Here is a 97,444-nt window from a genome sequence, read left to right on the forward strand (position 1 = left end):
GCCTCGGCGTCACCGCCGACGAGGTCGGCGACCTCGGGCCGCTGCTGATGAGCCCGATGGCCCGGGGTGCGGAGGTGTCGGTGCAGTGAGGATCCTCGACGCCAAGACGCTCTCGGCCACGGTCAAGCTCGCCATCTTCATGCTCGTCACGATCATGGCGACCGGCCTGCTGGTCATCGTCATCGGCAACATCAGCTTCCAGGGCTCGCGCGACTACAAGGCGGTCTTCGAGGACGTCACCGGGGTGGTCGAGGGCGACGACGTCCGGATCGCCGGGGTGAGGGTCGGCACCGTCAAGGACATCCAGGTCGTCGACGGCACCAAGGGCGGCCCCGACAAGATGGCCGAGGTCAGCTTCACCGTCGAGAAGGGCACCGAGCTGACCGAGTCGACGTTCGCCGCGATCCGGTTCCGCAACCTCGTCGGGCAGCGCTACCTCTCGCTGAGCCAGGGGATCGGCGAGGACGGCGTCCTCGACGCGGGCGCCACCATCCCCGCCTCGCGCACCGACGAGGCCCTCGACCTCACCCAGCTCTTCAACGGCTTCAAGCCGCTGTTTCAGGCCCTCTCGCCCGACGACGTCAACAAGCTGTCGTTCGAGGTCATCCAGGTCTTCCAGGGCGAGGGCGGGACGCTCGAGGGACTGCTCCAGAGCACCGCCTCGGTCACCTCGACGCTCGCCGACCGGGACGCCGTCATCGGTCAGCTGCTCGAGAACCTCGACTACGTCCTGGACCACATCGCCGACCGGGACACCCAGCTCTCGGCGTTGATCGAGAACTTCCGGACCCTCGTCGCCGGCCTCAAGAGCGACCGCCGGGCGATCCTGGACTCCTTCGAGGGCATCACGCAGCTCACCACCGCCACCGCCGACCTCGTCCAGGGGGTGCGCCCGCCGTTCGTCGAGGACATCAAGGAGCTGCGCCGGCTCACGAAGAACATCGACGACAACAAGGCCGAGCTCGACCGGGCGCTCCAGGTGCTGCCGATCAAGCTCGAGAAGATCGGCCGGACCGCCATCTACGGCTCGTGGTTCAACTTCTACCTCTGCGACTTCAAGGGCCGCGTCCGGCTGCCCGGCCTCGACCTGCCGCCGGTCAACGTCCAGCTCGGCGCCGAGAGGTGTGACCTGGGATGAACCACCCCACCCGCCCCGCCCCGCTGCTCCCGCGACCCATCGATCGGGGACCCCGGTGAAGCCCTTCCGTGACCGCAACCCCGTCGTCGTCGGCGCCGCCGGCATCATGGTGATCGTGCTGCTGCTCCTGGCGGCGTTCCGTGCGCAGGACCTCCCGCTCATCGGCGGCGGCGACACCTACCACGCCCTGTTCGAGGACGCCGGCGGGCTCAAGGCCAACGACGAGGTCCGCCTGGCCGGCGTCCGGGTCGGCAAGGTCGAGGAGATCGGGCTCGACGGCGGCAAGGTCAAGGTGACCTTCCGCGTCGACACCGACGCCCAGTTCGGCGCCGAGACCGGCGCCTCGATCCAGGTGAAGACCCTGCTGGGCTCGATGTACCTCTCGCTCGAGCCCGCCGGCGACGACCAGCTGGAGGCCGACTCGGTGATCCCCGCCGAGCGCACCAGCGAGCCGTTCTCGGTCACCGAGGCCTTCGAGGGGCTGGCCGACACCATCGGGGACGGCGAGACCGACCCGGGCATCGACACCGACCAGCTGGCCGAGTCCCTCTCGGTGCTCGCCGACCTGACCCGCAACACCCCGGAGGAGTTCCGCGGGGCCCTCGACGGGCTGTCCCGGCTGTCCTCCAACCTCGCCGACCGCGACGACGAGCTGAACTCGCTGCTGCAGAACCTGAAGCGGGTCTCGACCGTGCTCGACGACCGCGACGAGGACATCGTCTCGCTCATGGAGGACGCCGACACCTTGTTCGAGGCGCTCCTGCAGCGCCGCCAGCAGCTGCACGACCTGCTCGTCGGCACCCGGACCCTCTCGACCGAGCTGACCCGGCTGGTGCGGCAGAGCCGGTCCGACCTCGCGCCGGCGCTCCAGCAGCTCGACAGCGTCGTCGACGTCATCACCAAGAACGAGGACAACCTCGACAACAGCCTGCGGCTGATGGCGCCCTTCTACCGCGTCTTCGCCAACACCCTGGGCACCGGCCCGTGGTTCGACACCTACATCCAGAACCTGCCCCCGATCCCCAACATCCCGAACGGAGGGCTGGGCGGATGAGTGACGGAGCCCTGAGCCTGCGACGCGCCGTCGTCCCGCTCGTCCTGCTGATGCTCGTGGCCGCGGCCGGCCTGACGCTGTTCCAGGACGGTGAGCAGGACAAGACGGTGACCGCCTGGTTCCCGCGCACCGTCTCGCTCTACGAGGGCAGCGACGTCCGGGTCCTGGGTGTGCCGGTCGGGGAGGTCGAGTCGATCACCCCGGAGGGCACCCGGGTGAAGGTCGTGATGACCTACGACCCCGAGGTGCGGCTACCGCGGGACGCGAAGGCCGTCATCGTCTCCCCGGCGATCGTCGGCGACCGCTACGTCCAGCTCACGCCGGCCTACACCGAGGGCGCCGAGATGGCCGACGGCGCCGAGCTGGAGACGCTCAGCCAGGTGCCGCTGGAGCTCGACGAGATCTACTCCAGCCTCGACCGGCTCACCGTCGCCCTCGGGCCGAACGGCGCGAACGCCGACGGCGCGCTCACCGACCTGCTCCAGGTCACCGCCGACAACTTCGGCGGCCAGGGCGAGCAGTTCAACCAGACCATCGAGGACGTCGGCCGGCTCAGCGAGACGCTCGACGACAACAAGGAGGAGCTCTTCGGCGCCGCCGCCGAGCTGCAGAAGTTCATTACCACCCTGGCCGACAACGACCAGACGGTGCGCGACTTCAACGACTCCCTCGGCCGGGTGTCCACGCTGCTCGCCGGGGAGCGCAAGGAGCTCGCCGGCTCCCTCGAGAACCTCGGGATTGCCCTCGACCAGGTCTCCGGCTTCGTCCGGGAGAACCGGGAGATCCTCAGCGAGAACATCACCGGCCTCAACCGCGTCGCCAAGGTCCTGGTCAAGCAGCGCAAGGCCCTCGACGAGACCCTGCGGGTCGCCCCGCTGGCCCTCAACAACCTGCAGCTGACCTACAACCCCGACACCGGCACCCTCGACACGAACGCCAACATCTCCAACCTCGTCAACGAGATCACCTCCGACCCGGCCGCCGTGCTGTGCGCGCTGGTGAGCGCCAACGACGAGAACGGCGACGTGTGCGACCTCATCCAGACGCTCCCGCTCCCGCGGGCCGCGACCTTCGGGCCCGGCACCGGATCGCTGTACGAGAACCCGTCGGACCCGACGCTCGGCGGCTTCGTGCCGACCGGCGCGACCGCCGGAGCCACCACCACCACGACCACGACCTCGGGAGGCGAGAGGTGAACCGCCTCGTGCGCACCCTGGTCGCGCTGGTCCTGGGCAGCGTCGTGCTGTCCGGCTGCGACTTCGACGTCTACGAGCTGCCGCTCCCGGGCGGCACCGACGTGGGCGAGGACCCCCTCACGGTCACCGTCGAGTTCGAGGACGTGCTCGACCTCGTGCCGCAGTCGAACGTGCGGGTCAACGACGTCGCCGTCGGGCGGGTGACGTCGGTGGAGCTGGAGGGCTACCACGCCGAGGTGACCCTGCTGCTCCGCAACGACACCGAGCTGCCCGCGGACGCCGTCGCCTCGATCCGTCAGACCAGCCTGCTCGGCGAGAAGTTCGTGTCGCTGGCCGCCCCCGCCGGTGGTGGCCGGGGCCGGCTCGCCGACGGCGCGGTCATCCCGCTCGAGCGCAGCGGCCGCAACCCCGAGGTGGAGGAGGTGCTCGGGGCACTCAGCCTGGTCCTCAACGGCGGCGGCATCGACAAGCTGCGCACGATCTCCACCGAGGTCAACGACGCCCTCGAGGGCCGGGAGGGCTCCTTCCGCTCGGTCCTCACGCAGGTGGCCGACCTGATGGCCCAGCTGGACGAGAACAAGACCGACATCGTCGATGCGATCAGGTCGCTCAACGAGCTCTCCATCGAGGTGCGCCGGCAGCAGCCGAGCATCGACAACGCCCTCGACGAGCTGCCGAGCGCGCTGCTCTCGATCGACCGGCAGCGGGGCGACCTGGTGCGGATGCTCACCTCGCTCGAGCGGCTCGGCGACGTCGGCGTGCGTGTCATCAACCGGTCCAAGGACGACACCGTCACCGCGCTGCGGCTGCTCGACCCCGTGCTCGAGCAGCTCGCGAACTCCGGCGACGACCTCGTCAACTCGTTCAACGCGATCCTCACCTACCCCTTCGTCGACGAGGTCGTCGGCCGTGACCCGCAGGTCGCCCGCAACCTGCACATGGGCGACTACGTGAACCTGTCGGTCCAGCTCGACCTCGACCTCACCGACCTGCCCGACGTCCCGGGCATCCCCTGCGACCCGCTGAGCTCGGTCCCCGACGACCTGCCCCTGGTGCAGATCGACCTCGACGGGCTGTGCCAGGCCGCCCAGGACGCGATCGCGGAGTGCCTCAACGCCCCGTCGCTGCGCGAGTGCCGCGACCTGCCCGCCGGCGTCATCCAGGCGGTGTGCGCCAACGTGCAGCTCCCCGTCCTGTGCGGGGTCCTCGGCGGCGTCACCGGCGGCGGCGGCACCCCGGGTGTGCCCGGCGTTCCCGGGCTGCCGCCGCTGCCGGAGGTGCCCGACCTCGGCGACATCCTCGACGGGCTGCTCGACCCCCGCCCGGCGCCCGGCGGCTCCGACACCACCCGCCGGACCACGCTCGGCGAGCTGGCGGAGTACTACGACCCGGCCCTCGTGACCCTGCTGACCCCTGGGATGGTGACGCGATGATCACCCGTCGCACCAAGGCCCAGCTGGTGGTCTTCGTGATCATCACGCTGGTCGGCGTCACCTACGTCGGCGCGCGCTACGCCCGTCTCGACAAGGTGGTGCGTGACGACGCCTACGCCGTGACCGCCCACTTCTCCGAGGCCGGCGGCATCTTCGCCGGCGCCGAGGTCACCTACCGCGGCGTGGGCGTCGGCACCGTCGACCGGCTCGAGCTGACCGAGGAGGGGGTCGACGTCGTCCTCGAGATCGACGACGAGCACGACGACATCCCCGCCGACGCCATCGCCCTGGTCGGCAACCGGTCCGCGGTCGGGGAGCAGTACGTCGAGCTCCAGCCCAAGGTGGACCCGGCTGACGGCGTCGCCGTCCTCGAGGAGGGCGCCGAGATCGCCAACGCCGACACCCGGACGCCGATCGCCACCGAGACCCTGCTGGCCGACCTCGCGACCACGGTCGGCTCCGTCGACCGCGACGCGCTCCGCACCACCGTGACCGAGCTCGGCGACGCCTTCGAGGACTCCGGGCCCGACCTGCAGAAGATCATCGACACCGGCACGTCGTTCATCGACGCCGCCAACGAGAACTTCGACATCACCACCCGGCTGATCGAGGACAGCAACACCGTGCTGTCGACCCAGGTGTTCTCGGAGAGCTCGCTGCGCACCTTCGCCAAGCAGCTGGCCCTCTTCAGCGGCACCCTGGCCGACGCCGATCCCGACCTGCGCCGGGTCATCGACGAGGGGTCGTTCGCGGCCAACCAGCTGCGCGGGCTGATCGAGGACAACCGCGTCGAGCTCGGCGACCTCCTCAACAACCTGGTCACGACCGGCAACGTCGTGGTGCAGCACCTCGACGGCATCGAGCAGGTGCTGGTGCTCTACCCCTACATCGTCGAGGGCGGCGTCACCGTCGCCTCGAAGGACCCGGTCACCGGGCTGTACGACGCACACTTCGGCCTGGTCATCACCGACGCGGTGCCCTGCACGGCCGGCTACGAGGGTACCGACAAGCGCAGCCCGCAGGACCGCTTCGAGGACCCGCCGATGAACGAGGACGCCCGCTGCACCGAGCCGGCGTCGGTCACCAACGCGCGCGGTGCCCAGAACCTGCCACCGCGTGCGGCGACCGGGTACGACGCCCCCACCGTGGCCTCCTACGACCCGGAGACCGGCGCGGTCACCTGGACCGGCGACGGTGCCGGCCCGCTCCCGACCACCGGTAGCGTGGCTCCGCCGTCCCTCGGAAGGGAGTCGTGGAAGTGGTTGTACCTCGAGCCCATGACCGGGCCGTGACGGCGCGGCGACTGACGGTCCTGGCGGTCGTGCTCGCGGTGGTCGCCGCCGCCGGCATCGGCGTCCTGGCCTTCCGCTTCTCCGCCGACACCGAGGGCGACCTCGGCGACCGGGTCCGGCAGCTCTTCGCCGGCCAGGAGCCGGCGGCCGAGCAGGCCGCCGCCACCGACGACGCCAGGACGCGAGAGCTGGTGATGAGCCGGGCCAACCAGTTCGTGCTCCGCACCAACACCTACGGCCCCTCCGACCTCGACGAGCAGAACGCCCTGCCCGGCTACGCCGACGGCGTCCGCGAGCTGGTGACGGCCAAGCTGGAGGTCAGCTTCGAGGAGAACCTGACCCTGGCCGAGCAGTCGGTCGCGGAGGCCGGGTACGCCCGCACGGTGCAGCTCTACGCGACCGGCCTGGAGTCGCTCGAGGGCGACCGAGCCTCGGTGCTGGTGACGGGGGCGGTGTCCGGTTCCTACCCCGACCCGGAGCAGGACGGTCGGATCGAGGACGAGCCGCTCCAGTTCCGCTACCAGGTGACCCTCATCGAGACCGAGGGGGAGTGGCTGGTCGACAGCTTCACGCCGGTCGTGGGCCTCGAGGACGAGGCGCAGCCGACGACGCCGTCGTCGCCCGCCGAGGAGACCGAGCCGCCCGACGGGTCGACCGGCAAGAACCCGACCGGTGGCAAGGGAGGGCGAGGATGACCCCGAGCTGGTACGACGTCCTCGGCATCGAGCCGGACGCCACCGACGAGCAGGTCCGGGCGGCGTGGAAGGCCTCGATCGCCGACCTCGACCCCTCCGACCGACGCTTCCGCCAGCGCAACCGGGCGGCCGAGGTGCTCCTCGACCCGGTCCGCCGCGCCGCGCACGACGCCGACCTCGCCGACGACGAGGACGAGGACGAGGACGAGGCCGGGGACGAGGTCACGGTCGTCGTCGTGGACGACGTCCCGGTCGCGGGCCCCGCCACCGACGTCCCGGCCCCCGACCCGACTGCCGACCCGACCGACGACCAGACCGACGCCCCGACCGACGCCCCGACCGACGACCCGACCGACGACCCGACCGACGACCCGACCGACGACCCGACCGACGACCCGACCGGGTCCGGTGACGGGGCCCGGGACGGCGGGCCGGCGCTGCTGGTGGTGGCCGCCCTCGGCGTCCTCGCGCTGCTCGTCGTGGTGGCGACCGTGTGGTCCTTCGTCGGGGGAGCGGGGGAGCCGGCCCGTGCCGACTCCTCGAGCTCGGCCGACGGCGACCTGCCCGACGCCCGCGAGGTCGCGGCCGCCCGCGCCGCCGCCGAGACCGCGATCGTGCCGATGCTCTCCTACGACTACCGGTCGATCGAGGCGACCCAGCAGGCGGCGCTGCCCTACCTGACCCCCGCCTACGCCGAGGAGTACACGAAGCTCTTCGAGGGTGTCATCGAGCCGAACGCGACCTCCACCCGGACGATCGTCACCACCCAGGTGCTGTCGTCGGGCATCGTGCGCACCGGCGTCGACCGGGTCGACGTGCTGCTCTTCATCGACCGGCCCACGCGCAACGCCACGCGCGACGACGTGTCGCGCGACCAGGTCACCATGCAGATGGTCGACGTCGGCGGCGACTGGCTCGTCGACTGCCTGATCACCGCGCCGGGTGGCACCTGCGAGACCGACGACGCGCCCTGACCGGGTCCCCTCCCGCGACCCGCCCGAGCGGCGCAGTTCGGCGCAGGTGCTTGACCCGGCGCCGTCCGCGGGTCATAGTCGGTGCACGCTCGTCGACACGGCGCATGCCGGCATTGTGGCGCGCCCTCCGATCGTGTATCGTGGCGCTTTGCGCCTGCCCTCAAATACGCATCTGCCTGCCCGGTGGCGATGTTGTGGTGGTCCGGCGCTCTCCACCGCGTCTGACGTCGAAGGATCTCTCTTGGCCGCGCGCAGCACCTCTGCCACCCGCTCCACCAGCACCGCCCACCCGAACACCGGCAATCCTCGCCGCATCTCGTTCGCGAAGATCGATGAGCCGCTCGAGGTTCCGAAGCTTCTCTCCCTGCAGACCGACGCCTTCGACTGGCTCGTCGGCAACGCGAACTGGGACGCCGTCGTCGAGCGTCGTCTCGCCGCCGGCGAGGACACCTCGCGCAAGTCCGGCCTGACCGAGATCTTCGAGGAGATCTCCCCGATCGAGGACTTCTCCGAGACGATGTCGCTCTCGTTCGAGAACCCCGTCTTCTACGACCCCAAGTACTCCGTCGACGAGTGCAAGGAGAAGGACTTCACCTACTCCGCCCCGCTCTACGTCTCCGCCGAGTTCACCAACAACGACACCGGCGAGATCAAGGGCCAGACGGTCTTCATGGGCGACTTCCCCCTGATGACCCCCAAGGGCACCTTCGTCATCAACGGCACCGAGCGCGTCGTCGTCTCGCAGCTCGTCCGCAGCCCGGGCGTCTACTTCGAGCGCACCGCCGACAAGACGTCCGACAAGGACATCTACACCGCGCGCCTGATCCCCTCGCGCGGCGCCTGGCTCGAGTTCGAGATCGACAAGCGCGACCTGGTCGGCGTCCGCCTCGACCGCAAGCGCAAGCAGAACATCACCGTGCTGCTCAAGGCCCTCCAGGCCGTCGCCGAGGACACCGGCGAGGAGTACGACTACGAGGCCGTGATGGCCGACCTGCGCCAGTACGAGTCGATCCAGCTCACCGAGGAGAAGGACCATACCCAGGGTCCCGACGACGCGCTGCTCGACATCTACCGCAAGCTGCGCCCGGGCGAGCCGCCCACGCGTGAGGCCGCGCTGACGCTGTTGAAGAACTACTACTTCAACCCCAAGCGCTACGACCTCGCGAAGGTCGGCCGCTACAAGATCAACAAGAAGCTCGGCCTGGTCGAGGCCTTCGACAAGCAGACGCTGACGATCTCCGACGTCGTCAACGCCATCAAGTACATCGTGCTGCTGCACGACGGTGCGGACCAGACCGAGGCGCCGGGCGGCACCATCGAGGTCGGTCCCGACGACATCGACCACTTCGGCAACCGCCGCATGCGCACGGTGGGCGAGCTGATCCAGAATCAGCTCCGCACCGGCCTGGCCCGCATGGAGCGCGTGGTCCGCGAGCGGATGACGACCCAGGACGTCGAAGCGATCACGCCGCAGTCGCTGATCAACATCCGCCCGGTCGTGGCGGCGCTGAAGGAGTTCTTCGGCACCTCGCAGCTCTCGCAGTTCATGGACCAGACCAACCCGATCGCCGGGCTGACGCACAAGCGTCGCCTCTCGGCGCTGGGTCCCGGCGGTCTGTCCCGTGACCGCGCCGGCATGGAGGTCCGCGACGTCCACCCGTCGCACTACGGCCGCATGTGCCCGATCGAGACCCCGGAGGGCCCCAACATCGGCCTGATCGGGTCGCTGGCCTCCTACGGCCGGATCAACCCGTTCGGCTTCGTCGAGACGCCCTACCGCAAGGTCACCGACGGTCAGGTCACCGACCAGATCGACTACCTGACCGCCGACGACGAGGATCGCCAGATCATCGCCCAGGCCAACCAGATCCTCGACTCCGACGGCCGGTTCGTCGAGGAGCGGGTGCTGGTCCGCCAGCGCGACGGCGAGGTCTCCGAGATCCTGGCCGCCGAGGTCGACTACATGGACGTCTCGCCGCGCCAGATGGTGTCGGTCGCGACCGCCCTGATCCCGTTCCTCGAGCACGACGACGCCAACCGCGCGCTCATGGGTGCCAACATGCAGCGCCAGGCCGTGCCGCTCATCACGAGCGACTCGCCCCTGGTCGGCACCGGCATCGAGTACCGCGCCGCCGTCGACGCCGGGGACGTGGTCGTCGCCGACCACGCCGGTGTGGTCAAGGAGGTCTCCGCCGACCTCGTCGAGACGATGAACGACGACGGCACCTACACCACCTACAAGCTGGCGAAGTTCCGTCGCTCCAACCAGGGCACCTGCATCAACCAGCGCCCGCTGGTCGCCGAGGGCGACCGGGTCGAGGTCGGCTCGCCGATCGCCGACGGTCCGTGCACCGACAACGCCGAGATGGCGCTGGGCACGAACCTCCTGGTCGCGTTCATGCCGTGGCAGGGCCACAACTACGAGGACGCGATCATCCTGTCCCAGCGCCTGGTGCAGGAGGACGTCCTCACCTCGATCCACATCGAGGAGCACGAGGTCGACGCCCGCGACACCAAGCTGGGCCCGGAGGAGATCACCCGCGACATCCCCAACGTCTCCGAGGAGATGCTGGCCGACCTCGACGAGCGCGGCATCATCCGCATCGGCGCCGAGGTCACCACGGGCGACATCCTGGTCGGCAAGGTCACGCCCAAGGGCGAGACCGAGCTCACCCCCGAGGAGCGGCTGCTCCGCGCGATCTTCGGTGAGAAGGCGCGCGAGGTGCGCGACACCTCGATGAAGGTCCCGCACGGCGAGTCCGGCACCGTCATCGGCGTCCGGGTCTTCGACCGCGAGGACGGCGACGAGCTGCCGCCCGGCGTCAACCAGCTGGTCCGCGTCTACGTCGCCCAGAAGCGCAAGATCTCGGTGGGCGACAAGCTCGCCGGTCGCCACGGCAACAAGGGCGTCATCGCGAAGATCCTGCCGATCGAGGACATGCCGTTCATGGAGGACGGCACCCCGGTCGACGTCGTGCTCAACCCGCTGGGTGTCCCGCGCCGGATGAACATCGGCCAGATCCTCGAGCTCCACCTCGGCTGGCTCGCCAAGCAGGGCTGGGACCTCGACCTGAGCGACCAGACCGGCGACGCCGACTGGAAGCAGCGGCTGATCTCGATCCACGCCGACAAGGCCGCCGCCGGCACCAAGGTCGCGACCCCGGTCTTCGACGGCGCCCGCGAGGACGAGATCATCGGCCTGCTCGGCTCGACGATCCCCAACCGCGACGGCGTCCGGATGATCGACGGCACCGGCAAGGCCGACCTGTTCGACGGCCGCTCCGGTGAGCCGTTCGCGGACCCGGTCTCGGTGGGCTACATGTACATCCTGAAGCTCCACCACCTCGTCGACGACAAGATCCACGCGCGCTCGACCGGCCCCTACTCGATGATCACGCAGCAGCCCCTGGGCGGCAAGGCCCAGTTCGGCGGCCAGCGGTTCGGCGAGATGGAGGTCTGGGCGATGGAGGCCTACGGCGCCGCCTACGCCCTGCAGGAGCTGCTCACGATCAAGTCCGACGACGTGCCCGGTCGCGTCAAGGTCTACGAGGCGATCGTCAAGGGCGAGAACATCCCCGACTCGGGCATCCCGGAGTCGTTCAAGGTGCTCGTCAAGGAGATGCAGTCGCTGTGCCTGAACGTCGAGGTGCTCAGCCAGGACGGTTCGCAGATCGAGCTCCGTGACGCGGAGGAGGACGTCTTCCGCGCCGCCGAGGAGCTCGGCATCGACCTGTCGCGCCGCGAGCCCAGCTCGGTCGAAGAGGTGTGAGCCGCCGGCGCCCCCGCCTCGGGGGCGCCGGCCTCCGCCCCCTGTACCACTATTCGTTTTAAATCCTACGAAGGGTTGCAGCCATCGTGCTCGACGTGAACTTCTTCGACCAGCTCAAGATCGGCCTGGCCACCGCGGACGACATCCGTACGTGGAGCCACGGCGAGGTCAAGAAGCCGGAGACGATCAACTACCGCACGCTCAAGCCGGAGCGTGACGGTCTTTTCTGCGAGAAGATCTTCGGTCCCACCCGGGACTGGGAGTGCTACTGCGGCAAGTACAAGCGCGTGCGCTTCAAGGGCATCATCTGCGAGCGCTGCGGCGTCGAGGTGACCCGTTCCAAGGTCCGGCGCGAGCGGATGGGCCACATCGAGCTCGCCGCTCCCGTGACCCACATCTGGTACTTCAAGGGCGTGCCGTCGCGGCTGGGCTACCTGCTCGACCTCGCCCCGAAGGACCTCGAGAAGGTCATCTACTTCGCGGCCTACATGATCACCTCGGTCGACGCCGACGCGCGTCACCGTGACCTCACCTCCCTCGAGGGCAAGGTCCAGCAGCAGCGCGAGATGCTCGAGAAGCGTCGCGACGGCTCGCTCGAGGACCGCACCAAGAAGCTCGAGGAGGACCTCGCCGCCCTCGAGGCCGAGGGTGCCAAGGCCGACCAGCGCCGCAAGGTGCGCGACGGCGCCGAGCGCGAGATGAAGCAGCTGCGCGACCGCGCGCAGCGCGAGCTCGACCGCCTCGACGAGGTCTGGAACACCTTCAAGTCGCTCAAGGTCCAGGACCTCATGGGTGACGAGCTGCTCTACCGCGAGATGAAGAACTGGTTCGGCAAGTACTTCGAGGGTCACATGGGCGCGATGGCGATCCAGCGTCGCCTCCAGGACTTCGACATCGAGGCCGAGGTCGAGTCGCTGCGCGAGACCATCGCGACCGGCAAGGGCCAGAAGAAGGTCCGCGCCCTCAAGCGCCTCAAGGTCGTCGACGCGTTCCGCAAGACCGGCAACGAGCCGCGCGGCATGGTCCTGGACGCCGTCCCGGTCATCCCGCCGGACCTGCGCCCGATGGTGCAGCTCGACGGTGGCCGGTTCGCGACGTCCGACCTGAACGACCTGTACCGGCGCGTCATCAACCGCAACAACCGCCTCAAGCGGCTGCTCGACCTCGGCGCGCCCGAGATCATCGTCAACAACGAGAAGCGGATGCTCCAGGAGGCCGTCGACTCGCTGTTCGACAACGGTCGCCGCGGTCGTCCGGTCACCGGACCGGGCAACCGGCCGCTCAAGTCGCTGTCCGACATGCTCAAGGGCAAGCAGGGTCGGTTCCGTCAGAACCTGCTCGGCAAGCGCGTCGACTACTCGGGTCGTTCGGTCATCGTCTCCGGCCCGCAGCTCAAGCTGCACCAGTGCGGCCTGCCGAAGAACATGGCGATCGAGCTGTTCAAGCCGTTCGTGATGAAGCGGCTCGTCGACCTCTCCCACGCGCAGAACATCAAGTCCGCCAAGCGGATGGTCGAGCGCGCCGTGCGTCCCGAGGTCTGGGACGTGCTCGAGGAGGTCATCACCGAGCACCCGGTGCTGCTGAACCGTGCGCCCACGCTGCACCGTCTCGGCATCCAGGCCTTCGAGCCCCAGCTGATCGAGGGCAAGGCCATCCAGATCCACCCGCTCGTCTGCACGGCGTTCAACGCCGACTTCGACGGCGACCAGATGGCGGTGCACCTGCCGCTGTCGGCCGAGGCCCAGGCCGAGGCCCGGATCCTGATGCTCTCGACCAACAACATCCTGAAGCCGTCCGACGGCCGGCCGGTCACCATGCCGACCCAGGACATGATCATCGGGCTGTTCTTCATGACCTCCGACCGCCCCGGCGGCGGCGGCGAGGGACGTGCGTTCTCCTCGGTCGCCGAGGCGATCATGGCCTACGACAAGCACGAGATCGCGCTGCAGAGCGTCGTCAAGATCCGTCTCGACGACGTCGTCCCGCCGATGGAGCACCCCGCCTTCACCGGCGAGGTCGCCACGGTCACCCTCGAGACCACGCTGGGCCGGGCGCTCTTCAACGAGACCCTGCCGGCCGACTACCCCTTCGTGAACTACGAGGTGGGCAAGAAGGCCCTCGGCGCGATCGTCAACGACCTCGCCGAGCGCTACACCAAGGTCGAGGTCGCCGCCTCGCTCGACGCCCTCAAGGAGTCCGGCTTCTACTGGGCCACCCACTCCGGCGTCACCGTCTCGATCGACGACGTGGTCACCCCCGACAACAAGATCGAGATCCTGTCGGAGTTCGAGGTCAAGGCCGCGAAGATCCAGAAGCAGTTCGAGCGCGGTCTGGTCACCGACGAGGAGCGCCGCCAGGAGCTCATCGAGATCTGGACCGAGGCCTCCAACATGGTCGGCAAGGCCATGGAGGTGAACTTCGAGGAGAACAACCGGACCAACCCGATCTTCGTGATGGTCAACTCCGGCGCCTCCGGCAACATGAACCAGATCCGCCAGGTCGCGGCCATGCGTGGTCTGGTGGCCAACCCGAAGGGCGAGATCATCCCGCGCCCGATCAAGTCGAACTTCCGCGAGGGCCTGACCGTCCTCGAGTACTTCATCGCCACGCACGGTGCCCGCAAGGGTCTCGCCGACACGGCGCTGCGGACGGCCGACTCGGGTTACCTCACGCGTCGTCTGGTCGACGTGTCGCAGGACGTCATCATTCGTGAGGACGACTGCGGCACCGAGCGCGGTCTGCCCAAGGTGATCGGCGTCCTCGGCGAGGACGGCGTGGTCCGCAAGGACGACAACGCCGAGACCGCGGCGTACGCCCGGTCCGCGGCCACCGAGGTCACCCACCCCAAGACCGGCGACGTGCTGGTCGAGGCGGGCGGCGACCTGGGCGACGTGAAGATCGGCGAGCTGATCGCGGCCGGGATCCCGACCGTCAAGGTCCGCTCGGTCCTCACCTGCGACGCCAAGACCGGCACCTGCGCGAAGTGCTACGGCCGCTCGCTGGCCACCGGCAAGCTCGTCGACATCGGCGAGGCGGTCGGCATCATCGCCGCCCAGTCGATCGGTGAGCCCGGCACGCAGCTGACCATGCGTACCTTCCACACCGGTGGTTCGGCCTCGGCCGACGACATCACGCAGGGCCTGCCCCGCGTCGTCGAGCTGTTCGAGGCCCGCGTCCCGAAGGGCCTCTCGCCCATCTCGGAGGCGGCCGGCCGTGTGGAGATCGACGAGACCGACAAGGCTCGCAAGATCCTGGTCACCCCGGACGACGGCTCCGAGGTCCAGGAGTACCCGGTCTCGAAGCGGTCGCGCCTGCTGGTCGCCGACGGCGAGCACATCGAGGTCGGCCAGAAGCTGATCGTCGGCACCGAGTCGCCCCAGGACGTCCTCCGGATCCTCGGTGTCCGCAAGGCGCAGGAGCACCTGGTCGACGAGGTGCAGCGCGTGTACCGCTCGCAGGGTGTGTCGATCCACGACAAGCACATCGAGATCATCGTCCGGCAGATGCTGCGCCGGGTGACGGTCATCGAGTCGGGCGAGACGAACCTGCTCCCCTCCGACCTGGTCGACCGGGCCCGGTTCGAGGAGGAGAACCGTCGGGTCGTCTCCGAGGGCGGCAAGCCGGCCTCGGGTCGTCCGGTGCTCATGGGCATCACCAAGGCCTCCCTGGCGACCGAGTCGTGGCTCTCGGCGGCCTCCTTCCAGGAGACCACCCGGGTGCTCACCGACGCGGCGATCCACGGTCGCTCCGACAGCCTGCGCGGCCTGAAGGAGAACGTGATCATCGGCAAGCTGATCCCGGCCGGCACCGGCCTGGAGCGGTACCGCAACATCCGGGTCGAGCCGACCGAGGAGGCCCGCGCCGCGGCGTACTCCGTGACCGGCTACGACAGCTACGACTACGAGTTCGGTGGCACCGGCTCGGGTCAGGCCGTCGCCCTGGACGACTTCGACTTCGGGTCGTACCAGAACTGACGCACGCAGGGCCCGCCCCGTCCCGAGACCATGTCTCGGTGGCGGGGCGGGCCCTGCTGCGTCCGGTCGGCGCAGCCGGGTCGGACGATGTTCAGCCACTTCTCAGGGGCCGTCGGCAACTCGGGTCGCGGCCGACCCGTCCCACTCCTGACGGCCCCGCACGGGGCCGACGGAGGAGAAGGACCATGAAGAAGCTCAGCCTCACCCTGGTGGCCGCAGTGCTGGCCGCGGGAGCGACGTTGTCGGCCGTCCCGGCCGGGGCCGCGCAGGCGACGTCACCGCACGCGGCGCGGGCCGCCCAGTGCACCGACGCCGACCTGAGCGCGACGTACCACGGACGCGGCGCCGGCGCGGGTCACCGCTACGGCGTCATCCGGCTCACCAACACCTCGGACGACGCCTGCCGCACGGGCGGCTACGGCGGCCTGTCCTACGTCGGGGGAGGTGACGGCACCCAGGTGGGGGCCGCCGCCGACCGCGACCCCGGACGGACCCGCTCCTTCGTCCTGGAGCCGGGCCGGAGCGCGGTCAGCCGCGTGGACGCCGTCGTCGCGGAGAACTACCCGCGGCGCGAGTGCCGGCCGACGGCGGTGGACGGCTTCCGCGTCTACGTGCCGAACGCGACCAGGTCGCAGTTCGTCGCGCACCGCACCACCGGCTGCGCCAGCGGCACCGTCCACCTGCTCGGACACCGGCCGTACCGCCGTGCCTGAGTGCGTCGGGCGTGCCGGGGCGTGCCGGGCGCGGCTCAGCGCAGTGCGGCGAGGACCAGGCGCGGCGTCGGGCGCGGGTGCGCGACGCCGGCGATGACGGCGACCGGCACGAGCTCGTGACCCCCGGGGTTGGTGGTGCGCACGAACGCCGCCGCCTCGGGGTCCTCGCGGATGTTCACCCAGGTGATCCGGTCGTTGTGCTGGCGCAGGGCGCTCCGCAGCCTGGCGCAGAGCGGGCAGCCGGGACGCCAGTAGATCGTCACCCCGCCGTCGAGCGTGGCCCGCGCGTGCGTGGTGGACGACGTACGACGCAGGACCGGCATGCGCCCAGCCTAGGCCGGTGACCGGCCCGACGGGTGCCGAGTCGGCGTGGGCGCTCAGTGCTCACGCCCACTCGGCCCGTCTCGACTTCACCCCCACGCCGACTCGGCGATCCGTGGGGGTGCCTGAGAGAATCGGGGGGTGAGCGCGCACCCCACCGAGACCGACGTCCTCGTGGTCGGCGCGGGGCCTGCCGGGTCCGCCGCCGCGGCCTGGGCCGGCCGGTCCGGCCTCGACGTGGTGCTGGCCGACGCGGCGGTGTTCCCCCGCGACAAGACCTGCGGCGACGGGCTGACCCCGCGCGCCGTCCACGAGCTCGCCCGCCTCGGGCTCGAGGACTGGCTGCGGGCCCACGCGGTGAACCAGGGGCTGCGCGCGCACGGGTTCGGCCAGACGCTGCACCTGCCGTGGCCCGGCGGGACGCTGCCGGCCTGGGGGAGCGCGGTGGCGCGCACCGAGCTCGACGACCACCTCCGCACGACGGCGCTCAAGAGCGGCGCGACCGGCCTCGACGGCGCCCGTGCCGTCGACGTACGACGTGAGGGCGACCGGGTCGCGGCCGTGGTCTTCAAGCAGGGCGACGACACCTTCGAGATCGCCTGTCGCCGCCTGGTGGTGGCCGACGGCGTCCGCTCGCCGCTGGGCAAGGTGCTCGGGCGGGCCTGGCACCGCGAGACCGTGTACGGCGTCGCCGGCCGGTCCTACGTCGCCTCCGACCGGGCCGACGACCCGTGGATCAGCAGCCACCTCGAGCTGCGCGGCCAGGACGGCAAGATCCTGTCGGGCTACGGCTGGATCTTCCCGCTCGGCAACGGCGAGGTGAACCTCGGCGTCGGCACCCTCGCGACCGCCAAGCGACCCACCGACATCGCGGTCAAGCCGCTCATGGACTTCTACGCCTCCGAGCGCCGCGAGGAGTTCGCGCTCACCGGCGACCTGCGGGCCAAGACCTCGGCGCTGCTGCCGATGGGAGGTGCGGTCAGCAACGTCGCGGGCCGCAACTGGGCCCTGGTCGGCGACGCCGCCGGGTGCGTGAACCCGCTCAACGGCGAGGGCATCGACTACGGCCTCGAGACCGGGCGCGTGCTCGTCGACGTGATGAACGACGGCGGCCCGGACGCCGACCTCTCCGCGACCTGGCCCGCCCTGCTCACCGAGCACTACGGCGAGGCGTTCTCGATCGCCCGCCGCCTCGCCGGGCTGGTCACCGTGCCGCGCCTGCTGCCGGCCCTCGGCCCGGTGGGCATGCGCTCCGACTGGATGATGACGCTCGCGCTGCGGTGGATGGGCAACCTGGTCACCGACGAGGACCGCGACCGCGCGGCGCGCGTGTGGCGCTGGGCCGGACGGCGTTCGCTCGCCGCCGACCACCGCCCGCCGTTCTCGTAGGCCGCTCCGAACCACCGGCGTGCCCGAACCCGTCTACCGCGCGGCGATCGTCGCCGGCAAGCTCGTCTTCGCCGCGCTCGGGCTGCGGGTCCGCGTCGAGGGGGCCGAGCGGCTGCCGGCGTCCGGCCCCGTCGTCCTGGCCAGCAACCACGTGTCGTTCCCCGACTTCCTGTTCGTCGGGGACGCCCTGCTCGGCACCCGGCGCCGGATCCGGTTCCTGTGTCGTGCCGACATCTGGGACTCGCCGGTCGGGCGGGCGATGGACGCGATGCGGCACGTCCCGGTCGATCGCGCGGCGCCGGCGGCGGCCTACCTGCAGGCCCGCCGGCTGCTGCGCGAGGGCGAGGTCGTGTGCGCGTTCCCCGAGGCCGGCATCTCGGCGGCCTACGTCGTGCGGGCGCTGATGCCCGGCGCCGTCGCCCTGGCCCGCGAGACGGGGGCACCGCTGCTGCCGGTCACCGTGTGGGGCGGGCAGCGGCTGTGGCCGCAGCGCCGGACCGCGGACGGGCCGTTCCCGAGGCCGACCCCGAGCCGCGGCCGGGTCGTCGACGTGCGGGTGCACGCGCCGCTCCACGTGCCGCCGGACGCCGACCTCGTCGAGACCACCCGCCGGCTCGGCCACGTCCTGCAGGGCGGCCTGGAGACGCTCCAGCGGCTGCCCGAGCACCGGCCGCGCGCCGGGGAGCACGCGCCGTGGTACCCGGCGCACCTCGGCGGCCACGCGGTCGAGCGGACGGCGTCCTACGCGCTGGACGCGATGCCGCGCCGGGCGGTGGCACCCACCTGGGGGCCCGGGAGCCTTGTCTAGGGTTGGACCATGGTCAACCAAGTGCAGCGGGTCGCGGCGTACGCCGTGATCGTGCGCGACGGGCAGATCCTGCTCAGCCGGTTGGCTGCCCGGGTCTCGCGCACCGAGCTGTGGACGCTGCCCGGCGGCGGGCTCGACCACGGCGAGGACCCGCGCGACGCGGTCGTCCGCGAGGTGCACGAGGAGACCGGCCTCGACGTGACCATCGGCGACACCTCCCGCACCTACTCGCTCCACCTGCCCGACACCTGGCGGCGCGGCCGCCGCGTCGACGCGCACTCGCTGCGCATCGTCTACGACGGCTGGGTCGCCCCCGACGCGCCGGAGCCGCGCGTGCTGGAGGTCGACGGCTCGACGATCGAGGCGGCGTGGCGCCCGCTCGCCGGCGTCCTCGACGGCACGGTCCCGACCGTCTCGCTGGTCAAGGAGGCGCTGGCCGCCTACCGCCCGCCCCGGGTGCAGCGCGTCGCGGCGTACGCCTGGGTGCGCCGCTCGGTGCCGGACGACGCCGTGCTGCTCACCCGGATCTCGGCCCGGGGCTACCACGTCGGCTCCTGGACGCTGCCGGGCGGCGGGATCGACCACGGCGAGCGTCCGCAGGTCGCGCTGGCCCGCGAGGTCGCCGAGGAGTGCGGCCTCGACTGCACGGTCGGTGACGTGCTGGTCGTCGACGACGTGGCGATCCGCGGCAGCGGTCCGACCGGGCGCGACGAGGACTTCCACGGCGTGCACCTGGTCTTCGCCGCCGAGGTCGCCGACGGTGAGCCACGCGTGGTCGAGGTCGATGGCACGACGGACGCCGCCGCGTGGGTCCCGGTGGCCGACATCGAGACCGGCCGCGTCGACGTCCTCGACGTCGTGCGGGTCGCGCTCGCAGCGGGCTGACCCGGGCCGGGTCAGCGGGTCAGCGGGTCAGCGGGTCAGCGGGTCAGCGGGGCGGGGTCGGGCGGCCGACCAGCGGCTCGACCGACCGGGCGAACGACGTCAGGCGCTCGGCCATCTCCTGCAGCCGGGCCGGCTCCTCCGGGTCGAGTGCGGGGGGCTCGCCGTCCCGTGCCGCCGCCACGATGGCGTGCGCCTCCTGGCGGGCGTGCAGCCGGATGAGGTGGGCGTCGAGCTCGGCCTGCGCGGTGATGACCTCGAGCCGACGGGCCGTCGCCAGCTCGGCAGCCTCGACGTGCTGCTCGTGGGCCGCCTGCAGGGCGCGCATCGCGTCGACGACGGCCGTCGCCACACCCCCGACCGACTCGACGCGATCGGCGGCGGTGGCCTCGGGCACCGACGGTGCGGCGGAGTCGTGCTCGGGGGACGGGCGCTTCACGGGACCGCGCGGACGGCGGGCTCGTCGCACGACCGTACGGCGAGCGTCGCGGTGGTCGACGATCGATCAGCGGTGTGAGCAGGCACGTGGCTTCCCCTGGTTGCGACGGCCTCCAGTAGGCCACAGCGTTAGTGCACAGTTCAACCAAAACGCGGTAACAATCAACCCGGAACGTTCCGACCGGCGCCTGGTACGACGACCGCCCCCGGCCTAGGGTGACGGCGTGACCGAGACCGTGTTCACCTACGCCGCCCCCGCCCTCAAGTTCGGTTCCGGCGCCTCCGCCGAGATCGGCCACGACCTCGGGTCGTACGGCGCCCGCCGAGTCATCCTGGTGACCGACGCGGGTGTCGCCGCGACCGGCCATCCGGCCCGGATCGCCGACCAGGTCCGGGCGACCGGCATCGAGGTGACGATCTTCGACCGGGCGCACGTGGAGCCGACCGACGAGTCGCTGCAGGAGGCGATCGACTTCGCGCGCGACGCCGGCCCCTTCGACGCGGTCGTCGCCGTCGGCGGCGGGTCGAGCATCGACACCGCGAAGGCGGTCAACCTGCTGACGACCAACCCCGGCGAGCTCCTCGACTACATCAACGCCCCGGTCGGCAAGGCCCAGGCCCCGACGCACCGGCTGCTGCCGCTGATCGCGGTGCCGACGACCACGGGCACCGGCAGCGAGAGCACGACGATCTGCGTGCTCGACGTGCTGGCGCTGAAGGTCAAGACCGGCATCAGCCACCCCGCGCTGCGCCCGACCCTGGCCGTCGTCGACCCCGCACTCACCGCGACCCAGCCGACCATGGTGACCGCGGCGGCCGGGATGGACATCCTGTGCCACGCGCTCGAGAGCTACACCGCGCGGTGGTTCGGCGACTTCGACGCCAAGCGTCCCGAGCAGCGGGTGCCCTACTGCGGCGCCAACCCCGTCTCCGACATGTGGTCGGAGCGCTCGATGGGCCTGCTGGCCGGGTCGTTCCGGCGGGCGGTGGCGGGCGGCCCCGGCGACGGTGACGAGCAGCGCCTCGTGCGCGAGGAGATGGCGCTGGCGGCGACGTTCGCGGGCCTCGGGTTCGGCAACGCCGGCGTCCACGTGCCGCACGCGAACGCCTACCCGATCGCGGGCCGGGTGCGCGACTACCGCCCGGCCGGCTACCCCGACGACGAGGCGATCGTGCCCCACGGCATGGCGGTGTCCCTCACCGCGCCGGAGGCGTTCCGGTTCACCTTCGACGCCGCGCCCGAGCGGCACCTGCGCGCGGCCCGGCTGCTCGACCCCGCCGCCGAGGGCTCCGGCCCCGACGTGCTGCCCGACGTGCTGAGCCGGCTGATGCGCGACATCGGGATCCCCAACGGCCTGGCGGAGGTCGGCTACGTCGACGCCGACGTCGACGTCCTCGTCGAGGGCGCCCTCAAGCAGCAGCGACTCCTCGCGACCGCCCCCAAGGAGGTCACGCCCGACGACCTGGCCGGCGTGTTCCGCGGGTCGATGGAGCACTGGTGACCGGCCCGGGCGCCGCCGCCCGGTGACCCGGCCCGCGCCGCACGGACCGGGTGCCGGCGCGATCGGGACCCACGCCGGGGCCCGGTCGCTCCAGGTGCCGGCCGGCCGCCACCGGCCGGGGCCCGACCGATCGCGCCGGACCCGCCGGTCGTCCGTAGGCTGAGGGGATGAACCCGCGCCACCGCCGACTCGTGATCCCGGTGGCGTTGCTGGCCCTGCTCGTGATCGTGGTGGTCGCGGCGGTGCTGAAGTGAGCGCGGACCTCCCCGCCGGCTTCGAGACGGTCCGCGCCGCCCTGCTCGACGACGCCGCGCTGGTCCGGGCCGTGGCCGGTGGACGGCGCCGGGGCACGCAGCCGCGGTGGCGCCGCGTCGAGCTCCGCTACGTCGACCTCAAGGCCGGGCGCCACCTGCAGGTCACGTCCTACGACGCCACGCAGGCCCACACCGCCAACCACGCCGTCGGTCCCGACGGCGCCGCGGCGCTCGACGCGCTGCTGGCCGAGCCCTTCGCCACCTGGCACGTCGACACCGCCGAGCACACCCACCAGCTGCGGGTCACCAAGCGCGGCGAGGCTCTCGTGCACACGACGTCGCGCACCGCGCCGGTCGCCGTGGCCCGCGACCACGACCGGGAGAAGCAGCGCCTGCTGCCGCCCGGCGACCCGATCTTCGCCGCCCTCGGCCTCGCCGGTGGCGACGGCCGGATCAAGCCGAGCCGGATGGCGAAGTACCGCCAGGTCGAGGAGTTCCTGCGGCTGCTCGACGCCACCGTCACCGAGGCGCGCGCGGGCGGGCACCTGCGCCGCCCGACCGCCGAGGACCCGCTGCGCGTGGTCGACCTCGGCTGCGGCAACGCCTACCTCACCTTCGCCGCCCAGCGCTTCCTCGGGGAGGTGCGCGGCCTGCCGGTCGCGGTCACCGGGGTCGACGTCAAGCAGCAGTCGCGCGAGCACAACAGCGCGGTGGCGACCGGGCTCGGCCTCGACGCGACGTTCGTGGTCGGCACGATCGCCGACGCCGTCCTCGAGCAGGAGCCGGAGGTGGTGCTGGCGCTGCACGCCTGCGACACCGCCACCGACGAGGCGCTCGCCCGTGCCGTCGGGTGGCGGGCGTCGGTGGTGCTGGCGGCGCCGTGCTGCCACCACGACATCGCCGCCCAGCTGCGCCGGGCCGACACCCCGGCGCCGTACGGCGAGCTGACCCGGCACGGCATCCTGCGCGAGCGGCTCGCCGACACGCTCACCGACGGGCTGCGCGCCTCGCTGCTGCGCCAGGAGGGCTACCGCGTCGACGTCGTCCAGTTCGTCGAGAGCCAGCACACGCCCCGCAACACCATGCTCCGCGCGGTGCGCACCGGGGCGGTGCCCGACGGGGTCCGCGACGAGTACGACGGGCTGGTCGGCGCCTGGGGCCTCGAGCCGCGCCTGGCCACGCTGCTCGGCCCGTGACGCGGCTCCCGGTGACGCGGCTGCTCGGGATCGCCGTCGCGGTGCCGTTCGTGGTCGCGCTGTCGGCCACGGCCGCGACGCCGAGGCCGACCGTCGAGTTCTCCTTCACCGACCCCCAGATCGTCGAGTCGAGCGGCCTGGTCGCGCGCGACGGGTTGTTCGTGACGGTCAACGACTCCGGTGACACCGGTCAGGTCTTCACCGTCGACCCGGACACCGGCGACACGGTGGGCGTCACCACCTGGTCCGACGACCCGACCGACGTCGAGGCGGTCGCCCCGGCCGGCGACGGCGAGGTGTGGGTCGCCGACATCGGCGACAACCTCGCCGCGCGCGACCGGGTCACGGTCGCGCGGGTGCCGGTCGGGCGCGGCGACCGCGACGTCGACGCGACGTCGTACGAGCTCGACTACCGGGGGCCCGCGCAGGACGCCGAGACGTTGATGGTCGAGCCGGGTTCGGGTCGCCTGGTCGTCGTCACCAAGGGCATCTTCGGGGGCGAGGTCCTCGTGGGCCCCGAGGTGCTCGACCCCGACGGGCCGAACCCGATGCGCCGGGTCGGCGTCGCCCTGGGCATCGCGACCGACGGCTCGTTCTTCCCCGACGGCCGGCACGTCGTCGTGCGCGGCTACGGCTCCGCGGCCGTCTACACCTGGCCCGGCCTCGACGAGGTCGGCCGCTTCGACCTGCCCGCCCAGGAGCAGGGCGAGGGCATCGCCGTCGACGAGGACGGCGCGGTGTTCGTCAGCTCCGAGGGGACGCGCTCGGAGGTGCTGCGGGTCTCGCTCCCGCGCAGCCTCGCCCGCGCGGTGGCGCCGCCCCCGGTCGACCCCGACCCGGACTCGCCCGCGCCGTCGGCCTCCGCGACGCCGGGCGCGGGGCAGCAGCCCGACGCCGGGACCAGTGCCGGTGCCGGTGCCGGGGAGGCCGGGGAGGTCGACGACGCGGGCGCCGACGGGCGGTCCGCCTGGCCCTGGGCGCTCGGCGGGGTCGTCGGCCTCGTGGCTGTCGCCGCGCTGGTCCGGTCGTTGCGACCGCGCCCCGGCCCCCGGGCGTAGCGTGGGCGGATGACGACACGAGCACTGGTCCCGCTGCTGGCGCTGGTCCTGGGCGGAGCCGCCGTCGCCGTCCCCGCGGGCGACGCCGCCGTGACCGGCAGCAGGGCCCCGGCGGCCCGCGAGGTCGCCGTCCTCCAGGACCCGGCGATCACCGAGTCCAGCGGGCTCGTCGCCCGGCGCAACACCTTCGTGACGGTCAACGACTCCGGCGACGGCGGCCGGGTCTTCACCGTCGGCCGCGACGGCGCGACCGTCGGGGTGACGTCGTGGCGACGGCGTCCGGTGGACGTCGAGGCGCTCGCCCCGGCGGGCCGCGGGCGCGTGTGGGTCGGCGACGTCGGTGGCAACGTCGTGGCCCGCTCCGACCTCACGGTCGTGCAGGTGCCCTTCGGCGCGGGCGAACGGCGCGTCCGGCCGCGCCGCTACGTCCTCCGGCTCCCCGACGGGCCGGTCGACGTCGAGACGATGATGGTCGGCCCCCGGACCGGTCGGCTGGTCCTGGTCACCAAGGAGGCCGGCGGTGGCCGGTTCCTGCTGGCGCGGCGCACGCTGCGCAGCGACCGCCCGAACCGGCTGGTCGACGTCGGCGCCGCACCCGCCCTGGCCACCGACGGCGCGTTCTTCCCCAGCGGGAGCCACGTCGTCGTCCGCGGCTACGAGGACGCCGCCGTCTACACCTGGCCCGGACGCCGGCTGCTCGGCCGGTTCGCCCTGCCCGCCCAGCGTCAGGGCGAGGGGATCGCGGTCGGCAGGGACGGCCGGGTCTACCTCAGCAGCGAGGGCCTGCGGGCACCCCTGCTCCGCGTGCGGCTGCCGCGGTGGCTGGTCCGGGCGATGCGTCCCTAGCCCCAGCCCGCTCGGGTGAGGACGGCGCCGCGCCGCCGTACCTAGGGTGGCCGCGTGGTGCGCTTGAGACGGACGTCGCCCGACCAGGTCGGCTGGACACGACGCCGCGCCGGCCAGGGGTTCGTCTACCTCGACCAGCACGGCGAGCGGCTGACGCCCGAGGACGCCCAGCGGGTGCGCGACCTGGTGATCCCGCCCGCCTGGAAGGACGTCTGGGTCACGCCGCACGCCCACGGGCACCTGCAGGCCGTCGGCACCGACGACGCCGGGCGGCGCCAGTACCTCTACCACCCGGAGTGGCGGACCCGGCGCGACGCCGAGAAGTTCGAGCGGATGCTGCTGTTCGGCAAGGGACTGGTCAAGGCGCGCGAGCGGGTGCTCGCCGACCTCGGCCGCGACGGCATGCCGCTCGAGCGGGCGTGCGCGGCGGCCGTGCGGCTGCTCGACCTCGGCTACTTCCGGATCGGCAACGACGTCTACGCCGACACCCACGGCTCCTTCGGGCTGACCACGCTCGAGCGGCGCCACGTCAAGCGGCACCAGGACCGGCTGGTCTTCACCTTCACCGGCAAGTCGGGCGTCGACCACCGCATCGAGATCGACGACGAGACCGTCGTGGAGGCGATCGAGATCATGCGCCGCCGGCGCGCCAAGGACGACCCCGGCCTGATGGCCTACCGGGACGGGCGCTCGTGGCGCTCGATCATCCCCGACCTCGTCAACACCTACGTGCGCGAGACGACCGGTCTCGAGGCGACCGCGAAGGACTTCCGCACCTGGCACGCCACGGTGCTCGCCGCCGCGGCTCTCGCCGAGTCGCCGGAGCCGGGGCAGACCGCGGCCTCGCGCAAGCGGGCGGTGGCCGGTGCGATGCGCGAGGTGTCGGAGTTCCTCGGCAACACCCCGACCCTGGCCCGCTCGTCGTACGTCGACCCGCGGGTGATCGAGGCCTACGGGCGCGGCCTGACGATCGAGCGCACCACGCGGCGTCGCTTCGACACCCCCGACGTCCGGCAGGCGGCGCTGGAGCGGGCCACGCTCAAGCTCATCAAGGAGGTCGCGTCGTGAGCGGCCCGTCGTACGCCCGGGTCACGGTCGTCCGGGGCGACATCACCGCGCAGGACGTCGACGCCGTCGTGAACGCCGCCAACCGGGCGATGCGCGGCGGGGGCGGCGTCGACGGCGCGATCCACCGCGCCGGCGGCCCGGCCGTGCTCGAGGACTGCCGCCGGCGGTTCCCCGACGGCCTCGCCACCGGCGACGCCGGCTGGACGACGGCCGGGGAGATGCCGGCGCGCTGGGTGATCCACGTCGTCGGCCCCAACCACCGGGCCGGCGAGACCGACCGGACCCTGCTCGTCTCCTGCTACGCGCGTGCCCTCGCCGTCGCCGACGAGCTCGGCGCCCGCACCGTCGCCTTCCCGCTCGTCTCCGCCGGCGTCTACGGCTGGCCGAGGGACGACGCCGTCGCGGCCGCGATCGACACCCTCCGCTCGACCCCCACCGCCGTCACCGAGGCCCGCCTGGTCGCCTTCGACGGCGCGACGGCCGACCTGGTCGAGGCGGCGCTGCTGCGGTAGTCCCGGCCGTTCGGGCCCTCGATCGGCGCGTCCTGGGGCCCAAACGGCCGGGACTACCGAGCGGGGGCGGTCAGGACAGGTGCTCCACGACCCAGTCGATGGAGCGGGTGAGGGCCCGGACGTCGGCGGGGTCGACGGCGGGGTACATGGCGATGCGCAGCTGGTTCTGGCCGAGCTTGCGGTAGGGCTCGGTGTCGACGACGCCGTTGGCGCGCAGGACCGCCGCCACGGCGGCGGCGTCCACGGACTCGTCGAAGTTGATGGTGCCGATGACCAGCGAGCGGTGCGCGGGGTCGGCGACGTAGGGGTGGGCGTGCGGCGACGCCTCGGCCCAGCCGTAGAGGGCGTCGGAGGACGCCGTCGTCCGCTCGACCATGCCGGCCAGGCCACCGTGGGCGTGCATCCAGTCGAGCTGCTCGGCCATCAGGAAGAGGGTGGCCACCGACGGCGTGTTGTAGGTCTGGTTCTTCACGGAGTTCTCGATCGCCGTCGGCAGGTCGAAGAACGCCGGCACGTGACGCCCGCTCGTCGCGATCGACGCCGCGCGGTCGAGCGCCGCCGGCGACATCAGGGCCAGCCAGAGGCCGCCGTCGGACGCGAACGACTTCTGCGGGGCGAAGTAGTAGACGTCGCACTCGGCGACGTCGACCGGCAGCCCGCCGGCTCCCGACGTCGCGTCGACCAGCACCAGCGCCCCGTCCGGACCGTCGGCGCTCGTGCCCGCCGGCCGGACCACGGGAGCCATCACGGCGGTGGACGTCTCGTTGTGCGCCCAGGCGTAGACGTCGACGCCGTCCTCGGCGACCGCGACCGGGCGCGAGCCCGGGTCGGCGGCGAGCACCGACGGCTCGTCGAGCCACGGCGCCGCCTGCACCGCGGCGGCGAACTTGGAGGAGAACTCGCCGAAGACCAGGTGCTGGCTGCGCCGCTGCACGAGCCCGTGGGTCGCGACGTCCCAGAACGCCGTCGCGCCGCCGTTGCCGAGGACGACCTCGTAGCCCTCGGGCAGCGAGAACAGCGCCGAGACGCCCTCGCGCACCCGGCCGACCAGGTCGCGCACGGGCGCCTGACGGTGCGAGGTGCCCATCAGCGAGGCGCCGGTGGCGGCGAGGGCGTCGAGGTGCGCGGGCTGGATCTTCGACGGGCCGGCGCCGAACCGGCCGTCGGCGGGCAGCAGGTCGGAGGGGATCCGGAGGGCGTCGGTCACGCTCCCTATCCTGTCAGCGTCCCCCGCCCGAGAGAGAGGTCGGCACGTGGCTGAGACCGCCGCCCTGCGCATCGCCCGCGTCGACTACGGCGACCCCGACGCCGTCCGGCTGGTCGCCGAGGTGCAGCAGGAGTACGTCCGCCGCTACGGCAGCCCCGACGACACCCCGCTCGACCCGCTGATGTTCGTGCCGCCGACCGGGTCGTTCTTCGTCGCCTACGACGACGCCGACGGCGGCCGCCCGGTCGCCACCGGCGCCTGGCGTCGCAGCCAGGTCGTCGTCTTCGACACGGCGCGGACCGCCGAGGTCAAGCGCATGTACGTCGTCGAGGCGGCCCGCGGGCGTGGCCTGGCGCGCCTCGTCCTGGCGCACCTGGAGGCCACCGCGGCCGAGGCCGGGGCCGAGGCGCTGGTGCTGGAGACCGGCATCGCCCAGCCCGAGGCCATCGCCCTGTACGAGTCCTCGGGCTACACCCGGGTGCCCGGGTTCGGTCACTACCGCGACTCGCCGTTGAGCCGCTGCTTCGGCAAGGACCTGCGGTGCTCCTCCCGGTGAAGGTCGCGCACGGCGTCCGCGACGGCTCCGTGTCGCTCGCCTACCGCCGGTGGCGCAGGCAGGACGTCGAGCCCGGCCGGGTCTTCACCACCGTCGCCGGTCTGGTGCGGGTCGAGGACGTCGCCGTCGTCGACCCCGCGGCGATCAGCGACGCCGACGCGGTGGCGGCCGGGTGGCCCGACGCCGACCGGCTCCGCGCCCGGCTGGCCGGCGACGAGTCGCTGCCGACGTACCGGGTGCGACTGGCGTGGGCGGGGGAGGACCCGCGGATCGCGCTGCGCGAGAGTGTCGACCTCACCGACGACGACGTCGCCGAGCTCGACCGGCGGCTCGAGCGGCTCGACCGGGCGGCCGCGCACGGCGCCTGGACGCTCGCCTACCTGCGGATGATCCTCGAGCGTCCGGAGGTCCGGGCGCCCGATCTCGCGGCGTCCGTGGGCCGCGAGACGGCACCGTTCAAGATCGACGTCCGCAAGCTGAAGAACCTCGGCCTGACGATCAGCCACGCGGTCGGCTACTCGATCTCGCCGCGCGGCGAGGCCTACCTGGCCCGCACCCGGCGCTGACCGCTTGGCCGTCCCCGGCCGTCCCCGGCCGACCGGCCGGGCTCAGACGTCGTTACTCGCACGCCAGTCGTCGGCGCGGATCTCGTGGCGCACCTCGCCCTGCTCCCAGCCCGGCAGCGGGTCGTCCCACCGGCGCACCTCGGTGCCCACGTGGGCGAGGCCGAGCTTCTCCAGCACCCGGCGGGAACCGGCGTTGACGGCCATGGTCTCGGCCCACACCGTCGACAGGCCGACGGTGTCGAAGGCGTGCGCGAGCAGGGCCCGCGACCCCTCGGTGGCGTAGCCCTGGTTCCAGGCCTCGCGGCGCAGCCGGTAGCCGAGCTCGGCGGTCGTCGGGTCGTCGTCGATCCCGAGGCACCACCACCCGAGGAAGCGACCTCCGTCGTGGCCGACCCAGTAGCCCAGCCCGCGCGCGTCGGCGTCCGGACGGGTCCGCCTCGCCATCCAGGTGTCGACGACCTCCTCGCGGCTCAGTGCCCGCCCCCAGACGTGACGCAGCACCTCGGGGTCGGAGTCGAGCTCGACCAGCAGGTCGGTGTGCTCGAGCGTCAGCGGCTCGAGCTCGATGCGCGCGGTGCGCAGGCGCGGGCGGGTCAGCCGGCCCACTCGGCGTTCCAGCCGTCGACCTCGTCGGCCTGGCGGGCGGCGGGGCCGGTGTAGACGGCGGAGGGGCGGATCAGGCGGCCCGTGCGCTTCTGCTCGAGGATGTGTGCCGACCAGCCGCCGGTGCGGGCGCAGGTGAACATCGAGGTGAACATGTGCGCCGGGACCTCGGCGAAGTCGAGGACGATCGCGGCCCAGAACTCCACGTTCGTCTCCAGGACGCGGTCGGGACGACGCTCGCGCAGCTCCTTCAGCGCGGCCTGCTCGAGCGCCTCGGCGACGGCGTAGCGCGGGGCGTCGAGCTCCTTCGCCGTCCGACGGAGCACGCGGGCACGCGGGTCCTCGGCGCGGTAGACGCGGTGGCCGAAGCCCATCAGCCGCTCACCGGAGTCGAGCAGGCCCTTGACGTAGGCGGTGGCGTCGCCGGACTTCTCGACCTCCTCGATCATGGTCAGCACCCGGGCCGGGGCGCCGCCGTGCAGCGGGCCGCTCATCGCGCCGATCGCGCCGGAGAAGGCGGCGGCGACGTCGGCGCCGGTGGAGGTGATGACGCGCGCGGTGAAGGTGGAGGCGTTCATGCCGTGCTCGGCCGCCGAGCTCCAGTAGGCGTCGATCGCGTGGGCGTGCTGCGGGTCGGCCTCGCCCTTCCAGCGGATGAGGAACTTCTCCGCGAGCGTGGCGCCCTCGTCGACGACCTTCTGCGGGACGACGGCCTGCGTGAGGCCACGCGCCGACTGGGCGGCGTAGGAGAGGACCATCACGGCGAGCCGGCCGATGTCCTCGCGCGCCTGCTCGTCGCTGATGTCGTAGGTCTGGCCGAAGCCGAACGCCGGGGCGAGCATCGCGACCGCGGCCTGGACGTCGACGCGGACGTCGCCGGTGTGCACCGGGAGGTTGTAGGGCTCCGCCGGAGCGAGGCCGGGGGTGTAGGCGCCGTCGATCAGCAGGCCCCAGACGTTCTCGAACGGGACCCGACCGACGATGTCCTCGATGTCGACGCCGCGGTAGCGCAGCGCCGAGCCCTCCTTGTCGGGCTCCGCGATCTCCGTCTCGAAGGCGACGACACCCTCGAGTCCGTGGTGTACCTCGGTCATGCTCGCTCCTTCGCGACGGGGGACCACGGGTGGGGTGGTCCGCCGACGCATTCTGCCGCACTACCGTCGGAGCATGGCCGACGCCTCCGCAGACGACATCCGCGCCCTCCGCCACGAGTACGCCGCGGGCGGCCTGGTCGAGGCCGACCTCGCGCCCGACCCGGTGACGATGTTCGGACGCTGGTTCGCCGAGGCGCGCGACTCCGGCATCCACGAGCCGAACGCGATGGTGGTGGCCACCGTGGCGCCCTCCGGCCAGCCGTCGTCGCGGTTCGTGCTGCTCAAGGGCTACGACGACGACGGCTTCCGCTTCTTCACCAACACCGCCTCCCGCAAGGGCGAGGACCTCGCGGCCGAGCCGCGCTGCGCGCTGCTCTTCCCCTGGCACCCGCTCGAGCGGCAGGTCCGCGTCGAGGGGGTCGCGACGCCGCTGCCGCCGGCCGACGTGGCGGCGTACTTCGCCGTCCGCCCGCGCGGGTCGCAGCTCGGCGCCTGGGCGTCGCACCAGTCGCGCGTCGTCACCGGGCGGGAGGAGCTGGCGGCGTCCTACGACGAGGTCGAGGCGCGCTTCGCCGACGTCCCGGACGACGCGGTGCCGGTGCCGCAGGAGTGGGGTGGCTACCTGGTGCGCCCCGAGGTCGTCGAGTTCTGGCAGGGCCGTCCGGGCCGGATGCACGACCGCCTCGTCTACCGCCGCTCGTCCGCCCCCGACTCCGGCGCCGGCGTCGGCGCCGACGTGTGGACGACGGAGCGGCTGGCCCCCTGACTGCGGTAGTCCCGGCCGTTTGGGCCCCTGGATCGTAGGGTCCGGGGCCCAAACGACCGGGACTACCGCACGCAGGCGGCCCTCACGCGGCGCGGTAGCGCAGCAGGCGGGCCCGCTGCCGCGGGGTGAGCGCGCGGCGTAGGTCGACGGTGTGGGTGGGTGTCCAACCGGCGGGTGGCTCGACGGTCCACGACCGGTCCGAGCGTGCCCGCCGGGCGGCCCGCCGGTACGCCGTCCGGACCCGCTCGTCGAGCCGCCGGCAGTCGCGCAGGTCGGCGCTGCTCGACGCGACCGCCTCGAGCCCGTGCTCGGCGTACAGACCCCAGCGGTGGAGGTCGTTGCCGTAGGCGGTGCTCTCGCGGTGGGTGGGGCCGTTGTGCTCGAACACGACGCCGGCGACGGGGTCGATGAGGTCGGGAGTGAACAGGTGGCGCTCGGCGAGGTCGAAGACGGGTCGGTTGAAGAGAGGTCGCTCGTGGTGCAGCTCGACGTAGAGGTGGATCCCCAGGTCGAGCTCGCCCGGCGACCAGGCGTTCTCCTCGGCCCACGTCAGGGCCTTGCGGGCCTGGGGGATGCCGGTCCAGCCTCGCTGGCCGGAGAAGAAGGCGCGCACCTCCGCGATCGAGACGAGGTCGTCGTACGCCGCCAGGCTGAGGACCTTGGCCGCCTCGTGCTCGGACCGGGCGTACCGCATCTCGAACGACACCGCCCAGGTCGGCAGCGTGACGGCGACGCCGTCGACGACGTCGTACATCGACGGGCCGACGCTCTCGCCGCAGACCGCGATGCCGTGACGAGGTTGGGCGTCGATGTCCCGGGTGCCGATCAGCACGGTGACCGGCCGCCGCGCACCCGCCGCCGTCACCCCGTCGAACCAGCGCCCGCCACGCCACCGCAGAGCGGCCCATCCCGTGATCGCCACGCCGTTGCGCTGTGCCGTGGACGCGTTCAGGATCCGCTGCTCGGGTCGCGCGTCGTCGACGTCCGACGGCAGGTAGAAGCCACGGCTCGTCCGCCGCCAGGACGGTCCGCGGGCCTCCTTCGGCGTGGGTTGCCCACCGGTCCGGCTCACCCGCGACGGACGCGTCAGCCCACGCCGCGACACGGGGTGGTCGTCGTACTCGGGCACGACCCCAGCGTGCACGACTTCGGCCGGTCCCGAACTCGTCCTCCACAGGGTGCGCCCGGGGGGATAGTCCCGGCTGTTCGGGCCCTCGACGGGCGTGATCTGGGGCCCAAACGGCCGGGACTACCGCAGCCGGGGCCAACACACCAACCCGGTTGATGAGTGAGTGCTCACTCATTTAGGCTGAGGGGGTGAGGGCACGAGCGAGGGCGATGGCGCCGGACGAGAGGCGTGAGGTGCTGGTCGACGTGACGCTGCGGCTGCTGCGCGAGCACGGGCGCGGCGTGACGACGCGCCAGATCGCCGAGGCGGCGGGCGTCGCCGAGGGGACGATCTTCCGGGTCGTCGACTCGAAGGACGAGCTCGTCGACGCCGCGATCGCGCGGGCCTTCGAGCCGGGCGACCTGGTGGCGCGGATCGAGGGGATCGACGCCGAGCTGCCGGTGCGTGACCGGCTGCTCCTCCTGGTCTCGATCTTCCAGCAGCGCTTCCGCGCGACCTTCTCGCTGATGCGCCAGGTCGGCCTGGTCGGCCCGCCGCACCACGACTCCGCCGAGCACGAGGCCTGGCGGGCCCGGCTCGAGGAGCTCATCGTCGGCGTCGTCGGCGACGGCGAGGAGTTCACCGAGCCGGTCGCCCACGTCGCCCACGTCCTGCGGCTGCTCACCTTCGCCGGCAGCCACGAGCTCATCGCCGACGGCCGGCTGCTCACACCCGAGCAGATCGTCGACACCGTCCTCCACGGCCTCAGGAGGTCACCCGCATGCTGATCCGTCTGCTCCGCGACCGCCTCGGCGCCTACCGCAGCTGGGTGGCGGCGGTCGTCGTCCTCCAGCTCCTCAGCGTGCTGGCCATGCTCTACCTGCCGAGCCTCAACGCCCGGATCATCGACGAGGGCATCGCCGTCGGCGACACCGGCACCATCCTGCGCCTCGGCGCCATGATGCTCGCGGTCTCGCTCGTGCAGATCGTCGGCTCGGTCGGCGCCGCCTGGTACGGCGCCCGCACCGCCATGGCGTTCGGCCGCGACCTGCGCGCGGACCTCTTCGCGCGGGTCGGGACCTTCTCGACCCGGGAGCTGCAGCACTTCGGGGCGCCGTCGCTGATCACCCGGGGCACCAACGACGTCACACAGGTGCAGATGCTCGTGCTGATGGCCTGCCTGATCGCGGCGTCCTCACCGATCATGATGGTCGGCGGGGTCGTCATGGCGCTGCGCGAGGACGCCGGCCTCGGCTGGATCCTCGCGGTCGTCGTGCCCGCCCTGTTCGTGGCGGTCGGCTTCGTGATCTCGCGGATGGTGCCGAGCTTCCGGCTGATGCAGGGCCGCATCGACGAGGTCAACCGGGTCCTGCGCGAGCAGATCACCGGCATCCGCGTCGTCCGGGCGTTCGTCCGCGAGCCGTACGAGGCCGAGCGCTTCGGCCGCGCCAACGACGACCTCACCGCGGTCGCGGTCCGCGCCGGCCGCTGGCTGGCCACGATGTTCCCGCTGGTGATGCTGATCGTGAACGTCGCGAGCGTGGCCGTCATCTGGTTCGGCGGGCACCGCGTCGACGACGGCCAGATGGGCGTCGGCGCGCTCACGGCGTTCCTGAGCTACCTGATGCAGATCCTGATGTCGATCATGATGGCGACGTTCATGCTCATGCAGGTCCCGCGCTCGGCGGTCTGCGCCGACCGGATCGTGGAGGTCCTCGACACCGACACCTCCGTCGTGGTGGCCACCGAGCCGGTGGCCCCGGACCCCGCGCGCCGTGGCGAGCTCGAGCTGGACGCCGTCACCTTCGCCTACCCGGGCGCCGACGAGCCGGTGCTCGCGGACGTCTCGCTGAGCGCGCGGCCCGGCCAGACGGTCGCCGTCATCGGCTCCACCGGGGCCGGCAAGACGACGCTGGTCAACCTGGTGCCGCGGCTGTTCGACGCGACGTCCGGGACGGTCCGGGTCGCCGGCGTCGACGTCCGCGACCTCGACCCGGCGCTGCTGTGGGACCAGATCGGCCTGGTGCCGCAGCGCGGCTACCTGTTCTCCGGCACGGTGCGCTCCAACCTCCGTCACGGCAGGGCGGACGCCTCCGACGAGGAGATCTGGGCCGCGCTCGAGGTCGCGCAGGCGCGCGACTTCGTGGCGGCGATGCCCGAGGGGCTCGACTCCCCGGTCGCCCAGGGCGGCACCAACTTCTCCGGCGGCCAGCGGCAGCGCCTGGCCATCGCCCGCGCCGTCGTACGGCGACCGGGCATCTACCTGTTCGACGACTCGTTCTCGGCCCTCGACCTGGCTACCGACGCCCGGCTCCGCGCCGCGCTCGCCCCGGTGACCACCGAGGCGACCGTCGTCGTGGTCGCCCAGCGCGTCTCCACCATCCGCGACGCCGACGAGATCCTCGTGCTCGAGGACGGCCGCGTCGTCGGCCGCGGCACCCACGACGAGCTGCTCGTCGGGTGCGGCACCTACCAGGAGATCGTCGCGTCCCAGCTGTCCGCCGAGGAGGTGGGTGCCCGATGAGCGAGCAGTCCCGGGGCAAGGCCCAGGAGTTCAAGGCCACCGAGCGCATCGAGGCGCCCGCGGGCGGACCCGGCCGCGGCCCGATGGGTGGCGGCATGGTCGGCCAGAAGGCCATGGACTTCGGTCCGTCGGCCAAGCGGATGATGGCCCGCCTGGCCCCCGACCGGTGGCCCACGCTGCTGGTGGCGGTCCTGACGGTCGCCTCCGTCATGCTGATGGCGGTCGGGCCGCGGATCCTCGGCCACGCCACCGACCTCGTCTTCAACGGCTTCATCGGCCGGCAGTACCCCGCTGGCACCCCCGACTCCGAGCTGCCGGACGCCGTCCGCGGCCAGGGCGTGGTGGCCGGCGAGGGGGTCGACTTCGGCGCCGTGGGGCAGGTGCTGCTCTGGGTCCTCGCCCTGTACGTCGTCGCCGCGCTGATCGGCTGGCTCGGTGGCTACGTGCTCAACGGCGTCGTCCAGCGCACCGTGCGCCGGATGCGCCAGGACGTCGAGGAGAAGATCAACCGGCTCCCGCTCGGGTACTTCGACCGGTCCCCCCGGGGCGAGCTGCTGTCCAGGGTGACCAACGACATCGACAACATCTCCACCACCCTGCAGCAGACGATGAGCCAGCTGCTGACCTCGCTGACCACCGTCGTCGCGGTGCTGGCGATGATGCTGTGGATCTCGCCGCTGCTCGCGCTCGTCGCGCTGGTCAGCGTGCCGCTGTCACTGCTGGTGACCCGCGCGATCATGAAGCGCTCGCAGGGCCAGTTCGTCGCCCAGTGGCGCCGGACCGGCACGCTGAACGCCCACATCGAGGAGACCTTCAGCGGTCACTCGCTGGTCAAGGTGTTCGGCCGTCAGCACGAGGTCGAGACCGAGTTCGCCCGCCAGAACGACGAGCTCTACGACGTCAGCTTCCGGGCGCAGTTCGTCAGCGGGCTGATCATGCCGTCGATGATGTTCATCGGGAACCTCAACTACGTCGTGGTCGCCGTCATCGGCGCGCTGCGCGTGGCCAGCGGCTCCCTGACGCTGGGCGAGGTGCAGGCGTTCGTGCAGTACACGCGCCAGTTCACCCAGCCGCTGACGCAGGTGGCCTCGATGGCCAACCTGTTGCAGTCGGGCGTCGCGTCGGCCGAGCGCGTCTTCGAGCTGCTGGACGCCGACGAGGAGGTCCCCGACGCCGACGTCCCGGGCACCGGTGCCGTCACCCGCGGCGAGGTCGCCTTCGAGCACGTCTCGTTCGCCTACGACGCCGACCGTCCGCTCATCACGGACCTGTCGCTGGTCGCGCGTCCCGGCCAGACCGTCGCGATCGTCGGGCCGACCGGGGCCGGCAAGACGACGCTGGTCAACCTCGTCATGCGCTTCTACGAGATCGACGGCGGCCGGATCACCATCGACGGCGTCGACGTGACCGCGCTGCCGCGCGCCGCGCTCCGCGGCCGGATCGGCATGGTGCTCCAGGACACCTGGCTCTTCGAGGGCACGATCCGCGACAACATCGCCTACGGGCGCCCCGGGGCGACCGAGGAGGAGGTGCTCGCGGCCGCGCGGGCGACGTTCGTCGACCGGTTCGTGCACTCGCTGCCCGAGGGCTACGACACGGTGGTCGACGAGGAGGGGTCGAACCTCTCGGCCGGTGAGCGGCAGCTCGTCACGATCGCCCGCGCCTTCCTGACCGACCCCGCGCTGCTCATCCTCGACGAGGCCACGAGCTCGGTCGACACCCGCACCGAGGTGCTCGTGCAGCAGGCGATGGCCGCGCTGCGCAGCGACCGGACGTCGTTCGTCATCGCCCACCGGCTCTCCACGATCCGCGACGCCGACCTCATCCTGGTGATGGAGGACGGCGCCATCGTGGAGCAAGGCACCCACGCCGAGCTCCTCGCCACCGAGGGTGCCTACGCCCGGCTGTACCAGTCGCAGTTCGCGGCCGCCGTCCAGGAGTGAGGGCCGGGGCCGGGCCCGCACCCGGTCGGCAGGCAAAACCTCTTGAGTGCCGTGGCGCGGCGACCTACGCTCGTCGTACACGGAAGGGAGGTGGTCCTACACAATGCATTCTCATAGGACAAGTGAGGTGGCTGCGCACTAGCAGCCCAGCAACGCGTCGGACCAGACAACCCGACGAGGCTGCTGGTCAATCCACCGCAGTCACCCGACCCGCAGGCGAACCCGGACCATGTCCCCGGGGGCGGCCTCCTCACGGAGGCCACGCCTGCGGGTCGTCCGCTTTTCGGGCCGCGGTGCGTGAGACCCGGGTCACGTTGGTTGTCGATGGCAACGATCTAGGAATACAGTTGTCATAGACAACCTTCTAGTCCGTATGGAGTCGACCGACGTGAGCAACACCGAGAGCACGAAGAGCGTGGCACCAGCCGCGGAGCCGGTGCAGATGACGCACCGCGAGATCATGGAGGCGCTGAGCGGGCTGCTGCTCGCGATGTTCGTGGCGATGCTCTCCAGCACCGTCGTGACCAACGCGCTGCCGCGGATCGTGACCGACCTCGACGGGTCGCAGTCCGGCTACACCTGGGTCGTCGTCGCCACGCTGCTGGCGATGACGGCGACCACCCCGATCTGGGGCAAGCTCGCCGACCTGTTCAGCAAGAAGCTGCTGGTCCAGAGCGCGCTGGTCATCTACACCGCCGGGTCCCTCGTGGCGGCGTTCGCGCCGAGCATGGGCGTCCTGATCGGCGGCCGCGTGATCCAGGGCCTCGGGGTCGGCGGCCTCACCGCGCTGGTGCAGGTCGTGATCGCCTCGATGGTCTCCCCGCGCGAGCGCGGCCGGTACTCCGGCTACATCGGCGCCGTCTTCGCCACCGCGACGGTCAGCGGCCCGCTCATCGGCGGCCTGGTCGTCGACAGCCCGCTGGGCTGGCGCGGCTGCTTCTTCGTCGGGCTGCCGTTCGCGGTCGCCGCGTTCTTCGTGCTGCAGCGCCGCCTGCACCTGCCGGTCGTCAAGCGCGACGACGTCCAGATCGACTACCTCGGCGCCACCCTCATCGTCGGCGGCGTGAGCCTGCTGCTCATCTGGGTCTCGCTGGCCGGGTCGTCGTTCGACTGGGTCTCCACCACCAGCGTCCTGCTCGTCGTCGGCGGCCTGCTCGTCATCGGCGCCGCCCTCTACGTCGAGGGCCGGGTCGCCGCCGAGCCGGTCATCCCGCTGCGCCTGTTCCGCGACCGCACCACCGCGCTGGCCACCGCCGCCTCGGTGATGATCGGTGTCGCGATGTTCGGCGCCACCGTCTACCTGAGCCAGTACTTCCAGCTCGCCCGCGGCATGAGCCCGACCGAGGCCGGCCTGATGTCGGTCGCGATGGTCGGCGGCCTGCTGGTCTCGAGCATCATCTCGGGCCGGATCATCAGCAACACCGGCGTCTGGAAGCGCTGGCTGGTCGGCGGTCTCGTGCTCGTCGTCGCCGGCTTCGCCCTGCTCGGGTCGATCGACGCCGACACCGACCTCGTCGTGGTCGGGCTCTACATGGCCCTGGTCGGCGTCGGCCTCGGAGCCACGATGCAGAACCTCGTCCTCGCCGTCCAGAACAACACCAGCCAGGCCGACATGGGGGCGGCCAGCTCGGTCGTCGCGTTCTTCCGCTCGCTCGGCGGCTCGATCGGCGTGTCGGTCCTCGGCGCGGTCCTGTCGCACCAGGTGACCCGGGAGGTCACCGACGGCGCCACCGAGCTCGCCCGCCAGGGCGTCCAGCTGCCCGCGCAGGAGCACCAGACCAGCGCCATCCCCGACCTGGCCACCCTGCCGGCGCCGTTCCGTGACCTGTACGAGCACGCCTTCGGCTCGGCGATCGGCCACATCTTCCTGATCTCGGTGCCGTTCGCGGCCGTGGCCCTGGTCTGTGTCCTGTTCATCAAGGAGGTCCCGCTGCGGACCACCGTCGGTGACGCCGCGAGCAAGGACGTCGCGGGCACCGAGCCCGGCGCGACCGTCCCGGTCCCGGCCGACCAGGTCCGATGACGGCCCGGGAGGACACGTTGCGCGACCTCGAGTCCGAGGTCGGCGTCCTGATCCGGCGCGTCCGCCGGGTGATCGGGGTGCGGGCCCGTGCCGTCCACGACGAGCTCCAGCCGGCGTCGTACCTCATCCTGACGTCGGTGGAGCGCGAGGGCCCGGTCCGGGCCTCGGCGATCTCCGAGCAGTTCGACCTCGACAAGGGCGCCGTCAGCCGGCACGTGAAGCACCTGATCTCGCTCGGCCTGCTCGCCGACGAGAAGGACCCCGCCGACGCCCGGGCGACCCTGCTCACGGTCACCGACGAGGCCCGCACCCGGCTCGCCGACGTCGTCGCCCACCGGCAGAAGGGGCTCAGCGAGCGCCTCGCCGAGTGGAGCGACGAGGAGCTCGCGGCCTTCGTGGGCGAGCTGAGCCGCTACAACACCGCGCTCAACGCGACGATCGACGCCTGACCCACACCGCGGTGTCGGCCGGCAGCACCCCGCCGAAGGGACCGCTGGCCAGCAGGAGGTCGCCGTCCGGCAGCGCGACCGCGTCGGTCCCGCAGTTGAGCGCGATCGTCACGTCGCCGCGCTCGACGAGCAGGACCTCGCCCTCGACCCGGACGTCGACGTCGCGGTCGCCGGGCAGGGTCCGCCGGGCGGCCAGCGCCGCCCGGTAGAGCTCCAGGGTCGAGTCGGGGTCGCCGGCCTGCGCCTCGACGGTCAGGGCCGCCCACGCGGCGGGCTGGGGGATCCACGGCTGGTCGGAGCCGTCGGGGGAGAAGCCGAACGGCGCGGTGTCGCCCGACCACGGCATCGGCACCCGGCAGCCGTCGCGCCCGACCTCGCCGGTCCGGAACCAGGACGGGTCCTGCCGGTCCTGCGGGGCGACGTCCACCTGCTCGAGGCCGAGCTCCTCGCCCTGGTAGAGGTACGACGACCCGGGCAGAGCCAGCATCGTGAGCGTCGCCGCGCGGGCCCGGGCCAGGCCGCGCGCACCCCCGCCGTAGCGGGTGACGTGGCGGACGACGTCGTGGTTGCTCAGCACCCAGGTGGGTGTCGCGCCGACCGGGTCGAGCGCCGCGAAGGTGCCGGTGACGACGTCGGCGAACTGCTGCGCCGACCAGTCGGCGAGCAGCCACAGGAAGTTGAACGACTGGTTCATCTCGTCGGGCCGGACGTACAGCGCGCCGGCCTCGAGGGACTTGGCCCACGCCTCGGCGACGTCCATCCGGTCGCCGTCGTACTCGTCGAGCACCCGGCGCCAGCGCCGGTACACGTCGTGCACCTCGGGCTGGTCCCACATCGGCTCGTCGAAGTCGGTGCGGGCGACCATTGCCTCCTCGCGGACCTGGTTGGGGTCGCGGCCCTCGGTGCCCTCCGGCAGCACCTGGTCGCGCAGGCTCTCCTCCTTGAGCAGGCCGTGCGCGACGTCGACACGGAACCCGTCGGCGCCGCGGTCGAGCCAGAACCGGAGCACCGACTCGAACATGTCGCCGATCTCGGGGTTGCGCCAGTCGAGGTCGGGCTGGCTGGTGTCGAAGAGGTGGAGGTACCACTGGGAGCGGCCGTCGGGACCGTCGGGGACCCGGGTCCAGGCCGGCCCGCCGAAGACGGACTGCCAGTTGTTGGGCGGCTCGCCGCCGTCGAGCCCGCGGCCCTCGCGGAACAGGTAGCGGGCCCGCTCGGGGCTGCCGGGTGCGGCGGCCAGGGCGGCCCGGAACCAGGCGTGCTCGTCGGAGGTGTGGTTCGGCACCAGGTCGACGATGACCCTGATGCCGAGGTCGTGGGCGCGCGCGACCAGGTCGTCGGCGTCCGCGAGGCTGCCGAACAGCGGGTCGACGTCGAGGTAGTCGGCGACGTCGTAGCCGTGGTCGTGCTGCGGTGAGCGGTAGAACGGCGTGATCCAGACGGCGTCCACGCCGAGGTCGCGGAGGTACGGCAGCCGGCTGGTGATGCCGGGCAGGTCGCCGATGCCGGGCCCGCCCGCGCGGGTGCCGGACGAGGCGAAGCTGCGGACGTAGACCTGGTAGATGACGGCGTCGCGCCACCAGGGTGCCCGGGTGTCGGCCGGGGTGTCGGCGGGGGTGCTCACGCGAAGTCCTTCGGGTCGACCGCGAACCAGACGTGCGCCGCGGTCGCGAGCAGGCGACCGTCCCCGGCGTACAGCGAGGAGGCGGTGAACGTCTTGCGCCCGTCGGTGCCGCGCGCCCCGCCCACGACGACGTGCGCCTCGCCGGCACGGGGCAGGTCGAGGACGTCGGCGCTCATCGAGCCGAGCACCATCAGTCGTTCCTCGAGGTCGCCGGCCCAGCCGCCGACGCAGTCGAGCGCGGCCCAGGTGGTGGGCAGGTCGACGTCGGTGCCGGGGGTCCAGGTCGCGGCGACGCGCACCCGGCCCCCGGCGTCCTCGGCGACGCGGCCGGGGAAGATGCGCAGCCCGTCGCCGGGAGCGCGGTCGGTGCCGCAGGAGAAGCAGGACGGGAACGGGTGCGACGTCAGTCCGGAGTAGCGGGTCTCGGCGTCGCGGGCGGTCGCCGCGTCGACCGGCTCGACGGGGCCGGGGGCCTCGGCGGCGGGCGCCGCCCGGCCGACGAGGACGTCCCCCCGGGACGCCGTGACGGCGCCGTCGTCGTCGCGGACGACGTCGAGCGGCACCTCGAGCGGCGGCGGGGTGCGCAGCACGACGTGGGCCGGGCCGGGCGACAGGAACGCGGCCAGCGCGCCCGCCGTCCAGCCGCCGTTGCCGGAGGACGCGGGCCCACGGTGGCGGGTGGCGATGGTCAGGAGAGCGGGCTGGTCGGACACGTCGACCACGCTACTGGCCGCGCGGACGGCTTCCGAGCCGGAGGCGGCCGGCACCGGTGGTGGGTCGCCCGGCGAGCCGGGCGTCCCGAGGACTACTTCTTGATGGCCTGGTAGCGGTCGAGGGCCTCCAGGCGCTCGGCGGCGTGGTCGACCAGCGGCTCCGGGTAGCCGACCCGGCGGCGGTCCTCGGCGCTGGGGTCGTGCGGGTCCTCGACGTCGGCGAGCTCGGGCACCCAGGTGCGCACGTAGGTGGCGTCGGGGTCGAACTTGCGTCCCTGGCTCGTCGGGTTGAAGACCCGGAAGAACGGCGAGGCGTCGGTGCCGCTGCCCGCCGTCCACTGCCAGCCGTGGTTGTTGGAGGCGAGGTCGCCGTCGACGAGCCAGCGCAGGAAGTGCCGTGCGCCGTGCTGCCACTCGACGTGGAGGTCCTTGACCAGGAAGCTGGCGGTGATCATGCGGAGCCGGTTGTGCATCCACCCGGTCGCGCGGAGCTGCCGCATGCCGGCGTCGACGACGGGGAAGCCGGTGCGGCCCTCGCGCCAGGCGTCGAAGTCGGCGCCGGGCTCGTCGTAGGTCATCGCGGCGTACTCCCGGCGGAGGTACTCGCGGGCGCTGTCGGGCCGCTGGAAGAGGACGTCGGCGTAGAACTCGCGCCAGGCGATCTCCTGCCGGTAGGTCGTGGCCCCCTTGCCCTGGCGGCTCGCGAGGTCGGCGAGCAGCGTGCGCGGGTGGATCTCGCCGTACTTGAGGTGGTGGCTCATCCGCGAGGTGCCCTCGACGCCCGGGAGGTCGCGGGCGCCGTCGTAGTCGACGACCTTGTCGAGGAACTCCTCCCACGCCCGGTGGGCGGCCTCCTCGCCGGCCTCCGGCAGGTCGAGGCCGTCGGGGAGCGTCACGTCGGGGAGGTCGACGGTCTCCGCCAGGTGCCGCCAGCGGGCGTCACCGGGCAGCGGGTCGGCCGGGGCGCGCCAGCCGTGCTCGGCCCAGGCCCGTGAGAACGGCGTGAACACCCGGTACGACGTGCCGCTGCCGTTGGTCACGCGGTCCGGCGCGACGGCGTACGGCGAGCCCGTGCGGACCAGCTCGATGCCGGCGTCGCGGAGCGCGCCCTCGACCGCGGCGTCGCGCTGGGCGCCGTACGGGCCGTAGTCGGCGGCGACGTGCACGCGGGTCGCCCCGACCTCCTGCGCGGCCAGCAGCACCTCGCGCACGGGGTCGCCGCGGACCACCGAGACCGGGACGTCGCGCCGCAGCGAGCGCAGGCTGTCGACCAGGTAGGAGCGGCGTGAGAGGCCCGAGGGGTCCCACAGCGCAGGGTCGAGGACGAACAGCGGGAGGGTCGGTCCATCGGCGAGGGCGGCGAGCAGCGCGGGGTTGTCGGCGGTGCGCAGGTCGCGGCGGAACCACATCACGGAGGTCGTCTGGTCGGCCATCGGTCCACCCTGGTCCAGCGCGGTCCGGCACGCCTCGCCCCGATGGGTAAGAATGGTTCTCGTGAGCGACCTCATCGACACCACCGAGATGTATCTCCGGACCATCTACGAGCTGGTCGAGGAGGGCATCGTCCCGCTCCGGGCCCGCATCGCCGAGCGCCTGCACCAGAGCGGGCCGACCGTCTCCCAGACCGTGGCCCGGATGGAGCGCGACGGACTGCTCACCGTCGAGGGCGACCGGCACCTCGAGCTCACCGACGACGGCAACCGCCTCGCCACCCGCGTGATGCGCAAGCACCGGCTCGCCGAGCGGCTCCTCACCGACGTCATCGGCCTCGAGTGGGAGCTCGTGCACGAGGAGGCGTGCCGCTGGGAGCACGTGATCTCCGAGACCGTGGAGCGGCGCCTGATCGAGCTGCTCGACCACCCGACGTCCTCGCCGTACGGCAACCCGATCCCCGGCCTCGCCGAGCTCGGCCAGACCGAGCTCCCCGAGTCATTCATGACCGACGTCGAGCCGCTGTCGCGCGCCGCGAGCGACGTCGAGGGCCGGGTGCTGGTGCGCCGGATCTCGGAGGAGATGCAGAAGGACGAGGCACTGATGAGCGCGATGCGCCGCGTCGGCGCCCTCCCCGACAAGACCATCACCATCGTCGCCACCGCCGACGGCGTCCTGGTGGGCTCCGGCGGCGAGACCGCCGAGATCGTCCCCGAGGCCGCCGAGCACATCTTCGTCAAGCGGCTCTGAGCCGGCCGGCGCCCGGGATTTCCCCGGTCGACCGGGGATCCCTGAACTTGGCGGCCGATATCCCGGCCCCCCAGTTCAGATTTCCCCGGTCGACCGGGGAAACCCCGCCCCGGCCGCCAGCGCCCCGAGGAACTCCGAGCACCCGAGGTCCAGCTTGAGCGTGGCGAGGTCGTCGCCGCGGGTCACGCCGCGGTTGACGATCACGACGGGGGTGCCGGCCTTGGCGGCGTGGCGCACGAAGCGGAACCCGCTCATCACGGTGAGCGAGGACCCGGCGACGAGCAGCGCGCCGCCGGAGGACGCCAGGGCCTCGACGGCGGCGTAGCAGCGCTCGACGCGCGGCTTGGGCACGTTCTCGCCGAAGAACACGACGTCGGGCTTGAGGACGCCGCCGCAGTCGACGCAGCCGGGGACGACGAAGTCGGCGTACAGGAGGGGGTCGTCGAGGTCGACGTCGCCGTCGGGGCGCGTCTCGACCGCGGCGTGCCGCTCGCCCCAGCCGGGGTTCGCGGCCTCGAGCCGTTCGTGCAGCGCGGCGCGCGACGTCGTGGTGCGGCAGCCGAGGCAGACGACGTCGGCGATCCGCCCGTGCAGTGCGACGAGGCGCCGCGAGCCGGCGGCCTCGTGCAGGCCGTCGACGTTCTGGGTGATGAGCAGGGTCGGGTCGAGGGCGGCGAGCGCGCGGTGCCCGGCGTTCGGCTCGGCGCGCTCCATCCTGCTCCAGCCCAGGTGCGAGCGCGCCCAGTAGCGCTGCTGGGCGGCGGGACCCGACACCAGCTCCTGGTAGGTCATCGGCGTCCGGGCCGACGAGCCCGGGCCGCGGTAGTCGGGGATGCCGGAGTCGGTCGACAGCCCGGCCCCGGTGAGGACGACGAGGGGCCGGTCGGCCAGCAGCGCGATGGCCGCGTGGACGAGATCGACGTCCGGGGGCGCCACGGTGTCGGCTCCGGTCATGGCTCCAGCCTACGAACGGCTGCACAACCGGGCGCGCGTCCTGTTGACTGTGCGCCACCGTGACCGCCGTCACAGCACCATCCGCACCGGCTCCCAGGGGGACGCATGGACGACTCCGCGTTGATCACCGTCGGACTGCCGATCGCCCTGGCGATCGTGATGTTCGGGCTGGGGCTCTCGCTGCGCGTCGACGACTTCCGTCGGGTCGCGCGCTCGCCCAGGGCGGTGGTGGTCGCGCTGGTCCTGCAGATCCTGGTGCTGCCGGTCATCGCGTTCGGGCTGGTCACGGCCTTCGACCTCGATCCGCTGCTCGCGGTCGGCGTGATGCTGCTGGCGGCCTCGCCCGGCGGAACGACGGCCAACCTGTTCAGCCACCTGTTCCACGGCGACGTCGCGCTCAACGTCAGCCTGACGGCGATCAACTCGGTGCTGGCGGCGTTCACGATCCCGCTCGTCACCAACTTCGCCATCGGCCACTTCGACGCCGACGGCGACCTCGGGCTGCAGCTCGGCAAGGTGGTCCAGGTGATCGCGATCGTCCTGGTCCCGGTGGGGATCGGGATGGTGGTGCGCAGCCGCGACCCCGGCTTCGCCGACCGTGCCGACAAGCCCGTGCGCATCTTCTCGATCGCCGTGCTCGTCGTCGTCGCGGTCGGTGCGCTGCTCGGTGAGCGCGAGAACCTCGGCGACTACGTGCAGGAGGTCGGAGCCGTCACGGCCCTGTTCTGCCTGGCCAGCCTGACCCTCGGCTACCTCGGGGCCCGGGTCTTCCGGCTGGAGGAGCGCCAGGCGGTGGCGTGCGCGATGGAGATCGGCATCCACAACACCACCGTGGCGCTCACCATCGCGCTCAGCGTGCTCGACAGCACCGAGGTCGCCATCCCGAGCGCGGTCTACAGCGTGGTCATGTACGTGCTCGCGACGGCGTTCGGCTTCCTCATCACCCGCGGGCGCCGGACGGCGGACGTGGCGACCGCCACGTCCTAGGTCGGCTCGAGGGTCAGGCGCCGTAGCGGAGCCGGGCCCGGGCCCGGGCCTTCTCCGCCTCGGCCTCGCGGTTCTTGGGTGGAGCGGTCGTCACCAGGTCGGCCAGCAGGTGCCGCGTGGTGTGGGCGACCTCGTCGACCGCGCGGTCGAACGCGGCCTGGTTGGCCGCCGACGGCTTGGTCGTGCCAGCGACCTTGCGGACGTACTGCAGCGCGGCGGCGTGCACCTCGTCACCGGTGGCCGGCGGCTCGAAGTTGTTCAGCGGGCGGATGTTGCGGCACATGGCTCCAGGCTACGACGACCGGTGGCCCGGCAGGCGGGTGTCGGGAGCGCCGTCGGGCGGGTAACTCACCGTTACGCGTACCTACCCGCCCGAATTCGGGCGGGTAGGTGCGGTGAACGGTGAGTTACCCGCTACCCGGCGCGCTCAGCCTAGGTCGAGGAACGCGACGTCCTCGCCGGTCACGAGGGCGACCCGGCCGCGGGGGAGCGGGACCAGGCGAACCTCGGCGACGTCGTCGCCGAACTCGACGCGGGTGAGCTCCTCGCGCATCCGTCCGCCGCCGAGCTGCAGCTTCGCGACGTAACCGGCGCGGCCCCTCGAGAGGACCGTCAGGGCGATCCGCTGGTCGGGCAGCCAGGTGAACTGGCGCGGGTCGTCGCCGGCGCGGGCATGGGTGCCGCGGCCGAACGACGTGACGTCGAGCCGGACCGGGTCGGTGATGTCGGTGACGTCGAAGAGCCCCGCCTGGGCGCCGGACCCGCCGCGCGGTCCCTGCGGCCCGGCGCCGACCCCGATGAAGCGGCGCGGGCCGAGCGGGTGCAGGTAGGTGGAGAAGCCGGGGATCTTCAGCTCGCCGAGCAGGGTCGGCCTCGTGACGTCGCCGAGGTCGACGGCGTAGAGCGGGTCGACCTGCCGGAACGTCACGAGCAGGGCGAGGTCGTCGAACCAGCGGACCGCCTTGATGTCCTCGTCCACGCCGAGCCGGTCGATCCGTCCGACCTCCACGAGCGCGTCGCCCTCGGCGCGCATCGTGACGATGGAGTTCCAGCGACCGGTCTCCGACGAGGGGCCCACGGCCAGGCGCAGGACGCCGTCGGCCTCGTCCATGGACCACCGGTCGCGGACGGTGCCCTCGACCTCGCCGGCGCCGACGTACGACGCCCCGGTGCCGTCGAGCGCGAAGTCGTAGACGTGCGTGGTGCCGTCGGAGCCGCCGACGCTGTCGACGAGCGGGCAGAGGTCCCAGCAGCCGTCGAGCCCGCTGCCGCTGGAGGCGAGGTAGAGGTGGTCGGTCGACTCGTAGGTCAGCGGGGCGTCGCCGGCCAGCCCGAGCGACTCGACCTCGCCGGGGGCATCGGCGCCGAACCCGACGACGGCCATGGTGGCCAGGCCGAGCTCGGCGCGCGGGACCGCGACCCGGGCGCAGTCGAGCAGGTCGGTGGGCTCGCCGCCGTCGACCGACACGTGCGGGAGCCAGTCGTCGAGCGTGGACTCCTCGACCGCCTGCCTGTTGACCTCCAGGGCGCGGCCGCCGCGCCTGAGGTCGAGGTCGGGCAGGCCCTTCGACAGCACCAGCCGCACGTCGGTGCCGTGCTGGCGGGCCGCGACGAGGGAGGCGTCGTAGTCGACGGTCTGCTCGAGGGCGGGTGCGGCAGGGTCGGTGAGGTCGACCGTCAGCACCCGGGTCTGCGGCGAGGCCGGCTCGACGTAGGAGTAGCGGTACGCGCCGCCGTAGCCGGTCGACCCGCGGGTGCCGTCGTTGCCGATCGCGACCACCCGGTCGCCGGTGAGCAGGATCTCGCCGTCGTGGAAGTCGCCGAGGTCGAGGCTGCCGAGCTCGGCGACCTCGTCGCCGGCGACGTCGTACGTCGTGAGCTCGGAGCCGCGCAACCGCACCAGGACCTCGCCGTCGGTCTTGACGTGGTCGGGCTCGTCGACCCCGGCCTCCTGCACGTTGGTGCCGGTGTCGGTCGCCTCTGCGGCGGAGGTGTAGCTCGCGAGGCTCTTGGAGCTCTGCTCGCTCGCCGGGCTGGGGATCGAGGCCATGTCCCGCGCGCCCCAGTACGGGTAGCCGCCGTCCCAGCCCCACCGGGTGACCCGGTCGAGGCCCTCGTCGACGTAGTGCTCCAGCAGGTCGGCACAGGACGCCGGCTCCTGCAGCTCGCCGTGGAACGCCGCCGGGGTGAGGTCGGGCGCGGCCCCGCTGCCGCCGCCGGGACCGCCGGCACGGGGGACGTCGCCGGGCGGGTCCTGCTGGACCACGAGGGTGCCGGCGACGAAGGCGGCCGCGACGCCACCGATCACGGCGACCCCGGTCAGCGACCTCCTCAGGCGCCGCTCGGGACGACGCCTCGCGTCGGCGGCCGCCTCGCGGCGGGCCTCGCGCAGGATGGCGTCGACGGGGGCCGGGCCGACGGGCAGGTCGTCCCACTGGCGTTCGAGGTCGGTCATGAGGTCGTCTCTTCTGTGAAGTCGGGTCGCAGGTCGGTGAGGTGGTCGTTGGCGGCGAGCTGGGCGAGCGACCGCGAGAGCCGGCTCTTGACGGTGCCGGCCGGGATCGCCAGCGCCTCGGCGGTCTGCTGCTCGGTGAGGCCGGCGAAGTAGCGCAGCACGACGACGTCGCGGTTCGGCTTGCTCAGCCCGGCCAGGGCGCGGTGGACGGCGTCCGCGGTGTCGACGCGGGCCGTCTCGTCGTGGGCGGTGTCGTGACCGGGCCGGTCGGGCAGCCGCTCCGTCGGGCGCTCGCCCCACCAGCGCCGACGCTTGCTGTCGCGCAGGCAGTTGAGCAGCATCCGGTAGACGTAGGCCGCCCGGTTGTCGGCGCCGGAGACGCTCGGCCAGGCCGTGTAGCAGCGCACCAGCGTGGTCTGGGCGAGGTCCTCGGCCTCGTGCGGCGAGCACCCGAGGAAGACCGCCGAGCGGACCAGCGACGCCCAGGCCCCGCGGGCGTAGGCGGCGAAGTCGGCGTCGGCGGTGGCCGTGTCGCGGTCGTGGTCCATGGGCTCCGGCCGTCGTCGGTGGGTGGGGTCGGTGGGTGGGGTCGGTGGGTGGGGTCGGTGGGCGGGGTTCATCCCTACGACGCGGCGTGGTCGCCCCGGGGTTCCACCGGGTGGCCAGAACGTGCACCGGTCCTGCCACGATGGGCGGCATGGCTGACGCGCGCGACCTCGACCTCGTCCTCTTCGGGGCCACCGGCTTCACCGGCGGCCTGACCGCCGAGTATCTCGCCGAGCACGGTCCCACGGGGCTGCGCTGGGCGCTGGCCGGACGCAGCAGGGAGAAGCTCGAGCAGGTCCGCGAGCGGCTGGGCGCCGACCACGGCGAGCTGGAGCTGTTCGTCGTCGACGCGAGCGACCGGGCGGCGCTGGCGGACGTCGTCCGCCGGGCGAAGGTGGCCGTGACGACCGTCGGGCCGTACCAGCAGCTCGGGGGACCGCTCGTCGCGGCGTGCGCCGAGACCGGCACCGACTACGTCGACCTGACCGGCGAGCCCGAGTTCGTCGACCGCACCTACCTCGACCACCACGCCACCGCGGTGCGCACGGGCGCGCGGATCGTGCACGCGTGCGGCTTCGACTCCATCCCGCACGACCTCGGCGCCTACTTCACCGTCCAGCAGCTGCGGCCGACCGGCCCGGTGCGGATGCGCGGCGTCGTCCGGGCCGCGGGCACGTTCTCGGGCGGCACCTTCCACTCCGCCCTCGGCGCGTTCTCGCGGGCCAAGCAGATGGGCGCGACCGCCAAGGAGCGGCGCGCGGCGCAGGACAGGCCCGCCGACGGTCGCTCGTCGCGGCCGGTCGGCGGGAGGCCGCAGCGCGACAGGGTGCTCGGCCGGTGGCTGCTGCCGCTGCCGACGATCGACCCGCAGGTGGTCGCGCGCAGCGGTGCCGCGCTGGCGGTCTACGGCCCGGAGTTCCGCTACGCGCACTTCGCCGGGCTCAAGACCCTGCGCTACACCGCCGGGGCGATGGCCGGGGTCGGTGCCATCGGCGTCGCCGCGCAGGTGCCGCCGGTCCGCAACTTCCTGCTCAAGAAGGTGCCGCAGGGCTCGGGCCCCGACGAGGCGAAGCGTGCCAGGTCCTGGTTCACCGTCGACTTCGTCGCCGAGGCCGACGGACGCACCCTCCACACCCGCGTCTCCGGCGGTGACCCCGGCTACGACGAGACCGCGAAGATGCTCGCCGAGTCGGCGCTGTGCCTGGCCTTCGACGACAACCCGGTCACGGCGGGCAGCGTCACCACCGCCCAGGCGATGGGCGACAACCTGCTCGCCCGACTGCAGGCGCGCGGGATCACCTTCGCCGTCGTCGACTGACCACGGGCCCGCCGCGGCGAGCGGTCAGGCGGCCGCGCGCCGGGCGACGGCGTCGCAGGAGTCGCCGAGCACCAGCCGGGCGAGCAGCCGGCGGACCCGCAGTGCGGTCACCACGGTGCTCTCGACGGTGCTCTCCATGGTGCTCTCCACGGCGGGGACCACGGGGGAGGACGACGACCCGATCTGCTCTGCGGTCACGGTGGGAACCTCTCCTCCGACGGGCGCGGCCCGAGCGGGTCGACGGACCCGGTCACAGGTCCCTCAGCCTGTGTCCGTCCCGGGAGGTGTTCAAACCTCCTGCGGGGGAGGACCCGACCGAGCAGCGGCGAGGGCGGGACGGGCCACCTCGCGCCGGCCGGCCGCACGCCGACCGCACACGGCGCCGACCGCCGCGACGGCGGCCGAGACCACGAACGCCGTCGGCATGCCGCGGTGGTCGGCGATCGCCCCGGCGACGGACGAGCCGACCGCCTGACCGAGGACCAGCGTGACGAACAGGACCGCGGTCGCGGCGGCGGCGCGCTGGGGTGCGACCTGGCCCGCCCAGACGATCAGCGCCGAGGTGGCCGCGACGAAACCCCAGCCGAAGCCGGCGCACGCGACGAGCGCCACGGGCAGGACGCCGGCGCCGAGCCCGAGCGCGACGATCGAGGCCGCGGTGCCGGCCAGGGTGATCAGCCAGGCCCGCTGCGGGCCGGCCGCGCCCAGGGCTCGGGCGGTCAGCACGGTCGCCGTCCCGCCGACACCGAGCGCCATCCACGCCACCGTGGACGCCGTCGCGCCGGCTCCCTCCGCCACGACCTGGGCGCGCCCGTAGGTCCACACCACGGCCGAGGCGGCGCCGAGCAGCGCGGCCGCGACGGCCGGCGTCCGCAGGGCACGCCAGGGCGCGGGTCCGGCCGACGGGGCCGTCGTGCGGACGGCGACGTCCGCCGGGCCCGGCCGGTCGAGGAGCAGGACGGCGATGCCGGCCGCCGCGGTGAACAGCGCCCCGACCGCGAGTCCGACGCGCCACTCGGGCAGCAGCACCAGGGCCAGGGCGCCCGCGGCGACGAGGCCGGGGCCGGTGCCCGAGTTCACCACCGCCTGGGCACGCGCGACGCGGCCGTGCTCGACGGAGCGCTCGACCACCGCCACCAGCCCGGGCGAGGCGAACCCGGCACCGGCCGAGCTCAGGACGGCCGCCGGGACGAAGACCGCGAGGTCCGGCGCCAGCGCCATCCCCAGCGACCCGACCGCGGCGGTGAGGAGCGCGCCGACCACCAGGGCGCGCGGCCGTCGGGCACCGAGCAGGCCGAGGCCGGCCGCGACGCAGTAGGCGATCGAGGAGGCGGACGAGATCCGACCGGCGGCCGCCGCGCCGAGCCCGAGCGAGTCCTGGATGTCAGGGAGGAACAGCCCGTAGGCCAGCCGGACCAGTCCGTAGGTGCCGGCGATCAGGCAGATCGCGGCGAGGACGAGACCGGTCTCGCGACCACCAAACGATAACGTGCGTTTCACTTCGTCACCGTAGACTATCCCGCATGGCCGTCCGTCAGCGCACCGAGACGAAGCTCCTCGACGCCGCCGACGAGCTCCTCTTCACCCACGGCGTCGCGGCGACCCCGGTCGACGCGATCCTGGCGCGCGCGGGCGTGTCACCGGCGACGCTGTACCGCGCCTACGGCAGCAAGGACGGGCTCGTCGCCGCGGCCCTGGACCGGCGGCACCGCGCCTGGCTGGCCGTCTGGGACGACGCCGTGGCGCGCGCCCGCGACGACCGCGGCCGCCTGCTGGCGGTCCTCGACGCCCTCGACGCCTTCCGGGTGCGACCCGACGGCGCCCGCTGGTGCGCCTTCCTCGGTACGGCGGCCGAGTACGCCGACCCGGTCCCGGCGTTGGCCGCGGCGCTCCGGCAGGAGACCGACGCCCTGCGCGACCGGCTCACCGAGCTCGCCGTCCCCGTCGTGGGGGACCGGGCGGCGATGCTCGCCGAGGAGCTGATGCTCGTCGTCACCGGCGAGCTCGGGATGCGGCTGCGCGGGGGCTCGCCCGCCGGCGTGGCCCGGGCGGTGGCGACCGCGCTGGTCGACCGCCCGCCCGGGACGCCCTGAGTCAGCGCAGCGCGGCCGCCTCGCGAGCGAGCGCCTCGATCGCGGCCCAGTCACCGCGGTCGACGAGGGCGGCGGGGGTGAGCCAGGAGCCGCCGACGCAGCCGACGTTCGGCAGCGCGAGGTACGACGGCGCGGTGGCGGCCGTGATGCCGCCGGTCGGGCAGAACCGGGCGGCGGGCACCGGCGAGGCGATCGACGCCAGGTAGGCGGCTCCGCCGGAGGCCTCGGCCGGGAAGAACTTCATCTCGGTGACACCCGTCTCGAGGACCGCGAGCGCCTCGGAGACCGTGCTGGTGCCGGGCAGGAACGGCAGCCCGGTGCCGGCCATCGCGGCGAGCAGCGTCGGCGTCGCTCCGGGGGAGACGAGGAAGCGGGCGCCGGCGTCGGCGGCCTCCTTCGCCTGGCCCGGCGTGACGATGGTGCCGGCGCCGACGAGGATCTCGGGCACCTCGGCGGCGATGGCGGCGATCGCGTCGAGCGCGACCGGCGTCCGCAGGGTCAGCTCGATCGCCGGCAGGCCGCCCGCCACGAGGGCGCGGGCGATCGGGACGGCGTCCTCGACGCGCTGCACGACGACGACCGGCATCACCGGGACGACGTCGAGCACGGAGGTCGGGACGGGCTGCGACTCAGGCGTGCTGGACAACGGGCACCTCGGCGGGGTCGGTGGAGGGGGCGTGGTGGAGGGGGAAGACGCTGGCGCCGGCGTCGGCCGGGCCGACGGTGGCACGGAACGCGGCGAACAGCTCGCGGCCGGTGCCGGACGCGTCGGCGTCCGTCGCCGGGCGGAGCGCCGGCTCGCGGTGCCGCAGGTCGACGCCGACCAGGTCGAGGACGCCGGCCTCCGCGTCGACGGTGATCACGTCGCCGTCGCGGACCCGCGACAGCGGGCCGCCGAGGGCCGCCTCCGGCGTCACGTGGATCGCGGCCGGCACCTTGCCGGACGCCCCCGACATCCGGCCGTCGGTGACGATCGCGACGCGCTGCCCGCGGTCCTGCAGGACGCCGAGCGCGGGCGTGAGCTTGTGCAGCTCGGGCATCCCGTTGGCCGCGGGGCCCTGGTAGCGGATGACGGCGACGAGGTCGCGGCCGTCGAGCCGGCCCTCACCGAAGGCGACGAGGAAGTCGTCCTGGTCGTCGAAGACCAGGGCCGGTGCGGTGACCAGGCGGTGCTCGGGCTTGACGGCCGAGGTCTTGACGACCGCGGTGCCGAGCGGTCCGCGCAGGACCTTGAGACCGCCGTCCGGGCCGAACGGCGCGCTCGCCGGCCGGAGCACGTCGAGGTCGAGGCTCTGCTCGGGCCCCTCGCGCCAGGTCAGGACGTCGCCGTCCAGCACCGGCTCCTGCGTGTAACGGTGCAGGCCGCGGCCCATCACGGTGAGCACGTCGTCGTGCACCAGGCCGGCCTCGAGCAGGGTGCGGACGAGGAAGCCGATGCCACCGGCGGCGTGGAAGTGGTTCACGTCGGCGGAGCCGTTGGGGTAGATCCGGCACAGCGACGGCACGACCGCCGACAGGTCGGAGAGGTCGTCCCAGGTGACCTGGACGCCGGCGGCACGGGCCATGGCGACCAGGTGCATCGTGTGGTTGGTCGAGCCGCCGCTCGCGAGGAGCGCGACGCAGGCGTTGACGACGGCCTTCTCGTCGACGACCTCGCCCACCGGGATCGCCTCGCCGCCGCGCTGGGCCGCACCCTGGTGGGTGATGGCGACGGCCCGCTCGGCGGCCGCGCGGGTCAGCGCCTCGCGCAGCGGGGTGCCGGGGTTCACGAACGACGAGCCGGGCAGGTGCAGGCCCAGCACCTCCATGAGCAGCTGGTTGGAGTTCGCCGTGCCGTAGAACGTGCAGGTGCCCCGGGAGTGGTAGGAGGCCGCCTCGGCCTCGAGCAGCTCCTCGCGGCCGACCTTGCCCTCGGCGTGCAGCTGGCGCACGCGCGCCTTCTCGCCGTTGGGGAGGCCGGAGGCCATCGGCCCGGCCGGCACGAAGACCGTCGGGAGGTGACCGAACGCCAGCGCGCCGATCAGCAGGCCGGGCACGATCTTGTCGCACACGCCGAGCATCAGGGTGCCGTCGAACATGTCGTGCGACAGCGCGATCGCCGCCGACATCGCGATCACGTCGCGGCTGAAGAGGGAGAGCTGCATGCCGGCGCGGCCCTGGGTGATGCCGTCGCACATGGCCGGGACGCCGCCCGCGACCTGCGCGAGGCCGCCGGCCCGGATCGCCGCCCGCTTGAGGACCGGCGGGTAGTCGACGTAGGGCTGGTGCGCGGAGAGCATGTCGTTGTAGCTCGTCACGATCGCCAGGTTGGGCTTGACCCGGCCACGCAGCGCGACCTTCTCCGACGGCTCGGACGCGGCGAAGCCGTGCGCGAGGTTGGCGCAGCCGAGCTGGCCGCGGGCCGGGCCGGTCGAGGCGGCGGCCCGGACCTGCGCGAGGTACGCCGCGCGGGTGCCGGCACTGCGCTCGACGAGGCGCGCGGTGACGTCGGCGACGACGGGGTGCATCTGCTGGGCGGTGTGGCTCATTCCGGAAGCTCCTGCCAGGTCCGGCCGTCCCGCTCGAGGAGCGTGGTGGCGGCGATCGGCCCGCTGGTGCCGGCCGGGTAGCGCTTGGGGCGGTCGGCGGTGACCGCCCAGCGCTGGAGGATCGGCTCGACCCAGGTCCAGGCGGCCTCGACCTCGTCGCGGCGCATGAACAGGGTCGGGTTGCCGCGGACGACGTCCATCAGCAGGCGCTCGTAGGCGTCGGGCATCCGGGCGTCGAAGGCGGTGGCGTAGCTCAGGTCGAGCGACACCGGCCGCAGCCGGATGCCGCCCGGGCCGGGCTCCTTGGCCGTCATGTGCAGCTGCATGCCCTCGTCGGGCTGCACCTGGATGTGCAGCCGGTTGGCGGTCTGCACGCCCTCGTGGTGCGGGAACATCGAGTGCGGCGGCTCCTTGAAGACCACCACGATCTCCGAGAGCTTGCGGTCGAGCCGCTTGCCGGTGCGCAGGTAGAACGGGACGCCGGCCCAGCGCCAGTTCTGCACCTCGGTGCGGATGGCGACGAAGGTCTCCGCCGCGCTGCCCGGGCGGCCGAGGTCCTCGGTGTACGACGGCACCGCGACGCCGTCGACGAGACCCTGCCCGTAGCGGCCGCGCACGGTGTCGCGGTCGACGTCGGCGGGCGTCATCGGCTTGAGCGCTTGGAGCACCTTGAGCTTCTCGTCGCGGACGGTCTCGCGACCGACGTACGTCGGCGGCTCCATCGCGACCAGGCAGAGCAGCTGGAGCAGGTGGTTCTGCACCATGTCGCGCAGGGCGCCGGACGTGTCGTAGTAGTCGCCGCGCTCACCGACGCCGAGCGTCTCGGCGACGGTGATCTGCACGTGGTCGACCCAGTGGGAGTTCCAGAGCGGCTCGAGGAAGGTGTTGGCGAAGCGGGTGACGAGGAGGTTCTGCACGCTCTCCTTGCCGAGGTAGTGGTCGATGCGGAAGATCTGCGCCTCGTCGAAGACCTCGCCGACCGCGTCGTTGATGGCCCGGGCCGAGGCGATGTCGCGGCCGATGGGCTTCTCGAGCACGACGCGGGCGGTCGGGTCGACGACGCCGATCTCGTCGAGGCGGTGGCAGATCGGGCCGAAGAGGGCCGGGGCGACGGCGAGGTAGAACACGCGGACGGCGTCGGGGTCGCCGACCTTGAGGTGGGCGTGGAGCAGGTGCCAGCCCTCGGGGTCGGCGCCGTCGAGGGTCAGGTGGCTGATCCGGTCGAGGAGGCGGGTGGCGACGACGACGTCGAGGTCGGCGCCGATGTGCTCGCGCAGCGCCTGGGCGACCTCGGCGCGGTAGCCGTCGTCGTCGAGCTCGGAGCGGGAGACGCCGATGATCCGGGAGCTGGGCTGCAGCTGGTTCTCGGCCTCGCGGCGGTAGAGGGCGGGCACGAGCTTGCGCAGCGCCAGGTCACCGGTGGCGCCGATGACGGTGAAGTCGCAGGCCGGCATCGCGTCGGGGAGTCCGAAGGCGGGTTGGGTCACTCGTCCACGGTAGGTCCGATGTCTGCACTCCGCAAACGAACTTAGGTTCTCTTAAGACAAAAGTCAGGAAGCGTTGCCTAGGATGAAGGCGTGACTACCGCCGGTGACATGCTCCAGCTGGTCCGCCAGGGGCGGGCGAGCAGCCGCTCCGACCTCGTCCGGCTCACCGGGCTCTCGCGCACGGCCGTGACCGCGCGGCTCGCGGCGCTCGAGGACCTGGGACTGGTCCTGGCCGGGGACGAGCTCGCCTCGACCGGCGGCCGCCCCGCGGGAGGGATCGGTCTCGACGCCCGCGCCGGCGTCGTCCTGGCCGCCGCGATCGGCCGTTCGCGCTCCCAGCTCGCGCTCTTCGACCTCGCCGGCCACGAGCTGCGCTCGTCCTCGGTCGAGCACGAGGTCGGGGCGCCGCCGGACGTCGTCATGCCCGACGTCGCCACCCAGCTGACCGACCTCCTCGCCGACCTCCCGGGCGGGCGTTCCGGGCGGCCGCAGGTGCTCGGCACCGGCATCAGCCTGCCCGGCACCGTCGACCCGGTGCTCGGTGTCAGCATCGACTCGCCGGCGATGACCGGCTGGGACCGCGTCGACCTCGGGGCGTTCCTCGCGGGCGTCGAGCCCGGCCCGACGTTCGTGGCGAACGACGCCGACGTGCTGGCCCGCTCCGAGCGGCTCGGGCACGCCGCGACCTATCGCGACCTCCTCGTCGTCAAGGCCTCGACCGGCCTCGGGCTGGGCATCCTCTCCGAGGGCCGGGTGGTGCCGGGCCACCTCGGCGCCGCCGGCGAGATCGGCCACACGAAGGTGCACGCCGCCGAGGGCCGGCCGTGCCGGTGCGGCGACGTCGGGTGCCTCGAGACGATCGCGGGCGGCTGGGCGCTGGTCGCCGAGCTGCAGGCGCAGGGGCACCGGATCGGGCACGTGCGCGACGTCGTCGCCCGGGCCGTCGGGGGCGACGCCGAGGCCAAGCACCACCTCCGTGAGGCCGGTCGCAGCCTCGGCGAGGTGCTGGCGGTCGCCATCAACCTGCTGAACCCGCACGCCGTGGTCATCGGCGGCGACATGGCCGCCGCCTTCGAGGTGTACGCCGCCGGCGTCCGGGAGAGCGTCTACGCCCGCGCCTCGGCGCTGGCCACCCGCGACCTGCAGTTCCTGTCGTCGACGTTCGGGGACCGGGCCGGGCTCGTCGGCTGCGCGGCCATGGTGCTCGACCAGGTGCTCAGCCCGGCCGCCGTCGACAGCCGGATCCTCGAGCGCGAGGCCACCGCCTCCCGGTGACGGTGCCCCGCGGTGGACGCCGGGCCACGGGCGTGCTCTGCTGGGCCGCGTGACGAGGCGGCTGGAGGTCGACTACCTCGTCGTCGGTGCCGGGGCGACGGGCATGGCGTTCACCGACGCCCTGATCGACCACGCCGACGTCCGGGTCGCGATCCTCGACCGGCGGGCCGGGGTCGGTGGGCACTGGCGGGCGGCGTACCCCTTCGTTCGCCTGCACCAGGCCTCGACGTTCTACGGCGTCGCCTCGACGGTGCTCGGCGGCGCAGTCCAGCAGGAGGGGCCGGAGGCCGGGCTGCACGAGCGCGCCGGCCGCGACGCGATCTGCGCCTACTACGACCGGGTGCTGGCGGAGCGCCTGCTCGCCTCGGGCCGGGTGGAGCTCTTCAGCGGCTGCGAGTACCGCGGTGACCGGACCTTCACCTCGCTCGAGACCGGGGACCGGTTCGAGGTGCCGCCGCGCTGCCGCGTCGTCGACGCGCGCTACCTCGCGCCCGACATCCCCGCCGAGTCGCCGCGCCGGTTCGCCGTGGGCGACGACGTCCGCGTGGTCCCGGTCAACGACCTCGTCCCCGCCTCGGAGGCCGAGCCGCCGAGCCAGTACGTCGTCGTGGGGTCGGGCAAGACGGCCACCGACGCCTGCATCCGGCTCCTGGCCGCCGGGACCGATCCCGACCGGATCTGCTGGGTCCGTCCCCGCGACCCCTGGATGCTCAACCGGGCCGTGGTCCAGCCCGATCCCACCGTCTACCTCGCGATGGTCGCCGACCTCCTGCGGGCGGCGGGGGAGGCGACGTCCCTCCCCGGGCTGTTCCACGCCCTCGAGGACGCCGGCATCATGCTGCGCCTCGACCCGTCGGTCGAGCCGACCATGGCCAAGGCGCCGACCCTCGGCCTCTGGGAGCTGGAGCAGCTCCGGACCGTCGAGCACGTCGTCCGGCTCGGGCACCTCGACGCCGTCGGCCGCGGCCGGCTGGACCTGCGCGGGGGCACGGTCGCGGTCCGCCCGGACGCCCTGGTCGTCGACTGCGCCGCCGACGGCCTCAAGCGGCCGCCGCGGGTGCCCGTCTGGGGTCCCGGGACGATCACGCCGCAACCGGTCCGCGCCGGCTTCCCGTGCTTCGGGGCCGCGCTGGTCGGCTACGTGGAGGCGACCCGTGGCGACGACGGCGAGAAGAACCGGCTGTGCCCGCCGACGTCGTACGGCGACTCGCTCACCGACTGGGCCCAGATGAACGTCCTCGGGATGCGGAGCGCCGCGTCGTTCGGCGCCGAGCCGGACATCCGGACCTGGGCCGACTCGGTCGCGCTCAACCCGGCCCGCGTGCCACCGGAGCTGGCCGGGTCCGCCGAGGTCGCGGCCGTGCAGGAGCGGATCGAGGCCCACGCGCCGCGCGGTCTGGCACGCCTGGCCGCGCTGGCCGGCCTCACTCCCTGAACAGCTCGGCCTCGGCCTCGGCGGAGGAGATCTCGACACGGAGGTTCCACACGATGTCGTGACCGACCCCGAGCCGGGTCAGCGTCACCTGGACCTGCGGCAACAACCAGACCTGCCGGCGCAGCGCCTCGGCCTGCGCCCGGCGCCGCACCCGCAGCCAGATCACCGGAGCGCCCTGCCGGTCGGGCAGCCAGTGCGCCTCCTCCACGCCCCACGGGCCCAGCGACGCGACGATCGGCACCAGCGCGGCGTCGACCGCGCTGCGCCACGCCTCGTCGGCCATGGTCCCGAGGCTAGCGGGGCGGGCGGCACCCCGGCTCGCCCGACGGGCCGTGCCGTGACGGCCCGGTCGCGGGGAGACCCGTCCGGCCGCGGCAAGGACGGTCAAGGACGGGCACGGCGCGTGCCTGGATCTGACGAAGATGACAGCGACGTCAGGCTCGTTTACGGTCGAGCCAGGGCTCGGCGACGCCGATTCTCCCCGTGTCGAGACGACGCCGGGCCCAGGGACTCGCGTTCGGACCTGCCCGTGGGGGGAATGTCCGAGCGTGAGTTCCGCATGCTTCCAGCAGGTCCGGGTACGGCGGTGGTGACAGTGAGTGCCGGCGCCCCCGCGCCTGCGATCCCCCCACGCGGGCGGGGGCGCCGGCGCCGCTGCGGGGAACACGCGAGCAACGCTGCGTGGCCGGGCCCCCAACGGTGCCGGACGCCCCGTTTCGTGTCCGGTGCGGGCCGGCGCGTATCCCGCCGGGCGCGGGCAACTGCAGGCACCGACGTGCCTCGTCGTGACGGATGCGGAGTCCGCGGCCCCGGCGCCCTAGCGTTCTCCCAGGACCCGCGTCGCCGATGCCCCCATGTCGAGGCGACGCTGCGGTCCAGGAGCTCGCGTTCGGCCGTACCCGTGGGGGGAATGGCCGAACGCGAGTTCCGCATGTCCCGCCCCGACCTGGGTACGTCGAGGCCCGTCCCGGCCCGCCCGGAGCGGGACCGCGACCGACGCCCCGCGCTTGGGATCCCCCCACTCGAGCGCGGGGCGCTCGGTGGTCCCGCCCGAGGCCCGGCACGGAGCTCCCGGGTGCTGCCGGCGGCCGGGCGGGCGAACGTCGCGCGCCGACGTCGTGGATCACCCGTCGAGCACGAGCGCCTGCAACGAGCCTGCCTTGAAGCGGCGCACCTCCTGCGGCCAGCCGCATCCCTCGGCCACCCTGCCGGCCCACGTGCGGGCGGACTCGTCGTCGGGCACGTCCACGATGGTCAGCCCGCCGAGCCATTCCTTGGTCTCCGCGAAGGGCCCGTCGGTGACGATCACCTCGCCACTCGTCGCGTCCGCGCTCGCCGCCTCCTCGAGCTCCTCGACCAGTCCGCCGGCGTAGACCAGGACGCCCTGGTCCTGCATGTCCTTGACGACGGCCGTGGACGGTTCGACGCGGCCCTCGAACCACGCCTCGTCGTGGTCGCCGACCCACTGCTGGTTGAAGTAGATGAGGTAGTGAGGCATCGCTGCTCCCTTCGTCGGGCGGACCCGACGTCCGCGACTACCCACGCTACGAACGGCAGGCGGCCGATACGACACCTACGCGCGGGTGAGCTCGGCGTCACCCGCGGCGTGCGCCTCGTCTGCTCATGCTCCCGATCCCCGGGGGAGGAGCAACCGGCGCCCGGGTTGCCGGGGTGGCGGCGGTCGGGGACCGCCGGCCGGGAGGGCCGGGTCGGCCGGCCGGTGGACGGCGAGGACCCAGGTGCGGCAGGCACGGGTGCGGGCCCGCGGCCCTCGAGCGGACGGGGCCCGCGATCGGGCAACCCCCCAGTTAGGCCCGAGCGCGGGCCCATCGTGTCTTCGGAGCAGGTCGCCGTCCGGATTGGTCACGACGCCCGAGGAGCGCGGTCACCCGGACTGGCCACTCAGCTCAGGTCAGCACCCGGTGCTCCTTCAGGACCTCGGTCGCTCGGCCGCTGCGCGGTCCAGGCTCTGCATCCCGGCCGGCGGCGGCCCCCCACGGCCGGGGATCTGGGCGCCGTCGCCGACGTGCACGCTGGCGGTGAAGGCCAGCATCGTCTCCTCGGTCCAGCCCGTGTCGTCGGGGTACTGGAGGCGCACCGCCCCGTGGGGCTCGCCCGCCACCGTCCAGGTGGAGATCGTCGTGTAGCCGGAGTCGCCGGTGATCCAGAACCTCCGCCCGTCCAGGTCGACCGGTCGCCCGCCGGGCGGGCGGGCCTCGAACATGATCACCAGCTTGCCCTCGAAGTCGTCGCGGTGGTCGGAGACCGAGCCGTCCTCGGGCGCGATCGTCACGCCGAAGGCGTTCTGGCCCTGGACCGACCAGCCCTGCGGCGTCAGGTCGAAGGTGTACGGCGTCGCGTCGAACTTCGCGGCGACCAGCTGCACGCCGCCCTGGGCGTCCGGAGCGCCCGGTGCGTCCGATGCCCCCGGTGAGGACGTGTCGCTGCTGTCGGCCGAGGGCCCGGCCGGCGAGTCCTGCCCGGTGACGGCGACGGTCGCCCCGACCCCGACGACGGCCACCACCGCCAGGCTGGAGAGCCCGACGCGGACCCGCTGACGGCTGCGGGCGGTGCGCGCCGTGCGGGCCCGGGCCAGGTCGTCGGCCGGGTCGGGCGCGGATCGTCCGGTCGAGGCCGCGAGGCCCAGGGCTCGCTTCAGGTCGTGCTCGGTCATGGGGTGTCCTCCAGGATCAGGTGGTGTTCGGTGGTGCCGAGGTAGGCCCTGAGATGAGTGAGGGCACGGGCGTTCTGGGACTTCACGGTGCCGGTGCTGCAGTCGAGGATGCGGGCGGTCTCGGCGACGTCGAGGTCGAGCCAGTGCCGCAGCACGACGACCGCGCGCTGCCGCGGGCCGAGCGACGACAGTGCCGCCAGCATCACCTCCCTCAGCTCGAGGTCGGTGCCGGCGGACACCGGATCGCTCGGCAGTGCCTCGGCGGGCTCCGCCATGGTGGACTCGCGTCGTCGGTGTGCTCGCCGCGCCTCGTCGATGAAGACGTGGGTGAGGCTCCTCCGTGCGTAGGCCAGCGGGCTGTCGGCGCGGCGTACCCGTGACCACGCCAGGTAGAGCTTGGTCAGCGTCGTCTGCACCAGGTCCTCGGCGTGGGCCTCCTCGCCGGCACACAGCAGTGCGGCCGTCCGCATCAGGTCCCGCCGATGGGCGTGGGTGAAGTCCACGAACTCGGCCGATCGGTCGTCGTCTCTCACGTTGTCTCCTCTCACCCACCTGACCGGTGCGGGCACCGGTTCGGTTGCACGCCGCCGGCGGACGGCTGTCGCTGTCGAGAGCGGGAGCAGTCGACCGACGACACGATGACGCCGTGTGGAGCGCAACGCGATGAGACGGAGCCGGCCACGTGCGTGCAGGCGACGATCTCACCACCGGCTGCGGCGGTCCGGGCACGACAGGACTCCTGCGTCGCCGTGGACGCCAACCTGGGACCGAGTCTGCAGCGGGGTGGAGCCTGCGACTCGACCAGGCGGCCCCGCATCCGACGGGGGGGAGGTCGGACACGGGGCGCCGGGTCGCGGATCGGGATCCCCCTACGACTGGAAAGACCGTCCGATGTCGTGTTCAGCGACGCCCTGAACGTAGGTGTCCCTCGGTGCTGCAGGACAGGGTCGTTGGTCCCGGGTGCGGTGCGCCGGAGGTCATCTCCTCGCCTCCGCGGCGCGACTCCCCGGGGGACCGACACCACCTTCCTGACGGGCTGCGCGGGGGTGCTGCGACCAGGCGCGCCCGACGGACGCCCCGCCGTGGGACGAGCTCCTTGACGGCGGGACGAACGGACGTCACCCTGACGATCAGGGCCGAGTGGCACCGGCGCTCGGACCCGCCCACTGCGAAGGCTGCATCAACGCATCGCGCCTTCGAGAGGGAGCTCCCCGTGAAATCAGTGCCACCTCCGCCCACGGACGACCCGACGCGCCAGGCCGCCGCAGAGGCCGTAGCCGTGATCCAGGCGGCGGTCGTCGTCGAGACGGCTGTGGCAGCCGCGCAGGTCCTCATCGACGGCACAGCCACCCAGGCGCGTCTCGAGCGGGCGAGGTTCGCTGCTGCCGCCGCTGACCTCGCGGCAGACCAGGCTGCCCAGGATGCGCTGGCGACGCGTTACCGGAGCGAAGCAGCGGCGACGCAGGTACGGCAGGCTGCTGAGCAAGCCGCCGTGGTCGCGAGACAGGGTGAGGCCGACCCGATCTCCTACGGATCGACCATGCGTGCACTGAAGATCGCCCAAGCCGTGCATGCGACAGCGACCGCAGTCGCGGAGGAGGACGCCGCGCTCGCCGCCGTCGTCGCCGGCGCCGTCGTGCACCGAGCCGAGATGCTGGCCGCTCTCGAGCTGTCGACCGATCACGCCCTCGACCTCCAGCGAGCGGCAACGGCCTCGGCCGTTCGGGTCGTCGCCATGGAGGCGGCGGCCGCGCTCGCCGGTCTACGAGCGTCCTGATCCGCCCGACCGTCGCGTGATCGGCGCCCCGACGCTGGAGGCCGCCCGTGTCGCAGCGCAGAGGTCGATCCCGGAGCGCTGGACCCTGCTGAGCGTCGAGGTTGCCGACGGCTCCTGAGTCGGCGCCCGATCACCGCCGACACCGTTTCCAAGATGTGGATCAGCCGTGACCACGACGTTCTGTTCGGTGGCGTCTACTCGACAGGTGACAATTGGGTGGCAGTCTCCTCCGGCCGACGCGGTCGAGTGGATGGACATGGACGTAGCGATGGTCCCGTTCCTTCTCGACATCTCCGGCCCCGTCGGCCCGAGCAACGCCTAGAGGCTCACACCCTGGTCGCCAGGCCCCGCTGGGCCGTCGGCGTCACCAGGATGAGCCTCTCTCGAGCAGCCGGCTCCCCACGGGTCGAGCCGGCAGGCCAGCGCCTCGCGCTCGGGGGTCCCCCGCCTGAGCGCGAGGCGCCTGGTCACCGAGCACCACGGTGAAGGCCTGGGCCGCGGCGTGGCTCGACATCAAGCAGCGCACGCTTTCGCCGCGCGGCTACAACGCCGCCGCCTCGCCGGTGCGGAGTTGGATCATGGCGACCATCGGGCGCCGCCGCAACGTCACCGCCACGCAGCTCAACGAGGCCGGTGTCGAGCCGGTCCTCATCCAGTCGATGCTCGGGCACGCCACCGCGGCGCAGTCGGGGGAGTATCGACGCATCCACCGGGCCCCGAAGCTCGAGGCGGTCGAGAAGGCGACGGCGGTGCTGCCGTTTGACGCCGTAGCATCCCGGCCGGGAACCTCCCGGACATTGACTTCGCCCATGCAGGCCGCGCCTAGCTGGGAGTGGTGCCGGTGCTCGTCGCAGTTGTTGGCCTCGCTCGTGGACCGGGAGCTGCTCGTTCTCGGCGGGTGCCCCGAGACGACGACCAGAAACGCATCTGATCCCCGGATTCCAGCGTCCCGCGTATCGTCCGGCCCGTGGAAAATGACCTGATCCGGCAGACCGCGCATGTCCTGCTCGACATGCTGTCGACGCAGCAGATCGAGGGCGACGCCGTGAAGGAGCGAGCCGCTCGGACCGCGGTGCTCCGTCTCAACGAGATCGGCGCGATCAGCCTGATCGTCGACGACGAGGCTGGAACCCGGGACCTCGACATCTCGGCGCTGCTGTATGGGTCCAGTGCCCTCACGTGGTCGTTGATGAAACTGCTCGAGCAGGACGGCAACTCGATCGACAACCAGATCATCGCCTTGCGCGATCACATGGACCGCAACTACCCATCTGCGCGCTAGGCCAGGGCGTCGACAAGCACCGTCGCCAACTGGTCGTGCAACCGCCCTCGCTCGTGCGGCGCCGGCGTCGGCAGCCGGACGTTCAGAGTGCCCTCGTCGACCCGGAGCTCGTCGGCCGCTGCCGCGTAGTCCGCCCGCGCCAGGCCGGGGCGCGGCCGATGCGCCGCGCAGACGCAGCAGCAGCCAGCCGACCTGGCGGTCGATCAACAGCTCTTCGCGCGCGCGGTGCGCTGACGTAGCCGGGCCGCGCAGGATGTGTCAGGCCCCGTGGGCGATCGTGCACCGCCTCTCGGCCTGGTCCATGCCCTCGGCGAGCAGCACGCTTCTCGGCGTACCGTGACTGACCGAGCGGGCCGGGCGGCAGGTCGCCTGTCCACTCGAACTTCCAGTCGGTGAGCCCGGCGAAGAACCGCCAGGGTGGTGGCCGCGGTCGTCACGGCACGCTCGGCCCCCAGCAGCGCTCGGCGCGGCTCCCCATGTGCATGTCGTGACCGTAAGCGCGGCCACCGACAGGCGAGCTGCTCGCCGGGGGCTAGGGCGTTGTCCGGGTTGGTCAGATCCATGACCTCGCCGCCAAGCGCGTCAGCGACATCGCGGACCTCGTCGAGCGGGCCAACGATCATCCAGAACGGCTGGCCCGCATCGTTCGGGCTGTAGGCGATCGACGACGGCTCACGCCCGTCCTTGAGGTCGAAGAACGCCAGCTCGCGTTGTCCGTCGATGTCATACGCCTGATCAACTGCATCCTCGAAGATCCGCGCCGCTATCAAGTAGTTCGTAAGGCCGCACCACAATTGGTCGGAAGCCCGGCTCGCGTTCGTCGGCTCGGCTGGGTCGGGACACACGGTGAGTCCTGCAGCCTTGGCCGCCTCGAGCAACTCAGCCGCCGACGTGAAGACCGGCGCCTCAGCCGTCGGCTCGTTGTCCGGGTTGTCGTCGACTGTGCGACATCCGGTGAGAACGAGAAGCGCGACCGCGGCCGTCAGTGCGACGTGCTTCATCAGGGCTCCACATCGGTCAGGTCGTCGGGTTCGGACTCAACTGCAGTGTCGGCGATGGCGCGGCGCTTCTGGCCTCGCGACCCGCGGGCGCCGCGCGCTGCCGCGGCCATTCCCTCATAGAGGCGGTCCTACAGGGCGATGCTTGGGTGCTCCTTCGCGACCATCTCGCGGACCTGGTCCTCGTCTAGGCCGTCGTAGCCGTGTGCACCGACAGGGGTCGCTTACCCCGTCCGGCGACTACGTCGGCCCTTCGCGGTCGTAACGGAGCCCGAAGACCACGCCGGCCGCTACGGCGCCCACGAGAATGACGATGCTCGCGAGGCCCGAAGCCACGAGGCCCAACATTCGTGCCCACCCGTCGGCGCCGTCGTCGACGGCCAGCAGAACACTCCCCACGACCGCGACGATCAGACCGATACCGATGATTGCCCAGGGCGACACTGGCGAGCCAGTCGTTCGGATGGGTGCGTTCTGCGAGGCCTCGCGGCGGCCGGCGAGAACGTCGAGCGGATCGCGTTCACCAGACTGCGGTCGTGCGGCGGCGCCAGCTGGCGGAGCATCTCGAACTTCTTCGTCCCAGTTGCGGCCGTTGAAGTACCCGTACTTGCCGCGCTTCGTGGGATGCGGGTACCAGCCAGGGGGGCTCGAGGTGCTCATGGACGGAGCCTAGAAGCGTGCACCCGTTGGTGTGGTGTGAACGCACGAGGTTGGCGCGCACGAGGGTCGCGCAAGCCCAAGGACCCCCATGGTCTCCATGTCGGCGAACGTAGCCGTCTGCGTCGACAAGCGCGGGATGGCCGCAGTAATGGCTACATCAGTGGTGCTATCGGGTGCCCCAGGTAGGAGTCGAACCTACGACCTTTCGCTTAGGAGGCGGCTGCTCTATCCACTGAGCTACTGGGGCGGGCCACGTGCACCTTCGGCGTGAAGGGCCACGATGACGGGCTCCATCCTGTCAGGACCCGGTCGGGATCAGCGACACAGCCTCCTCCCGTCGCGGCGGGGTTGGCGCCGGGGACGTGCGCGTCGCGTTCCTGGGATCCGGGTAGCACCGCTGCCTCGCCGTCCCGAGGTCGCGACAGCCACGGGACCCGGCCTAGCCAGTGACGTGCGTGTCGACGGGCTCGAGTGTCGTGGTCGGCTCCGGGTCCGGAGGGAGGTCCGGTGCCCGGGTCGGTCCCGGCAGCTCGATGACGGCGACGGTGCCGCCGCCGGGGTTCGGTTGCAGTCGCAGGGTGCCGCCGTGACGTTCGACGATGCGGTGGGAGATCGCCAGCCCGAGGCCGGTGCCGGGGTAGTTCGTCTGGTCGGCGGTCGTGCTGGGGGCTCGGACGAAGGGCTTGACCACCTCGGCCTGGAGCGCGTCAGGGATGCCGATGCCTCGGTCGCTGACGAAGATCCGGACGCCGCCGCGGCGGCGGGCCTCGGCGGTGACGTCGACCACGGGTCGGGTCCCGGGCTTGACGTACTTCAGTGCGTTCCCGACCAGGTTGCCGAGGACCTGGCGCATCCGCTCCTCGTCGCAGGTCACGGTGGGGAGGTCACCCACGTGCACCAACGGTTGCGGAGGTGCGTGACCAGCAGCCCGGCGCTCGGCGACGTGGCCGGCGATGACGTCGACGAGCGTGTCGCGGACCAGTCCGCCCAGCGCCACCTCGCTGACGTGGAGGGCGGTGTTGCCCGCGGTCGTGTACGCGAGGAGGTCGTCGATGAGCTTGGCCATCCGGCCTGCGGCCGCCGCCGACTTCTGCAGGTGGGTCGCGATCGTCCTCGTGGTTGCCTCCGGACCGGTGAGGTCCTGCAGGCCGTCCTCGACCAGCTCCATGAGGCCCCGGACGAGCGTGAGGGGGTTCTTGAGGTCGTGGGCGACCATGCCGGCGAACGCAGCCTGCTCGGCCTGGTGCCGTCGTTCCTCGGTCACGTCGCGGAACACCGCCAGCGCGCCGGTCCGGCCCTGCCCCACGGTGATCGGCCGCCCCGAGACGGCGATCTGGATGCCGTCGGGACGGACGTCGTTCCGGATGACCATCTCGATGTCGTCGGAGGCCTCCCCGGCCAGGGCCCGCACCAACGGCATCTCGCTCTGGGGGAACGGCGACCCGTCCAGGGAGAACACGTCGTAGTGCTGCTGCCACTGGTCGGGCCTCGCGACGTCCCCGATGCCGCCGGGGGTCCCGGCCTCCGGGTCGGCCTGGGCGTCGACGCCGAGCATCCGTCGTGCGGAGCGGGACTGGACGAGGATGGTGCCGTCGGCGTCGACCACGGTGACCCCCACCTCGTCGATGGTCTCGACCATCGTGTGGAGCATGACTGCCTGGCTGCGGGCCGTCGCCTCGGCGGCGGCAAGGTCTCGTGTCGCGGCTCGCACCTCGTCACGGGCCCGGGCCCGGCTCGAGGTGACGCTCCACCACAGCCCCGCAGCGAGGAGCGCGATGACGACCGAGATCGCTCGGATCGCAGCCGGCCGGTGACGGATGTCGCCGATGAGGGCCGGGGTGTCGGCGGCGACGTCGAGGGTCCAGGTCTGCTGCGCCACCGCGACGGTGATGGTGCGCTGCTGGTCGGACGTCGTCCCGGCGCCTCCAGCCCCGGCGCCGGCGCCGGCGCCGCCGGGCTCGGCGACGGCGGCTGCGACGGTGAGCTCCTGGCCCGCCGTGTCGTCAGCCGACAGGGAGACGTCGACGTGTCCCTCGGCGGCCCGGCTCAGGACGCCCCCGAGGAAGTCCTGGCCCCGCAGTCCCATCAGCACCCAGCCGAGGAGCCGGTCCTGCTTCAGCACGGGTGCCGTGACCACGAACGAGGTCTGGCGCTCGGTCTCCGGCAGCTGCTGGTCGATGATGAGCTGGTAGGCGGGCGACATCGTCACCTCGCCCAGCTCCTGCGACAGCGTCAGCGCCTCGCGGGCGGCAGGAGCCGCGGCCGCGTCCACGCCGGTGCGCCGCTGGCTGCTCCCGTCGAGGGGCTTGCTGAACACCGCGAAGACGTGGGTGCCGGCAGCCTCGACCGGATCGAGCTCGAGGCCGGCCGACCCGCGTGCGCGCCAGGTGGACTGGAAGGCGTCGAGCCCGGCGTCGTCCACGGGCGCGGCCATGAAGGCCAGCGAGGTGGCGCCGGCCAGGGCCATCGAGTCCAACGGTGCGGCGGCGGTCTCGAAGGCGGCTGCGTCGACCTGGTCACCCGACGCGAGACCGGCCGCCACCAGCCGCAGGGCGTCGCCGTAGCGCCGGACCTCGTCCTGCGCCGCGTCCTGTACGGCAGCAGCCCGCCTGTCCAACGTGCGAGCAGCGAGGTCGGAGGCCTCGTGGGACACCAGCGCCGCCCACGCGAGTCCGGCGGACAACGTCACCAGTCCGAGCACCACGGAACCGGCCGCGGCACGGCGCACCGTCCGGCGCAGGTCCGCAGGACGATCCGGGGCGTCACGCCTCACCAACAGCACGTCAGGTCTGCTCTCAGCTCGATGAGACGGCGTCCAGGTGGTCACCGCCGACCCGTGGGAAAACTCTCCTCCCTCGGCACGGTCCCGGGGGCAGGTTCCGCCGATTGCGGGACGGCGTCTAGACCACGGCCCGACCGGCGCCGACGGGTCCGGGCGCGGAGGAATCGGCCCTGCCGCTGGTCCTCCACGCACGCAGGTGACCCCTGGGACTCGTGGGGCGACGTCGGCTGTGACGTCGCCGACAGCGGTCCGCCGCGGTTTGGGAGGGGCGGTCCGGACCCCGCAGAATGTCCTGGTCAGCCCGACGACACCCAAGGTGCCCATGTCCTTCGAGTCCGACCCCGCCCGCGACGTGATCTCCCCGGAGGGGTCCGCGACCCCGGCCCCGTCGGCGCCCAGGCGCCGCGGCCGTGGCAAGAAGCGCTACAAGGTCCTGACGGTCATCACCGCGTGCGTGGTGACACTCGGGCTCGTCGTCGGTCTCGGCGCGACGTACTTCTACCGCCACCTCGGCGACAACATCGACTACCAGGACTACGACGCGCAGCTCACCGCGCGGCCGGCGAAGAAGGCCGTCGCCGGGCCCCAGGAGCCGATGAACATCCTGGTGATGGGCTCCGACACCCGCGACGGGGCGGGCAACAACATCGACGGGCTCACCGGCGACGGCGAGCGGTCCGACACCACGATCATGTTCCACCTCTCCGCCGACCGCACCTTCGCCTACGGCATCAGCATCCCGCGCGACAGCCTGGTCGACCGTCCCGACTGCACCGACGCGGACGGCAACACCATCCCCGGCCAGGACGACGCGATGTGGAACGAGGCGTTCGCCGTCGGCGGGCCCGCGTGCACGATGCAGCAGTTCGAGCAGCTGACCGGCATCCGCCTCGACAACTACGTCAAGGTCGACTTCAACGGCTTCCGCGACATGGTCGACGCGATCGACGGCGTCCAGGTCTGCATCCCGGAGGCGATCGAGGACCCCGACCACGGGATCAGCATCCCGGCCGGCACCCGTGAGGTCCGCGGCAACGAGGCGCTGAACTACGTCCGCGCCCGCTACACCCTCGGCGACGGCTCCGACCTCGGCCGGGTCAAGCGCCAGCAGGCCTTCATCGCGGCGATGGCCAGCAAGCTGCTCTCCGCCGGCACCCTGACCCGCGTCGACCGCGTCGTCGGCTTCCTGGACGCCGCGACGTCCTCGCTGCAGACCGACTTCGAGTCCCCGATCCAGATGGCCAAGGTCGGCAACTCCTTCAAGGACATCGGCGCCGACAAGATCAAGTTCGTCACCGTGCCGTGGCAGTACTCGCCGGTCGACCCCAACCGGGTCGCCTGGCTGCCCGAGGCCGACGCCTTGTGGAAGAAGGTCGTCAACGACCAGCCGGTGACCAACAAGCTGATCCCCGACGTGATCACCGCCGCCGACGACGTCACCAGCGGCGCGAAGACCGGTGGCACGGGCACCGCCACCACCGACAAGGTCGCGGCGCGCGAGTCCGCCGGGCTCTGCGCCTGATCGTCGTGACCGACGAGCCCGCCCGGCCGGCCCGGCCCGAGACCCGCGAGGAGCGCCGGCGGCGTCTCGAGGCGATCTTCGGCGACACCCTGCCCGACACCACCTCCGACGAGCGGGACGCCGGCGCGGGCTCCCCGCGCGAGGAGTCGGCCTCCGATGCCTGGCTGAAGTCGCAGGTGCCACCCCACCACGGGTGAGGCGCATGAGCGAGGGGCCACCCCGCGTCGTGTGTCGCGACGGGCGGGCCCGTCGCGACCCGCGGATCAGGCCTTGTGGGTGCCGCCGACGAGGGAGTCGCGGATCTGGCGGAGCAGCTCGATGTCCTCGGGGGTGCCCGGGGGCGGCGAGGGGAAGAAGCGCTCCTTGGCCTTCACGTACGGCGTGACGACGAGGAAGTAGACGACCGCCGCGAGGATCACGAACGAGACGACGGCGTTGAGGAACGCGCCGAAGCTGTTCTCGACGTTGCTGAAGTACTCCGAGGTCGAGTCGGGCATCTGGGCGGTGAGCCAGCTGGTGAAGGTGGTGACCACGGCACCGAAGGCCGTACCGATGATCACCGCGACCGCGAGGTCGACGAGGTTCCCCCGGAAGAGGAAGTTCCTGAATCCAGTCATGTCGGTGCTCCTTGGGTGCCGGGGCGGGGGCGCGGGGAGGGCGCGGGGCCGGGGACGACGTTAGTCGTTCGCCCAGGCGTACGTCAGCATCGCCCTGGCCGTGGCGTCCGCGAGATCGGTCACCTCCGACGCCGCCACGCCGACCACCACGAGCCGCCCGGGCATCCCCGTCGCCCCGGTGACGTCGTCGGCCGCGGGCAGGGCGAGCACGGTCGCGTCCGGAGCGACGGTGGACGCCGTGCCGGCCTGCGGGTCGGCCGCGACCAGGTCGACGACGTCGCCGACCCGCAGCAGCGCGACCGCCCCGGCGTCCGGGAGCCGGACCGGGACGGCGACCAGGTCGGGTCGTCCGGCCGTCATGCCCGCGCCGACCAGCCGGACCTCGGTGAGCGGCTCGCCGCGCGACACCGGCGCCGCGAGCACCCGGCCGGTCGCCGCCGCGGCCAGGCCGGCCGGGACGGCGTCCGCCGGCAGCTCGACGGTCGTCAGGTCGCGCTCGTGGACGACCTCGCCGGCCGGCAGGTCGCGGGCGGCCACGGTCACCGTCACCGCGGGCGGCGGCTCGGCACGGGTCGCGGCCAGCCCGGCCGCCACGGCCACGGCGGCCAGCAGCGCCGCGAGCGGACGCCGGCGACGGAGCAGGGCCCGGCGCGCGCCACCGAGGGCGCGGGCCGGCCGGCTACGAGGACGGGGGTGGAACGCGACGTCGGCCATCCGACGACGCTAGGCGAGCGGCGCCGCGGCCGTCGCGGCTCTCCACAGGGCTCCGCGAGGTCAGGAGCTGCTGGACGCCGCGCTGCCCGACGAGGAGCTGCCCGACGAGGACGAGCTGCCCGACGAGGAGCCCGACGAGTCGCTCTTCGTGGCCGGCTTGGCGTCGGCCTTCTTGTCGGCCTTCTTCTCCGACTTGTCCGAGCCGCCCTCGCCCGCCGGGACGCTCGAGGACGACGTCGCGCGGCTGTCGTTGCGGTAGAAGCCGGAGCCCTTGAAGACCACGCCGACGGCGTTGTAGACCTTGCGCAGCCGGCCCTGGCACTCGGGGCAGACCGTGAGGGCGTCGTCGCTGAACTTCTGGACCTGGTCGAACGCGTGGTGGCACTCGGTGCAGGCGTACTGGTAGGTCGGCACGGTTCTCCTCGGATGGGGTCGGGAGAGGGATTGGCACTCTGCCCTGACGAGTGCCAACTCTACGTCACGGCAGAATGTTCCGCACGATGACGGTCACCAGCCCCCAGCTCGACGAGCCCGCCGACCCGTCGACGTCACGACGGCGGTGGCCGCCGCTGTGGTGGCGCCGCTTCCGGCTGCTGCCGCGGACCCTGCGGGTCTCGTCGTACGTCGTGGTCGCGCTCGTGCTCGTGCTGGTGGCGAGCCTGCTCGCCGGCGTCGTGGTGGTCCGCCGCTCGTTCCCGCAGACGACCGGCGAGCTCGAGCTGGCCGGGCTGACCGCGGACGTGCAGGTCGTGCGCGACGAGCACGGCATCCCGCAGATCTACGCCGACACCACCGAGGACCTGATGCGCGCCCAGGGCTTCGTGCACGCCCAGGAGCGCTTCTTCGAGATGGACGTGCGCCGCCACGCCACCGCCGGCCGGCTCGCCGAGCTCTTCGGCGAGGACGCCGTCGAGACCGACGCCTACGTGCGCACCATGGGCTGGCGCCGGGTCGCGGAGGCCGAGCTGCCGCTGCTCGACCCCGACACCCGGGTCGCGCTCGACGCCTACGCCGCCGGCGTGAACGCCTACCTCGACGACCGGGCGCTCGGCGCGATCGCGCTCGAGTACGCCGTCCTCGACGTCGGCGGTCTGGACTACCGGCCCGAGCCGTGGACCGCCGTCGACTCGCTCGCGTGGCTCAAGGCGATGGCCTGGGACCTGCGGGGCAACATGACCGAGGAGATCGACCGCGCCCTCTCCACGGCCGCCGTGGGGGAGGAGCGCACCGCCGCGCTCTTCCCGCCGTACCCCTACGCCGAGCACGACCCGATCGTGAAGCAGGGCGCCGTGGTCGACGGGGTCTTCGAGCAGGACGCCACCACGGGTGGCACCCGCAACCCGGTGCGGCCGCCGTTCGGCCCCGGAGGCCAGGTCGCCGACCGGCTCGGCCGCCTCGCCGCCGGCCTCGACCGGATGCCGGCCTGGCTCGGTCGCGGCGACGGACTGGGCAGTAACTCGTGGGTCGTCTCCGGCGAGCACACCGACACCGGTGCGCCGCTGCTCGCCAACGACCCGCACCTCGGTGTCTCGATGCCCGGTGTGTGGATGCAGGTGGGCCTGCACTGCCGCAGCGTCGGGCCGGCGTGCCCCTACGACGTCGCGGGCTTCTCGTTCTCCGGCGTGCCCGGCGTCATCATCGGCCACAACGCCGACATCGCCTGGGGCTTCACCAACCTCGGCCCCGACGTCACCGACCTCTACGTCGAGCAGGTCGTCGGCGACCGGTGGCGCTACCGCGGCCGGCTCCGCGACCTCGAGATCCGTGAGGAGACCATCGAGGTGGCCGGGGGCGACGACGTCACCATCACCGTCCGATCGACCCGGCACGGCCCGATCCTGTCCGACGTCGACGACCTGGTCGCCGACGTCGGGCTGGTCGCGGCTGCCGAGAACGGGGCCGGCGACGGGGTTGGCGACGGGGCGGGCGACGGGGCGGGCGGCCCAGGGGGCGGCACGGAGTACGCCGTCTCCCTCTCGTGGACGGCGCTCACCCCGGCGCCCACCGCCGACGCCGTCCTCGGGCTCAACCGCGCCTCCGACTGGGACACCTTCCGCACCGCGGTGGCCGACTTCGCCGCCCCCGCCCAGAACATCGTGTACGCCGACCGCGAGGGCCACATCGGCTACCAGGCGCCCGGCCGGATCCCGATCCGCGTGTCCGGCAACGACGGGATGCTCCCCTCGGCCGGGTGGCGTCCGGAGAACGACTGGACCGGCGAGTACGTGCCCTTCGACGGGCTGCCCAGCGTCCTGGACCCCGCCGAGGGCTTCGTCGTCACCGCCAACCAGGCCGTGACCGACCGTCGCTACCCCTACTTCCTCGGCGAGGACTGGGACACCGGCTACCGCTCCGACCGGATCCGGCACCTGCTCGAGGACGAGCTGGCCGACGGGTCCGACGGGTCCGACGGGTCCGACGAGTCCGACGAGTCCGACGAGGGGGGCACGGTCTCGGCCGAGGAGATGCTCGACGTCCAGCTCGACGACCGCAACCCGCTCGCGCCGGTGTTGGTGCCGTACCTGCTGGACGTCGCCCTCGACGACGGCTACGACGACGACGGGCAGCGGCTGCTGGCCACCTGGGACTTCGGCCAGCCCGCCGACAGCGCGGCCGCCGCCTACTACAACGTCGTGTGGCGCGACCTGCTGGCGATGACGTTCCACGACGAGCTGCCCGAGGAGCTGTGGCCGGACGGCGGCACCCGCTGGATGGCGGCGCTGCCGGCGATCCTGGAAGATGCGCGTAACCCGTGGTGGGACGACCTCGCCACCGAGGGCGTCGTGGAGACCCGCGACGACGTCCTGCGGGCGGCCCTGCTGCAGGCGCGCGACGACCTGACCTCGATGGTCGGCCCCGACCCCGACGACTGGACGTGGGGTGCGCTGCACCGCCTCGAGCTCCGCTCCTCGACCCTGGGGGAGTCCGGGATCGGCGTCGTCGAGCGGCTCTTCAACCGCGGTGGCTGGGAGGCTGCCGGCGGCAGCTCGATCGTCAACGCGACCGGCTGGGACGCAGCCGAGGGGTTCGAGGTCGTCACGGCGCCGTCGATGCGGATGCTCGTCGACCTCGCCGACCTCGACGCCTCGCGCTGGATCAACCTCACCGGCGTCTCCGGCCACGCCTTCCACCCGCACCAGACCGACCAGACCGACCTCATGGTCGCCGGCGAGACCCTGCCCTGGGCCTTCTCCCGCTCCGCCGTCGACGCCGCCGGCGAGGACGTCCTCACCCTGGTCCCGCCACCCGCGGAGTAGCCGGTGGTGGGGGGCGCCCGCCGTCGCCGGTAGTCCCGGCCGTACGGGCCCTGGAACCAACTGTCTCGGGGCCCAAACGGCCGGGACTACCGCTCCCGTGGGACGCCACCCGTCGCCGGTAGTCCCGGCCGTACGGGCCCTGGAATCGGCTGTCTCGGGGCCCAAACGGCCGGGACTACCGCTCCCGTGGGACGCCTGGGGCGGGTGGGGTCAAGGAAAGCGGCGGAGGCCGGAGGGGGTGGCGGCGGCGGTCACCGGCCGGTCGTGGGGCTCGACGGGGACGGCGCGGTCGGTCTCGGCGTCGTAGAGGAGGACGCAGGTGAAGGTGCCGACGGGGACGCGGCCCAGGGCGCGGTCGTAGGAACCGCCGCCGCGGCCCATCCGCAGGCCGGTCGCGGAGACGGCGAGGCCGGGGACCAGGACGACGTCGGCGGTCGCGACCGCGTCGACGCCGAGCCGCTCGGACGTCGGCTCGAGAAGACCGCGGCGGGCAGGGGCGAGGCCGCCCGGGGCGCCCGTGTGCACCGCCCAGTCCAGGTCGCCGTCGGGGAGCAGCACCGGCAGGACGACCCGCCGGCGGGCGGCCAGCAGCGCGTCGAGGAGCAGGCCGGTGCCGGGCTCGGTGCCGACCGAGACGTACGCCGCGACGGTGGCGGCCCGGCGTACCTCGGGCGCGGCCAGGACGAGCCCGGCGAGGGCTCGCGCGTGGGTGCCGACCTGGGCCGGCGACAGGCGGTTCCGGGCGGTCAGGACCTGGTCGCGGAGGGCGACCTTGGCGGGGGTCGGCCCGGGGGTCGGACCGGGGGTCGGGCCGGGTGTCTGCGCGGGCGGATGTGCGGGGGCCACCCGATGAGCCTAGGCTCGGTGTCATGGGTAGTCCTGCACTGAAGCGGGCGCGCGCCAAGATGGCCGACGCCGGGGTCGACGAGGTCGCGATCGACACCTTCTCGCACTACTTCCGGCTCCTCGAGCACGGCGAGACCGGGATGGTGCCGGAGGCCACGATCGACCCCGTCGACATGCCGTCGCTCGCCGACGTCGAGGTCGACGACGCCACCGCCGCGGAGGCGATCCGGCACACCGCCGTCGTCAAGCTGAACGGCGGCCTCGGCACCTCGATGGGCATGGACCGCGCCAAGTCGCTGCTGTGCGTCGGCCGCGGCCGGTCGTTCCTCGACATCATCGCGCGCCAGGTGCTGCACCTGCGCGAGACGCACGACGCCCCGCTGCCGCTGATCTTCATGAACTCGTTCCGCACCTCGGCCGACACGATGGCCGCGCTCGCGCGCTACGACGACCTCGCCGTCGACGGCCTGCCGCTGGAGTTCCTCCAGAACAAGGTGCCGAAGCTCCTCGAGAAGGACCTCAGCCCGGTGGGCTGGCCGGCCGACCCCGACCTCGAGTGGTGTCCGCCGGGCCACGGCGACCTCTACACCGCGATGCGGGGCACCGGCCTGATCGACCTGCTGCTCGAGCGCGGCTACCGCCACGTCTTCGTCTCCAACTCCGACAACCTCGGCGCCGTCCCCGACCCCCGGGTCGCGGGCTGGTTCGCGGGCAGCGGGGCGCCGTTCGCGATCGAGGCCGTCCGCCGGACGCCGTCGGACCGCAAGGGCGGGCACTTCGCGCGCCGCCGCACCGACGGCCGGATCGTGCTGCGCGAGACCGCGCAGACCCCGGACGCCGACCGCGACGCCCTCGCCGACCTCGACCGGCACCGGTTCTGCTCGACCAACAACCTCTGGTTCGACCTCGGCGCGATGAAGCAGGCGCTCGACGTCCGGCAGGGCATCCTCGGGCTGCCGCTGATCCGCAACGTCAAGACCGTCGACCCCGGCGACCCCAGCACGCCGAAGGTCATCCAGGTCGAGACGGCGATGGGTGCGGCGATCGAGGTGTTCGAGGGCTCGCAGCTGATCGAGGTCGGCCGCGACCGGTTCGTGCCGGTCAAGACGACCAACGACCTGCTGGTGCTGCGCTCCGACGTCTACGCGGTCGGCGCCGACTTCGTGCTCGACCAGGTCGCCTCCGAGATCCCGTTCGTCGACCTCGACACCGACGTCTACAGGCTCGTCGGCGAGTTCGACAAGCGCTTCCCCGAGGGTGCGCCCTCGCTGGTGCGGGCCTCCTCCTTCCGCGTCGACGGCGACGTGACCTTCGGCCGCGGGGTCCAGGTCGTCGGCGACGTCGAGCTGAGCGCGACCCGTCCCGAGCGGATCGACGCCGGCGCGGTGCTCGAGTCGACCGGGTCGGATGCCTGACCTGCGCTCGGTCGACGAGCACCTCGCGTCGATCCTCGCCGCGACCACGCCGTCGGCCGCCGTCGAGCTCGCGCTGCTCGACGCCCTCGACCTCGCCGCGGCCGAGGACGTCGTCGCCCCGATCCGTCTGCCCCGCTTCGACAACTCCGCCATGGACGGCTACGCCGTGCACAGCGCGGACGTCGCCGCCGCGGCCGACGACGCCCCCGTGACGCTGCCGGTCATCGGCGAGATCGGCGCCGGCCAGGCCGAGTCCGGCGTCCACGACCTGCCGCCCGGATCGGCGGCGAAGATCATGACCGGTGCGCCGATGCCGGCCGGCGCCGACACCGTCGTCCCCTACGAGTGGACCGACCGCGGCACCGCCGAGGTCACGATCTCCCGGGTGGCCGCCCCGCGCCAGCACGTCCGCTTCGCCGGCGAGGACGTCGCCGTGGGCGACCTGGTCGTCGAGGCCGGCACCGCGCTCGGACCGCGCCACCTGGGGCTGCTCGCCTCGCTCGGACGCCCGACGGTGCGGGTGCGCCCGCGGCCGCGGGTGCTCGTCGTGTCCACCGGCTCCGAGCTCCGCGACCCGGGCGAGGAGCTCGACGCCGACTCCATCTACGACGGCAACTCCTACCTGCTCTCCGGCTCCGTGCGCCGTGCCGGCGGCGTCGCGTCGCGCGTCGGCCTGGTCCCCGACCGGCCCCAGGCCTTCCTCGACGCGCTCGCCGAGCGCCTCCCCGGCACCGACGTCGTGGTGACCTCCGGCGGCATCTCGATGGGCGACTACGACGTCGTCAAGGAGGCGCTGCTGAGCGTGGGCACCGTGTGGTTCGGCGGGCTCGCGATGCAGCCCGGCAAGCCGCAGGGCTTCGGCCACCTCGTCAGCCCCGACGACCCGGAGCGCCGGGTGCCGTTCTTCGCGCTCCCGGGCAACCCGGTGTCGTCCTACCTGTCCTTCGAGGTGTTCGTCCGCCCGGCGCTGCGCCGGATGCTCGGCCTGACGCCGGAGACGCGGCGCCCGGTCACGGCCCGGCTCACGCACGCCGTCACCTCGCCCGCCGGGCGCCGGCAGTTCCTGCGCGGCGTCGTGACGGTGGGCCCCGACGGCACGACCGTCACCGAGGTCGAGCCGGTCGGCGGGTCGGGCTCGCACCTGGTGGGCGACCTCGCGGCGTCCGACGCGCTGATCGTCGTCCCCGAGGACGTCACCGCCGTCGCCGCGGGCGAGCGGGTCACCGTGATCCGGCTCGACCAGGACTGAGGACACCCATGGACAGGCTGACCCACGTCGACGAGCACGGCGCCGCCCGGATGGTCGACGTGTCGGCCAAGGACGTCACCGCCCGCACCGCCACCGCGTCGGGCCGGGTGCTCGTCTCGCCCGCCGTCGTCGCGCTGCTGAACGCCGAGGGCGTGCCGAAGGGCGACGCGCTCGCCGTCGCGCGGCTCGCCGGGATCATGGGGGCCAAGCAGACGTCGTCCCTGATCCCGCTGTGCCACCCGCTGGCGCTGTCGTCGGTGACCGTCGACCTCGTGGTGGGTGCGGCGTCGGTCGACATCACCGCCGCGGTCCGCACCACCGACCGCACCGGCGTGGAGATGGAGGCCCTGACGGCCGTCGCGGTCGCCGCGCTGACCGTCGTCGACATGGTCAAGGCCGTCGACAAGGCCGCGGTCATCACCGACGTGCGGATCGAGACCAAGACCGGTGGCAAGAGCGGTGACTTCGCGCGTCCCGACGCGGCACGGCCGGGCGAGCGATGAGCATGCGCGGCGAGGTCGTCGTCGCCTCCAACCGGGCCGCGGCCGGCGTCTACGCCGACGAGACCGGGCCGCTCATCGTCGAGGCCCTGCGCGGGCTCGGCTTCGTGGTCGACGCACCGGTCGTCGTCCCGGACGGCGACCCGGTGGGCGCCGCGATCCGGGCCGCCGTCGACGGGGGAGCGCGGGTGGTGCTCACCACCGGCGGCACCGGGCTGACGCCGACCGACCGCACCCCGGAGCAGACCGCCGCGCTGCTGGACCGCGAGGTGCCGGGCATCGCGGAGGCGATCCGCGCGGCGGGCGCCGCGGCCGGCGTCCCGACGGCGGTGCTGTCGCGCGGTCTCGCCGGCGTGGTCGGCGACTGCCTGGTGGTCAACCTGCCGGGCTCGCGCGGCGGCGTGAAGGACGGTCTCGCGGTGCTGGCGCCGGTCCTGGTGCACGCCGTGGAGCAGGTCGTCGGGAGCGACCACTGAGCCGCGCGGCCGGCTGGCCGGCGACGTTGACGTCGGGCAGCTCACCCGTCGTGGTGCTGCGCCCCCTGCGTCGAGGCGACGTCGACGCGTGGCGCGACGCCCGCCGCCGCAACACCGCGTGGCTGGTCCCGTGGGACGCCACCGCACCGCCCGGCGCCCCGTCGCGCCCGGTCACGTTCCGCCGGCTGGTGCGGCGGCTGCGGCGCTCGGCGGCCCAGGGGACCACGCTGCCGTTCGCGATCGAGGTCGACGGCCGGTTCGCCGGGCAGCTGACCGTCAACAACATCGTCCGCGGCTCCGCGCAGTTCGCCTCGATCGGCTACTGGCTCGACCGCGAGTTCGCCGGTCGTGGCGTGATGCCCCGCGCCGTGGCGATGGCCGTCGACCACTGCTTCGGTGCCGCCGGGCTGCACCGCATCGAGATCGCGATCCGCCCCGAGAACTCCAACTCGCTGCGCGTCGTGGAGAAGCTCGGTATCCGCGAGGTCGGCTACGCCCCGCGCTACCTCCACATCGACGGCGAGTGGCGCGACCACCGGCTCTACGGCATCACCCGGGAGGAGCTGCCGCCCGGAGGCCTGCAGCGGCGCCTCGACGACGCCGAGTCGGCGTGAAGTCGAAGTAGAAGGCCGCCGAGTCGGCGTCCGGACTGAGCGGGAACGCCGACTCGGCGACCGGGTGAGTCCCACGAGCAACACCAGCAATTTGCGACACACGCCTGGACGTCCGACCGACCGTGCGGTATCGCTCCTAACCTCAGGACGTGGACCTGAGCGCGTTGATCTTCGTCGCCCTGGCAGTGGCCTGGGCCGTCTACCTGATCCCCAAGGCGCTCCGCCACCACGAGGAGAGTGCTTCCTCGCGGTCGGTCGAGGGCTTCTCCGAGCGGATGCGGGTGCTGGCACGGCGTGAGCCCGTCGACCGCAAGACCGCGCGCCTGGTGGTGACGCCCGGTCGCCCCGCGGCGTCGGCCACCGCGCCGGTCGCGAGGGCCACGCCGATCGAGCCGACCCGGGTCGAGCCCGAGAGGGTCGAGCCCGCCGGCTCGGCGCGGCCGGTCGCCACCCGGCGCGCCGCGGCCCGGCGCGCCGCCCGACGACGGCTCCGCGTCGTCATCGCGATCCTGCTGGCCGGCGTCGTCGTCGGCGTCCTCGCCGCGCTCGGCCAGGTCGCGTGGGTCGCCCTGGCTGCACCGGGCGCCGTCCTGGTCGCCTGGCTGGTCGCCTGCCGGCTGATGGTCAAGCAGGAGCGGGCCGTCGACGTCCCCGCGGCCCGGTCGCCGGCGCCGCCGAGCGTCGAGGAGCCCGCCGTCGACGACGGGGGCCCCCTCACCGAGGAGTTCTCCGCGGTCCTCGCCGAGCAGCCGGACGACGCGCCCGTCGTCCTCGAGGACGACGCTCCCGAGCCGGAGCCCGAGCAGCCGGCCGTCACGCCCGCGCCGGGTGGCTGGGACCCGGTCCCGACCACGCTCCCGACGTACGTCGGCAAGGAGCAGGCCGCCCGCCGCACGGTGCGCACCATCGACCTCGACTCCACCGGCGTCTGGACCTCCGGTCGCAGCGCGATCGACTCCGCGATCGCCCGCGAGGCCGACCAGGCCCGCGAGGCCTCGCGCAGCACGGAGCGCTCCGCCGCCGAGCGGCGCGCCTCCGGCGACTGACCGGCACCCGATTCGGAGCGCCGCAACGGCGGTGCTAACGTTTCCCACCGCGTCGTAGGACGCACTGGGGCTGTGGCGCAGTTGGTAGCGCGTCTCGTTCGCAATGAGAAGGTCAGGGGTTCGAATCCCCTCAGCTCCACCAGGTCCACCGGAACCGCAGGTCGCCCCCGACCTGCGGTTTCGTCCGTCTCGGGACCCCCTCCGTGCGGCGCAGCCGGTGCCGCGCGTCGACGGCTCGGCGCGGTCCCGCCGCCCCCGGCCTGGTTGCCCCGGCCGGTCACGGGGCAGGCAGGTGGTGCCTGGCCTCGCTGCCGTCGCGATCTGCTGCGTCGCCGAGCCACGCAGCCACGACAGGAGCCGTTCCGTGTCAGACCCCCACGCCCTTGCCCACCCGCCCGCCTCCCCGCCGCCCCCACCACCGGGCGCCGGACGTCCGGCGCGGGCCCCCTGGGTGGTGGCGGCCGGGGCGGCCGTGGTGGCCCTCGCCGCGGTGGTCGCGCTGGTCGTGGTGCTCGTCGGCGGGGACGACGACGGGGACGCCGACCGTGACGCCGAGGGCGGCTCCGGCGGCGGGTCCGAGCGGGGCTTCGACTCGCCGGAGGAGGCGGTGACCTTCATGGTCGAGCGCCTGGCCGCCGGCGAGGGCGGGGTGGCGGCCGAGGCCTTCGCGGTCGAGCCCCTCGTCGAGGGCTACTCCTACGAGGCCCAGGCCGAGCGCCAGGGCGCCGTCACGTTCACCACCTGGCTGCCAGCGGCGTCCGACGGCTACGACGAGATCAACGAGGACGTGCGACGCGGGGAGGTCGCGGTCGAGCTGCGGTCGCTGGTCCGCAACGTCCTCGCCCCGGAGCGCGACCAGATCGTGACGACGCCCCTGGACGACGACCTGACCGCCGCCGACCTGGTCGACGAGCTGTCCCCCGAGCCGCTGTCGGAGCTGTCCGCCGCGCGGGTGGACGAGATCGACCGGTCCGAGGAGGCCTACCTCAAGACCCTCGAGCAGCAGGCCGCCGTCTACGGGGCCGACGAGCTCCGGATGGTCGGGATGCTCCTCGACACCGCCGAGGGCCAGATGATGGGCGGAGCCACCCTGGTGCGCTACGACGACGAGTGGGCGGTGCTGTCGCTCTCGGCACCGCTCCTCGACATCCCCGCATCCCGGCTCGTCCCGGCCTCGGAGCAGGAGTACCTCGACGCCGTCGAGTCGGCGCGCGGGTCCGACGACTGAGCCCGGTCGGTCCGAGGTGCGGCCCGGCTCGTGCTGCCGGCGTCCGGTGATCGGCTCGGCCGTCCCCCGACGTATCGACGTGCGCCTCGTCCAGCGTCAGGGGCGCCCGTAGCCGAGGAAGACACACCCGGTGCCGGACCGCGCCACGGTGTGGAGGCCGAGACGTCTCAGGGCGGAGTCGTCGCCGAGCAGGCGTCGTCCGGAACCGGCGAGGGTGGGCACGACGACCAGCTCCAGCCGGTCGACGAGGTCGGCGGCCAGGAGGCTGCGGGCGAGGCGGATGCTCCCGTGGACCCCGATGTCGCCGCCCGTGCCGCCCTTCAGTTGCTGCACGTACGCCTCGAGCGGCGCGTCGACCACGACGGAGCGGGACCAGGTCCGGGCGGGCGGGGTCGAGGTGAACACGTGCTTGGGTGTCTGGTTGATGAAGTCCGCGAACGGCTGGACGTCCGAGCTCGGCCAGTAGTCCGCCCAGTAGTCGTAGGTGCCGCGTCCGAGCAGGACGTCGTCCTGCCTCGAGATCACGGCGGCGAGGTTCTCGACGACGTCGTGGTCGGCCTCGAACATCCAGTCCCCGGGCTCCTCGGCGACACCGTCGAGGGACAGCAGGGCGTACAGGACGACGTCACGCACGTGGGCCTCGGTGGTCGATGCGGTGGGGCCGGTTCAGACCGGTGGTTTCCCAGGAACTCATCGGAGCCCGTCCGGCCGAGCTTCAGCGGCGCTCGCAGCCCCGGCTCCGCGCGGAGTCGCAGGAGTCGCCACCGGGGCCGCCGCGGGCCACGTCCCGGCCGGCGCCCCCGAGCAGGTGGTCGTTGCCCGGACCGCCCACGAGCCGGTCGTCGCCGTCCTCGCCGCTCAGCCACTGCGCACCGCTGCGGGCGACCAGGACGTCCGGGCCGTCTCCGCCGTACAGGAACGCGAACACCGGCGACGTGACGACGATGCGGTCGGTGCCGTCCTGGCCCATCAGCTCGATGTCGCCGCCGCCGCTGCGTCCGTAGTGGATCCGGTCGTGGCCCTCGCCGCCGTAGGCGAGGGGGGCGCCACGGATCCTGTCGTTGCCCGGTCCGGCGTGGACCTCCGTCGAGGCGCTGGTGGCCACGATCACGTCGGGACCGGCGGTGCCCCGGAGCACGCCGCTGCCGACGACCGTCGCCGCCCTGCCGAAGCAGGTCGGCGCGGCGGGCTCCGAGCCCGACGCCGCGGGGATGACGCAGGACCCGACGAGGACGATCGAGGGGGCGATGATGCGGTGCACGAGCACGGGGACCTCCGATGACGGGCGGCCGGGTGCCGCTCCTACCCGCTACGACGCATCGAGCGAGGTCGAGGTTGTGCCCGTCCGACGACTCGTTCCCGGATCGCGTCGAGCCGGTGCTCCGGGTGGACCGTCCCGACCCGGCCGCGTCCGCGCGCCGGGGGAGCGGCTCACGGGTCCTGGGTCCGGCGTCCGCGCGTCGGACGGGTGGCGCGGCTGGCCCGCCAGGCCTCGAACGCCTCCTCGGTCGTCTTCGACGGCGGGTGCCCGAAGACGGTCTTGAGCCGGTCGTTGGCGAGCACGGGGCGGTGCTTGAGGAAGACCGTCTGCTCCGGGCCGTACGGCGTGAGGTGCAGTCGGGAGCCGAGGGCCAGCGCGGCACGCAGCAGCGGCTCGGGGATCGTCAGCACCGGCTTGCCGAGGCGCCGGGCGATCTCGTCGATCGTCAGGGTGCCGTCGCCGGCGACGTTGAAGATCCCGGTCGTCGGCGAGGTGACCGCGCGGCAGATGATCGCGACGACGTCGGTGTCCCAGACGAAGACGAACGGCGACGACGACCCCCGGATCTTGAGCAGCCGCGGCCGCTCGAAGAGCGCGGTGATCTGGTTGTCGACCCGCTCGCCGAGGATCGTCCCGATCCGCAGCACCACCTGCTCGAGCAGCGGGTGGGCCGTGCGCTCGGCGGCGAGCATCTCCTCGACGAGCCGCTTGTGGTGGCTGTAGGCGAAGGCCTCGTTGCCGCGGACCGGGTCGTCCTCGGTGAGCCGGGCGGGGGAGTCGGGGTGGTAGCCGTACGCCGCGCCGCTGGAGGACACCACGATCCGGCGCACCCCGTGGGCGAGGCAGGCGTCGAGCACGTGCCGCGTGCCGGCGACGTCGACGGCGTGCTCGAGGTCGCGGGAGGAGCCCTTGCCCGGCGTCACGATCGAGGCCAGGTGGACGACCACCTCGACCCGCCGGTCCGCGAACGCCACGGCGACCGCCTCGGGCGAGGTGACGTCCACGACGACGTGCTCGACCGACGGCACCGGCTCGGCCGGCGGGCGCAGGTCGGCCGACACCACGCTGTGCCCGGCCTCCGCGAGACCGCGGACGACCGAGGACCCGAGGAACCCGTTGCCGCCGGTCACCAGCACGTCCGTCACGGGACCGGCTCCACGTCCGGGGTGCGCCGGGAGGTGCGCGTGCCCCACCACTGGGCGAGAGCGAGCCCGGCGATGATGTCCCAGATGCCCCACCAGGCCGCGACCAGCGCCATGCCGCCGAGCCCGTCGAAGTAGGTGAACACCAGCAGCAGGCCGAGGCCCGCGTTGCGGATGCCGACCTCGAAGGTCATCGCCCTCGTGCTGCGCTCCGGCAGCCGCGTCGCCCGGGCGATCCCGTAGCCGAGCAGCAGCGCCACCGCGTCGTGCAGGAGGACGGCGAGCAGCACGACGCCGATGAAGTCGACGAAGACGCTCCAGTTGTTGGCGACGCCGACGACGATGACCGCGCCGAGCGCGAGGAAGGCGACCGGCCCGACGACCCGGCCGGCCCGCGACGCGACCCGCGGCCACAGCCGGGCGATGGTGGTGCCGGCGACGAACGGGACGCCGATGACCAGGCCGATCTCGAGCAGCATGTCGACCGCGTCGAGGTCGATGTCCTCGAGCAGGCTGTCGGCGGTCGGGTGGATCGAGCCCCAGAACGCCACGTTGAGCGGCATCAGGAAGATCGCCAGCACGTTGCTCACCGCGGTCATCGACACCGACAGCGCGACGTCGCCGCGGGCACGGTGGGTGAGGATGTTGGAGACGTTGCCCGGTGGGCAGCACGCGACCAGGATCATGCCGAGCGCGACCGAGCCGCGGACGTCGAGGGCCAGCGTCAGCAGGAACGTCACCGCCGGCAGCAGCAGGAACTGCGCGACCACCCCGATCGCGATCACCCCGGGGCGCCGCGCCGCGGCCCTGAAGTCCTCGATCCTGGTGTCCAGCGCGATGCCGAACAGGATCGCGCCGACGACGATCTTCAGCGTCGTCAGCGAGCCCTCGTCGAAGGCGATCTCGATGCCGTCGACGTCGGCGACCAGCGGCCCGACCAGCGGGACGACCAGGCCGATCACGCCAGGCTCTCGATCTGGTCGCGCACGGCGGTGCGGTAGGCGTCCTTGTTGACGTAGTAGCTCATCCGCTCCAGCGCCAGGTACCGGTAGCCGCCGGACAGGTCCGGCCGCGGGCCCTGCACGCGGGCGTCGAACGCGGCGGCCGCCGCGGGCGACGTACGCCGTGCGGCCAGGTAGGCCGCGACCAGCTCGGCCTGCTCGTGACGGCCCTGCCACCCGATGCCGGTGGCCTCGATCATGCCGACCACGAAGAGGTTCGGGTCCTGCTTGCTGAAGACGTTGAGGTAGAGGTCGGGCGCCGTGCCCGCACCCGACCAGTCCAGCAGCGCGGGGTCGAGGAACGGGTAGTGCAGCCGGTAACCGGTGGCCAGGACGACCACGTCGTACTCACCCCGCTCGCCGTCGGCGAAGACCACCCCGTCGCCGTCGAGGCGCCGCACGTCGCGACGCACACGGAGGTCGCCGTGCCCGAGGTGGTGGAGGATCAGCGTGTTCACGATCGGGTGCGACTCGTAGATCCTGTGGTCCGGCCGGGGGAAGCCGAACCGCACCGGGTCGCCGGTGAAGGCCCGGAGCAGCCGGCTGTCGATCGCCTGCTTGACCCGCGGCGGCAGCGGCCTGCCCTGGTTGAGCGTGTCGGAGGGCCTGCCGAAGAGGTACTTCGGGACGAAGTGGTAGCCCCGCCGGACCGAGATGTCGACCGAGGCGGCGTGGTGCACGGCGTCGACCGCGATGTCGCAGCCGGAGTTGCCGGCGCCGACGACCAGCACCCGCTTGCCCGCGAGGACCGAGGCCGACCGGTAACGGCTGGTGTGCAGCACCTCGCCGTCGAACGACCCCTCGAACGTCGGCTCGGACGGCTGGCTCAACGTCCCGTTGGCGACGACGACGCCGGCGTGCCGCACGGTCCGCTCACCCGCGGCGGAGCGGACGGTGACGTCCCAGCCGCCGCCGGACGGCTCGGCCCGCAGCACCTCGGTGCCCATCTCGAAGCCGTCGCGCAGGCCGAAGTGGTCGGCGTAGTCGCGGAAGTAGCCGAGCAGCGCGCGGTGGCTGGGGTAGTCGGCGACCTCGTCGGCCATCGGGAACTCGGCGAACTCGGTCGTCCGCTTCGAGGAGATGAGGTGCGCCGACTCGTAGACCGTGCTGCGCGGACCGTCGATGTTCCAGAGGCCGCCGACGTCGTCGGCGAGCTCGTAGCCCGACCAGCCGATGCCCCGCCGCTGGAGGTTGCGGGCCGCGGCCAGGCCGGACGGGCCGGCACCGATCACCGCGTAGGTCGGCTCGGGCATCGGGACTCCTCGGGTCGTCGGGCGGGTGCCGTGGGAGGTGAGTCTGGCGGGCCGGACCGCCGGGCGCGACCCCTGCCCGGGCCGGTGGCCCGACCGGCCGCCCCCGGGGACCCGCTCGTTCACCCTCCGACCGGCGGCAGCGCGCCCACCCGCGCGTGCGGGGTCCCGGTGCGCGGGCAGGTCCACGCGACGACGTCCTCGTGCCGGCGTACCTCCAGCGGGTGGGTGTCCGGGTGGTCCGGGCAGCGCGGCCAGTTGGTCCGCAGGTGCCGGCCCGGGAGCTCCTCCACGATCCACTCGTGGACCAGGTCGGCGACGCGCTCGAGCTCCTGGGCCGGTGTGAGGTCGTCGTCGCCGCCGTGCAGCCACGAGCAGCCGCCCGGCACCACGAGGTACGTCGCGTGCGGCTGATCCAGCGACCGCGTCTCCGGGACGACGTCGAGGTCCCCGTCGAGCCCGAGGGCGGCCGCGTCGCGCAGCACGAGGGCCAGGAACGCGCGCAGCCCCTCCAGCCCGACGGTGGTGCCGGCCGGCGGCACGTCGTCGGCCACGCCCAGCTCGTGCAGGGTGTCGTCCAGCAGCGGCTCGACCTGCGAGTGGGCCTCGTCTCCGCGCAGCCCGGCCAGCTCGCGCAGCGCGGGGGAGTCGACGTCGGCGAGCAGGCACTCCACGGCGGCGGCCACCAGGACGTCGGTGCCCGTGCGACCGAAGTCGAAGGCCCCTCCGACGTCGTCGGCCGCGTCGCGCCAGCGGCGCGCGGTCTCGACGAGCCGGGCCAGGGGAGGGGTGGGGGTCGGTGCGGGCACCTCCGCATCGTCGCCGTCCGATCGCGACCGCGCACCCGACTTCCCCCGTCCGGCCCCGCGTCGTGCTGCGTTCACGCCCCGGCGACCCGGGCTTCCTACGGTCGCCGCGTCCCCACCGGGTCCGGGCCCGGTCCTGTGCTCCAGCCCGAAGGAAACCATCGTGTCCCTCGTCCCGTCCGAGCTCTCCCTGTCGCGCCGCGCCGTGGTCGGCGCCGGCGCCGCCGCGGCGTCCGTGCTCGCGCTCAGCCCCGCCCTGCGCCCCGCCCCCGCTGCCGCCCGGACGGCCCGCGCGCTGTCGACCGCGCGCGCCGGCACGCTCGGGCTGCTCACCGACCCGTTCCTGCAGGCCCCCACCGCGGACGGCGTCTCGGTGGTCTGGATGACCGAGTACGCCGGCGCCGGGCACACGCTCCTCGTGGGCAGCGCCGTGGAGGCGCTCACCGACGAGCAGCTGGTCGCCGCGGCGGGCGGCAGCCCCGTGCCCGGCGTCCGCCGCTTCCCGGCCGACTCCTTCCGGCTCTCCCGCGTCGTCGAGGACGCCGCCTCGAACGTGCCGGTGAAGCCGGACACGATGGTCGCCCGGGAGGTGCACCGCCACGAGGCCGTCGCGTCCGGGCTGACCGAGCGGACGCCGTACCGGATCGTCAGCACGTCAGGCGGCGAGTTCGCCGCGTCCGGGACCTTCGAGCTCGCGCCGGCGCCGAAGCCCGGCCAGGGCGCCACGATCCTGCTGACCAGCGACCACCAGGCGATGGTCAACACCCCCGCCAACCTGGAGGTCGCGAAGGCGACCCTCGGCCGGATCGACGCCGTCTTCCTCGCCGGCGACCTCGTCAACGTCCCCGACCGCGCCTCGGAGTGGTTCGACGACACCCGAGGCAGCGGCTTCTTCCCCGCCCTCCAGGGCCGCGGCGGACGGGTCTCGACCGGCGGTCGCTCCTACGCCGGCGGCGAGATCGTCCAGTCGGCGGTGCTCTACCCGGCGATCGGCAACCACGAGGTCCAGGGCCGCGTCGACGGGCTCACCGCACTCAACCTCAACAACTGCGTGCCCCGCGAGGTCGCCGAGCGACGCTACGCACAGGTCGCGGCCACCGTGAACCCGACCGGCGACCCCGCCGTCGAGGCCCAGTGGATCGAGGACAACTCCTGGAGCACCACCACCTACGAGGAGATCTTCTCGCTGCCCGAGGACTCGCCCGGCGGCAAGAAGTATTACGCCACCACGGTCGGCGACGTCCGGATGATCAGCCTGTTCTCGACCCGGATCTGGCGCGGCACCAACGCCAACACGCTGCCGGCCGAGCGCACGGCGACCAGCCGGTACCAGGAGTCGGCCACGACGCTGGGCGACCCGATGGCGCAGGGCTACGGCGAGTTCGTCTTCGAGTCGCTGGCCGCCGGCAGCGAGCAGTACGAGTGGTTGAAGGAGGAGCTCGCGAGCGAGGAGTTCCAGAGCGCGGCGATCACCGTCGTCGTCCTGCACGAGGGCCCGCAGGGGATCGGCGACAACATCATGCCGGTCTTCGCCGAGCCCGACCGGATCGAGACCCGCGACGCGAGCGGCGCGCTCACCTCGGTGCGCTACGAGTACCACCCCAGCGACAACATGCTGCTGCACGACCTGCAGCCGCTGCTGGAGGAGGCCGGCACCGACCTGGTGCTCAACGGCCACAGCCACCTCTGGAACCGCTACCGCTCGCCGGGTGGCACGAACTGGATGGAGACCTCCAACACCGGCAACACCTACGGCGCCTTCGACGGACTCTCCAACCGCACCCGGCCGCTGCCGCCGGCCCCCTGGAACGCCGACAACTACCTCGCGCTGGGCAACCCCGGGGGACTCGAGCCGATCCTGCCGTCGGTCAAGCCGTTCACCAACCCCGACGGCGTCCCGCTGCCGTTCGTGCAGAGCAACGACCTGTGCGTCTTCACCGCCCTCGACACCGCGACGCGCACCGTCACCAGCTGGGTCTACGACGTCAAGCAGCCCGACACCGCACCGTGGGTGATCGACGAGTTCACCGTCGGACGCGGCGCCACCGTGATGACGGCGTCCGCGACGATGACCGGCACGGACGGCGTCCGCATCGCCGGCACGGTCCGCTCGGGCTCGGCGGCCACCGGCACCGTGGTGGTCAGCGCGGGCGGCCAGGAGCTGGCCCGCGCCAGGGTCGAGGGAGGCACGTTCGCCACCACGCTGCCGGCCGGGGTGCTCGACGTCGGCACGCACGCGGTGTCCCTCGTGTTCCCGCGGACCCGGACCCACCTCGCTGCCTCTATGTCGCTCGCGGTCACCGTGCCCGACCCGGACGCCCCGGTGACCCCGCCGACTCCCGCGCCCGGGCGCGCGGTCGTGACCGCCAGCGTGCTGCGGGTGCTGCGCACCCGGGTCCGCCTCGCCGTCCGGGTGCAGGTGCCGGGCGGCACGGCCGGTGGCCGGGTCGAGATCCGCCGCGGCAACGGCGACCTCGTCCGCCGCGTCCGCCTGCGCGGGGGCCGGGCCACGGTCGACCTGCCACGTCGTCGGCTCGGTGCCGGACAGACCACGCTGCGGGTCGTCTACCCAGGATCCGGGTCGGTGCAGCGGGCCGTCGGCACGGTGACGTTCCAGCTGCCGCGACGGTCCTGACGCACCAGGTCGGCCCCGAATCCCCGAAACCACCACCGACCCGCTACTGTGGTGCTTGTTGAAGGGACGGCAGCAACTCGCCGTCCTCGCCGCGCAAGTAGTCGTGGCTTGTATCTAGTACTTTCTGGTCTTCGGTTCGCTGGACATCAGCATGTGGATGTCTTCAGCGGCTCGGAAGCACACGGCTTCCGGCACCGAACAAGGGAACAGATCATGGCTCAGGGCACCGTCAAGTGGTTCAACGCTGACAAGGGCTTCGGCTTCATCGCTCAGGATGGTGGCGGCGAGGACGTGTTCGTCCACTTCTCCGCGATCCAGACCAGCGGCTACAAGTCGCTCGACGAGAACCAGAAGGTCGAGTTCGACCTCGCCCAGGGCCCCAAGGGTCCCCAGGCTGAGAACGTTCGCGTTTCCTGATCTCACTCGTAGGGCCCCGACCGCACGCGGTCGGGGCCCTTCGTGCGTCCGGACGTGGAGCCCGGCGCGGTCAGGTGTCGCGGAGGCCGGTGAGCGACCGGGCGAGCCACTCACCCATCAGGGTCCGCTCGGCCTCGGACAGTCCCGGCAGCGTGGGGACGACGGTGCCGAAGGTGACGGCGATGGTGTGCGCCGCCGTGTCGGGCGTCGCCGGTGCCGTGGCCAGGATCGCGCCGAGGACGGCCGCGAGCATCGCCTCCGACAGCCCCGGGTCGCGCTCGGCCGGCGGCGTGGCGAGCAGGGCGAGGGCCGCCCCGTTGCCGGCCGCGTGGATCATCAGCAGCGCCCGCTCCTCGTCGACGCGGAGCAGTCCCGCCGCCGCCAGCCTCCGCACCCGCGCCCGGAGCACCTCGATGCCGGCCACGGTCGCAGGCGACGGGCCGAGGCGTCCCGGTGCCTGGAGCAGCGCATAGAGGTCGGGGTTCGCCAGGGCGAACTCGACGTGCATCCGCCATCCCGCGCGCAGCTCCTCCACCGGGCCGGCGCCGTCCGGGCCGGCGCCGTCCGGGCCGGGGGCCGCCTTCGCCGCGACGTAGGTCGCCATCACGTGCTCGGCGAGCGCGTCGAGGAGTCCGTCCTTGTCGCCGAAGAGGCGGTAGATCGTCGGCGCCTGCACCCCGGCCGCCTGCGCCACCCCTCGGGTCGTGAGGGCGGAGGCGCCCTCCTCGCGCAGGAGGCGGGTGGCTGCCTCGACGATCCGCTGCCGGGGGTCCTCGGTCACGATGGCCATGGAGCAACGATAACCCGTTCTTGATATCGATGATGTTACCGTTGATAACGACATCCACAGATCATCGATAGGAGCAGTCATGCTGATCGTCACCGGTGCCACCGGGCAGCTCGGGTCCCGCATCGTCGAGCGGTTGCTCGAGCGGGTCCCCGCAGGGCAGGTCGGGGTCACCGTCCGCGACCCGTCCCGGGCGACGTCCCTCGCCGACCGGGGAGTACGGGTCCGCGCGGGGGACTTCACCGAACCGGCCACGCTGGCCCACGCACTCGAGGGCGCCACGCGCGTGCTCGTGGTCTCCGCCGCGATCCGGGGCGCCGGCGCCGTCGCCGCGAACCTGGCGGCGATCGACGCCGCTCGCGACGCCGGCGCCGAGCGCCTCCTCTACACCAGCCACCAGGCGGCGTCACGGAGCTCGGCGTTCCTGCCGCAGCACACCCATGCCGCGACGGAGGAGCACCTCGCCGGGCTCGGGATCGCCTTCACCGCGCTGCGCAACGGGTTCTACGCAGCCACCCTCGGCCACTACCTCGGCGAGGCGCTCCGCACCGGGCGCCTTGCCCTCCCCGAGGACGGTCCGGTGTCCTGGACCGCGCACGACGACCTCGCCGAGGCGGCCGCGATCGCGCTCGCGTCCGGCGGCGGCCTCGACGGCGTCACGGCGCCGCTCACCGCACCGCACCTGCTCGACCTCGAGGACGTCGCAGCGGTCGTGGCAGACCTGACCGGCCGACCGGTCACCCGCGTCGTCGTCGCCGACGACGCGTGGGCGGCGTCCGCGGTCGAGCACGGGATGCCGCCGGCCGCCGCCGACTTCACCCTCGGCATGTTCCGTGCCGCCCGGGCCGGTGAGTTCGCCGTCACCGACCCGGCGCTCGAGTCGGTCCTGGGCCGCTCGGCCGTCCCGGTGCACGAGGTGCTGCGGACCCTGCTCCCGCCGGACGCGTGACCTCAGCGGGCGCGGCGGACCCGGATCGGCCCGCGGGCGGTCGAGGGATCGACCACCGAACCGTGCTGGACGATCTCGACGTCACCCGACGCGACCAGCCGGCGCGCGGCCCGACGCGCCGGCTCGGTGAGCTCACCCGCGTCCGCGTCCGCGTCGGGGCCGGCGACGGCACGGACGGCGTCCGCGACGTCGACCGTCCCGCCCGAGCGCTGCCGCCGGAGCAGGTCGAGGATGGCGTCCTCCAGCGCCCGGTCGGTGGGGCCGACCCGGCGCTTGCGGCACGCGGCTGAGCAGTAGCGGACCTCGTCCCAGCTCCGCTCCCACTTCTTGCGCCACTCGATCCGGCGGCCGCACGACTCACAGGTCTTCGGGGCGGGGGTCACGTCGCCATCCTGCCCGGCGGGGTCGAACCCGCTCCGCGCGCGCCGTCGGTGGCGGGTGCCAGGGTGGGCCCATGACCAGGGTCTCCCTCTCGCGGCTGCCGGACGGCGAGGTGCTGGTCGCCGAGGGTGGGGCCGAGCGGGTGCTGCCGGCGGCCGACCTCCCGGCCCACGTCGCCGAGCGCGAGGCCGACGACTCCGGGACCGGGGCCCCGCGGTGGGTCTGGGACGACACCGCCCGCTGGTACCCGCCGCTGCTGGCCGCCGGCGTCCGGGTCGCGCGCTGCCACGACCTGCGCCTGGGGCACCACCTGCTGCGGCGGGCGCCCGCGGTCGACCACCGGCTGCTCGAGGGTGAGCAGTCCGAGCACTGGCACCGGCTCGGACCGAGCCGGCCGTCCGACCCGGCCCTGTTCGAGATCGACGACACCGCCGAGCACCTGCGCGCCGACGTCGAGGACGCCCGGCAGCGGGCCGCCGTGGCGGCGTCCGCCGAGCCCGGTCGGCTCGGGTTGCTGCTCGGGGCCGAGTCGGCCGGCGCCCTCGTCGCGGCCGAGATGACCCACGCCGGGATCCCGTGGCGGGTCGACGTCCACGAACGGCTGCTCGTCGACCTGCTCGGACCCCGGCCGCCGCGCGGTGCCCGGCCGCAGGGTCTGGAGGTGCTCGTGGCCGAGGTCCGGCGGGCCCTCGACGCACCCGGCCTCAACCCGGACTCGCGGCCCGAGCTGCTGGCCGCGCTGCGCCGCGCCGGCCTCGACGTCGCCGACACCCGGGCCTCGACGCTGCGCGCGCTCGACCACCCGAGCGTCGTCCCGCTGCTGCGCCACAAGCAGCTGGCCCACCTGTTCTCCACCAACGGGTGGGCGTGGCTCGACCAGTGGGTGAGCGGGGGTCGGTTCCGCCCGTCCTACCAGCCGGCCGGGTCGAGCACCGGCCGGTGGTCCTCGAACGGCGGGGGAGCGCTCTCGATCCCGGTGCAGGTGCGGCCGGCGGCCGTGGCCGACGACGGCTGGGTGCTCGTCGTCGCCGACGTCGCCCAGCTCGAGCCCCGCGTGCTCGCCGGGATGAGCGGCGACCGGGCGCTGGCCCGGTCCGCCCGGGGCGCCGACCTCTACCAGGGCATGGTCGACGACGGCGCGGTCGCCCACCGCAACGACGCCAAGCTCGGCCTGCTCGGGGCGATGTACGGCGCCACCAGCGGTGAGAGCGGCCGGATGGTCGCCGGTCTCACCCGGCGCTACCCCGACGCCTTCGGCCTCGTCGAGGACGCCGCCCGGGCCGGCGAGCGCGGCCAGGTGGTCCGCACGCTCCTCGGGCGCGGCTCGCCGGGTCTCGGCGAGGTGTGGGAGCACGACGACGACGGCCCGGCCGACGCCGACAGCCACGCCCGCCAGGCCCGTGTCCGCCGCGCCTACGGCCGGTTCACCCGCAACTTCGTCGTCCAGGGCACGGGTGCCGAGTGGGCGCTGTGCTGGATCGCCGACCTGCGCAACCGCCTCTGGCAGCTCGGCTCCGGACGGCTCGAGACCCGTCCGCACCTGGTGTTCTTCCTGCACGACGAGGTCGTCGTCCACGCTCCGGCCGACCTGGCGGACGCCGTCGCGGCGCAGACCGTCGAGGCGGCCGCCACGGCGTCGGCGCTGCTGTTCCGTGACCTGGCCATCGACTTCCCGCTCAGCACCTCGGTCGTGCGCTCCTACGCCGACGCGGGAAAGCGTGCGGCACCGGTCGAGGCCTGAGCGCGGCGGTCACCCACCCCGCCGGGTGAGTCCTGCATGGGTGGGCAGGGCCCGGGTACCTCGTCCCGGCAGGTTCTAGAACCGTTGCGCGTCCGTCCCCACGGGTTGCTCCCCACCATCGAAGAGGAACTGCCGATGTCCAGAATCGCCCAGAGGATCCTCATCCTCGTCACCGGTCTCGCCGTCGCGCTCGGCGTCGCGGCCGTCCCGGCTTCGCCCGCGAGCGCCGCCGTGGTCGCCGACGCGGCCGCCGCCCGCGCTGCCGGCCCCTGCTCCGCGCAGGACCAGCGGGTCGGTCAGACCCGGACGAAGCTCGCCCAGGCCAAGAAGCACAAGAAGCAGACGACGCGGAAGCTGCGCAAGGCCAGGAAGGTCCACCAGAAGCGCCACACCACCTCGACCCAGAAGCGGCTGAAGCAGGCGCGCAAGGTCAACCGCAAGGCGATCCGCAACCTGCGCACGCAGCGGGCGCGCCACGCCGACGCCCGCGCGGCGGCCACGCGGTGCCACCGCGCCGGCTCGCCGCAGACACCCTCGGAGAACGAGGTGTTCCAGCGGCTCCTCGACGCGCTCGCGGGCGCCGGCCTCGACCCGGCCCAGCTCGACGCGATCGCCCGGCAGATCGCCGACGCGCTCGCCGGTGGCGGTCTGACGCCCGAGCAGCTCGCCGCGGCCCTGCAGCCCGTCGTCGACGCCCTCACCGCCGCCGGCCTGCCGGCCGACCAGCTCGCGGCCGTCCTCGAGCAGGTGCTCGGCGCGCTGTCGTCCGGCGACCTGCCCAGTGACCCGGACGGGCTGATCGACCTGGTCGTCGACACCGTGCAGGGCGCGCTGGCCGGCACCCCGCTCGACCAGCTCAACCCGATCCTCGAGGAGGTCCAGGCCGGGTTGGGCGACCTCCTCGGCGGCCTCCTCGGCGGACTGCCGCGATCCTGATCGCCGGAGGACCCGTGACGACCTTGCCGCTCCCTCGGGGAGGGGCAGGGTCGTCGCCCGTCCACCCCATCGGGCGACACACCGGGAGGATCGCGTCGAACGGCTGCGCGCACCGGTCGCGTGACGTACCGTTCCAGGTACCGAGGGTTCTTCGCGTCCCACCAGTCAGGTGGCTCCATTCCCGGCACTCCAGCGCATGATCGGATCCGGGCCGTGATCGATGTCCTCCACTCCTCGTCCGACGGGCGCGACGACGTCCTGTGCATCGTCACCGGCAGCCTCGACGTGGTCGGCGCGGCCCGCGCGCGCCGCACGCTCGACTCGCTGGTGGCCGGCGGCGCCGTCCGCGTCGCGGTCGACCTGCGGGGCCTGACGTTCGTCGACGCCTCGGGTCTCGGCGTCCTCGCCCGGCACTGGACGGGGTTGGCGTCGCGCCTCCCGGGCCGGGTGGTCCTGGCGGGGGCGAGCGAGGAGTTCTGGACGATGGTGGTGCGGACGCAGCGCCAGGCGACCTTCGCGCGCCCGGACCCGTCCGTCCCCGGGGGCGGGGTCGTGGTGCCGACCGACGGCGTCGCCTGACACCACGTCCCAATCACCTGCACGGGTGGCGGTAGATCTCCGGGGATGGGCACCGGGAGGAGTGGCGCGCCCGGACCGGGACGCGCCGCCCGATCCCAGGAGGCACCATGAGTGACACCCCCACCAGCGAGAAGGCACAGGCGGCCGCGTCGACCGCGGCCGAGGAGGGCAAGCACGTCGCCGGCGTGGCGCAGAGCGAGGCCAAGAAGGTCGCGAGCGAGGCGACGTCGCAGGTGCGTTCGGTCCTTGACGACGCTCGTACGCAGGTCGGTGGCCAGCTCGGCGACCAGACGCGGCAGCAGCGTGACAACCTCGTCGTGACCCTCGGCACCTTTGGTGACGACCTCGCCACGATGGCCGAGGCGCCTGAGGGTGGCCTGGCTGCCGACGTGGCCCGCGAGGTCGCCCAGCACGCGCAGAGGCTGACGGGTTACCTCGAGGGCCGTGAGCCCGGTGAGCTGCTCGACGACGCCCGTGACTTCGCGCGTCGGCGCCCCGGCACGTTCCTGCTCGGGGCCCTGGTGGCCGGCGTGGTCGTGGGTCGGGTCGCCCGCGGCGTCAAGGACGCCGGTCCGGACGCCCCGGCGACCACCTCGCCCGACCAGCTCGCTGCCCCGGCCGGCCCGCCGGTCGGTCAGTCCCTCGGGCTGCCCACCGGGACCCCGGCCGCCGTGCCGGTGCCGCCCACCCCGGTCGCCGTCCCGACCCACGACGTCACCGCGCCCGCCACGGGCACGCGACCGTCCACGGGCACCCCGGGCACCCCGGGCACCGATGCCGGGCTCGGCACCGACGCTGCCGGCTACGGCCGGGGCGCTGGTCTGCCCGGCGGGCCCGCATGAGCACCTCCGACCCCCTCGGCGCGACCCACGCAGCCACGCCCACGGGCGCGTCGAGCGCGTCGGGTTCCTCGGGTTCCTCGGGTCATGAGACCCGCAGCCTCGGGGAGATCGTC

The 97,444-nt window shown here is 73.2% G+C and carries 91 protein-coding genes and 2 tRNA genes (1 of these 93 cut by a window edge); 55 read left to right on the forward strand and 38 right to left on the reverse strand.

All coding sequences use genetic code 11. From position 1 onward, the window contains the following. The 11 genes from E4623_RS13360 to E4623_RS13410 form a co-directional block, all read left to right on the forward strand. Positions 1-89 carry the 3' end of an MCE family protein gene (locus E4623_RS13360; RefSeq protein WP_134766995.1) on the forward strand. 1,198 nt of this gene lie to the left of the window's left edge, so 89 of the gene's 1,287 nt are visible here — the last part of the coding sequence; the start codon falls outside the window, past its left edge; the stop codon is at positions 87-89. Then, positions 86-1,138 (forward strand): MlaD family protein, encoded by a 1,053-nt coding sequence (locus E4623_RS13365; RefSeq protein WP_209020661.1) that lies wholly within the window; start codon positions 86-88, stop codon positions 1,136-1,138. Before E4623_RS13360 ends, E4623_RS13365 begins: the two co-directional genes overlap by 4 nt. 55 nt (positions 1,139-1,193) lie before the next feature. Beyond that, a complete protein-coding gene (locus E4623_RS13370; protein WP_134766996.1) occupies positions 1,194-2,192 on the forward strand; it encodes an MCE family protein in 999 nt (332 codons plus the stop codon). After that, on the forward strand, positions 2,189-3,388 hold the full coding sequence (locus tag E4623_RS13375) for an MCE family protein (protein ID WP_134766997.1): 1,200 nt from the start codon (positions 2,189-2,191) through the stop codon (positions 3,386-3,388). Before E4623_RS13370 ends, E4623_RS13375 begins: the two co-directional genes overlap by 4 nt. Then, positions 3,385-4,821: an MCE family protein gene (locus tag E4623_RS13380; protein WP_167736612.1), complete on the forward strand. Its 1,437-nt coding sequence runs from the start codon at positions 3,385-3,387 to the stop codon at positions 4,819-4,821. The genes E4623_RS13375 and E4623_RS13380 overlap by 4 nt, the downstream gene beginning before the upstream one ends. Further along, entirely contained in the window at positions 4,818-6,113 is a 1,296-nt protein-coding gene (locus tag E4623_RS13385) for an MlaD family protein (RefSeq protein WP_134766999.1), read from the forward strand. The genes E4623_RS13380 and E4623_RS13385 overlap by 4 nt, the downstream gene beginning before the upstream one ends. Continuing rightward, on the forward strand, positions 6,110-6,808 hold the full coding sequence (locus E4623_RS13390) for a hypothetical protein (protein WP_134767000.1): 699 nt from the start codon (positions 6,110-6,112) through the stop codon (positions 6,806-6,808). The genes E4623_RS13385 and E4623_RS13390 overlap by 4 nt, the downstream gene beginning before the upstream one ends. Continuing rightward, entirely contained in the window at positions 6,805-7,782 is a 978-nt protein-coding gene (locus E4623_RS13395) for a hypothetical protein (RefSeq protein ID WP_134767001.1), read from the forward strand. Before E4623_RS13390 ends, E4623_RS13395 begins: the two co-directional genes overlap by 4 nt. A gap of 241 nt (positions 7,783-8,023) precedes the next feature. Then, entirely contained in the window at positions 8,024-11,551 is a 3,528-nt protein-coding gene (gene rpoB, locus E4623_RS13400) for a DNA-directed RNA polymerase subunit beta (protein WP_134767002.1), read from the forward strand. Positions 11,552-11,637: 86 nt separating this feature from the next. Next, positions 11,638-15,525 carry a DNA-directed RNA polymerase subunit beta' gene (locus E4623_RS13405; protein WP_134767003.1) on the forward strand — a complete coding sequence of 1,296 codons (3,888 nt, stop codon included), beginning with the start codon at positions 11,638-11,640 and terminating at the stop codon, positions 15,523-15,525. Between the two features lie 185 nt (positions 15,526-15,710). Then, positions 15,711-16,238 (forward strand): DUF4232 domain-containing protein, encoded by a 528-nt coding sequence (locus E4623_RS13410; protein ID WP_134767004.1) that lies wholly within the window; start codon positions 15,711-15,713, stop codon positions 16,236-16,238. 35 nt (positions 16,239-16,273) lie between these two features. Here the strand turns inward: E4623_RS13410 and E4623_RS13415 are convergent, their stop codons facing one another. Next, entirely contained in the window at positions 16,274-16,561 is a 288-nt protein-coding gene (locus tag E4623_RS13415) for a glutaredoxin domain-containing protein (protein WP_134767005.1), read from the reverse strand. 139 nt (positions 16,562-16,700) lie between these two features. Here E4623_RS13415 and E4623_RS13420 point away from each other — a divergent pair, with 139 nt between their 5' ends. The 3 genes from E4623_RS13420 to E4623_RS13430 are packed head-to-tail and all read left to right on the forward strand — an operon-like array spanning position 16,701 to position 19,641. Next, positions 16,701-17,948, forward strand: a complete 1,248-nt coding sequence (locus E4623_RS13420; protein ID WP_134767006.1) for a geranylgeranyl reductase family protein — start codon at positions 16,701-16,703, stop codon at positions 17,946-17,948. Between the two features lie 19 nt (positions 17,949-17,967). Then, complete coding sequence (locus E4623_RS13425; RefSeq protein WP_134767007.1) at positions 17,968-18,756, forward strand: lysophospholipid acyltransferase family protein; 789 nt, start codon at positions 17,968-17,970, stop codon at positions 18,754-18,756. Between the two features lie 9 nt (positions 18,757-18,765). Beyond that, a complete protein-coding gene (locus tag E4623_RS13430; protein WP_134767008.1) occupies positions 18,766-19,641 on the forward strand; it encodes an NUDIX domain-containing protein in 876 nt (291 codons plus the stop codon). 43 nt (positions 19,642-19,684) lie between these two features. On the opposite strand, the gene E4623_RS13435 is transcribed toward E4623_RS13430, so the two are convergent. Further along, positions 19,685-20,077, reverse strand: a complete 393-nt coding sequence (locus tag E4623_RS13435) for a hypothetical protein (protein ID WP_134767009.1) — start codon at positions 20,075-20,077, stop codon at positions 19,685-19,687. Between the two features lie 223 nt (positions 20,078-20,300). On the opposite strand from E4623_RS13435, the gene E4623_RS13440 reads away from it, so the two are divergent. The 6 genes from E4623_RS13440 (at position 20,301) to E4623_RS13465 (ending at position 26,512) form a co-directional block, all read left to right on the forward strand. Continuing rightward, a complete protein-coding gene (locus E4623_RS13440; RefSeq protein WP_134767010.1) occupies positions 20,301-21,578 on the forward strand; it encodes a hydroxyacid-oxoacid transhydrogenase in 1,278 nt (425 codons plus the stop codon). 250 nt (positions 21,579-21,828) lie between these two features. Then, positions 21,829-23,028 carry an SAM-dependent methyltransferase gene (locus E4623_RS13445; protein WP_134767011.1) on the forward strand — a complete coding sequence of 400 codons (1,200 nt, stop codon included), beginning with the start codon at positions 21,829-21,831 and terminating at the stop codon, positions 23,026-23,028. Beyond that, positions 23,025-24,086: a hypothetical protein gene (locus E4623_RS13450; protein WP_134767012.1), complete on the forward strand. Its 1,062-nt coding sequence runs from the start codon at positions 23,025-23,027 to the stop codon at positions 24,084-24,086. The genes E4623_RS13445 and E4623_RS13450 overlap by 4 nt, the downstream gene beginning before the upstream one ends. A gap of 9 nt (positions 24,087-24,095) precedes the next feature. After that, positions 24,096-24,932: a hypothetical protein gene (locus tag E4623_RS13455; protein ID WP_134767013.1), complete on the forward strand. Its 837-nt coding sequence runs from the start codon at positions 24,096-24,098 to the stop codon at positions 24,930-24,932. Between the two features lie 54 nt (positions 24,933-24,986). Then, positions 24,987-26,000 carry a DNA topoisomerase IB gene (locus tag E4623_RS13460; RefSeq protein WP_134767014.1) on the forward strand — a complete coding sequence of 338 codons (1,014 nt, stop codon included), beginning with the start codon at positions 24,987-24,989 and terminating at the stop codon, positions 25,998-26,000. Continuing rightward, a complete protein-coding gene (locus E4623_RS13465; protein WP_134767015.1) occupies positions 25,997-26,512 on the forward strand; it encodes an O-acetyl-ADP-ribose deacetylase in 516 nt (171 codons plus the stop codon). The genes E4623_RS13460 and E4623_RS13465 overlap by 4 nt, the downstream gene beginning before the upstream one ends. A gap of 70 nt (positions 26,513-26,582) precedes the next feature. Here the strand turns inward: E4623_RS13465 and serC are convergent, their stop codons facing one another. Continuing rightward, the gene (gene serC / locus E4623_RS13470) at positions 26,583-27,719 is read right to left on the reverse strand and encodes a phosphoserine transaminase (RefSeq protein ID WP_209020662.1); all 1,137 of its coding nucleotides are present in this window, start codon (positions 27,717-27,719) and stop codon (positions 26,583-26,585) included. 46 nt (positions 27,720-27,765) lie between these two features. Between serC and E4623_RS13475 the strand changes: the two genes are divergently transcribed. Then, positions 27,766-28,275 (forward strand): GNAT family N-acetyltransferase, encoded by a 510-nt coding sequence (locus E4623_RS13475; RefSeq protein WP_134767017.1) that lies wholly within the window; start codon positions 27,766-27,768, stop codon positions 28,273-28,275. Further along, positions 28,260-28,841 (forward strand): hypothetical protein, encoded by a 582-nt coding sequence (locus E4623_RS13480; RefSeq protein WP_134767018.1) that lies wholly within the window; start codon positions 28,260-28,262, stop codon positions 28,839-28,841. Before E4623_RS13475 ends, E4623_RS13480 begins: the two co-directional genes overlap by 16 nt. A gap of 42 nt (positions 28,842-28,883) precedes the next feature. Here the strand turns inward: E4623_RS13480 and E4623_RS13485 are convergent, their stop codons facing one another. After that, entirely contained in the window at positions 28,884-29,447 is a 564-nt protein-coding gene (locus E4623_RS13485; protein WP_245155064.1) for a GNAT family N-acetyltransferase, read from the reverse strand. Further along, positions 29,435-30,538 carry a citrate synthase 2 gene (locus E4623_RS13490; protein WP_134767019.1) on the reverse strand — a complete coding sequence of 368 codons (1,104 nt, stop codon included), beginning with the start codon at positions 30,536-30,538 and terminating at the stop codon, positions 29,435-29,437. Before E4623_RS13490 ends, E4623_RS13485 begins: the two co-directional genes overlap by 13 nt. Before the next feature lie 73 nt (positions 30,539-30,611). Here E4623_RS13490 and pdxH point away from each other — a divergent pair, with 73 nt between their 5' ends. Then, on the forward strand, positions 30,612-31,304 hold the full coding sequence (gene pdxH / locus E4623_RS13495) for a pyridoxamine 5'-phosphate oxidase (protein WP_134767020.1): 693 nt from the start codon (positions 30,612-30,614) through the stop codon (positions 31,302-31,304). Positions 31,305-31,386: 82 nt separating this feature from the next. Here the strand turns inward: pdxH and E4623_RS13500 are convergent, their stop codons facing one another. Beyond that, positions 31,387-32,433, reverse strand: a complete 1,047-nt coding sequence (locus E4623_RS13500) for a hypothetical protein (RefSeq protein ID WP_134767021.1) — start codon at positions 32,431-32,433, stop codon at positions 31,387-31,389. 188 nt (positions 32,434-32,621) lie between these two features. Between E4623_RS13500 and E4623_RS23000 the strand changes: the two genes are divergently transcribed. The 5 genes from E4623_RS23000 to E4623_RS13525 all read left to right on the forward strand — a co-directional run bounded on the left by E4623_RS23000 (position 32,622) and on the right by E4623_RS13525 (position 39,351). Then, on the forward strand, positions 32,622-33,200 hold the full coding sequence (locus E4623_RS23000) for a TetR/AcrR family transcriptional regulator (RefSeq protein ID WP_209020663.1): 579 nt from the start codon (positions 32,622-32,624) through the stop codon (positions 33,198-33,200). Then, positions 33,194-34,936 carry an ABC transporter ATP-binding protein gene (locus E4623_RS13510; protein ID WP_134767022.1) on the forward strand — a complete coding sequence of 581 codons (1,743 nt, stop codon included), beginning with the start codon at positions 33,194-33,196 and terminating at the stop codon, positions 34,934-34,936. Before E4623_RS23000 ends, E4623_RS13510 begins: the two co-directional genes overlap by 7 nt. After that, positions 34,933-36,879: an ABC transporter ATP-binding protein gene (locus tag E4623_RS13515; RefSeq protein ID WP_134767023.1), complete on the forward strand. Its 1,947-nt coding sequence runs from the start codon at positions 34,933-34,935 to the stop codon at positions 36,877-36,879. Before E4623_RS13510 ends, E4623_RS13515 begins: the two co-directional genes overlap by 4 nt. Positions 36,880-37,267: 388 nt before the next feature. Next, positions 37,268-38,902 carry an MDR family MFS transporter gene (locus E4623_RS13520; protein ID WP_348537292.1) on the forward strand — a complete coding sequence of 545 codons (1,635 nt, stop codon included), beginning with the start codon at positions 37,268-37,270 and terminating at the stop codon, positions 38,900-38,902. Then, positions 38,899-39,351 (forward strand): MarR family transcriptional regulator, encoded by a 453-nt coding sequence (locus E4623_RS13525; protein WP_134767024.1) that lies wholly within the window; start codon positions 38,899-38,901, stop codon positions 39,349-39,351. The genes E4623_RS13520 and E4623_RS13525 overlap by 4 nt, the downstream gene beginning before the upstream one ends. Here the strand turns inward: E4623_RS13525 and E4623_RS13530 are convergent. The 3 genes from E4623_RS13530 to E4623_RS13540 form a co-directional block, all read right to left on the reverse strand. Then, a complete protein-coding gene (locus E4623_RS13530; RefSeq protein ID WP_134767025.1) occupies positions 39,329-40,975 on the reverse strand; it encodes a glycoside hydrolase family 13 protein in 1,647 nt (548 codons plus the stop codon). The two genes, E4623_RS13525 and E4623_RS13530, sit on opposite strands and share 23 nt — an antisense overlap. Beyond that, the gene (locus E4623_RS13535) at positions 40,972-41,688 is read right to left on the reverse strand and encodes a hypothetical protein (RefSeq protein WP_134767026.1); all 717 of its coding nucleotides are present in this window, start codon (positions 41,686-41,688) and stop codon (positions 40,972-40,974) included. Before E4623_RS13535 ends, E4623_RS13530 begins: the two co-directional genes overlap by 4 nt. 92 nt (positions 41,689-41,780) lie before the next feature. Next, positions 41,781-43,121, reverse strand: a complete 1,341-nt coding sequence (locus E4623_RS13540; RefSeq protein ID WP_134767027.1) for a deoxyribodipyrimidine photo-lyase — start codon at positions 43,119-43,121, stop codon at positions 41,781-41,783. Between the two features lie 61 nt (positions 43,122-43,182). On the opposite strand from E4623_RS13540, the gene E4623_RS13545 reads away from it, so the two are divergent. Then, positions 43,183-43,869 carry a metal-dependent transcriptional regulator gene (locus E4623_RS13545; protein WP_134767028.1) on the forward strand — a complete coding sequence of 229 codons (687 nt, stop codon included), beginning with the start codon at positions 43,183-43,185 and terminating at the stop codon, positions 43,867-43,869. A gap of 75 nt (positions 43,870-43,944) precedes the next feature. On the opposite strand, the gene E4623_RS13550 is transcribed toward E4623_RS13545, so the two are convergent. After that, positions 43,945-44,823, reverse strand: a complete 879-nt coding sequence (locus E4623_RS13550) for an NAD-dependent protein deacetylase (protein ID WP_134767029.1) — start codon at positions 44,821-44,823, stop codon at positions 43,945-43,947. A gap of 105 nt (positions 44,824-44,928) precedes the next feature. Between E4623_RS13550 and E4623_RS13555 the strand changes: the two genes are divergently transcribed. After that, positions 44,929-45,810 (forward strand): bile acid:sodium symporter family protein, encoded by an 882-nt coding sequence (locus E4623_RS13555; RefSeq protein ID WP_134767030.1) that lies wholly within the window; start codon positions 44,929-44,931, stop codon positions 45,808-45,810. A 13-nt stretch (positions 45,811-45,823) separates the two neighbouring features. Here the strand turns inward: E4623_RS13555 and E4623_RS13560 are convergent, their stop codons facing one another. From E4623_RS13560 to E4623_RS13570, 3 genes are all read right to left on the reverse strand, one after another. Next, positions 45,824-46,093 (reverse strand): DUF2277 domain-containing protein, encoded by a 270-nt coding sequence (locus tag E4623_RS13560; RefSeq protein ID WP_134767031.1) that lies wholly within the window; start codon positions 46,091-46,093, stop codon positions 45,824-45,826. A 144-nt stretch (positions 46,094-46,237) separates the two neighbouring features. Beyond that, positions 46,238-48,265, reverse strand: coding sequence for a beta-propeller domain-containing protein (locus E4623_RS13565; RefSeq protein ID WP_134767032.1), 2,028 nt, complete (start codon positions 48,263-48,265; stop codon positions 46,238-46,240). After that, complete coding sequence (locus tag E4623_RS13570; RefSeq protein ID WP_134767033.1) at positions 48,262-48,813, reverse strand: SigE family RNA polymerase sigma factor; 552 nt, start codon at positions 48,811-48,813, stop codon at positions 48,262-48,264. The genes E4623_RS13565 and E4623_RS13570 overlap by 4 nt, the downstream gene beginning before the upstream one ends. A gap of 149 nt (positions 48,814-48,962) precedes the next feature. Here E4623_RS13570 and E4623_RS13575 point away from each other — a divergent pair, with 149 nt between their 5' ends. After that, complete coding sequence (locus E4623_RS13575; protein ID WP_134767034.1) at positions 48,963-50,129, forward strand: saccharopine dehydrogenase NADP-binding domain-containing protein; 1,167 nt, start codon at positions 48,963-48,965, stop codon at positions 50,127-50,129. A 24-nt stretch (positions 50,130-50,153) separates the two neighbouring features. On the opposite strand, the gene E4623_RS22660 is transcribed toward E4623_RS13575, so the two are convergent. Continuing rightward, a complete protein-coding gene (locus E4623_RS22660) occupies positions 50,154-50,327 on the reverse strand; it encodes a hypothetical protein (RefSeq protein WP_167736614.1) in 174 nt (57 codons plus the stop codon). 90 nt (positions 50,328-50,417) lie between these two features. Beyond that, on the reverse strand, positions 50,418-51,629 hold the full coding sequence (locus tag E4623_RS13580; protein ID WP_167736616.1) for an MFS transporter: 1,212 nt from the start codon (positions 51,627-51,629) through the stop codon (positions 50,418-50,420). Between the two features lie 23 nt (positions 51,630-51,652). On the opposite strand from E4623_RS13580, the gene E4623_RS13585 reads away from it, so the two are divergent. Continuing rightward, positions 51,653-52,222 carry a TetR/AcrR family transcriptional regulator gene (locus E4623_RS13585; RefSeq protein WP_134767036.1) on the forward strand — a complete coding sequence of 190 codons (570 nt, stop codon included), beginning with the start codon at positions 51,653-51,655 and terminating at the stop codon, positions 52,220-52,222. A 1-nt stretch (position 52,223) separates the two neighbouring features. Here the strand turns inward: E4623_RS13585 and eda are convergent, their stop codons facing one another. The 3 genes from eda to zwf are packed head-to-tail and all read right to left on the reverse strand — an operon-like array spanning position 52,224 to position 56,237. After that, positions 52,224-52,868, reverse strand: a complete 645-nt coding sequence (gene eda / locus E4623_RS13590) for a bifunctional 4-hydroxy-2-oxoglutarate aldolase/2-dehydro-3-deoxy-phosphogluconate aldolase (RefSeq protein ID WP_245155065.1) — start codon at positions 52,866-52,868, stop codon at positions 52,224-52,226. After that, positions 52,852-54,729, reverse strand: coding sequence for a phosphogluconate dehydratase (gene edd, locus E4623_RS13595; protein ID WP_348537294.1), 1,878 nt, complete (start codon positions 54,727-54,729; stop codon positions 52,852-52,854). The genes eda and edd overlap by 17 nt, the downstream gene beginning before the upstream one ends. A 17-nt stretch (positions 54,730-54,746) precedes the next feature. Then, complete coding sequence (gene zwf, locus E4623_RS13600) at positions 54,747-56,237, reverse strand: glucose-6-phosphate dehydrogenase (RefSeq protein WP_245155066.1); 1,491 nt, start codon at positions 56,235-56,237, stop codon at positions 54,747-54,749. Positions 56,238-56,327: 90 nt separating this feature from the next. On the opposite strand from zwf, the gene E4623_RS13605 reads away from it, so the two are divergent. Continuing rightward, a complete protein-coding gene (locus E4623_RS13605; RefSeq protein WP_245155067.1) occupies positions 56,328-57,512 on the forward strand; it encodes an ROK family transcriptional regulator in 1,185 nt (394 codons plus the stop codon). Positions 57,513-57,561: 49 nt separating this feature from the next. Next, complete coding sequence (locus tag E4623_RS13610; protein WP_134767039.1) at positions 57,562-58,947, forward strand: NAD(P)-binding protein; 1,386 nt, start codon at positions 57,562-57,564, stop codon at positions 58,945-58,947. On the opposite strand, the gene E4623_RS13615 is transcribed toward E4623_RS13610, so the two are convergent. From E4623_RS13615 to E4623_RS13630, 4 genes are all read right to left on the reverse strand, one after another. Beyond that, entirely contained in the window at positions 58,937-59,230 is a 294-nt protein-coding gene (locus tag E4623_RS13615; RefSeq protein WP_134767040.1) for a hypothetical protein, read from the reverse strand. The genes E4623_RS13610 and E4623_RS13615 overlap by 11 nt on opposite strands. Positions 59,231-60,070: 840 nt before the next feature. After that, positions 60,071-60,445, reverse strand: a complete 375-nt coding sequence (locus E4623_RS13620) for a YciI family protein (RefSeq protein ID WP_134767041.1) — start codon at positions 60,443-60,445, stop codon at positions 60,071-60,073. A gap of 432 nt (positions 60,446-60,877) precedes the next feature. Then, complete coding sequence (locus E4623_RS13625; RefSeq protein ID WP_134767042.1) at positions 60,878-61,621, reverse strand: hypothetical protein; 744 nt, start codon at positions 61,619-61,621, stop codon at positions 60,878-60,880. Next, positions 61,618-62,154 (reverse strand): SigE family RNA polymerase sigma factor, encoded by a 537-nt coding sequence (locus E4623_RS13630; protein ID WP_134767043.1) that lies wholly within the window; start codon positions 62,152-62,154, stop codon positions 61,618-61,620. The genes E4623_RS13625 and E4623_RS13630 overlap by 4 nt, the downstream gene beginning before the upstream one ends. Before the next feature lie 746 nt (positions 62,155-62,900). On the opposite strand from E4623_RS13630, the gene E4623_RS13635 reads away from it, so the two are divergent. The 3 genes from E4623_RS13635 (at position 62,901) to E4623_RS13645 (ending at position 64,680) form a co-directional block, all read left to right on the forward strand. After that, complete coding sequence (locus E4623_RS13635; protein WP_134767044.1) at positions 62,901-63,398, forward strand: hypothetical protein; 498 nt, start codon at positions 62,901-62,903, stop codon at positions 63,396-63,398. Between the two features lie 482 nt (positions 63,399-63,880). Beyond that, a complete protein-coding gene (locus E4623_RS13640) occupies positions 63,881-64,381 on the forward strand; it encodes a hypothetical protein (protein WP_134767045.1) in 501 nt (166 codons plus the stop codon). Beyond that, on the forward strand, positions 64,366-64,680 hold the full coding sequence (locus E4623_RS13645) for a hypothetical protein (RefSeq protein ID WP_134767046.1): 315 nt from the start codon (positions 64,366-64,368) through the stop codon (positions 64,678-64,680). Before E4623_RS13640 ends, E4623_RS13645 begins: the two co-directional genes overlap by 16 nt. Before the next feature lie 203 nt (positions 64,681-64,883). Here E4623_RS13645 and E4623_RS13650 read toward each other — a convergent pair whose 3' ends face one another. The 4 genes from E4623_RS13650 to E4623_RS13665 all read right to left on the reverse strand — a co-directional run bounded on the left by E4623_RS13650 (position 64,884) and on the right by E4623_RS13665 (position 69,027). Next, on the reverse strand, positions 64,884-65,681 hold the full coding sequence (locus E4623_RS13650) for a hypothetical protein (RefSeq protein ID WP_134767047.1): 798 nt from the start codon (positions 65,679-65,681) through the stop codon (positions 64,884-64,886). Between the two features lie 237 nt (positions 65,682-65,918). Beyond that, positions 65,919-66,338 carry a hypothetical protein gene (locus E4623_RS13655; protein WP_134767048.1) on the reverse strand — a complete coding sequence of 140 codons (420 nt, stop codon included), beginning with the start codon at positions 66,336-66,338 and terminating at the stop codon, positions 65,919-65,921. A gap of 174 nt (positions 66,339-66,512) precedes the next feature. Beyond that, positions 66,513-66,585, reverse strand: a tRNA-Arg gene (locus tag E4623_RS13660). Between the two features lie 192 nt (positions 66,586-66,777). Continuing rightward, positions 66,778-69,027, reverse strand: a complete 2,250-nt coding sequence (locus E4623_RS13665) for an ATP-binding protein (RefSeq protein WP_167736618.1) — start codon at positions 69,025-69,027, stop codon at positions 66,778-66,780. Between the two features lie 415 nt (positions 69,028-69,442). Between E4623_RS13665 and E4623_RS13670 the strand changes: the two genes are divergently transcribed. Beyond that, positions 69,443-70,642 (forward strand): LCP family protein, encoded by a 1,200-nt coding sequence (locus tag E4623_RS13670; protein WP_134767050.1) that lies wholly within the window; start codon positions 69,443-69,445, stop codon positions 70,640-70,642. A gap of 5 nt (positions 70,643-70,647) precedes the next feature. Next, positions 70,648-70,839, forward strand: a complete 192-nt coding sequence (locus tag E4623_RS13675; protein WP_134767051.1) for a hypothetical protein — start codon at positions 70,648-70,650, stop codon at positions 70,837-70,839. Between the two features lie 66 nt (positions 70,840-70,905). Here E4623_RS13675 and E4623_RS13680 read toward each other — a convergent pair whose 3' ends face one another. Genes E4623_RS13680 through E4623_RS13690 form a run of 3 tightly spaced genes read right to left on the reverse strand, consistent with a single transcriptional unit; the run spans position 70,906 to position 72,387 of the window. After that, positions 70,906-71,259 carry an MscL family protein gene (locus E4623_RS13680; RefSeq protein ID WP_134767052.1) on the reverse strand — a complete coding sequence of 118 codons (354 nt, stop codon included), beginning with the start codon at positions 71,257-71,259 and terminating at the stop codon, positions 70,906-70,908. A gap of 60 nt (positions 71,260-71,319) precedes the next feature. Next, positions 71,320-71,973, reverse strand: coding sequence for an SAF domain-containing protein (locus E4623_RS13685; protein WP_134767053.1), 654 nt, complete (start codon positions 71,971-71,973; stop codon positions 71,320-71,322). A 60-nt stretch (positions 71,974-72,033) separates the two neighbouring features. Further along, positions 72,034-72,387: an FmdB family zinc ribbon protein gene (locus E4623_RS13690; RefSeq protein WP_134767054.1), complete on the reverse strand. Its 354-nt coding sequence runs from the start codon at positions 72,385-72,387 to the stop codon at positions 72,034-72,036. 86 nt (positions 72,388-72,473) lie between these two features. On the opposite strand from E4623_RS13690, the gene E4623_RS13695 reads away from it, so the two are divergent. After that, the gene (locus E4623_RS13695) at positions 72,474-75,230 is read left to right on the forward strand and encodes a penicillin acylase family protein (RefSeq protein ID WP_134767055.1); all 2,757 of its coding nucleotides are present in this window, start codon (positions 72,474-72,476) and stop codon (positions 75,228-75,230) included. Positions 75,231-75,440: 210 nt separating this feature from the next. Here E4623_RS13695 and E4623_RS13700 read toward each other — a convergent pair whose 3' ends face one another. Next, entirely contained in the window at positions 75,441-76,076 is a 636-nt protein-coding gene (locus E4623_RS13700) for a 5-formyltetrahydrofolate cyclo-ligase (RefSeq protein ID WP_134767056.1), read from the reverse strand. 23 nt (positions 76,077-76,099) lie between these two features. On the opposite strand from E4623_RS13700, the gene E4623_RS13705 reads away from it, so the two are divergent. From E4623_RS13705 to E4623_RS22670, 8 genes are all read left to right on the forward strand, one after another. Continuing rightward, positions 76,100-77,491, forward strand: a complete 1,392-nt coding sequence (locus E4623_RS13705; RefSeq protein ID WP_134767057.1) for a UTP--glucose-1-phosphate uridylyltransferase — start codon at positions 76,100-76,102, stop codon at positions 77,489-77,491. Beyond that, positions 77,484-78,740, forward strand: coding sequence for a gephyrin-like molybdotransferase Glp (glp, locus tag E4623_RS13710; RefSeq protein WP_134767058.1), 1,257 nt, complete (start codon positions 77,484-77,486; stop codon positions 78,738-78,740). Before E4623_RS13705 ends, glp begins: the two co-directional genes overlap by 8 nt. An 8-nt stretch (positions 78,741-78,748) precedes the next feature. Next, positions 78,749-79,243, forward strand: coding sequence for a cyclic pyranopterin monophosphate synthase MoaC (gene moaC, locus E4623_RS13715; RefSeq protein ID WP_134767059.1), 495 nt, complete (start codon positions 78,749-78,751; stop codon positions 79,241-79,243). Further along, a complete protein-coding gene (locus E4623_RS13720; protein WP_134767060.1) occupies positions 79,240-79,716 on the forward strand; it encodes a molybdenum cofactor synthesis domain-containing protein in 477 nt (158 codons plus the stop codon). Before moaC ends, E4623_RS13720 begins: the two co-directional genes overlap by 4 nt. 50 nt (positions 79,717-79,766) lie before the next feature. Continuing rightward, complete coding sequence (locus E4623_RS13725; protein WP_245155068.1) at positions 79,767-80,330, forward strand: GNAT family protein; 564 nt, start codon at positions 79,767-79,769, stop codon at positions 80,328-80,330. A 149-nt stretch (positions 80,331-80,479) separates the two neighbouring features. Further along, positions 80,480-81,376, forward strand: a complete 897-nt coding sequence (locus tag E4623_RS22665; protein WP_167736620.1) for a hypothetical protein — start codon at positions 80,480-80,482, stop codon at positions 81,374-81,376. Positions 81,377-81,442: 66 nt separating this feature from the next. Further along, positions 81,443-81,518, forward strand: a tRNA-Ala gene (locus tag E4623_RS13735). 222 nt (positions 81,519-81,740) lie between these two features. After that, positions 81,741-82,604: a hypothetical protein gene (locus tag E4623_RS22670; protein ID WP_167736570.1), complete on the forward strand. Its 864-nt coding sequence runs from the start codon at positions 81,741-81,743 to the stop codon at positions 82,602-82,604. Positions 82,605-82,700: 96 nt separating this feature from the next. Here the strand turns inward: E4623_RS22670 and E4623_RS13745 are convergent, their stop codons facing one another. From E4623_RS13745 to E4623_RS13770, 6 genes are all read right to left on the reverse strand, one after another. Continuing rightward, positions 82,701-83,237 (reverse strand): dihydrofolate reductase family protein, encoded by a 537-nt coding sequence (locus tag E4623_RS13745; protein WP_134767062.1) that lies wholly within the window; start codon positions 83,235-83,237, stop codon positions 82,701-82,703. An 82-nt stretch (positions 83,238-83,319) separates the two neighbouring features. Then, complete coding sequence (locus E4623_RS13750; protein ID WP_134767063.1) at positions 83,320-83,871, reverse strand: calcium-binding protein; 552 nt, start codon at positions 83,869-83,871, stop codon at positions 83,320-83,322. 164 nt (positions 83,872-84,035) lie between these two features. Then, positions 84,036-85,010: an SDR family oxidoreductase gene (locus tag E4623_RS13755; RefSeq protein ID WP_134767064.1), complete on the reverse strand. Its 975-nt coding sequence runs from the start codon at positions 85,008-85,010 to the stop codon at positions 84,036-84,038. Continuing rightward, positions 85,007-85,969, reverse strand: a complete 963-nt coding sequence (locus tag E4623_RS13760) for a bile acid:sodium symporter family protein (RefSeq protein ID WP_245155069.1) — start codon at positions 85,967-85,969, stop codon at positions 85,007-85,009. The genes E4623_RS13755 and E4623_RS13760 overlap by 4 nt, the downstream gene beginning before the upstream one ends. Beyond that, positions 85,966-87,261: an NAD(P)/FAD-dependent oxidoreductase gene (locus E4623_RS13765; protein WP_134767065.1), complete on the reverse strand. Its 1,296-nt coding sequence runs from the start codon at positions 87,259-87,261 to the stop codon at positions 85,966-85,968. The genes E4623_RS13760 and E4623_RS13765 overlap by 4 nt, the downstream gene beginning before the upstream one ends. Positions 87,262-87,380: 119 nt before the next feature. Continuing rightward, entirely contained in the window at positions 87,381-88,067 is a 687-nt protein-coding gene (locus tag E4623_RS13770; protein ID WP_134767066.1) for a hypothetical protein, read from the reverse strand. Between the two features lie 160 nt (positions 88,068-88,227). Between E4623_RS13770 and E4623_RS13775 the strand changes: the two genes are divergently transcribed. Both E4623_RS13775 and E4623_RS13780 read left to right on the forward strand, forming a co-directional pair. Then, the gene (locus E4623_RS13775; RefSeq protein ID WP_134767067.1) at positions 88,228-90,699 is read left to right on the forward strand and encodes a metallophosphoesterase; all 2,472 of its coding nucleotides are present in this window, start codon (positions 88,228-88,230) and stop codon (positions 90,697-90,699) included. A gap of 213 nt (positions 90,700-90,912) precedes the next feature. Continuing rightward, entirely contained in the window at positions 90,913-91,116 is a 204-nt protein-coding gene (locus E4623_RS13780; RefSeq protein WP_134767068.1) for a cold-shock protein, read from the forward strand. Positions 91,117-91,186: 70 nt separating this feature from the next. Here E4623_RS13780 and E4623_RS13785 read toward each other — a convergent pair whose 3' ends face one another. Next, the gene (locus E4623_RS13785) at positions 91,187-91,906 is read right to left on the reverse strand and encodes a TetR/AcrR family transcriptional regulator (protein WP_134767069.1); all 720 of its coding nucleotides are present in this window, start codon (positions 91,904-91,906) and stop codon (positions 91,187-91,189) included. Between the two features lie 79 nt (positions 91,907-91,985). Here E4623_RS13785 and E4623_RS13790 point away from each other — a divergent pair, with 79 nt between their 5' ends. Continuing rightward, positions 91,986-92,852, forward strand: coding sequence for an NAD(P)H-binding protein (locus tag E4623_RS13790; RefSeq protein WP_134767070.1), 867 nt, complete (start codon positions 91,986-91,988; stop codon positions 92,850-92,852). Positions 92,853-92,854: 2 nt separating this feature from the next. On the opposite strand, the gene E4623_RS13795 is transcribed toward E4623_RS13790, so the two are convergent. Continuing rightward, a complete protein-coding gene (locus tag E4623_RS13795) occupies positions 92,855-93,235 on the reverse strand; it encodes a DUF2256 and DUF3253 domain-containing protein (RefSeq protein ID WP_134767071.1) in 381 nt (126 codons plus the stop codon). Between the two features lie 71 nt (positions 93,236-93,306). Here E4623_RS13795 and E4623_RS13800 point away from each other — a divergent pair, with 71 nt between their 5' ends. From E4623_RS13800 to E4623_RS13820, 4 genes are all read left to right on the forward strand, one after another. Beyond that, positions 93,307-94,974, forward strand: a complete 1,668-nt coding sequence (locus E4623_RS13800) for a bifunctional 3'-5' exonuclease/DNA polymerase (protein ID WP_134767072.1) — start codon at positions 93,307-93,309, stop codon at positions 94,972-94,974. A 135-nt stretch (positions 94,975-95,109) separates the two neighbouring features. Continuing rightward, a complete protein-coding gene (locus E4623_RS13805; protein WP_134767073.1) occupies positions 95,110-95,910 on the forward strand; it encodes a hypothetical protein in 801 nt (266 codons plus the stop codon). Between the two features lie 213 nt (positions 95,911-96,123). Continuing rightward, a complete protein-coding gene (locus E4623_RS13810; RefSeq protein WP_167736622.1) occupies positions 96,124-96,489 on the forward strand; it encodes an STAS domain-containing protein in 366 nt (121 codons plus the stop codon). 107 nt (positions 96,490-96,596) lie between these two features. Beyond that, positions 96,597-97,331: a hypothetical protein gene (locus E4623_RS13820; RefSeq protein ID WP_167736624.1), complete on the forward strand. Its 735-nt coding sequence runs from the start codon at positions 96,597-96,599 to the stop codon at positions 97,329-97,331. The last annotated feature ends 113 nt before the right edge of the window (positions 97,332-97,444 follow it).

It is taken from the genome of Nocardioides sp. 1609 (genome assembly GCF_004522105.1).
Classification (GTDB): Bacteria; Actinomycetota; Actinomycetes; order Propionibacteriales; family Nocardioidaceae; genus Nocardioides.

Coding starts and splice junctions, on each gene's coding strand:
- E4623_RS13720 (WP_134767060.1), top strand. CDS start 79,240: ATGAGCATGCGCGGCGAGGTCGTCGTCGCCTCCAACCGGGCCGCGGCC.
- E4623_RS13805 (WP_134767073.1), top strand. CDS start 95,110: ATGTCCAGAATCGCCCAGAGGATCCTCATCCTCGTCACCGGTCTCGCC.
- E4623_RS13820 (WP_167736624.1), top strand. CDS start 96,597: ATGAGTGACACCCCCACCAGCGAGAAGGCACAGGCGGCCGCGTCGACC.
- E4623_RS13570 (WP_134767033.1), bottom strand. CDS start 48,813: ATGGACCACGACCGCGACACGGCCACCGCCGACGCCGACTTCGCCGCC.
- edd (WP_348537294.1), bottom strand. CDS start 54,729: ATGCACCCCGTCGTCGCCGACGTCACCGCGCGCCTCGTCGAGCGCAGT.
- E4623_RS13685 (WP_134767053.1), bottom strand. CDS start 71,973: ATGGCCGACGTCGCGTTCCACCCCCGTCCTCGTAGCCGGCCGGCCCGC.
- E4623_RS13540 (WP_134767027.1), bottom strand. CDS start 43,121: ATGGCCGACCAGACGACCTCCGTGATGTGGTTCCGCCGCGACCTGCGC.
- E4623_RS13515 (WP_134767023.1), top strand. CDS start 34,933: ATGAGCGAGCAGTCCCGGGGCAAGGCCCAGGAGTTCAAGGCCACCGAG.
- E4623_RS13525 (WP_134767024.1), top strand. CDS start 38,899: ATGACGGCCCGGGAGGACACGTTGCGCGACCTCGAGTCCGAGGTCGGC.
- E4623_RS13555 (WP_134767030.1), top strand. CDS start 44,929: ATGGACGACTCCGCGTTGATCACCGTCGGACTGCCGATCGCCCTGGCG.
- E4623_RS13655 (WP_134767048.1), bottom strand. CDS start 66,338: ATGAGCACCTCGAGCCCCCCTGGCTGGTACCCGCATCCCACGAAGCGC.
- E4623_RS13785 (WP_134767069.1), bottom strand. CDS start 91,906: ATGGCCATCGTGACCGAGGACCCCCGGCAGCGGATCGTCGAGGCAGCC.
- E4623_RS13560 (WP_134767031.1), bottom strand. CDS start 46,093: ATGTGCCGCAACATCCGCCCGCTGAACAACTTCGAGCCGCCGGCCACC.
- E4623_RS13765 (WP_134767065.1), bottom strand. CDS start 87,261: ATGCCCGAGCCGACCTACGCGGTGATCGGTGCCGGCCCGTCCGGCCTG.
- E4623_RS13550 (WP_134767029.1), bottom strand. CDS start 44,823: ATGACCGGAGCCGACACCGTGGCGCCCCCGGACGTCGATCTCGTCCAC.
- E4623_RS13395 (WP_134767001.1), top strand. CDS start 6,805: ATGACCCCGAGCTGGTACGACGTCCTCGGCATCGAGCCGGACGCCACC.
- E4623_RS13790 (WP_134767070.1), top strand. CDS start 91,986: ATGCTGATCGTCACCGGTGCCACCGGGCAGCTCGGGTCCCGCATCGTC.
- E4623_RS13375 (WP_134766997.1), top strand. CDS start 2,189: ATGAGTGACGGAGCCCTGAGCCTGCGACGCGCCGTCGTCCCGCTCGTC.
- E4623_RS13510 (WP_134767022.1), top strand. CDS start 33,194: ATGCTGATCCGTCTGCTCCGCGACCGCCTCGGCGCCTACCGCAGCTGG.
- E4623_RS13705 (WP_134767057.1), top strand. CDS start 76,100: ATGGGTAGTCCTGCACTGAAGCGGGCGCGCGCCAAGATGGCCGACGCC.
- glp (WP_134767058.1), top strand. CDS start 77,484: ATGCCTGACCTGCGCTCGGTCGACGAGCACCTCGCGTCGATCCTCGCC.
- E4623_RS13410 (WP_134767004.1), top strand. CDS start 15,711: ATGAAGAAGCTCAGCCTCACCCTGGTGGCCGCAGTGCTGGCCGCGGGA.
- E4623_RS13575 (WP_134767034.1), top strand. CDS start 48,963: ATGGCTGACGCGCGCGACCTCGACCTCGTCCTCTTCGGGGCCACCGGC.
- moaC (WP_134767059.1), top strand. CDS start 78,749: ATGGACAGGCTGACCCACGTCGACGAGCACGGCGCCGCCCGGATGGTC.
- E4623_RS13415 (WP_134767005.1), bottom strand. CDS start 16,561: ATGCCGGTCCTGCGTCGTACGTCGTCCACCACGCACGCGCGGGCCACG.
- E4623_RS13625 (WP_134767042.1), bottom strand. CDS start 61,621: ATGACCGAGCACGACCTGAAGCGAGCCCTGGGCCTCGCGGCCTCGACC.
- E4623_RS13615 (WP_134767040.1), bottom strand. CDS start 59,230: ATGGCCGACGAGGCGTGGCGCAGCGCGGTCGACGCCGCGCTGGTGCCG.
- E4623_RS13695 (WP_134767055.1), top strand. CDS start 72,474: ATGACGGTCACCAGCCCCCAGCTCGACGAGCCCGCCGACCCGTCGACG.
- E4623_RS13565 (WP_134767032.1), bottom strand. CDS start 48,265: ATGACCGACCTCGAACGCCAGTGGGACGACCTGCCCGTCGGCCCGGCC.
- E4623_RS13670 (WP_134767050.1), top strand. CDS start 69,443: ATGTCCTTCGAGTCCGACCCCGCCCGCGACGTGATCTCCCCGGAGGGG.
- E4623_RS13650 (WP_134767047.1), bottom strand. CDS start 65,681: ATGAAGCACGTCGCACTGACGGCCGCGGTCGCGCTTCTCGTTCTCACC.
- E4623_RS13490 (WP_134767019.1), bottom strand. CDS start 30,538: ATGACCGAGGTACACCACGGACTCGAGGGTGTCGTCGCCTTCGAGACG.
- E4623_RS13620 (WP_134767041.1), bottom strand. CDS start 60,445: ATGCCTCACTACCTCATCTACTTCAACCAGCAGTGGGTCGGCGACCAC.
- pdxH (WP_134767020.1), top strand. CDS start 30,612: ATGGCCGACGCCTCCGCAGACGACATCCGCGCCCTCCGCCACGAGTAC.
- E4623_RS13680 (WP_134767052.1), bottom strand. CDS start 71,259: ATGACTGGATTCAGGAACTTCCTCTTCCGGGGGAACCTCGTCGACCTC.
- E4623_RS13385 (WP_134766999.1), top strand. CDS start 4,818: ATGATCACCCGTCGCACCAAGGCCCAGCTGGTGGTCTTCGTGATCATC.
- E4623_RS13430 (WP_134767008.1), top strand. CDS start 18,766: ATGGTCAACCAAGTGCAGCGGGTCGCGGCGTACGCCGTGATCGTGCGC.
- E4623_RS13585 (WP_134767036.1), top strand. CDS start 51,653: ATGGCCGTCCGTCAGCGCACCGAGACGAAGCTCCTCGACGCCGCCGAC.
- E4623_RS13780 (WP_134767068.1), top strand. CDS start 90,913: ATGGCTCAGGGCACCGTCAAGTGGTTCAACGCTGACAAGGGCTTCGGC.
- E4623_RS13800 (WP_134767072.1), top strand. CDS start 93,307: ATGACCAGGGTCTCCCTCTCGCGGCTGCCGGACGGCGAGGTGCTGGTC.
- E4623_RS13455 (WP_134767013.1), top strand. CDS start 24,096: ATGACGACACGAGCACTGGTCCCGCTGCTGGCGCTGGTCCTGGGCGGA.